Below are 113,965 nucleotides of genomic sequence, written 5' to 3' on the forward strand. Positions count from 1 at the left end.
AGACCCCCGAGGGCCCATGGAGGAGATTCGAGCCGCGGCGGCCGTCCGCCTCCTGGTCGAGCGCCTGGCCGATCGTGGCGACCTCTCGGCCGACGTGCAGGAGATCGCCGACGGGGAGCTGCGCGTCGTGGCCGAGGTCGCCCACCGACTCGACGGCCTGCCCCTGGCCCTCGAGATCGTGGCCGGCGCCGCCGCGGGCGGACCCCTGCTGGACCTGCCCGAGGTTGCCGCCGCGGCCCTGGACGTCGAGGTCGAGGACCACGGGCGCGATGAGCGGCACCGGTCGCTGCGCGAGGCGTTGACCTGGGGAGTCGGTCGGCTCGGCCCGGAGGCGCGCGTCGTGCTGCGACGCCTTGGTGTGTTTGCCGGACCCTTCACGACGGCGGCTGCGGCGGCCGTGGTGGGCGAGGGCGCGGGACAGGTGGATCGTGCTGTCCGTGAGCTCGCCCGGCACAACCTGCTCAAGGTCGAGCGCGCCCCCACGACGTTGTCCTTCCGGATGCTGCGCGTCGTGCGTGACCTCGCTCGCGACGAGCTGACGGTGGCGGGAGAGGTCGAGGCGACGCGACAGCGCCACCGTCGGTGGTTCGCGGGCGCCTGGCGGGACTCCGCCCTGTGCGACGAACTCGTCGAGCACGTCGGGCGCACCCACGACGACCACGTCGAGGCGCTCACCGACGCCCTCGCCCACCATGACGACGTGGCGGCCGGCGACATCGCCCTGGCCCTGTGCCGGCGGTGGCAGTTCGTCGAGGCGAGCGCAGTCGGCACGCGCTGGGCAACACGTGTGCTCGACCGGAGGGGGCTGACCGACCGTCAGAGAGCCCGCCTCGAGATCTGCCGTGCAGGCTTCCTTCAGGGTGCTGATTGGGACGCGGCGCACCACGAGGAGCTCCGCGATGCGCTCGAGGGCGACCCCGAATGGAGCGCTCTCCTCGACCTCACCGGTGCCATCACGACCTACGCGCTGGGGGACGTGCCAGGGGCGCGACGACACCTCGACCTCGCCCGCACGGCAGCTGCATCACTGCACTCGCTGCTCCCGGAGATCATCGCGACCCGCGCCGTCGTCGACGCGGCGGCCGGAGATGTGGACGCTGCTCTCGCAGGAGCCCGCGAGGCCATCGCCCGGGTCGGCATCACCCGATCGGCTGTGCACTCCGTCACCGTCGTCCCGAAGGTTGCGCTCGCCCTGCTCGACGCCGGGAAGCCCCGTGAGGCCCTGGAGCTCCTGACCACGGCCGCCGCAGACACCGAGGCCCGCTTCGGCATCCGACCCACGAGCACGACGGCGATCAACGCCGGATGGGCCGCCCTGGCGATCGATGACGGCGTGAGCGCCTTGTGCTGGTTTCGGGAGTCACTCACCGGACCGCAGGCGGCGACGGCGGCCCCGACGGTCGCCGAGGCCGCCATGGGCGCTGGCAGCGCCCTCGCGGCCCTGGGCCACGTCACCGCGGCAGAGGTGCTCGGGTTGGGGCGGCTCCTGCTCGCCGCCTCGCAGCAGGAACTGCCGCCGACCCTGGAAGCCCTCACTGCCCGCGCCGAGGAGGCAGCGGGTGTCCTCACCTCGAACCCCGACTGGGACGTCGTCCTCGCGAGCAACCGCGTCGTGCAGTTGCTCGACAACGCGGTTGCTCCCGCTACCCCTCGAAGGGCATGAGGGTCAGACGTTGCGCCGGTACTGCCCGCCCACCTCGAAGAAGGCGTCAGTGACCTGCTGGAGCGTGCAGACGCGCGCCGCATCCATGAGCACGGCGAACACGTTGTCGCCGCTCATCGACGCCTCACGCAGACGCTGCAACGCGTCCTCGGACTCCTCACGGTGCGCCTCGCGGTAGGCGTTGACCCGCTCGAGCTGCGACTTCTTCTCGTCCTCGGATGCCCGAGCGAGCTCGATGTGCTGGGGCGTTCCTCCCTCGGCGTCGGGCTTGCGGAAGGTGTTGACGCCGATGATCGGCAGCGACCCGTCGTGCTTGCGGTGCTCGTAGAGCATCGACTCGTCCTGGATCTTGCCGCGCTGGTAGCCCGTCTCCATGGCGCCGAGGACTCCCCCGCGCTCACTGATCCGGTCGAACTCCTCGAGCACGGCCGCCTCGACCATGTCGGTGAGCTCCTCGATGACGAACGAGCCCTGGAGCGGGTTCTCGTTCATCGCGAGGCCCCACTCGCGGTTGATGATGAGCTGGATGGCGAGCGCACGGCGGACCGAGTCGGCGCCGGGAGTCGTGACGGCCTCGTCAAAAGCGTTGGTGTGCAACGAGTTCGCGTTGTCATAGATCGCGATGAGCGCCTGCAGGGTCGTGCGGATGTCGTTGAAGTCCATCTCCTGCGCGTGGAGGGAACGGCCGCTCGTCTGCACGTGGTACTTCAGCTTCTGGCTGCGCTCGTTGGCGCCGTACTTCTCGCGCATCGCCACGGCCCAGATGCGGCGGGCGACGCGACCGATGACGGAGTACTCGGGGTCCATGCCGTTGGAGAAGAAGAACGACAGGTTCGGCGCGAAGTCGTTGATGTCCATGCCGCGCGCGAGGTAGGCCTCGACGTAGGTGAACCCGTTGGCCAGCGTGAACGCGAGCTGGCTGATGGGGTTCGCCCCGGCCTCGGCGATGTGATAGCCGCTGATCGAGACCGAGTAGAAGTTGCGGACCTGCTGCTCGATGAACCACTCCTGGATGTCGGCCATCATCCGCAATGAGAACTCGGTCGAGAACAGACACGTGTTCTGGCCCTGGTCCTCCTTGAGGATGTCCGCCTGGACCGTGCCTCGAACCGACGAAAGAGCAAGAGCGCGTATGCCGCTCGCCTCCTCCGCGTCCGGCTGCCGGTCGTGCTGGGCGGCGAACTTCTCGACCTCACGGTCGATGACCGTGTTGAGGAAGAACGCGAGGATCGTCGGCGCCGGGCCGTTGATCGTCATCGAGACACTGGTCGTCGGGGATGTGAGGTCGAAGCCGTCGTAGAGCGCCTTCATGTCCTCGAGCGTGGCCACGGAGACACCAGAGGTGCCGACCTTGCCGTAGATGTCGGGGCGCGGGTCGGGGTCGCGACCATAGAGCGTCACCGAGTCGAAGGCCGTCGAGAGGCGCGTGGCCGGCTGGCCCTCGGAGAGGAGCTTGAAACGCCGGTTGGTGCGGAACGGGTCACCCTCACCGGCGAACATGCGGGCCGGGTCCTCACCCTCGCGCTTGAACGGGAAGACGCCCGCGGTGAAGGGGAAGAAGCCGGGGAGGTTCTCACGTCGCAGGAAGGACACGAGGTCACCGTGGTCGGCGAACTTCGGCACCGAGACGCGGCGAATCTTGTTGCCGGACAATGATTCCTTGACCAGAAGCGTGTGCAACTCCTTGTCGCGGACGCGAACCACCTGCTCGTCACCGGAGTAGGCCGCAACCGTAGAAGCCCACGTCGAGATGGCCTCCTCGACAGCAGCCGGGAGCTCCTTGCGTGCGGCGGCGAGCAGCTGGTCGACTGCGTGGTCTTCATGGCCGGCGGCAGCCAGCTCGTCATCCACGAACTCGAACCGCTGAACGCGACGGGCCTGGTCGGCATACGCCTCGGTCTGTTGGTGATAGCCGCGCACCGTGTCGGTGATCTCGGAGAGGTAGCGAACGCGCGACGCCGGGACGATCTGGCGCAGCACCGAGGAGTGGCGCACATCGACGTGCGGCAGCGCGCCCTCGGCGAACTGAAGACCTTTGTCGGACAACAGGTTTCGCAACTCCTGGTAGAGCGCGGTGACCCCGTCGTCGTTGAACGTCGCGGCCGAGGTGCCGAAGACCGGCATGTCCTCGGGCTTCTTGCCGAACGCGCCCTTGTTGCGGACGAGCTGGCGACCGACGTCGCGCAGGGCGTCCATCGCGCCGCGTCGCTCGAACTTGTTGATGGCCACGAGGTCGGCGAAGTCGAGCATGTCGATCTTCTCGAGCTGGCTCTGCGCACCGAACTCGGGCGTCATGACATACATCGACACGTCGGCGAACGGCACGATGGCCGCGTCGCCCTGACCGATGCCGGGCGTCTCGATGATGATGAGGTCGTATGCCGCGGCCTTGAGGATCGTGATGACGTCCTCGAGGCCTTCGGGAACCTCACGACCGCCGCGGGTGGCGAGCGAGCGGAAGAGGATGCGGTCCCCATCGAGCGAGTTCATCCGGATGCGGTCCCCGAGGAGGGCACCGCCACCCTTGCGCTTCGTCGGGTCGATCGCGACGACGGCAACGCGGAGCTTGTCCTGCTGGTCGACGCGCAGGCGACGGACGAGCTCGTCGGTGAGGCTGGACTTGCCCGAACCACCGGTGCCGGTGATGCCGACGACGGGGACGTGGTGACCGGCTGCGGCCTTCTCGAGCTCGGTGCGCAGGTCCTCGGACAGGGCAACGGCCTCGGCGCCGGTGATGGCGCGAGCGATCGCGTCCCGCTCCCCCGCAAGGACGGCGGCAAGGTCAGCCGGCCCGGCGGCATACAGGTCCGTGTCGCACGCCTCGATGACCGTGTTGATCATCCCGACGAGGCCGAGACGCTGGCCGTCCTCGGGGCTGAAGATCGTGACACCGGCCTCGCGCAGGCGGGCGATCTCGTCGGCGACGATGACGCCGCCGCCACCGCCGACGACCTTGACGTGTCCGGCGCCGGCTTCGCGCAGGAGCTGGACGAGGTACTCGAAGTACTCGACGTGTCCGCCCTGGTAGGAGCTCACGGCGATGCCCTGCACGTCCTCCTCGATCGCCGCGTCGACGACCTCCTGGACGGAGCGGTTGTGGCCGAGGTGGATGACCTCCGCGCCCTGGCTCTGCATGATGCGCCGCATGATGTTGATCGACGCGTCATGGCCGTCGAACAGGCTCGACGCGGTGACGATGCGCACCGGGTTCGTGGGCACGTGCAGCTCAGGGGACGTCTGTGTCATACAGAAATAGTAGGACGTCCAACTATCTACGCGGAAGTCACAACCCGAGCCAGACTTGTCACACCTTCGGCCGCGCGATCAGATGCCGCCGCCGACACCGCCACTGCCCGGGCCCCCACGGTGGGACTGCCCCAGCGCCTTGGCCACGGACTTCTCGGTGTCACCGCTCACGCCCGTGGATCCTCGGCGACTCAGCAGGTACGCCAGAATCGCGATGACGACGATGAGACCGACGAGTACGTACTTCATGTCTGACCCCTTGCTCCCCCGAGCCGCGGTCGGGCCCAGATCCTCACCGTAGACGGCTTTCGCGAAAGCGCCACCGCACCCGGCCCGACGCGCGTAGCGTTTTGATGCTCGAGTCCCGAGCATCAAAACTGGCCGTTGCGTGCGGACCAGCGCCGCAACCCTGACGGCCGCCCTCCCTCTGGAAGGTCGTGCGATGCCCAGATCACCCATCCGGCGCGCCTTGGTCGCGGCAGGAGCCGCGCCGGTGCTCGCGCTGACGCTCACCACCCCGTCGTTCGGGGCCTCAGCGGATCCGGGCCCGTCGCCCACCCGCCCGTTCACCGCCACACCCCTCACTGCCTCCGACACCGTGAGCGCCAACAAGGCTCCTTCGTCACGGCTCGCCCGCACACCACAGGACCTCCTCAAGCGCACCGACTCGGCCCGCGTCAACGTCATGATCAAGTACGACTACGACGCCGCAGCGAGCTACACGGGCGGCGTCCGGTCCCTGGCCGCGACGAGCCCGAGCGTGACCAAGCGCAAACTCACCGGGAAGTCGGCCGCCGAGAAGACCTACGCGGCATTCCAGTCGGGTCGCGAGAGGACGATCAGCGCCGCGGTCCGCAAGGCCGCCCCTGCCGCCACCATCGGCACCTCCTTCCAGGTCGTCTACGGCGGTGTCGCCGCGAGCGTGCCGGCCAACAGCATCAGGGACATCGCCAAGGTGCCCGGCGTCGTCGCGGTCCTGCCGGACGACCTTCAGCACGCCCTGACCGACGCGAGCTCGGACTTCATCAACGCCACCACCCTCCAGAACACCCTCGGAGGCGTAGCCGGTCCGGCCAACGCTGGCAAGGGCATCCTCTACGGCAACCTCGACACCGGCGTCTGGCCCGAGCACCCCTCCTTCGCCGACCAGGGCAACCTGGCCGCTCGCCCCGGCCCTGCCCTGATGTGCAACTTCGGCGACAACCCGCTCACGCCCGCGACCGATGTCTTCGCCTGCAACAACAAGCTCGTCGGTGGTCGACCGTTCCTCAGCACCTACTTGTCGGACGTCGCCCGGGCGGCCGCAGAGCCCTACCACTCGGCCCGCGACTCCGGCGGCCACGGCACCCACACCTCCTCGACGACGGCCGGCAACGTCGTGGCGTCCGCACCCGTCCTCGGCGTCGACCGGGGACCGGTACGCGGGATCGCTCCGGGAGCGTGGCTCGCCGAGTACAAGGTCTGCGGCATCGAGGGCTGCTTCTCCTCGGACTCCGCGGCAGCAGTCGGACAGGCCATCCTCGACGGAGTCGATGTCATCAACTTCTCGATCAGCGGTGGCAGCGACCCGTTCAGCGACCCCGTCGAGCTCGCCTTCCTCGACGCGTATGCCGCTGGAGTGTTCGTCTCTGCCTCGGCCGGCAACTCCGGTCCCGGCGCCTCCACCGCCGAACACCTCAGCCCCTGGGTGACCACCGTGGCCGCGTCGACCCAGACGCGGGAGTTCGCCACGACCCTGCACCTTGCCGGTGCCGGCGGCTCACCGACGCTCGACGTCGACGGTGCCTCGATCACTGCCGCCAGTTGGCCTGCACCACTGCCGGTCGTCCTGGCAAGCGCAGCGCCCTACAACAACGCGCTCTGCACGAGTCCCGCTCCACCGGGCCTGTTCATCGGCAAGATCGTGGCCTGCCAGCGCGGCGGCAACGGTCGCGTCGAGAAGGGCTTCAACATCAAGCAGGGCGGCGCCGCAGCGATGGTGCTCTACAACCCCTCCCTCGCCGACGTGGAGACCGACAACCACTGGCTGCCGGCGGTCCACCTCGCCGACGGCACTCAGCTCCTCGCCTTCCTCGCCGCCAACCCGGGGGCGACGGGCCAGTTCGCTGCCGGCGCCAAGCGCAACGGACAGGGCGATGTCATGGCGGCGTTCTCCAGCCGCGGGCCGGGCGGGCTCTACGTCAAGCCCGACGTGACCGCGCCAGGTGTGCAGATCCTCGCGGGCAACACCCCGACGCCCGACGAGATCTCTGGCGGCCCTCCCGGAGAGTACTTCCAGGCGATCGCGGGCACCTCGATGAGCTCCCCCCACGTGGCCGGCGCCGCCGCACTCGTGATGGCAGCCCACCCGACGTGGACCCCGGGACAGGTCAAGTCCGCGCTCATGACCTCGGCCATCACCAACGTGGTCAAGGAGAACCTCGTGACACCGGCCGACCCGTTCGACATGGGCGCTGGTCGCATCAACGTCGGCGCAGCCTCTGCTGCCGCTCTCACCCTGGACGAGACGGCCGCGAACTTCTTCGCGCTCGGCGCCGAGGAACTCACCTCGGTGAACCTCAACCTGCCGTCGGTCAACGTGCCGACCATGCCTGGTGCCATCACGACGAAGCGGACGGTCAAGAACGTCAGCTCGGTCAAGCAGAACATCACCGTTGCCGGGTCGACCTCGGCCGACTCCACCGTCAAGGTGAGCCCGGGTCAGTTCAAGCTCAACCCGGGTGAGTCCCGCTCCGTCACGATCAACATCTCGTCGCAGTCGCCCCTCGGCTCGCAGCGATTCGGGACGATCGTGTTCACACCGAGTTCTGGTGCCGCACTCCACCTTCCGGTGGCGTTCGTGCACAAGCAGTCGGCCGTGAGCCTGACGCAGTCCTGCACCCCGACGGCCATCGCGCGCGGAGCAACGTCCACGTGCACCGTCACGGCCACCAACGGCTCACCGACGACGGCGAACGTCACCCTCAACACGACGGTGAACAAGCAGCTCACCGTCGGCTCGGCCAGTGCCCCGGCGACCGTCACCGGGCCCACGTCGGCCCGGGCCACGGCAAGCCTTGCGCCCGAGGCTCCGGGTATCCCGGCGATCGGCCCGGGTCAGCTCGCCGGCTTCCTCCCGCTCGATCTCTTCGGCACCCAACCCACGCCGATCGGCGACGAACAGATCATCAACTTCAATGTTCCTTCGTTCGTCTACTCCGGCCGCTCGTGGAACCGGATCGGCGTCGACTCCAATGGCTACCTCGTCGTCGGGGGTGGCACCTCGGAGGACAACAACTGTTGCAACCTGCCGGGTGGTCCGAGCCCGGCGAGGCCGAACAACGTCCTGGCCCCCTTCTGGACCGACCTCGACGGCACGGGTGCACCGGGTGTCTACGCGAACGTCCTCACGGACGGGGTGTCGTCGTGGATCGTCATCGAGCACCGGGTCAACGTGTTCGGGACGACCTCCCGGCGCACCTTCCAGGTCTGGATCGGCATCAACGGGGCGCAGGACGTCACGTACGCCTACGACCCCTCCGCCCTCCCGGCCAACCCGCCCGGCCAGGCCTTCCTGGTCGGCGCCGAGAACCAGCTCGGCCAGGGTCAGTTCCTGCCCGTGGGCACCCTGCCCACGCAGGACCTGCGGGTCACTTCGAGCGCCGGCACACCAGCCGGGTCGCTCACCTACACCGTGGGCGTCGTCGGAGCCGCGAAGGGAACCGGCGTCGTGGAGACGCAGATGACCGCGCCCACGGTTCTCGGCACCACGATCGTGAGATCGCAGGTGGGAGTCAGCTAGGCCAGGTGCCCTGACGGGCACACGACCACAACGCAACAGGGCGTATGCCGCTCAGCCCGGCTGAGCGGCATACGCCCTGTCTCATGCCGTTCGGTGAGAAGCCGCCCAGTGAATCGCCTCGACATAACCGGCGGTGCCGTGGCCGATGATCTGGTGGTCGGTGACGTCGGTGAGGTAGCTGTGGTGCCGGAACTCCTCGCGTGCGTGGATGTCACTGATGTGCACCTCGACGCTCGGCACGGTCACCGCGGACAGGGCGTCGCGCAGGGCGACCGACGTGTGCGTGTAGCCGGCGCCGTTGATGACCAGCGCGGCGATGTCACGTCGTCCCTCCTGCACCCAGTCGATGAGCACGCCCTCGTGGTTCGACTGCCGGAACTCGAGGGTCAGCCCCACGGCTTCACAGGCTGCGCGGCACAGTCGCTCGACGTCGGCAAGCGTCTCGCTCCCGTAGATCTCGGGCTCACGCTCGCCGAGCAGGTTGAGGTTGGGGCCGTTGAGGACGAGCACCGTGGTCGAATCCATGAGCCCGAGTATGCCGGTCACTCACTTTCCCGGTACGTCGAGTTGGGGACGTAGCCGTCACCGAAGGTCGAGCAGAAGGACGTGTCGACGGTCAGGTCGTTGGCCTCAACTGCGGAGAAGGCCCGCGACCGACCGAGGTTCCACGACAGCACGTCGTCATCGAGGTCGGCGCTGCGCTCCATGTTCCAGTTCACGACACACGCCGCCTGCTTCGCGTCGAGGCCGTTGAGCATTATCGGGATCGCGTCGGGACCAAGGCCGGCCAGGTAGTGCGTGTCGAGCCTGCCGGTCTCGTGGAAGCGGTCGATGTTGCGCTGCGCCACCCAGCCGTCGGGGTTCATGAGACCGAACGCGAGGAAGAACAGGGCACCACTGAGGAGCGCCGCGCGGGGCACCCACGAGCCAGCACCGCGGACGATCGCCACGATCATGAGCACGATGAGCAGACCGAGCCACAGCTCGAAACCGTCGACGAAGACCCTGAGCACGGTGTAGCCGTAGGCCCCTTGGTAGAGGCTCATCCGATAGAGCGCGGACCCGACGACAGCGAGGGTGAGCAGGCACAGGGTGACGAGTGCAACCTTGAGTGTCAGCATGTCCGAGGCGGTCTCCTGCGCGGCCTTGCGGGTCGCGATCCCCACGACGACCAGGGTGAGGAACGTGGCGGTGGTCAGCTGGCCGAAGCCCTGGTGCACGTACTCGGCATACGTGAGTCCCGTTGTCTCACGCAGGTATTCGTGTCCGCCCCACATCGCGGTGGCCTGCGCGGCGAGGAAGGCGACGAAGAGTGCGATGACGACGCCGAGCGGGACGAGCCACTCCCAGCGGTGGGTCACAGTGCGCCCGCGGGGGACGTCGAGGTCGGCGATCCGCGGCGGGTTGAGCGCGAGGTAGGCGCCAGCCAATGCGATGCCAGCGACAAAGATGAAGACGAAGACTCGCCCGATGATGGTGTCCCAGCGCAGGTCCGGGACGAGCGACTGCGCCCACGAGCCGAAGAGCGCGTCACCGGAGGCGAAGAGCCCGCCGAAGAGGACGAGCCCCACCGCGGCGATCGCGATGGTGCGCAGGACCGGCCACAGCAGGGGCATGCGGCTCGTCGCCGTGAGAGTCCGGCCGAGCAGCGGCAGACCGCGCAGACCAGCGAGGACCCAGGACATCGCCGACAACGGGATGCTCACGAAGGACCGGGCACGGGTGACCGTCGCCGCGAGCAGCAGGGCCGCGATCATCGCCGACAGGACGATGATCCACTCCGCGGCGCGGATCACGGACATCGCTGTGAGCCCGACGCCCACGGCGATGCAGGCGAGTGACCACAGGGTCCGCTTCTCGCGGGCTGCCGAGAGGATCAGCACCGCGGAGAGGATCGCTACAAGTCCGACGGCGAGCCCAATTCGCCTCTCGGGCAGGGTGATCGAGGCGAATAGTCCCAGGAGCAGGGCGCTGATGAGGAGCTTGGGCTGAGGACCCAGACCCGTCTCCGGCCAGAACTTCCCGAAGAGGGTGTCGGTGAGCGGCGGTGGACCGGGCCTGACGACAACGGCGCTCGGTGGCTGCACTGGCGCGGAGGGTCGGGGCGCCGCAGGTGGTGGGGCGGGCGTGGTCGTCATGGTGACCTCCGTGGTCGCTCTGGAGTGTGTGCGGGTATGCCGCGGGAGCACCGCACGCAGACGCGCGCCGCGCATTGCGGGTGGAGTCGGAAGGACGTGGATGGAGCCACCGTGGAGCTCGCACACCCAGGAAGCAATGGCGAGGCCGAGGCCTGTGCCGCCTCCGGCGTCGTCGCCGGTGCCGAAACGACGGAAGACGTTGTCGGCCTTGTCAGCCGGGATGCCGGGGCCGTCGTCGGTGACCTCAAGTGACCAGCGGTCATCGTCGAGGACCCTTGCCACCAAGCGGATTTCACCATCAGGAGGGCTGTGCCGGGCGGCGTTGTCGAGGAGGTTGGCGACGAGCTGCGCGATTCGGGCGGGGTCCGCAGTGACGGTCAGGTCGTCCGGGGCCACGCTGCATACGTAATGAACGGGTCGAGCCCCGAGCTCGGCCTCGGACACTGCGCGACTCAGGACCTCCATGACCGACACCGTCTCGAGGCGCAGGGGTTGGACGCCCGCGTCAACTCGGGAGAGGTCGAGGAGGTCTCCGACGAGGCTGCTGAGACGTTCGGACTGGGTGAGCGCGCCTCGCAGGGCGGCGTCGTCGGGTTGGACGACGCCGTCGACGAGGTTCTCGAGGAGGGCGCGCTGGGCGGTCAGTGGGGTGCGCAGTTCGTGCGAGACGGTGGCCACGAGCTGACGGCGTTGGCGATCGGCGTCGGCGAGGTCCGAGGACATGGCGTTGAAGGCGCGCGCGAGCTGACCCACCTCGTCGGTCGACCGGGTGGACACCCGCTGGCCGTGGTCGCCCGCGGCCATCCGACTCGCGGCGTGCGTCATCTCGCGCAAGGGCGCCGTCATGCCGCGAGCGAGCCACTGGGTGACGACCAGAGCGAGAGCGACGGTGACCGGCAGGGTGAGCCAGAGCGGCATACCCGCTCGGTCGCCGATCGTCGCGAACAGTGCTGCGACAACGCAACTCACCGCGACGAGGAGCCCGAGCTTGATCTTGATCGAGCCGACTCCCTCGAGGGGCTGGTCGGTGTTCACGCGTCCTCCAGGGCGTAGCCGACGCCGTGGACGGTGCGCACGCGAGCCGCGCCGATCTTGGCGCGCAGGGACTTCACGTGGCTGTCGAGGGTGCGCGTGCCGGAGGCGTCCGCCCAGCCCCAGACCTCGCCCATGAGCTGCTCGCGGGATCGCACGGCCCCCGGAGTCGATGCGAGCGCGGCGAGGAGGTCGAACTCGAGCGGGGTGAGGTGGACGTCCTGACCGTCGACCGTCACGCGGCGGGCCGGGCCGTCGATCTCGATCGCGCCCACGTGCGTCGTGGGCGCAGGGGTGGACGCCAGCTCGGCGGCGCGCTCGACCCGGCGGAGCAAGGCGTGGGTGCGGGCGACAACCTCACGCATGCGGAAAGGCTTGGTGACGTAGTCGTCGGCGCCGACGCCCAGCCCCACGAGGATGTCGGTCTCCTCGTCGCGCGCGGTGAGCATGAGCACCGGGACCGGACGGATCGCCTGGATGCGTCGGCAGACCTCGAGTCCGTCGAAGCCCGGCAGCATGACGTCGAGGACGACGAGGTCGGGTGCGTGTTCGGTGAAGGCGGCCACGGCCGCTGGCCCGTCGTGCGCCTGGTGGACCGTGTAGCCCTCGGCGCGCAGGCGGTCGGTGACGGCCTGGTTGATCATCGGCTCGTCCTCGACGACCAGCACTGCTGCCATTGCGCTCATGCCTTCGACAGTAGGAGGCAACTGTGGATGGGCGTGGGCGCGACCTGTGGAGATCTCGTGAAGATCGGTGCCGGGGGCGATCGTCCCTTGTATCTGGGTCGCTCCCTGGTGCTCCTTCCCCACAGCGACTACGCGTCGCACCAACCAGAGGGGACCTCATCATGAACACAAGTACTCGGGCGCGCCGACGCGCCCTTCTCACCGGGAGCGCCGCCTTCGCGGTCGCCGCCCTCGTCACACCCATGGCCATGGCCGGCACGACGTCGGGGAACCTCCCCAACGGAGCCGAGATCACGGTGGGTGTCACCTCCCCGGTCGACGGTGACTCGTTCATCGTGCCGTCGGGCGACACCACGATCGACGTGCCTCTGTCGGGCACCTCCAGCGTCGCCACGGGGGCACCGAGCACGAGCTGGATCTATGTCGTCGACGTGTCGGGCAGCACCAGCCTCGACTGCGACGCCAGCCGGACGATCCTCACCTGCGAGAAGGTCGCGGTGAAGGGACTCAACGACCTCGTCGTCACCGACGGGTCTGCGCTCGAGAGCGCCGTTGCGGCATTCGGCGAGGGCGCGGACACGGCGGACATGCAGGGGACCGCCGGGGACCAGAAGTTCACGTCGCCCTCGGGCACCGACGTCAACACGGTGGTCGACTCGCTCAGCGCGGGTTCCATCGGCCAGTTCACCGGGAAGAACGTTGGCGCGGACTTCACGAACTACGCGGCCGGACTGCAGGCGGCAAGCGCGCTCGTCAGCGCCGCTTCGGGCACCCAGGTCAACGTCGTCTTCCTCTCCGATGGTGAGTCGAATGCCGGAGCCATCGGCGACTTCACCACGGCACTCACGTCGGTGAGTGCGGGCGCGACGATCTATCCGTTCGCTGTCGGCAGCGGGAGCTCGTGCGGAGGTGGCACGGCCGGGACGCTCAACGACATGGCCACGGCCAGCGGCACGACCTGCTTCGCGGTGCCCGACCCGGCCGACCTGCCCGACGTCATCACCAACGTCACCGGCACGACCCTCAAGACGCTGAGCGTCACGCTCGACGGCAACCCGGCGGCGTCGACCCCGAGCACGGCCCTGCCGACCGCAGGACCGGCCTCGATCACGTGGACCGCGCCCGGCGACGACCTCGCTCCCGGACTGCACCAGGTGTGCGCGACGGCCACGGGTGTCGGGCCGGCCAGTGACGCCACGGCCACCGGATCAGCGACTCGTTGCGAGAGCTTCTCGGTCTTCGGCTTCACCCTCACTCCCCCGGCGGCGATCAACGAGCTGGGCAGCGACAACGTCCACACGGTGACCGCGACCGTGACGGGTCCGGCGTCAGACCTCGGCGGTCACTCGGTGGACTTCTCGGTCTCGGCCGGACCGAATGCTGGTGAGTCGGGCACGTGCGCACCAGCCGCCTGTGAGACCGACGCCACCGGTCACGTCACCTTCACCTACGACGTCCCGAAGGAGCCGGCCTCGCTCGGCACCGACACCATCTCGGCGACCGCCACCATCCACGGTGACGAGGCAACGCGAACGGTGTCGAAGCTGTGGCGCGACACCACTCCCCCGATCGCCCAGTGCGTCCCGTCGACCAATCCCGGTGGCCACGTCCCCGCGGCTCCCGGCAACGGCGGACAGGGCCAGAACCAGGACGGCTTCTATCGCCTCGTCGCCCATGACGACGTGTGGCCGGACAGCGACCTCGACCTCTTCGTCAAGGACGACGGCAGCTCCCAGGTCTGGGGTCCGTTCGCCGTCGACACCGACATCAAGTACACCGAGGCCAATGGCGCCAAGCCCAGCCAGAAGCCCGGCAGCGGCACCGTCGAATGGAACCTCAAGGGCAAGGGTGACGCGGAGCTCTACGCCATCGACGGCTCGGGCAACCAGTCCGCGTCGGTGAAGTGCCTCGTGCCGAGCGCACCCAAGTGATCCGGCGTCACTGCTGAGTCAGCAACGCACACACCGCTCCTCGGCTCAGGCCGGGGAGCGGTGTCGCGTGCGGAAGACGGTCGGAGTGAGGCCGGTGCACTGTGCGAAGTGGTGACGCAGCAGGGCGGCGCTGCCGAACCCGACGTCGCCGGCAATCTGCTCGATCGACAGGTCGGTCTCCTCGAGCAGCTCGCGTGCCCGCAGGACGCGCTGGTCGGTGACCCACTGGTGCGGGGTCGTGCCCGTCTCGGCCACGAACCGGCGCGCGAAGGTGCGCGACGACATGGAGGCGCGACGGGCGAGGTCGCTGACGGTGTGTGGCTGGGCCAGGTGCTCGAGCATCCACTCGAGGATGGGGCTGAGGCTCTCGGACTCGGTCACCGGAACAGGCCGGTCGATGAACTGCCGCTGGCCACCATCGCGGTGTGGGGAGACGACCATGCGCCGCGCGATGCGGTTGGCGACGGCCCCACCGTGCTCGGCGCGCACGAGATGCAGGCAGGCGTCGAGGCCGGCCGCAGTCCCGGCACTCGTGATGACCGTGCCGTCGTGGGCATAGAGGACGTCGGGATTGACCTTTGCCAACGGGTAGGCCGCGGCGAGCTCGTCGCTGTGCCTCCAGTGCGTCGTGACCTCGCGTCCGTCGAGGACCCCGGCTGCGCCGAGGGTGAAGGCACCGGAGCAGACCGACAGGACGTAGGCGCCACGGTCGACCGCGTCCCTCACCACTTGCTTGACCGCTTCGGACGGTGTGTATGCCGCGTCGCTGGCCGGGATGGCGACGAGGTCGGCGTCGGTGGTTGCGCCCAGACCAAGGGGCGCGGTCAGGGTGACACCACCGTCCCCGCGCAACGGCATACCCGGATTCTCCGTGCACACCCGGAAGTCGAAGGCAGGCACACCGTCATCGGAGCGGTCGATGCCGAAGACCTCGGTGAGGACTCCGAACTCGAAGACGGCCACGGGATCCTGCAGGACGACGGCAACGGTGCGAAGGGCCATCTCCGCAGCATCGCAGGTTGGCAGCATCTTGCGCAAGAGTGTCATGTCTGCCACTCGTGGCAGTATGTGGATGAGCATCAAACTTGTGCCATGAGCACCTTCCTCGCAACCATCGCCCCCTTCATCCCCGCGCTCATCCTCACCGCACTCTTCGTGTGGGCCCTGGAGCGCAGCAACCGTCGCAACGGGTCAGCGCCCTGGGTCGACGACTACCGCCACCCGGCCGCGCACGACGCGGACCACCGCCGCAGCACCCACGACCTGGACTCCTACGGCAAGGCGGCCTGACCCCTGCAGTTCTCAGCAGCTTTCGACCAATTGGTCGATAAGTGTCAGCTGCGGTCGTGACCGATCGCGTAGCCGATCAGGGCGCCCACGAGGGCGGCCACGGCATACGGGCCCCACTTTTTGACGGCCGACGGCAGTGCCACGGCACCGAGGTCGATCGCGTCGGCCACGGGCGGAGTCGGTCGAGGTGTCGGCCGCGGACGGGGTGACGGACTCGGCTCTGCCGCAACCGTTTCCGTGCCTGCCCTGGCCTCAACCTCGGCCGGTGCCTCGGCTGGCTCAGTTGCCTCGGGTGCATCGAACTGGCTCTCGATGCAGGCCACGAACTGTCCGAGCAGCTTGTCGGAGACGTCCTGCATCACGCCACGTCCGAACTGAGCCGGCTTGCCGGTGATGGCGAGGTCAGTGTCCACGGAGACCCGTGTCGCGTCGCCGTCGGCAGACAGCTGGAGCGTGACCATGGCGCCCGCCGTGCCGTTGCCGCGCTTGTCCTTGCCCTTGGCCTCGATGACGGCGCGGTGCGCGGACGGATCGCGCTCCAGGAAGGTGCCCGAACCGGCATACACGAGGGCAATCGGGCCGAGCTTGACCTTGACCGTCCCGGCGAAGCCGTCATCGCTGGCTTCCGTGACGGTGGCGCCGGGGAAGCATCCCCCGACCCGTTCGAGGTCGAGGAGGACGTCCCACACCACGTCGGCGTCGGCCGGCACGGTGAACTCGTGGTGCAGGTCCACAGGTCAGCCCCCAGCGGCGGCGAGGACCGCTCGACGGGTGAGGATCGGCGCGAGGGCCCGGCGATAGTCGGCGGTGCCGTTGAGGTCACTCGGGGGGTTCGTGCCTTCGGCCGCTGCCGCACAGGCCGCCCGCACCGCATCGTCCGTCGCGGCTGCGCCGACGAGTGCCGCCTCCACCGCCGACGCGCGCAGTGGCGTCGAACCCATGTTGGTCAGGCCGATGCGCGCCTCCGCGATCGACCCACCGTCGACGCGGACGGTCGCCGCAACCGCGACGATCGACCACTGGTGCGAGACCCGGACGAACTTCTCGTAGCGCGCGCCCCACCCGGTGTGCTTGGGAACGCGGATGGCGGTGAGGAGCTCACCTTCACCCACCGCGGTCTCGAAGAGGTCCTTGAAGAAGTCGCTGGCCGCGACGGTCCGCTCTCCTCCACTGCCCGCGATGACGAACTCGGAGTCGAGGGCGAGCGCGGGCGCCCCCACGTCTCCGGCGGGATCGGCGTGGACCAGAGCGCCACCCACCGTGCCACGGTGCCGGATCTGGGGGTCGGCGACCTCCTTGATCGCCGCATGGAGGACCGCGGCGTGCTCGCGCACGAGGTCGGATGCGAGGGCATCGGCGTAGGTCGTCATCGCGCCGATGACGATGTGGTCGCCGTCCTCTGTGATGCCACGCAGCTCCTCGATGCGCCCGAGGTCGATGACCTTCTCGGGCGCATTGAGCCGCATGCGCAGAACGGGCAGGAGGCTCTGGCCGCCGGCGAGGACCTTGGCCTCGTCACCAGCCTCGGCGAGGGCGGCCAGGGCGTCGGCAACCGACGTCGGGGCGAGGTAGTCAAACGCTGCGGGGATCACTGGCCTGCTCCTTGCGTCGTCGCGCCAGGATCGTCCTGGTTCGTGGAATCGGCCTGGAAGTGTGGCTGGACCTCAGCCGGTGTCGGTTCGGACTGGTTGGCTCCGGCCGACTGGATCGCATTCCACACCCGCTCGGGGGTGCACGGCATCGTGATGTCGTTGATGCCTCGCGATCGCAGGGCGTCGACGATGGCGTTGACGACAGCCGGTGTCGAGGCGATCGTGCCCGCCTCGCCAACGCCCTTGGTGCCGAGCGAGTTCGACGTCGCGGGAGACGTGGTGTGGTCGGTGATGAAGTTGATCGTGTCAGCCGCTGTGGGGAGCGTGTAGTCGACGAAGGAGCCGGAGACGAGAGTGCCCTGCTCGTCGTACTCGGCGCCCTCCCACAACGCCTGGGCGATGCCCTGGACCAGCCCGCCATGGACCTGGCCCTCGACGATGAGCGGGTTGATGATGACGCCGATGTCGTCGACGCAGACGTACTTGCGCATCTTCGTCGCGCCCGTCTCGGTGTCCACCTCCATCGCGCACAGGTGGGTGCCGTGCGGGAAGGAGAAGTTCACCGGGTCGTAGGTCGCGTCGGCATCGATGCTCGGTTCGGCACCGTCGGGCAGGTTGTGCCCGGCGAACGTCGCGAGGGCGATGTCGGTGAGGCCGATGCCCTTGTCGGTGCCCTTGACCGTGAACGTGCCTTCGGCGAACTCGAGGTCGTCGGCGTTGGCCTCGAGCAGGTGGGCAGCAATCACCTTCGCCTTCTCGATGACCTTGTCCGCGGCGAGCACGAGGGCCTCACCACCGACGACGAGCGACCGGGACCCGTAGCTGTCCATGCCCTTCGGCGCGATCTGGGTGTCGCCGTGGAGCACTTCGACGTTCTCGAACGGGACGCCGAGCCGGTCGGCGACGATCTGGCTCCACGCGGTCTCGTGACCCTGACCGTGGGGTGAGGTGCCGGTGATGACCTCGACGGTGCCGGTGGCGAGCATCCGGATGCTCGCGGACTCCCAGCCGCCCGCGCCGTAGTTGAGCGAGCCGAGGACGCGTGAGGGTGCAAGGCCGCACATCTCGGTGAAGGTCGAGACGCCGATGCCGAGCTGGACGGGGTCGCCCGAGTCACGCCGCTGCTGCTGCTCGGCGCGGAGCTCGTCGTAGCCGAAGAGCTCCTTGGCCTTGGCGGTCGCGGCCTCGTAGTTGCCGGAGTCGTAGGTCATGCCGGCCACAGTCGTGAAGGGGAACTCCTCGTGCGTGATCCAGTTCTTCTCCCGGATCTCGAGGGGATCGACCCCGACCTCGGCCGCGAGCTCGTCCATGAGCCGCTCGATGGCGTAGGTCGCCTCGGGTCGCCCGGCGCCTCGGTAGGCGTCCACCCAGGTCTTGTTGGTGTAGTAGTTCGTCGTGTTGAACCGGTAGGCCGGGAACTTGTAGATCGAGTTGAACATCCACGCGCCCAGCACGGGGACGCCACCGCCGACGATCGCGGCATACGCACCGAGGTCGGCCATGAGCTCGACCTTGAGCCCGGTGACCGTCCCGTCCTTCTTCGCACAGAGGGTGAGCTTCTGCCACTGGTCACGCCCGTGGTGGGCGGAGATCATCGTCTCGGAGCGGGTCTCGGTGAACTTGCAGGGACGGCCGAGCTTGCGCGCCACCGCGAGGGTGACGAACTCCTCGGGGGTCGTCTGCAGCTTGCCGCCGAAGCCGCCGCCGACGTCGGGGGCGATGACCCGGATCTTGGACTCGGGAAGGCCCGTCGTGGCGGCGATGCAGAACCTCAGGATGTGCGGGACCTGCGTGGCCGACCACATCGTGACCTGCTCGCCGGTCGGATCCACGACCGTGGACCGCGGCTCCATGAAGGCGGGGATGAGGCGCTGCTGGCGATACTCACGCTCGATGACGATCCCGTCGATGCCGGCCTGTCGGATCGCGTCGTCGACGTCCTCGCCGGTGCCGCCCTCCTTGGAGTCGAGCTGCCAGAAGGCGGACTTGTTGGTCCCGAGCGCGGGGTGCGCGAGGACCGCGTCCGTCGCGGCTTCCTTGAGGTCGAGGACCGCTGGAAGCGCGTCGTAGTCGACGTCGACCAGCTCGGCGGCGTCACGGGCCGCAGCGGCGGTGCGGGCGGCCACGACGGCAACGATCTCGCCTGCGTGAGCGACGCGGTCGAGGGGCATCGGCAGGTGGTCAGGCGTCTTCTGGTCGGCCGTGATGGGCCACGCGGTGATGTTGACACCCTGGATGTCGGCGATGTCGGCGCCGGTGAAGACCGTGACGACACCGGCGGCGGATTTTGCCTCCTCGGTGTCGATGTTCGTGATCGTTGCGTGCGCGAGCGGACTGCGGACCATCGCGAGGTGAAGCATCCCGGCCAGCTGGATGTTGTCGGTCCACTTCGTGCGTCCGGTGATGAGCCTCTGGTCCTCCTTGCGGCGGCGGGCTCGGCCGATCTCCGCGGACTTGGTGGGCTTGGCCTCGGGGCGGTCGTCGACGGCAGTCATGACTGCACTCCGGCCGTTGCGCCCACCGTGGCATCTGCCGTGCCGCCATCCGGGTCGCCGTCAGGGTCGCCCTGTCCTGCCGCCTGCTGCACTGCCTTGACGATGTTGTGGTAGCCGGTGCACCGGCAGAGGTTGCCCTCTAGGCCCACCCTGATCTCCTCCTCGGAGGGGTTCGGGTTCTCGTTCAGCACGTCGATGGCCTGCATGATCATGCCTGGCGTGCAGTAGCCGCACTGGAGGGCATGACACTCGTGGAACGCCTTCTGCATCGGATGCAGCTCGCCGTTGCTCGCGAGCCCCTCGATGGTCGTGACCTCGTGGCCGTCCGCCTGGACGGCGAGCACGTTGCAGGACTTCACGCTCCGGCCGTCGAGATGGACGGTGCAGGCGCCGCAGTTGCTCGTGTCGCACCCGATCACCGTCCCGGTCTTGCCCACCGATTCTCGGAGGTAGTGGACGAGCAGCATGCGCGGCTCCACCTCGTCGGTGTAGTTCTCGCCGTCGACCGTGACCGTGATCCGAGTCATCATTGACTCCTGTATTGGGGGATGTGCGGTACTCGCGATCCTGCACTGCCCCGCCACACTGCACAAGGTTTCAACGAAACCCACAGGTAACGACACGCCGTCAGGAGTGGATCGGCCCCTCCCGTGAGCCGAGGCGATCACCGCGTCCGCCCCAGCGCAGCGCGATCATCTCGGCCGCGATCGAGACCGCTGTCTCCTGCGGGGTTCTTGCGCCGAGGTCGAGGCCGATCGGTGACGACAGGCGTCCGAGCTCGGCCTCGGTCAGACCGGCCTCGCGCAGTCGCGCCATCCGCTCGTCGTGCGTGCGACGCGACCCCATGGCGCCGATGTAGGCGACCTCGGGCAACCGCAGGGCCACCTCGAGGAGGGGCACGTCGAACTTCGGGTCATGGGTGAGGACGCACAGCACCGTGCGCTCGTCGACCCGTCCGGCGTCGACCTCGTCGCGCAGGTAGGCGTGCGGCCAGGACACGACGACCTCGTCCGCCGCCGGCAACCGGGCCGGGGTGGCGAAGACGGGGCGCGCGTCGCAGACGGTCACGGCATACCCGAGGAAGTGGCCCACCTCGGCAACCGCCGCCGCGAAGTCGATGGCGCCGAAGACGATCATCCGCGGCTTGGGCGCGTAGGACGCGACGAAGACGCGCATCCCCTCTCCGCGCCGCTCGCCGTCGGGACCGTAGGTGAGGGTTTCGGTGAGGCCCGAAGCGAGGAGTCCGCGCGCGTCGTCGGTGATGGCCTCGTCGGCGCGGTCACTACCGAGCTCGCCGACGACGGCGTCCGGCCGGACGATGAGGCGCCGCCCGACCCACTCGGCGTCGGGGTGCGCGACGACCGTCGCCACCGCCACGGGTCGACCCGCGGCGATGTCGTCCGCGACGTCACCGAACTCGGGGAAGGACTCGCGATCGACCATCTCGACGAAGACGTCGAGCTGTCCACCGCACGACAGACCGACCGAGTATGCCGTGTCGTCCGAGATGCCATAGTGCGCCAGTTGCGCTGTGGCAGAGGCGATCACGTCTTGGCCAACCTCGTAGACAGCGCCTTCGACGCATCCCCCCGAGACGGAGCCGACCACGGTGCTGTCGGGTCCGACGAGCATCGAGGCTCCGGCGGGGCGGGGTGACGAGTTGAACGTCTCGACAACCGTGGCGAGAGCCGAGCGCTCGCCCGCGTCCCACCACTCGCGCAGCTCGGTCAGCACCTCACGCATCTGCGACGACCTCCAGGAGTTCAGCGAAGGCGGCCATCGAGTGTCCGGCCACGAAGGTGTCAACGTACGGCAGGGCCGCGATGATGCCCTGCTGGACCGGCGCGTATGCCGGGTGACCCCGATGCGGGTTGGCCCAGACGACGTGGTGGGCCAGGGCGTGGAGGCGACGCATCTGCTGCGCCAGGACCTCGGGCTCACCGCGCTCCCAGCCGTCGCTGACGATGACGACGACCGCGCCCCGCGCCATGCCGCGCCGACCCCAGCGCTCCAGGAAGGCCCTCACCCCGTCGGCCAGACGGGTGCCGCCGGACCAGTCAGGGATCACCTGACCTGCCGCGACGAGCGCCCGATCCGGATCGGGCTGCTGGAGGGCCCGGGTCACGTGGGTGAGACGCGTGCCCACGGTGAAGACCTCCACGGCGGCACTTCCGCGACACCACACGTGGCCGAGTCGGAGCAGCGCGTCGGTGTAGGCATTCATCGACCCGGACACGTCGATGAGCACGACGACCTTTCGAGCTCGCTCTGCGCGCCGCTGGTGACGGATCGGGCCGGGCTCTCCGTGGCGCCGAATCATCTCGCGCAGAGTGCGCCGGGCATCGACACGTCCTCTCCGAGCAGCGGTCAGGCGATGCGTGCGACGTCGAGGCGAACGGGGTCGCAGCGCAGCGAACATCGCGGTCAGGGCCGCCCGTTCGCGGGCCGACATCGAGGCAATGTCCCTGTGCCGCAACACCTCCGTTGCACTGGCCATGGCGCGGACATCCTCAAGGTCGTCCTCCCCCGCCGACTCACCTGAGCCTGCGTCCTGCAGGTCGGCCATCGTTGTGGACGGCCGAAGGGGTGCCTTGCGCACGACGCCGGGGCGTTCGGCGCCGAACCACGCGGCATACACGAGGTCGTGTCGTTCGAGATCGGCCGGTGAGCCGCACAGGGTTGCCCGGCCCACGGCATACACGGCGGCTTGGTCGTCCAGCCCCACCGTGGCGACGGCCTGCAGGTAGGTGCGTTCGCGATCGGCGGTGACGGCCACCCCCGCTGCCCTGAGGGCGCGCGCAAAACCGAGGAGGATCTCCTCAGCCGGGCGCGCGACGACGGTCACCGGGAGAGGATCCGATCGAGGGCGGCGCGGACGCGCACCGCGTCCTCGCGGTACTTCACGGCCACACCGAGGGATGCTGCGGCCGAGGCCGTGTCGAGCTCGCGGACGCCGAGCTCGTGGAGGGCCCGGGCCCAGTCGAGGGTCTCGGCGACACCGGGGGGCTTGAGGAGCTCGGCGTCGGTTCGGACGGAGTGGATCGCCCGCACGACCTGCTCGGCCAGGGCTTCGGGGACCTCGGGCGCGCGCGACCTCACAATGGCGAGTTCGCGCTCGAGAGAGGGGTGTTCGAGCCACTGGTAGAGGCAACGGCGTTTGAGCGCGTCGTGGACCTCGCGGGTGCGGTTGGAGGTGAGGACGACGAGCGGTGGGGTCGTGGCACTGACCGTGCCGAGCTCGGGGATGCTCACCTGCCAGGTGGAGAGGACCTCGAGGAGGAAGGCTTCGAACTCGTCGTCGGCGCGGTCGATCTCGTCGATGAGCAGAACTGCGGGGGCCTCGCGCAGGGCGCGCAGGATGGGGCGAGGCACGAGGAAGCGCTCGTCGAACAGTCCGGACTCGACGTCGTCGAGCGAGGCGGCGCCGTCGACGGCCTCGACGGCGCGCAGGTGCAGGATCTGGCGCGGGAAGTCCCAGTCGTAGAGGGCCTGGCTGGCGTCGATCCCCTCGTGGCACTGGAGCCGGATGAGCGGGACGCCGGCGGCTTGGGCGAGGGCTTCGGCGAGGGCGGTCTTGCCCGTACCCGGCTCGCCCTCGACCAGAAGTGGCCGGTGCAGACGGGCCGCCAGCCACGCGATGGTCGCCAGCTCGTCATCGGCGAGGTAGCCGGTGCCCGCGAGGGCGGACCGCAGATCTGCAGCAGTGGAGAACTCCATACGGTGCATCGTCACACGTCTGCCCGTGGACGGGCGTCGCTCAGAACGGAATGGACTGTGGCGGAGCCGGTGGGGGTGGCGGGAAGTCGAGCACATAGCGCTTCCAGCTGGGGTTGAAGTCGAGGTCGATGGGGTGGGGTGGTCCGCCGTAGGTGTTGCCGCGAACGTCGAAGGTGATCGTGTGGGCACGGGGTTGGGCGTTGGCGGGGCCGCCGAGGAGTTCGATGAGTTCTTCCTCGAAGGTCGTGGGGATGTCGGCGGGGTCGGTTGTGATGCGGCCTGTGGTGGTGGGGTCGCGGTGGGTAGCGCCGGCGGTGATGAGGTGGAGGTGGTCCACGGGCCAGGTGGTGCGTTGCAGCCCGGTGGGGTCGCTCCAGGTGACGGTGCCGTCGGGGTGGAGCTTCACGCTCCAGCCGTCGCGTTGCTTGATCTGGTGGTGGCGTCGACACAACGCCATCAGGTTTGAGGGTGTGGTGGGACCCATGGGCCAAGGGCGGACATGGTCGAGGTCGCACTGACGTGCGGGCACACCGCAGCCGGGGAAGCGGCAGGATCCGTCGCGCAACCGGATGAGTCGGGCCATGCCGTCGGGCACCCGGTAGGACTGGCTGAAGTCTTCGAGGTCTTGCCCGCAGCGTTCGGCTTTGCGGTGAGCGCGTCGGGCTCGGGCCTGGCCACGGGCGTACGCGGCTGGGACGTCACCGTGCACGAGCGCACCGGTGTCGGTGTCGCAGGTCAGGTCACGGTCGGGGTTCGAGGTGCCAGCAGCGTCGAGCCATTCACGGCGCACGAACGTCGTCCCACCCTGTCCGAGCCCACCGACCTCGACGAGGTCTTCCGCCGCGCCAGAAGGTGCAGGGGTCTCCCGTGATGTGGCGGTCTCGTCAGCAGGAGTGGTGTCGTCGGCGGTGGTGTCGGTGGGTCGCGCTTCGTCGTCGGCGGCGCGGGTGGCGTGAACGATGACCTTGACGTCGGAGTGTTCGAGGATGAGTTCCATCATCGCGTCAGACCGAGCCATCTCCAGGTTGCTGGCTTTCTTGTCGCGCACCAGCTGCCGGGCGCGTTCGGTGACGGCAGCCCACGCACCCCTGGCGTCCTCGACCCGGAAGTCACCGCGCCAGTGGTCGGTGCCGTGCTCCCCGGTTCGGCGGGTCAACCCGCGCCGGGCCCGCTCCTCCTCAGCTTCTTGGGCGACCGCGTCCGGGTCGACCTGCGCCGCGGTGCGCGCCAGGAGCCGGCGCAGCGGCCCCGTGGTCAGTTGTCCCCACACGTCCTTGACCCGGTCCACGACCTCAGCCGCGGACTCCGCCGACAAGAACTCCGTCTCCTCCGTGACGACCCGGGCACGCTGCTCATCCAAATCACCTGACGCCATCGCATCCACCACCGCAGGGGTGCGCGTCAGCTGACGGATCGCATCGAGGATCCGGTTCGTCGCGACATGCACCGAACACCCCAGCCGGGGCGCCGCGAGCTCGGGACCGTCCTGGCGCTGGTGGCCCAACCCGTGATGGACCTCCACGCTGGTGCCGTCCTCTTGCCGGTGGACATCGCGCGCGGACAGGTGCGCCAACGCGACCGCCTGCCGGGCCGACGCGGCGTCCTTCTCACGCTGCGCGAGCTCGATGACGTCCAGGAGCTCCTCGGAACTCAACTGGTGTGCGGAAGCACGCAACGCGGCATACCGGCCCTCAAGGGCGGCGGTCGCGGAGGTGCTTTCCATGACCTGATTTTACTCGAACGTGAGTTCTAGAGTCAAGGAATTCGAGATACGCTCTGGGCTGAATTCGCAACGGGCACAACCCAATTGACGAAGCAGGCAGGCAATCCCAGGGCCTCGTCAACAACGCTGCAACCAGCCTCTGACAGCCGACGGTTCAGATGTCTCCGGGCCGGTCAATGTCTCGCCCAGTCGCGAGATCCCCGCACTCGACGAGGACCGGCTGGTGGCCTTCGAAGTAGGTCCGGGCACCGTGATCGCCGATCGCGTGCTCGCGGATCAACCGCCAGTGCGACCGACCGATGAGCACGGGATGACCGGCACGCCCGTCGTACGCAGCCCGCACCAAGACCCTGTCGAGATCACCGTCGACCGAAGTCAGCAGCCGCGTGTGGACCGAGGCGCCCACGTCAGGAAGGTCGACCAGCATGAGCAGCACCGCTCGGGCCTGGGTCGCATCCAGGGCATCGATCCCCCGGCGCAGCGACGCACCCATCCCTTCGTCCCAGTCCTCTGCCTCAGCGACGAGACCACCCACCCGCTCGGCGCGCAGTCGAACGCTGGGAGCCGAGTGGCCGACGACGACATGGACCTCGGTGACCCCCGCGTCGTGCAGCCTGCTGACCGTCGACTCAACGAGGGACGGCCCGGTTGGCGAGAGGCGAAGCAGTGCCTTGGGTCCTCCCATGCGTCGCCCGGCGCCCGCCGCGAGAACGAGTCCGGCGACCCCTCCGTCAACCATCCGGTCACTCTGCCACCTGGCGGAGCTCAGCGGGTGGCGACCGCCCAGAGTGTGGTCGCGTAGGAGACCTGAGATGGAGTGGGCGTCGGCGACCGGTTGTCAGACAGAGTGGGTCCATGAGCATCACGACGAGAGCGGCCGTCTTGCGCCACTCGACCACTGACCAGCCGTTCGCCACGTCGACGCCACTCGCGGTCGAGGAGCTGACGTTGCAGGAGCCCGGCCCTGGCGAGGTCCTCGTCCGGATCACGGCCGCGGGCCTGTGCCACTCCGACCTGTCCGTCGTCAACGGGGACCGGCCACGCCCACTGCCCATGGTTCTCGGGCACGAGGCGGCTGGGGTGGTCGAGGGGGTCGGCCAGGGCGTCACCGATGTCAGAGTCGGCGACCGAGTCGTCTGCTCGTACGTTCCGTCCTGCGGCAACTGCTCCGACTGTGCCGGCGGGAATCCGGTTCGCTGCGTCGACGCCCAGGCGGCCAACCGCGAAGCACGCCTCGTCACGGGTCGCCGCCCGTTCAGGGACGCCTCCGGCGCCGAGCTCCACCACCACCTCGGCGTCTCGGCCTTCTCCGAGTACACGGTGGTCTCGCCGCGATCGCTGGTGAAGGTGCCCGATGAGGTCCCGCTCGAGACGGCCGCCGTCTTCGGGTGCGCGGTCCTCACCGGCGCTGGTGCGGTCTTCAACACCGCTGCCGTGCGCCCGGGCGAGGCCGTGGCCGTCATCGGCCTGGGCGGTGTGGGCATCTCGGCGATCATGGCCGCAGCCCTCGCTGGCGCCCACCCCGTCATCGCCGTCGACACCGTCGAGTCCAAGCTCGACTCCGCCCGAGCAGTGGGCGCGACCCACGGCGTCCTCGCGGGCGACGATGCCGTCGAACAGATCCGTGACCTCACCAGGGGCGGTGTCGCAGTGGCGATCGAGGCCGCGGGGCACCCGGCTGCACTGTCCACGGCATACGCCGCCACGCGGGTCGGCGGACGCGTCATCATCACCGGTCTCCCCCACCCCCGGCACGAGATCGGCATCCCGATCGTGTCGCTCGTCGCCGAGGAGAAGTCGATCCTCGGCTCCTACATGGGCTCGTCCGTCCCGCGCCGCGACCTGCCGCGTCTTTTCGACCTGTATGCCGCCGGGCTCCTACCGGCCGATGCCCTCGTCACCTCACGCTCGGTGCCACTCGACGACCTCAACGCGGCCCTCGACCGACTGCACTCCGGCTCAGAGGTCCGCCAGATCATCACGCCCGGAGGCTGAAGGCACCTCCCCTCCTCCTGTGGTCCCACCATGAAGTCCACCTACCCGATCTCGGCGCCCACCAGGTCGCGGGTGCGCAGCGCCCAGCCACTCGTGGTGAGCCACGCCATGGCCAGGACGCCGAGCCCGCACCCGAGCATCACTCCCCAGCCGAGGTGACTCGCCCGGGCCAGGCCGGCAGCCACGGGACCGTTCAGCTGCCCGAGCGTGATGGCACCGAACACCGCCACCCCGAGAGCCGTCCCGATCTGACGGCTGGTCGACGCGATGGCGGCGGCCACGCCTGCTTGGGCACGCGGCATACCCGACACGGCACTGTTCGTGATCGGGGCGTTGAGCATCCCGAATCCGATCCCGAACGCCAGGTAGGCCACGACGAGAACGGCGTACCGGGTGTCGGACCGCAGGGTCATCAGGATGGCGGCGCAGGTGGAGATGCCCACTCCTGCCACGATCATCGGCAGCCTCGGTCCGCGTGATCCCACGATGCGACCTGAGATCGGAGCGCAGATCGCCGTCATCGCCGCCATCGGCAGCGTCATCAGGCCGGCGTGGAACGGTGAAAGCCCGCGAACGTCCTGCAGGTAGAGGGTGTTGAGGAACAGGAACCCACCCAGGGCGGAGAAGCCGAGCACGGCGGTGAGCACCGAGCCGCTGAACGGGACGCTTCGGAAGAACTGTGGGTCGAGCAGCGGCTCGATGCGACGTCGTTCGTAGGCGACGAGGACGACCAGGGCGAGCAGCGCGGTCCCGAGCAGGCCAAGGACGGTGACTGAGGTCCAGCCGAGGTTGTTGCCCTCGATGATCCCGTAGGTGAGGGCACCGAGCAGCAGCATCACGCACAGCTGTCCGATCGGGTCGAAGCGTCGTGCCTTCGGTGCCCGCGACTCGGGAACGAAGCGGATGGTCAGAGCGATGGCCACGACGACCACCGGGATGTTGAGCCAGAAGATCGCCTGCCAGCCGATCGCGTCCACCAGCGCACCGCCGACGACCGGCCCCAGAGCCATCGAGAGTCCGACGGTGCCGCCCCAGATGCCAATCGCGCGGGCCCGCTCCTGCGCGTCCCGGACCGTGTTGGTGATGATCGACATCGCGACCGGGTTGAGCATCGAGCCGCCGATCGCCTGCAGCATCCGCGACGCAATGAGCACACCGGCCGTGGGCGCCAGCGAGCACAGCAGTGAACCGGCGCCAAAGAGTGCCAGCCCGACCTGGAAGACCCGGCGTCGCCCGATCCGGTCGGCCACCGACCCGGCCAGCATCAGCAGGCTGGCTATCACGAGGGTGTAGGCATCGACGACCCACTGCAGCTGCGAATAGGTCGCACCCAGGTCGCGCTGGATCGACGGCAGGGCCAGGTTGAGCCCCGTCGTGTCGATGCCGACGATGAACAGGCTCAGGCAGCAGATGCCGACGATCAGCCAGCGACGCGACGTGGTGAGCTCGCCCGGCACGGCGAGTGCAGTGGTTCGAGTGGTCGTCATGCCAGTGCCGCGGCCTGCAGCTTGTCGAGCAACCTCGCCAGCTCGAGTCGTTCGGCGGCGGTGAGGCTGTTCATCAGTGGCGGGGCGCCATCCGGCAATGACCGCACGTCGTCCAGCCACTCACGTCCGAGCCCAGTGGCCGAGACCAGCTTCACCCGCCCGTCGGCCGGGTGGGGCGTGCGCACCGCGAGCCCGTGGGAGACGAGATCGTTGACGATGCCTGTCATGGCTGGAGCGTCGACGCCCATCGCCTCGGCGAGCTCGCGCTGGCTGCGTGACTCGTGCTCGACGCGTCGCAGCGCGCGATAGCGGCTGTAGGGCACGGGTCGCATCGTCGCGAACTGCTCCGCGAAGTACCACTTGTTGTCCATGACCAGGCCCATCATCGACAGCCACAGGCCCACCGGAGTCGGTTTGATTGTGCTCATACAACTATTGTAGGAACACAACTATCCAGCGCGCAAGCACTGTCAAGGAACGAGAGGCCCCCCAGAGCGGTGCCTGAAGGCGTGCACTAGACGTGGCCGATGACGAAGGCCGAGAGGAAACCCACGGTGGCGGCCAGGCCGGCATACAGGTGGGTCTTCTCGAAGGCCTCCGGGATCATCGTGTCGGCGACCATGGCGAGGATCGCTCCGGCCGCGAGCGCGGTGATCGCGGCGATGGTCGTCGGGGAGGCGCCCTCGAGGAACAGGGCCCCGAGGAGGCCCGCTAGCCCGCTGGCGACGGCGATGGCGCTCCACACTCCAAAGACGTAGCGGGCGCTGCGGTGCGAGGCCTTCATGCCCGAGGCACTCGAGAGGCCCTCAGGGAGGTTGGACAGGAAGATCGCCGCGAAGACCGCGACTCCGACGCCTCCCCCCTTGAGCAGCGTCAGGCCAAGCACGATCGACTCGGGGATGCCGTCGAGCAGGGCCCCGATGGCGATGGCCGCCCCGCTGCCGGGGGTGTCCTCCTCCGACCCCTGGATCTCGTGCGAGCGCTTGCGGTGACGGGCGCCGCGCTTGGACAGCAGGATGTTGGCCGCGACGTAGATCCCGGCCCCGGCGAGGAAGCCGATGGCCGTCGGGACGAGCCCGCCGGTCTGCTCGGCCTCGTCCACGAGGTCGAAGGACAACGCCGAGATGAGGACACCGGCACCGAAGGCCATGATCGTCGCGACGACCTTCTGCGGCACCCGCACCAGCCACGCGATGGCGGCGCCCAGAACCAGCGCCCCGCCCGCCAGCAGGCCCCACAGACCTGCCTGTGCCCATACCGGCATGCGAACCATCCCTTCGTCAGGACATGCCTACCCGATGACGGTCCCGCGCAGGGTCAGGCGCACGACGCGGAGGTGAGGGGAATGACGAAGGCCCCTGACCGGCATACGCCGGAATTCAGGGGCCTTCGTGCACGTGGTGGCAGGTGAAGGATTCGAACCTTCGAAGCTTTCGCGATGGATTTACAGTCCACTCCCATTGGCCGCTCGGGCAACCTGCCGTGCGCGTGGAAGGATAGCAAGCCACAGCGCCGAAACAGAAACCGTGCCCCCCGAAGCCGCATCCGGGGTGCCCAACACGAGGAGGAACCGTGGCCGACAGCTCCATGGACATCGTCAGCAACTACGACAAGCAGGAGATCGCCAACGCGGTCAATGCTGCCGCCAAGGAGGTCGCCAACCGCTACGACTTCAAGAACGTCGGCGCCTCGGTCGAGCTCTCCGGTGAGTCCATCGCGATGCAGGCCAACTCCGAGGAGCGCGTCCTCGCCGTCCTCGACGTCGTGCAGACCTGGCTGGTCAAGCGCAAGGTCTCGCTCAAGCACCTCGACGTCCCCGAGGCCGGCCCGCGCCTGTCCGGCAAGGAGTACAAGCTCGACGTGGCCCTCAAGCAGGGCATCTCGCAGGAGAACGCCAAGAAGGTCAACAAGCTCATCCGCGACGAGGGCCCCAAGGGCGTGAAGTCGCAGATCCAGGGCGACGAGCTGCGCGTGTCGAGCAAGTCGCGCGATGACCTCCAGGCGGTGCAGCGCATGCTCGTGGCCGCGGACCTCGACGTGGCCCTGCAGTTCACGAACTACCGCTGACGCTCCCCCACGACGTCCGCGCGGATGGTCACCTTCGTGACCAACCGCGCGGACGTTGGCGTATGCCGGGTGCTCACCTCTGGCGGTTCGGCTCCACTTCTGGTTACGCTCCGGTAACCCACACTGTCGTGGCCCTGCCGGATCGAACAATGGAGTTCAGATGCGCCGTCCTGCCCTTCGAGTCGCCGCCCTCGCCGGCGCCGCCGCCGCCACCCTCGCTCTCGGGCTCGCAGCCCCGGCCCAGGCGACCAACGCCGCCAAGCCCGGACCACGCGTGCCGGCCGGCCCCTACGTCGCTCTCGGCGACAGCTTCTCCGCCGGCTCCGGCGTCCTGCCGCTCAGTGCGACCGCCAACCCGCTGTGCGCGCAGTCGGCGGTCAACTACCCGCACCTCATCGCGCAGCGCACCGGCCGCGCCCTCAAGGACGTGACCTGCGGCGGCGCCGACACGAGCGACTTCTACACGGCGCAGTACCCCGGGACCCCCGCCCAGCTCAATGCCGTCACGACCGATGCGCGCCTGCTGACCATCGGCATCGGCGGCAACGACTCGAGCCTGTTCACCGGACTCATCCAGAACTGCCTCACCGCCGGGCTCTCGACGCTCGGCCAGGGCAGCCCGTGCAAGGACAAGTACGGCTCGACCTACACGACAACGATCACGACCAAGACCTACCCCGCGGTCAAGAAGGCCATCGCCGACGCCAAGGCCAAGGCACCCAAGGCCACCATCGTCGTGCCCGGCTACCCGCAGGTGCTGCCGCCGACGAAGGGCTGCTACCTCGCGATGCCCATCGCGTCGGGAGACGTGCCCTACGTCAACGGCATCGAGCAGGCCCTCAACGCCGCCGTGAAGCAGGCCGCCCTCGACAGCGGTGCGACGTTCGTCGACATGTGGGCGCCGTCCGCGGGTCGCGATGCGTGCCAGCTGCCCTGGGTGCGATGGGTCGAGCCGGCCATCGGGTCGCTGCAGTTCGTGCCGATCCACCCGAACGCTGCCGGTGAACGCGCCTACGCCGACCAGATCATGGCCAAGGTCGGCCTCTGACCCGCCGACACCCCCGCATCACGTCAGCGGGCTGACGGGCCTGAGAGCCTGTTTCAGGGTCGAGCGGAGCCAGTCACGGTAGTGGCGTTCGGTGTGGCCGAGCTCGCGACGGATGAGAGACCAGTTCTCGGGCCCGAGGAGGACGTAGAGCAGTTCTGTGGCCCAGGCGACACCCAGAGGTCTTGGAATCAGGCCCTGCTCCGCAAAGCTCTCGGCCAGGACGGTCATGTCGGACAGATGCCTTCGCTTGCCCCTGCTCCACAGCGCCGCCACTTCGAGGTCGACACTGGATGCCTCCCGTGCCACGGCGAAAACTGGCCCGGTGCGTTCGTGCAGGGCCGAGGCTGCCTCGGCGAGCAGGTCGATCTTGCGGTCCAGCCGCGACTCGGCGAGCACATCGAGAAACCAGTGCGACTGTGCAACTGGCACATCCGGTTCCGGGGCGACGACTGCCGCCCGAACCACCGCCGTGAGGATGGCCGGCTTCGTTGCGAACTGCAGATAGACGGTCTTCTCAGCGACTTCCGCAGCCTCGGCGATGGAACGGACCGACGTGGCGACGTAACCCGCATCGACGAACAGCCGGGCCGCGGCGTTGACGATCCGCTGGCGGGTCAGGCGAGTCGACGCCTCTCGAGCGGGCGAGCTGTAGGGCCGCCGCGCGCCGTGGCTCTTGTTGCTTGCCATCACTCCCTGTCCTCAAACTGTTGACACCAGTGACACTGTAGTGGTTTTGTTTTCGATACAGCGTGACTGTATCGATTGGAGGCCTCTTCATGACCAGCCTGGTCAACCACCCTCGTTTCCCAGTACGCGCCGCACCGACGGTCCGGCCCGACCGTGTCGTCGGGAGAGCCCGCAGGCAGCTGCGTGTCACAGTCGTCATCACTCTGGTCATGACCTGTCTGGTCGCAGGGGCAATCGTCCTGGTTGCCGTGCTCGCGCTCGCGACCATCGACACCGGAGGGCGCGTCCCCCACCCTCTTCCGTTGCCCGCACCGACCGGCCAGTCAGTTGGTGGCAGCTGACCGACTCCGACCTCAGGCCCAGTGGGCGCGTGAGGTCAGGGCCTCTTCGAGCTTGGACAGCTCATCTGCCATCGACCGGCGCACTCCTGCAGTGAGGTCGGGTCGAGCGATGGCCTCGCGCACCAGGTCCACCGTCTCGGCCTCGACCACACGGGCCGGGAACGCAAGTGTCGCAACGCGATCCAGCGCATCCGCACCCAGCCACTGCGCAAGGTGAGGGACGTCGGAGACGTAGCGAGCGGCATACGGGCGCAGGTCTTCGAGTGAACCGCTCGACCAGAATCCGGTGGCCAGGGCGTTGAGCTCGTAGTTCGAGCGGGCGCGGTTCTGCGTGAGCTCCGCCCACGCCCATTCCTTGTCGGGTATGCCGGGTCGCGCGGCTCGCGCTGCCAGTGCGGCCAGGTGCCCCGAGAGAGTGGTGTCGTCGCCCTCGACGCGCGCGATGAGGGCGTCGTCGGCGAGGTCGAGGCGGGCAAGGGTGCGCAGGACGATCCACCGGAAGTCGGCGTCGCCCTCGAGGCCGGCGGGCAGGTTGCTTCCGTCAACCCACGCGAGCAGGCGGTCCTCATCGGTGCTCGTCGACGCCAGCAGACGGGCAGAGACCAACTCGCGGTCCGACCCCGACTCGGCGCCCTCGAACGTCATGAGGGCTGCGCCGGCGATGCGACCCCCGGCCGACTCGACGAGCTCGGGCGACAGGAAATGCGGCACGATCCGGTCGGTGAAGGCCGCAGCGACACGGGTCATCAGCGCATCGTCGGACTCGTGCGGCCACGCTGCGGTGAAGGTGTCGAGGGCGAGCCTCGGGTCGACGGTCGCGCGGAAGACGCCGGTGAGCACCGCGCCCCAGAGGACCGAGCGCGCCACGGGGTCAGCGATGCGTGAGAGCTCGCGCGGCAGGGCAGCCAACGACGCCTCGTCGAGGTCGACCTGGGCCCAGGTGAGGTCGGCGGCATTGGGCACGATGACGGTGGCGTCCAGCACTGCACCCTCAAGGGTCACCTGCGGCGCTTCCAGCGTCACGGCGGCGTGGAAGACCTTGGTCCCGTCGGTGAAGCCGGCGACGTCGAGGGAGTGCAGTCGATCGGCTGGGTACTTCGGCGGCGACGTGCGCGTCAGGGTGCCATCGCGGTCGAGCGCGATGACGTCGACCCCCGCGGTCTCGAGCCAGGCGCGGCTCCACTCGGTGAGCGAGGCGCCCTGTGCCTGCTCCATCGCTGCCAGGAACTCGGACAGCTCACCGTTGCCGTGTTCGTGCGAACGCAGGTAGGCCGTCACACCAGCGTTGAAGGCATCCTCACCCATGAACGTCACGAGCTGGCGAAGGACGGACGCACCCTTGGCGTAGGAGATGCCGTCGAAGTTCTCGAGCGCACTCTGTGCATCGGGAGCCGGCGACCCCGCAACGGGGTGGGTGCTGGGAGCCCGCTCCGCGGCATACCCCCACTGCTTGCGCGAAATGCCGAACTCGACCCAGCTGTCCGTGAACTCCGTCGCCCTGCTCGTCGCCGTGTAGGCCATGAACTCGGCGAACGACTCGTTGAGCCAGAGGTCGTCCCACCACCGCATCGTCACGAGGTCGCCGAACCACATGTGCGCCATCTCGTGGGCGATCGTGTTGCTGCGCTGGAGGATCTGCTCGCGGGCGGCAGCGCCTCGAAAGAGCATCGTGTCGCGGAAGGTCACGCAACCCGGGTTCTCCATCGCGCCCGCGTTGAACTCGGGCACGAAGATCTGGTCGTAGTCACCGAACGGATAGCGGACCTCGAAGGTGCGGTGGTAGTAGTCGAACGATTGCTTGGTCACCTCGAACATCTGCGGAGCGTGCTTCTCGAGTTCGGGCTGCAGGCTGCGGCGGGCGTGGATTCCCAGGGGTATGCCGTCGTGCTCGTCGCGCACGGACACGTAGGGACCGGCGCAGACGGTGACGAAATACGTTGCGAGAGGCAGGGTCTCGCTGAGTTCCCACTGGCCCGGCGTCGTCTGGGTGGCCCGGCCGTTGCCGAGGACGACCCACTCCTGGGGCGCCCGGACGGTCACCGCGTAGGGCGCCTTGAGGTCGGGCTGGTCGAAGCAGGCGAAGACGGTCGGCGCCGCGTCGAGGAAGAGGTGCCCGTAGACGTAGTCCTCGTCGTCGGCCGGGTCGGTGCTGCGGTGAAGGCCCTGCCCGTCGCGGGAGTAGGCCATCGTCGCGACAACCTCGACCGTGTTGTCGGCGGCGAGGTCGGCCAGTGGCAAGCGACCCTCGACAATCTGGTCGGGCGCGATCGAGTCACCGTTGAGAGTGACCGTCTCGACATTCACCGCGCGCACATCGAGGAACGTTGCCGCACCGGGAGTGCTGCAGGAGAACCGGATCCGAGTCGTCGACCCGAAGTCCTCAGCCCCGCGGTCCAGGTCGAGATCCACCTCCATGCGGTGGACAGAGATGAGCTGCGCCCGCTGCCGGGCTTCGTCGCGAGTCAGTGATGGCACGCCGCGATGGTGTCACACAGGCTCGGGTGCACGCCGCACGATGGCCTGAGCGGTCAGCCGGGACGGTCAGCTCGGGCGGTAGCCCGTCGCCATCGCCTGCAGGCGGGCGATGCGGTCCGCCATGGGCGGGTGGGTCGACATGAGCCGCGAGATGTCCTGCGAGCGGAACGGGTTGGCGATCATCATGTGGCTCGCGTTGACGAGGTTCTTGGTCGGTGCGAGCGGGGCGCGCGACACCCCGGACTCCAGCTTGGCCAGAGCCGACGCGAGCGCGAGCGGGTCACCGGTGAGGGTGGCGCCGTCCTCGTCGGCGTCGTACTCACGGGTGCGCGTGATCGCGAGCTGGATGACCATGGCGCCGATCGGCGCGATGAACGCCATCGCGAGGCCAGCCATCGCTCCGCCGGGGTTGTCGTTGTCGCGGTTGCCGCCACCGAACATCGAGCTGAAGGCCAGCATCTGGCCGACACTGCTGATGACACCGGCGATCGCAGCGGCCACGGAGCCGGTGAGGATGTCGCGGTTGTAGACGTGCATGAGCTCGTGACCGAGGACGCCGCGCAGCTCGCGTTCGTCGAGGAGCTGGAGGATCCCCTGGGTGCAGCAGACGGCCGCGTTCTGCGGGTTGCGACCGGTCGCAAAGGCGTTGGGCGCCTCGGTCGGCGAGATGTAGAGCCTGGGCATCGGCTGCCCCGCCTTGGTGGAGAGCTCGCGGACGATGCGATACATCGCCGGGGCCTCGGTCTCGCTGACCGGGAACGCCTGCATCGCCTTGATGGCGAGCTTGTCGCTGTTCCAGAACGAGTAGAACGTCATCGCGACTCCGAAGAGCGCGAAGATGAAGATGAAGCTCGGATTGCCGAAGTAGGTCGCTGCAACCCAGCCGAGGCCGAGGAAGAGGGCCATGATGAGCCCGAAGAGGCCAGCGGTCTTCGCGCCGTTGAAATGGTTGTGCATGCGTCTATTAACGCAGACCCGGGGCGCCACGTTCCGTCTGCAGGACCCGCTCCCACATGATGCTGTCGCGCCAGACGCCACCGATGAGGAACGACGACGTGGTCGTGCCGTAGTTGTGGAAACCCTGGGACTCGAGCACCCGCTGCGACGCGACGTTGGCCGCTGACGTCATGGCCTCGGCGCGATGGAGCCCCAGTTCGTCGGCCATCACCTCGAGGAGGAGTCCGAGCGCCCGCTGCGCATGACCTCGTCCCTGGTGGGTCGTGCCGATCCAGTAGCCGACCGAGCCGGCGAGGAAGGGCCCGCGCCGGATGCCGCCGACGGTCACCAGTCCGGCGATCTCCTCGCCCGCAAGAACGACACCGGGCCACATGCGTCCTTCGGCGTGCTCGGCGAGGTAACCCTCGAGCCTCTCCTGCTGACCGCGGGTCGTGAAGTAGTCGTCGGTTCGCGTCGGCGACGAGGTCGCAAAGGCCTCGCGATCACGCGCGAGATGAGTGGCGAGCGCCTCCGCGTCGTCCGGCGTCACCAACCGGATGGAGGTCGGGCGCTCGGTCACGTGACGAGGCCGACGAGCAGCTGCGGGAGTGCACTGGCGAGAACGAGAAGGGCGCTGCCGATCGCCGCGACGCCCAGGCTCGCGCGCCGCGACCGCGGCCGCGGCGGCGCATCGGCGTCGGGCTCACCGAAGAGCACCGCGAACCACCGCACATAGACGGCGATCCCGAGGACCGCAGCGACGACGGCGACGACCGCCACCGGCCAGAGCCCCGCCGAGATGGCCGGCTTGAGCGCCACGATCTTGGCGACGAGCCCGATGACCCCCGGCGGCAGACCGGCGAGGACGAGCAGCGCGAGGGCGAGCGTCCCTCCGGCGACCGGGTCGCGTCGGAGCAGACCCTTGTATGCCGTGAGCTCCCGTCCGTCTTCGACGTGCTGTCCGTGGATGGCTCGGACCGCAGCGAACGCGACCAGGCTGGCGACGGCATACACGACGGTGTAGACCGCGGCAGCCTGACGGCCGGCGACGGTGAGCGCGGTGAGGGGCAGGAGGACCCACCCGGCCTGGGCGATCGTCGACCACGCGAGGAGTCGGACGACTTCGGTCTGGCGCAGGGCCATGACCGTGCCGGTGAGCATCGAGGCGACCGTGAGGATGACGAGGGCAGCGACGACGACGTGGGGTCCGGGGTTCAGGCCGACGACCGCGTCATAGGGGGCCAGGACGACGATGAGGGCACCGACGGCGGCGAGCTTGGAGGCCGACGCGAGCAGTGCCGAGACCGGGAGCGGGCCGGAGGACAGGGTCGTCGGGGTCCACGCGTGGAACGGCACGGCCGAGATCTTGAAGGCCAGCCCGGCGATGAGGATGACGGTGGCGAGGCCTGCGAGGGTGCGCTGCTCGGGGACGGCCCAAGCGGTGGCGAGCGAGTCACCGGTCAATGTCGGGTCGCCGGTGGCCGTGACCCAGAGCGCCGTGCCGAGGACGAGGAGTCCAAAGGACACGAGTGAGGTGGTCAGGAGGGTGAGGGCGCCATGGGCCGCGGCTCGACGGTCGCGCCAGGCGACGAGGGCGATGACCGGGATCGTCGCGAGCTCGAGGGTGATGAGCCAGGTGCCGAGGTCGCGCGAGGCCACGACGGCGACCGCGCCACTGGCCGACGCAAGCAGCATGACCACGTCGATGACACCGGCCTTGCGCACGGACATGAGGGCGAGCACGGCGAGCGTCGCGAGGAGGGCGGCGATCTGGAGGGTGCTGGTGAGGGGGCTGCCGTCCCACATGCAGCGGCCGTCGGGCGCGGGGGTGCAGAGCGTCAGCCGCGGCTCGGTCGTGAGCAGTCCGGGTATGGCGGCGGCCGCTCCTCCGGCCAGGCCGAGGCCCGCCATGACCGGCGCTGCCAGACGGGCACGCGGCGTGATCGCGTCGACGAGGAGCACGAGCACCATGGCTGCGACGGGGATGAGCGCGGGCAGCAGCAGCGCCCACGAGAGTTCGAGTCTCATCGGCCACCTCCGATGAGCGTGGTCACGGCGTCGGACGTCACGGAGAACACGAGATGCGGCGCGACGCCAAGGGCAACGACGCCCACAGCGAGAGCGGAGATGACGCCGAGCTCGACGCCGCGGGCGTCAGGTGCACGATCGGGAGCGTCGGCGGCGACCTCGTCACCCACCCAGACGATGCGCGCGACTCGCAGCGAGTAGGCCGCGGCGAGGGCCGCTCCCACGGCAGCGATGACGGCGCAGGTCCGCAGGACTCCCGTGTGCTGGATCGGGTTCCACGCGGCGATGAGGGCCGTGAACTCGCCCCAGAAGCCGGCGAGCCCGGGGAGCCCGAGGCCGGCAGCGAGACCGAGGATGAGTCCGAAGCCGAGGCGGGGCGACACCTCACGCAGTGCGGGTCGCAGGACGGCGAGGTCGACCGAACCCCAGCGGTGCTTGAGGCCACCGACGATGACGAAGAGCAGGGCCGAGATGACGCCGTGGGCGATGTTGCCGATGAGCGCTGCCTGAAGGCCGGTCTCGGTGCCGGAGGCGAGGCCGAGGACAACGAAGCCCATGTGCGCCACGGACGAGAAGGCGATGAGCCGCTTGAGGTCGCGTTCGACGAGGCAGATGAGCCCGCCCCAGAGGATGCCGATGACTCCGGCGATCGCCAGGACGGGCGCGATGCGGGTGAAGCCGTCGGGCACGCTCGCCAGCGGCAACCGCACGAGGCCGTAGGTGCCGAGTTTGAGGAGCACAGCGGCCAGAAGCACCGACCCGGCGGTGGGGGCAGTGGTGTGGGCGGCGGGGAGCCAGGTGTGCAGCGGGAAGACGGGGACCTTGACCGCGAGCCCCAACGTGAGCAGCACGGCGATGAGCATCTGCTGACCGGGGCTCAGGCTTGCGGCCGCGGCAGGCAGAGCGGCGAAGTCGGCCGTGCGCGCCTTCGTCACGAGGAGCAGGATGCCGACGAGCATCAGGGTCGAACCGATGGCCGTGTAGAGGATGAAGCGGGCCGACGCGTCAGCGCGCTTGGCTGCACTGTGCGGGTCGCCGTAGCGGCTGATGAGGACCCACATCGGCACGAGCACGATCTCGAACGCGATGAAGAACAGGACGGCGTCGCGCGCCGAGAAGGCCGCAAGTGCTCCCGTTTCGACGAGGAGCAGGGCCCCGAGATAGGTCGCCGCACTCCCACTCGACGGCGAGTCGGCCCAGGGCTGCTCGGCCCAGGAGTGCGCGACGACGAGGACGCCGATGACGGCGGTCAGCACGATGAGCGGGGCGCTGATTCCATCGACCTCGAAGTGCCATCGCACGCCCAGGTCGGGGATCCACGCCCGGTCGACGACGGGCCGCATCACGGTCGCGGCAACGGCCGCCACTCCCCCGACCGACGCCGCAACCAGCGCAACGAGTCGTGCCGTCGACGCCGAGAGAGCACGACCGCCGGTGACGAGCCACAGCCCGACCGCGCCGGGCACGAGCAGCATGAGGATCAGCGCCATGTGAGCACCGCCGTCCCGGCCGCGACGATCAGCCCGAGGGCGATGAGTCCGACGCCGGCCGACGGCGCCTCCCGACGGTGTCCGCGCTCGGCGAACCAGCCAGCGATGCCAGCCGATGCTGCTGCGCCGCGCACGTAGCCGTCGACGACCTCACGGTCGAGGAACTCGACGATCCTGGCCAGTCCCAGCACGGGTCGGGCAACAAGCGTTTGGTATGCCGTGTCGAACCCGAGGCCGGCATCGGCCAGTTCGCGTTGGCGAGGGGTGCGGACGAAGGCGTCCCGCGGGTCCCCCGAGCCTCGGGCCAGGTAGGCGACACCGGCGCCCACGACGATGAGCAGGAGGGTGAGGAACATCCACCAGAACGACACACCGTGGATGTCGAAGAGTCCGGTGATGAGCACGAGCCCACCGACGACGGTGAGCACGGTGAGAACGGCCAGCGCAGCGAGAACGGAGTCCCACGGCATACCCGCGTGGTGGTCTTCCCGCTCCTCGATCTCGAGGGGGGCACTCACGACGAGGTGGGCGCGGGTGGCGTAGGCGGCAGTGAGCACGACGGTGACGAGGAGCGCGGCGAGGACGAGGATGCCCGGTCCGCCAGTGGTGATCGCGCCCTCGTAGGCCGTGACGATGACGTGTTCCTTGGAGAGCCCACCGACGACGAACGGCGCCCCGGCGAGGGCCAGCAGGCCGAAGAGCCAGGCGACCCGGGCGAGCTGGTGGACGTTCCCGGCGCCGCGCAGTGCGACAGCAAGGGTCGAGCCGGCGACGACCGACAGCCAGCCGATCGTGAGGAAGAGGAGGGACTTGAAGAGCGCGTGCGACCACATGTGGAACAGCGCCGGGTCGGGGCCGATGTCCTTGGTCGCGGTGGCCAGCGCCGAGAGCATGATCGCGACCTGGCTCACCGTCGACCACGCGAGAAGGCGTTTGAGGTCGGACTGGCCCAGGGCGAGGACCGCTGCGCCGACCATCGTCACGGCGGTCGCGGCCCCGAGCAGCCAGCGGGCACCGTCGGCGAGGACGAGGATCGGGAAGAGCTGCGCGAGGACGACGGTTCCGGCCGCGACCATCGTGGCCGCGTGAATGAGGGCCGAGGCCGGCGTCGGGCCCTCCATCGCATCGGGCAGCCAGTCCTGGAACGGGAACTGCGCCGACTTGCCGAGGACGCCGATGACGACGAGGGCAATGAACAGGGAGCGCAACCACGGCTCACCGGGCGCGACACAGGCCGCCACCTGAGTGGCCGAGTCGACGCACTCGGCGCCCGGCGACCGGGACCAGTGGGCGATGACGGCGTCGAGGCCGGACGACCCGGCACCGGCAACCAGTCCGACGATGCCGAGGACGAAGCCGATGTCGGCGACACGCGTGACGATGAACGCCTTGTAGGCCGCTCGGCGGGCCGACTCCTTGCGCGACCAGTGACCGATGAGGAGATAGGAGCACCAGCCCATGACCTCCCACCCGACAAGGGTGAGGACGAGGTCGCGGGCGTGGACGACGAGCATCATCGCGGCCGTGAAGAGCGAGACGGTGGCAGCGAACTGGGCGAGACGGTCGTCGTCGGCGAGGTACCAGCGGGTGAAGACGAGGACCGCGACGACGACGAGGGCGACCACGGCGGCCACAGCGGCGGTGGCCGGGCCAGCACCGAGCTGGAGGGGCATCTCGAGAGCGCCGACGCGCAGCGGTTCACGCAGCTGGACGACGTCCTCGCCACGGGTCGGAGCCACGATGAGACCGATGACGGAGACGACCGCAGAGAGGAGCGCCGCCACTGTGGCCAGCGATGCCGCGAAGTGCGGGGTCCGGCGCAGCGCGAGCGTGGCGACCGCCGCGATGACGGGGATGAGGACGAGCAGGGAGGAGACCTGGAGAGCGCTCACGTCCCCCTCCCCTCACTCGACTTCGTGCCTTCCAGGGGTTCGTCGAGGTCGATCGAGCCGCGGTGGCGGAACGCCGTCAGGATCACCGCGAGCGCGACGACGACCTCGGCCGCGGCGATGGTGATGACGAAGAGCGGCAGGACGCTGGACGACTCCCAGCGAGAGGGCGAGGTCGCGCCGGACGCGACGAGCAGGACGAGCGAGCCCGACAAGATGAGCTCGACGCCGATGAGCAGGAGCACGGCGTTGCGGCGGACGGTCACGCCCATGACACCGAGGCCCACGAGGATCGCGGCAAGGACATAGGGCCCAGCAAGGTGGATCACGACCCCACCACCCCAGGGTCAGTGGCTCTGCCGCGCGAGACGGCGAGCGCGGCGATCAACGCAGCGAGCAACAGCACCGACAGTGCCTCGAACGGCCACACCCACGTCCCGAAGAGCTCGGTCGCGACAGCCTGGTTGGAGATCTCGCGACGCTCGACGGCGCCACCGGCCAGTGGCAGCAGCGCCGCCAGCAACAGCGCGGTGGTCGCGGCTCCCGCAACACCAGCCGCCACCCGACGCCACACCGGCACGTCGTGCGCCAGATCAGGACCGATCGGCGCCCGAGTCAGCATCAGGGCAAAGAGCACGAGCACGACCACGGCCCCGACATAGACGAGGACCAGGACCAGCGCCACCAGCTCGTGCCCGAGGACGAGCAGGGACCCCGCCACGCCGAGCAGCGCGACGACGAGCCACAGGGCGGCGTGCACCACCTGACGGGTCGTCACGGCGAGCAGGCCGGCGACAACCGCCAACAGCCCGCACGCCGCGAAGGCGAGGTCCAGTGAGGTCATGCGTCCGGTTCCTTCGCGGGTGGCCGCGGCGTCCGGGCAGGCTTGTTGATGGCGGCGATCTCGGCCGGTTCCGCGGCGCGCTCGTCCAGAGCGGGCGGCGCCGGGACGGTCTCCATCCAGCCGCCGAGCCGGTCCTTGTCGTGGAGCAGATCCAAAATGCTGGTCTCGGCGTACTCGAACTGCGGACTCCAGAAGAGCGCGTCGAACGGGCAGACCTCGATGCAGATCCCGCAGTACATGCAGAGCGAGAAGTCGATGGAGAAGTCGTCGAGGACGTTGCGCTGGCGCTCGCGGCCGCCCTCGGTCGTCGCGGGGATCGTCTCCTTGTGCGACTCGATGTAGATGCACCAGTCCGGGCACTCACGCGCGCAGAGCATGCAGCTCGTGCAGTTCTCCTCGAGGAGCGCGATGACGCCGCGACTGCGGGGCGGCAGGTCGGGTGCGACGTCGGGGTACTCGTGGGTGTGCACCGGCTTCATGGCCGTCTTGGCAGTCGTCGCCAAACCCTTGAGTATGCCGGGCAGGATGCCTTTGTCGTTGTGCTTGCTCATTGCGTCATCACTACGCCAATTCCGGTGAGGGCCAACTGGATCAGGGCCATGGGCAGGAGGACAAGCCACGCGAGTCGTTGGAGCTGGTCCTCACGCATGCGCGGCCAGGCCACGCGGAACCAGATGACGAGGATGGCGATGACGAAGCCCTTGAGCAGCGTCCACAACCACCCGATGTGGTCGTCGAACGGGCCACGCCATCCGCCGAGATAGAGGACGGCGAACAACAACGAGAAGATGACGATCCCGGCATACTCCGAAAGAAGGAAGAACGCGAAGCGCAACCCGGTGTACTCGGTCCACGGGCCCATGACGAGCTCGGCATCGGCGATGGGCATGTCGAACGGCGGACGCTGCAGCTCGGCAAGCGCCGCAACGAGGAAGACGATGGCGCCGGGCAGCTGCCAGATGAGCCACCACGGCGACCAGGCCTCGACGACCCCGGACAGGCTCAGCGTCCCGGCGGCCAAGCAAGCGGAGGCGACGGCGAGCACCAGCGGCAGCTCATAGGACACGAGCTGCGCGGCCGAACGCAGGGCGCCGAGCAGGGCGTACTTGTTGGCGCTGGCCCACCCGGCCATGAGCGTGCCGAGGGCGCCGACGCTCGTCGCGGCAAGGATGAGGACAGCGCTTGCGGGGACGTCGATGGCGACGACGTCGTGCTGCAGCGGCAACGCCGCCATCGCCAGGAGATACGGGATGAGGGCGACGAAGGGCGCGATCTTGAAGATCGTCCGGTCGGCCGCACGCGGAGTGATGTCCTCCTTCTGGACGAACTTCACCCCGTCGGCGACGAGCTGGGCCCACCCGTGGAACCCACCGGCATACATCGGTCCGAGTCGACCCTGCATGTGCGCCATGAGCTTGTGCTCCGTCTGCCCCACGAGCAGGGGGAACACCAGGAAGGCGGCCAACACGGCCACCGACCTCACGACCACCTCGAGCACGCTCATCGTGGGCAGCCTAGTAGTTGGCCACGCTCCAGGGTGGTTGCGTCCGGACGGGTCAGCGAGGTCCCCAGTCGGGGCCCGGAACCCCGGGTGCCTGGACGCGACGACGCGACGGGGACTTGGCGGAGTCGTGCCCCTCCCCGGGCTCCTTGCCGCCGGGCCACTGCTTGGACGCGCGAGCCGCGAGGACGAACGACTTGCGCAGCGGCGTGCCCTCGAAACCTTCGGGAAGGAGCAGCGGGCGCATGCCCGAGCCGGAGCCGTCGTCGAAGCCGGTGAACTCGACCCCGAACATCTCGTGGGTCTCGCGCTCGTGCCAGGCGGCACCGGCATACACATCGGTGACGGAGACGATCGCGGCGCCTTCGGCGACGCGCGTCGTGAGGCGGATGGCGCGTATGCCGCGTCCGTCCGTTTCGTGGGAAATGTCCAGCGCGCGCAGGACGAGGCCATAGCCGGGAGCTGCGTCGTCATAGGTGCGGTCGACGGCGCTGAGCCAGTCGAAGAAGGTGAACCCGGTGGCCTGGGCGGCGGCGACGGCTTCGTGCCAGTCGGCCAGGGCCACGTCATGCAGCTCGTCGGTGCTCACGTGGCGAAGCCTAGCCACAGAACCCCGCCGACGACTTCGTGCCCGAGACGGACGTCAGGAGCCCGGCGACGAATGTCCGTCTCGGGCACGAAGTCGAATTTCAGCGGGTGGCTGCGGCGTGCTCGGCGGCCTGGCGTGCTGACCAGGTGCGGTCAGCGCCGTCGATGCTGGCGCGCGAGGACAGGTCGACCCCGGCGCGGGCAGCGGCTGCCTTGACGCGAGCCGAGTTCAGGTCCGGAACCCCGACGACCTCGGGCTGGATGCTCGAGTCGGCTGCGGCGTAGGTGCGCTGCTGGGCGGCGAGGCGCTCCGACGATGCGGCGGCACGCTGGAGCGTCGTGGCGTTGACCTTGAGGGCGGACCCGGTGAGCGGGGTGCTCACGGTCGGGACGTAGCCGCTGGCGTGGCCGGCGACATTGGGGTGGTAGCTCTCCTCGATCGGGTTCGAGAGGCCGTTGAGCCACTCGACGTCGTCACAGACCGCGTGCCCGATGAAGCGCGACGTCGGGTTGGCGAAGCTGAAACCCTTGGCACCAGCGGCTGCTGACGTCTTGGAGTTGATGAGGTCGGCCATCTGGTTGAGGCGCGTCTCCTCCGCCGGGGAGAACCAGGTGAAGGCGTTGCAGTCCTCGCCCTGGAAGATCCGCGGGTAGCCGACGATGACGACCTTGGCGTTGGGCGCCTTGCTCCGGATCGACGTGTAGAGCGTGTTCAGGGCACCGGGCAGGACGTTGTTGATGTAGTTCTGGGCGCCGTCGATCTTGCCGTTGCAGTTGCTCGCCCAGCCGGGCAGCGCGCACTCGGTGAGGACGTCCGCGAAGCCGGCGTCGTTGCCGCCGATCGAGATGCTGACGTGCGTCGTCGAGGAGGACAGGGCGCTGAGCTGGGTGTTGGTGACATCGGCGATCTTGGCTCCCGAGCAGGCCCGGAAGTTGAGCGTGTATCCCTTGGCCGCGGCGATGAGCGAGGGATAGGCCTTCGTGGACCGCAGGCACGAGGTCCCGTCGTTGATGTAGCTCCGCGTCCCCGTGCCCGAGGAGTAGGAGTCGCCGAGGGCGACGTAGGACGAGGCCGCCTGTGCTGGGGCGGCGGCAAGCAGAAGGCTGAACGCTGCTGCGGACGCGGCGAGCAGGCCGATCTTTCGGATTGTCGTCATTGACATCTCCCACTGAAGTGAGGTCGTGGACCTCGCGGTTGGTGATCGCAACCTAGGGCCATCCACGGGGTGCGCGAAGGCTTGTCACCAACCCTTTGCCAAGCCCATACCGGACGCTGACCCTTGCCAGACCCGGCGTTCTGGTGCACGATGGCTCCCAGCCGTTGTAAGCGCTTACAAGGATTTTCACAGCGCCGAACGACGAGGACGACGCACCACCACGACTCAACGACGAGGCGAAGGAGCACCTGCTGATGACTGGATCCGCGGCACACAGCCAGCGCGCGACGATCTACTCCGTCGCCGCCGCCGCCGGCGTCTCCATCGCCACTGTCTCGCGGGTCTTCCAGGGCACGAGCATCGTCGCCCAGGGCACCAGGGAGCGGGTCCTCGCCGCCGCCGACGAGCTCAACTACGTGCCCCTCGGCGCCGCCCGCAGCCTCGCCGTCTCGCGCCACGAGCTGCTCGGCCTCGTCCTCCCCGAACTCGGTGGTCCCTACTACTCCGAGCTGCTCATGGGCTTCGAGTCCCGCGCCTCCGAACTCGGGCTCGGTGTCATCGTCGTCGTCACCCAGGGCAAGCCCGACCCCAGCCGCGCCATCCGCCAGCTCATGTCGCGTGTCGACGCGATCGCCGTCCTCGGCTCGGACCTCGACGACGACGCCCTCACGCACCTGGCCACGGTCAAGCCGCTGCTCTCACTGGCCGGGATCCCCGACGGGCCGATCGACAGCCTCGCCGCCGAGAACACCGCGAGCGCCGAACAGCTCACCATTCACCTCCTCGACCACGGGCGCAGTTCGCTGCTCTTCCTCGGAGACCCCGACGCCGGCGCCGACATTGCCGGCCGGTATACCGGGTTCTCGGCTGCGCTGTCGGCTCGCGGTCTCGACGTGCCCGAGCCGGTCCGGATCGGGTTGCGCGAGTCGGATGGTGCCGCCTTCGCGACGGCCCACCTCGCGGGCGAGCACCGGGCCGACGCGCTCGTCTGCGCCAACGACGAACTCGCCCTGGCCGTCCTCGCCCACCTCCAGGACCACGGTGTCGACGTGCCGGCCGACGTCGCCGTCGTCGGCTGGGACGACGTCATGGCCGCGCGCTACGTCCGCCCCGCTCTCACGACCGTGCGCCAGCCGGTCCGCGACCTCGGAGCCCTCGCCAGCGATCGCCTCCACGCCCACCTCAACGGCACCACCGACGCCGGTGCCGCATCCCCCACCCACGACATCCTCCCCACGCAGGTGGTCATCCGCTCCTCCTGCGGCTGCACCACATCCCCTCCCGAAAGGCACCTCCCATGAGTCACCACCCCTCCTTCAAACGCCGAACGGTCTTCGCCGTCGCCGGCCTGACGGCGAGCGCCCTGGCCTTCTCCGCCTGTGGCCGCGAGGCCGGCGGCGCGGGTGCCGACGCAGGCGCCACCGCCAAGCCGATCTCCGAGGGCAAGGCCACCGGGGAGCTCACCGTGTGGGCCATCGGCGCCGAGGGCGAAAAGCTCCCGGCCCTCACCAAGGAGTTCGAGGCGGCCAACCCCGGCGCCACGGTCAAGGTCACCGCGATCCCGTGGGACGCAGCGCACGACAAGTTCGCCTCGGCGATCACCGCCGGGCAGACCCCCGACGCCGCCATGGTCGGCAGCACCTGGATGGGTGAGTTCGCCGGCATGGACGCCCTCGACCCCACGCCCGCGAGCATCGACAAGGCCGCCTTCTTCGAAAGGTCGCGATCGTGCGGCTGACCGCTCCGTTCGATGCGCGGGACGACCTGTTCCTCGAGGCGTGGTTCCACCAGGGGTCGCTCGACTTCCCGCCGGGGCTCGTGTCGCGCCTTCGGACCATCGCTGCTGCGTGCCCGCTCATCGTCGACGTGGTCCTCGATCGCCCTGCCGTGCTGACGCCGCTGCTGCCCTTCGCCTCCGCGGTCGTCGCGAGCTATGGCACGTGTGACGCCGCACTGGCAGATGCCCTGGGTGGACGGATCGCCCCCGAGGGGCTCTTGCCCTTCGACCTGCCCCGCTCGATGGAGCAGGTGCGCCAACACCCCGTCGATGTCCCTGGCCTGGGTGACCCGCTCTTCCCGTTCGGCTTCGGCCTCACCCTCTGACCCCACCAACCGACTTCGTGCCCGATACGGACACGAGGAGCGCAGCGACGAGTGTCCGTATCGGGCACGAAGTCGGTCTCCAGGTTTGACAGGACAGTGTCAGCGGCGGCGGCGGGTGTTGCGTTCGCGGCGCGTGTCGCCGGGGGGAACCTGCGGGCGCGTCGGCACACTCTCGTCGAGGGCCAGCTGGGCCAGCACGAGGACGAGACCGGCGCCGATGAGGACGAGCCCGAACCGCGTGTGATCCAGGCCGAGGAGCCCGGCGCCGACGAGGGCGACCGCTCCCCCAGAAGCCAGGGCACGCGGCAGCTTGGGGATCCGGCGCCGGGCCCTGGGTGCGATGAACATGCCCCAGAGCGCGGCCACGAGCACGACGGCGAGCACGCCGACGACGAGACCCCCGAAGCCCCCTCCGACAACTCCCGACCCGAGCATGAAGACGCCGACCATGAACGCGAACTCGATGATGAAAGCCACCAGTCCGAGCACGATGAGCATCAGGACGGTCTCTCGACTCGACCGCGGGTGACCTCTCCCGCCGAGGCGGTGCGGTGCGCGGTGTAGCGAGGTGCAGCGGCATACCCGTCGCCGTGGTCGACCCCACCGGCGCCACCGAGGCGATCAGAGATGGCGCGTCCGGAGAGCCGCTCGCCGGCGATCTGCTCCTGGAGCTTGATGATGCCGTGGAGCAGGGCCTCGGGTCGTGGCGGGCACCCGGGCACGTAGACGTCGACGGGGATGAGCTGGTCCACGCCCTTGGTCACGGAGTACGAATCCCAGTACGGCCCACCGGAGTTGGAGCAGGCGCCGAACGAGATGACGTACTTCGGCTCGGGCATCTGGTCATAGAGGCGGCGGATCGCGGGCGCCATCTTGTCGGTGACGGTGCCCGACACGACCATGAGGTCGGCCTGCCTGGGACCGGGCGCGAACGGGATCACTCCGAGGCGGATGAAGTCGTGGCGACCCATCGACGCCGCGATGAACTCGATGGCGCAGCAGGCGAGCCCGAAGTTGAAGACCCAGAGCGAATAGCGGCGTCCCCAGTTGAGGACGACGCGGATCGGTTTGGGAGCGTGCTCCGAAAGCGGCCCGACGCGCGGCATCGGCAGCATCACGGGCTGGTCGGTGCTCACGAGCCCACCTTAGGTCAGCCCCTAGGCCCGCCGCCCCCGCGGTCCTAGACTGCTGCGCAGGAGGTTCACCCATGGCCATCTTCATGATCGAGCGCACATTCGCCGAGCAGCTCACGCCAGAGCCGGGGGCCTTCCACGAACTCAACCTCATCAACGCCGACGAGGGCGTCCGCTGGTTCTATTCGTTCCTCTCCCAGGACGGTCTGAGGACCTTCTGCCTCTACGAGGCCGATTCACGCGAAGCCATCGTCCGCGCGGCGCAGCGCGCTGGCGTGCCGGCCGACCTCATCATCGAGGTGACCCAAACGGTGACGCCAGACGGTCTGCTCCACCCCATCGCGGACGAACTCGTCGGCTGAGACGGCGGCACGAAGCAGGCGTGGTTCAGGGCCCGACATCGAGAAGGCCGTGCTCCGCCGCATAGCGTGCGGCCATCGTGCGATTCGCCACCCCGGTCTTCTGCAGAATGCTTCGGACATGGTTGGTCACCGTGTTCTCGGTGATGAAGAGTCGCTCGGACAGTTGCCGGTTGCTCAGCCCCTCCGCGACCAGGCGGAGCACCTCCAACTCGCGGAAGGTGAGTCCCTCCGGGCCCGAGTGTGGGCCGTCGAGCCCAACACGACCTCTCAGCCTGGGCGTTCGAAGCTGGCTCGCCGTCGCCACGGCTTCGCGCCGAGCGGCTTCGATGCGCCTGGTGGGAGCCCCTGACCTGCGCAGGTGGTCGACGATGGCGGCGAGGTCGTAGCCGACGAACAGGGGAGCACCCATGCGTTGGTCCATCGCGACGGCCGAGCGCAACAGGTCCTCGGCTCCCTCGCGTCCCAGCACGGAGTCCAGCAGGCCGAGATAGCGGTCAGCGCTTCCGAAGACGGCCAGCAAGGGGCCGACGGCAAGATTGCACCCTGCGAACTCGGCGAACACGGGCCGCAGGGCGGCCGCACAGCGGCGATCGTCGAGCCACGCGACAGCCTCCGACACGAACGCGATCGTCGCGGGCCAGGTGGCTGAGGCTCGGAACGGCTCGAGGTCGTGCTCGACCAGCCAGGTCAAGGCTCGGCGCGCACCATCACGGCGACCCAGCTCGCAGTACAGCGCGAGGAGCCCGGGTGCCCAGTGAGCAGCCACATCTTCGTGGCCTGTGATCAGTGGCCGCACCTGGTCGAGTTTCATCTGCTCACGTCGCAGGACGAAGGTCTGCATCGAGAGTCGCTCGGACATCTCACCCAGTTCTCCGATGTCTTCGAGCCGCATGAGGCGGCTGCTGATGGCATCGGCGGTTCCCACGTCGCCCGAGGCGAACGCGCGCGCCCACTCGTAGCAACCCGACTGCATGAGGTGGAAGGACGCTCCTGTCGCCGCCGCAGCGCTCGCCGTCTCGGCCCGGGCCGACTCGTGCCGTTCCGGGTCACCGGTGAGATAGCCGATCATGGCGAGCACCGTCGCTCCGTGGACCACGAGTGCTGGACTGTGCGCGGCACGACCCAACGCCACGAGCTCAGCGCACAGGAGGGCAGCGGCGCCCGCAGTCGATGGGCGGGGCATCGCGATGATGCTGCACTCCAGAGCGTGCGCAAGGGTGGCAGGGTCGCCGTTCTCACGCGCCAGGCCGAGAGCTTTGGCGACGAGAAGACCGCCTCGTTCTGCGTCGCCCGAATACCTCAGCGCCCTGCCGAGGCTGGCAATCGCTGTGATTCGGGTGGTGTCGATGTCAGGAACATTCGATCCGGACAGTGCCTGCGTCAGAAGTTCTGCCGCATCGAACCCCAGGTGCCCGATCCGCCAAGACGCATCCTCGTAGGCGACTGCAGCCCGGAGTCTGTTCACGGGACTCCCGCCAACGACCACTGCGCGGTCGAGATCGCGGGCCAACGCGAAGGCCCCTGCGTCGCGATAGGACTCCGCAGCGAGGAGTCGAAGGTCGTCTCGATCCGCGACCCCCTCCGCGAGGTTCGCTGCGCGGGCGAACGCTTGGCCCGCCTCATGGTGCGCCAGTCGGTCGCGCGCAAGGCGGGCGGCTTCACGGAGATACTGGACCGCTTTTGGCGCATGGCCCAGAACGCGAGCGCTGGCGTAGTGATGCGCAATGCGCTGGATCCTGTTGGGCTCGTTGGCAAAACCCTCTTCGAGAGTGAGCGCGATCCTGGCGTGGGTGCGAGGCACAGCAGATACCTGCATGAGGTCGAGGATCGCCTGCCTTCCGAGGACGTGGTCGAAGGCGTAGGAGGAGCTGTCGTTGGCCAGGTTCCCGACGAGACCCACGGCTCCCGCACGATCCAGGGCGGCGAGAACAACCGGCACCTCAAGTCCTGCCACGTGGGCGAGCACTGGCACGGAGAAGTCGGCACCGATCACGGCGGCGATCTCGATGAGGAGACGACATTCTTCGTCGAGCTCGGCCAGTCGTCCGGCGTAGAGGTCCCGCACCGTCTGTGGGGTGACCGCGAGCAACGGGTCAAGTCCGTCCAGTCCTCCGTGCGCCTCGACGTCGCGCAACACCTCACGCAGGTAGAAGGCGTTGCCCCCGCTCTGGTCACGCAAGATCGACGAGGCCGCCCGGGCCCGTCCCACCGGTGCTCCCGTTTCGGCGATGACGTACTCCGCGATGTCCTCGGCCCCCAGGGGAGTCAGATCGATGCGCCTGACCCCATCGAGTCGATAGAGCTGGGTCATGGTTGTCACGAGGGCGTCCGAACGGTCGGGGGGCGCACTTCGGTGCGATGCCAGACACAACAACTGCATGTCGCCCCCGTGCTGGGCGATGTGCGCCAACAAGCCCAACGAGGTCTTGCCCGCCCAGTGCAGGTCCTCGAGGACGAGGACGAGCGGATGCTGTCGACTGGCGGCACGAAGCACCTCGCACACGGCGTCGTACAGAACCTGTCGGTTGGTCACTTCCACGTTGTCGGGCTGACTCGTCGCTCCCGTCAACAGGTCAAGGCTCGCCGCCACCTCCGTGGCCGCCGCCGCATGCAGGGCTCTCAGGGGATCAATGAATGGCTGGTAGGGCGCGCCCAACTCGGCGACACACGCTCCGAGCAGAACCGTCGCGCCGTGGGCGTGGAGCATCCTTCCCGCCTCGGCGATGAACCGTGATTTGCCAGCCCCCGCCTCACCCCCGACGAACACGACCTGCTGCAACCCCGACTCGACCGCCGTCCACGCTTCCTCCAGGGCGTCGAACTCCGCCCGGCGCCCCACAAAGTGCGGGCCGGCGAACCGCCACCGGGCGGGTAGATCAGGAGGTGCCCAACGCTCCACCACATCCCCAAGATAGGCCTGGCCGCACCCCAGCACGCCCGCCTTTCCCAATCGTGATCGCCATGGCCAGATCTGACCATGGCGGGGCTGAAACGGAGTTCGCCAGTTGTGGTCAGGTGCCCGCCGTGCGCGATCCCTAGCGTCGAAGGCGTCAGAAGAACCCACTCCATGAAGGAACTGATCACCGTGAAAACTGTCATCACCCGCAGCGCCGCTGCAGTCGGCACATCGTTCCTCGGTGTGCTCCTGCTGACCGGCCCTGCCAACGCCAAGGACATCGGCCCCGGCGAACCCCTCGCCGCTTCGATGGCCACCCACCCGTGCAGCAACGTCGTCCCGGAGGACCTCGCTGCCTGCCTCGACGCCTACAACATCGAGACGGCTCACTACGAGGGGCCCATCGCCCCTGCGAGCGTTCCGCCAAACCCCAACTGGGTCTCACCCGGCGCGTTGGGACTCACCGCACTGGGCGCCGTCGTCATCGGCGGAGTCGTCATCACCACCGTGGGAGCCAGCCACCATCGGCACGCGACTCGACCTGCGTGACTCCACCTCCGGCAGCCGACCGAATCCTTATCCGGTCGGCTGCCGGCGTGCGTCGGGGAGTGCCGGGAGGGGTTCGGCGCGCAGCCAGGCGTGGAAGAGCCCGCTCAATCGACGGCCGGCGGTCCGCTCGGACAGGGCCTCGAACTCGGCCGTCGTGACGCTGCCACCGTTGTGCCGCGCCACCCAGTCGCGCAGGATGGCGAAGAAGGTGGTGTCGCCGACCTCGAGGCGCAGGGCGTGCAGGGTCAGGGCTCCACGCTTGTAGATGCGGTCGTCGAACATCTCCGAGGCACCCGGCGAGATGACGATGACGTCCTGCGGCAGGGCGGCGAGCTTCTCGTGGTGACGTGCGGCCTGCTCCCCCGTCGTGGCGATCCCTGCCGCCTCGGACCAGAGCCACTCGGCGTAGCAGGCGAAGCCCTCGTGCAGCCAGATGTCGCTCCACTGCGCAGCGGTGACGGCGTTGCCGAACCACTGGTGCGACAGCTCGTGAGCGATGAGTCGCTGCGCCTCCCACGACCGAGTGCAGTGGTTGGAGCCGAAGGTCGACGCCGCCTGCGACTCGAGAGGGATCTCGAGGACGTCGTCGGTGATGACGACGGCATACTCCGCGAAAGGGTAGGGACCGAAGAGCTCGACGAACGTCGACACCATCTGCGCCTGGTCGGCGAACGCCTCCGCGACGGCGGACCGCAGTCGCGGCGGGTGGTGCAGCCGCACCGGCACGGGAGCCCCCGACACCTCGGTGGTCTCGTAGCGACCGATCTGCACCGTCGCGAGGTAGGGCGCCATCGGCTCGTCCATCGCGTAGATCCACCGGGTCGCGCGCCCGTCCTTGCGTCGCTCGGCGAGCGTGCCGTTGGCAACGACGGCGTATGCCGTGTCCGTCGTGACGCTGATGGCGTAGGTCGCCTTGTCGGCGGCTCGGTCGTTGCACGGGAACCACGAGGGGGCGCCGTGCGGCTGTGACGCGACGATGACGCCGTCGGCGAGTTCTTCCCAGCCCGCCCGACCGTCGGGACCGGGAACGGTGCGGGGGGTGCCGGCATACGCGATCGTCAGCGAGAGAACGGTGCCGGCGGGCACGGTGTCCGCGAAGCGCAGCGTGAGGTGTGATGCCCGGTGCGCCCAACGGCGCAAGTTCGCCCCCGTGAGGTCGACCCGAGTCACCTTGAGCGCGTGGAGGTCGAGCGTGATGGTCGGGGTGTCGACGGCGAGGGTCAGCGTGAGGTGCGCGCGACCGGTGAGGTGGTTGCCCGCAGCCTTGTAGGTGAGGTCGAGCTCGTAGTGGTCGACGCCGTATGCCGTGTCGCCGTGTCCGGGCATGTAGGGGTCAGCCTGCGTGCCCGTTGCGTTCGCGCTCACTCGTCCACCCATGGTCCGACAGGGTTGCCGATCCAGCGGGTCCGATCGGGGACCGACTCGCCGCGCATCACGAGAGATACGGGACCGACGGTGGCGTGCCGACCGATCTGGGCGGCGGGCAGGATCACCGAGTTGGGGCCGAGGGTGCCGCCGCGCTTGACGGTGACGGTGTCCATCGAGAGCACCCGGTCGTGGAAGAGGTGGGTCTGGACGACCGTGCCGGCGTTGATCGAGGCGCCGTCGTCGAGGCGGACGAGGTCTGCTTCGGGCAGCCAGTAGGTCTCGAGCCAGACGCCGTCGCCGATCTTGGCGCCCATCGACCGCAGCCACATGTTGAGGGCGAGGGTTCCGGTCGCGGCGCGGGCGAACCACGGAGCGGCGAGGACCTCGACGAAGGTGTCGGCGAGCTCGTTGCGCCACACGAAGGAGGACCAGAGCGCGTGGTTGCCCGGCCGGAGCTTGCCGACGAGCAGCCACTTGGCGGTGGTCGCGCACCCGGCCGCGAGCGCACCGGCCGCGAGGAGGACGAATCCGCTGAGGAGGACGGCCCAGATGAGGCCGTGGCTGAGCAATAGCTCGATGGCGGCGACGACGAGGACGACGAGGGCGATGTGGATCCACACAGGCACGGCACGCAGGGCCTCGACGACGGCGCGGCCCACGCGCAGCTTGGTGGGCGGGGAGTAGGTGCGGGTGGAGTCCGCGTCGGAGCCTTCGCGCCGTAGTGGCCGCGGCGGGGAGCCGAGCCATGAGGTGCCGGCCTTGGCCTTCTTGCGGCGAGGGGCGGCCGAGAGGACGGCGACGAGTCCCTGCTTGGGCACCTTGCGACCGGGAGCGGCCATGCCGGAGTTGCCGACGAAGGCGCCCTTGCCGATGCGTACGTGCTCGACCCGCAGCCAGCCGGCACCCAGCTCATAGCCCGCGACCATCGTGTCGTCGGCGAGGAAGGCACCGGCTCCGACCCGGGTGAAAGTCGGGATGAGCAGGACGGTCGAGGCCTCGACGTCGGGGCCGAGGTCGGCGCCGAGCCCGCGCAGCCACGACGGTGTGAGGCTGCTGGAGTAGAGCGGGAAGAGCCACGTCCGCGCGTCGTCGAGGATGCGCAGCGTCGTCCACGCCTGCCACGCCTGACGTCCGTGGACGGGGTGGGCGCCGGCGCGCAGACCGATCGCGAGCAGTCGGACGAGGACGAGGACCATCACCGCAAGGGCGACGAAGCCGACGGTGGCCCCGAGGGGGATCCAGAGCAGTGCGGTCCCCAGAGCGCCGCCGATGGAGGTCGTGTCCGCGAGGGCAGGAAGGGCCACCAGGGCGCCGATGGCGACCGCCGCGAGAGGGAGGAGCGAGACGACGACGGCCGACGCGGCATACGCGCCCAACCAGATTGGCTTGTTGGCCGGGCGGGCGTCGTGCCACGGGCCGCGTGCCGTGCCGGAGGGTTCGGCTGGGGCTCCGGACCACGACTCGTCGGCAGGGACCGCGCCGAAAACGGCTGAGCCGGGGGCGATTTCGGCGCGTTCGCCGACATCCGCGCCGGGGAGGAGGGAGCTGCGGGCACCGACCCGTGCGCCTTCGCGGACCCGGATCGGTCCGACGATGAACTTCGCGCCGTCGATCCAGTGCCCGCGCAGGTCGACCTCGGGCTCGATCGAGACTCCGTCGCCGAGGTCGAGCATGCCGGTGACCGGCGGGACGGAGTGCAGGTCGACATCGCTTCCTACGCGGGCACCGAGTGCCCGGGCGAACACCTTGATGAAGGGCGCACCCGAGAGGTTGGCGGCGCCGAGCTCGTCGACGAGGCGTTCGGCCAGCCAGACGCGCAGGTGGACCTCTCCGCCGCGGGGGTACTCCCCCGGCTCGAGGTGACGCAGCAGCGTGCGGACGCCGAGGGCGGCCAGGGCCATCCGCCCGACCGGCGAGATGAGGAGGACCCATCCGAGGGCGAGCCACCACCAGTGCACGATCGGCAGCCAGGTGAGGTCGAGGACGGACCGTGCGACGGCGTTGCCGAGGCCGATCCAGGTGAGCCACCGCAGGCCAGCGATGCTGCGCAGGACGACGGAGGCGAGGATCTGAGCGCTCTGGGTCTTGCCGGGCACCGGTGGCACGTCACGGTTGAGTCGACCGGTGGGCGTCTCCATCTCGTCGAGCGCCACCGCGAGGGCGGCGAGACTCGGGTGCTCGTAGATGTCGGCGACCGTGACCTCGGGGAAGCGTTCGCGCAGCCGGCTCACGAGCTGGGCCGCACTGAGCGAGCCGCCACCGACGTCGAAGAAGTCCTCGTCGGAAGTGGTCGGCGGGCCGCCCAGGATGCTCGCCCACAGCCCCGAGATCCAGCCGGCGGTGTCACCCGTGTCGGCACCACCGGCGGGGTTGGTGGGGGCCAGGGGCCACGGCAGGGCGTCGCGGTCGATCTTGCCGGAGGTGCGCGTGGGCAGGGTGTCGACGACGGCGAGGCGCGGGACGAGGGCGGCCGGCATCGACTGGCGCATCGACTCGGTTGCCGCCTTCGCGTCGAACGTGTCGTTCGTCGTGACGTAGCCGATGAGCAGGGTGTTGCCCGCCTCGCTCCGGCGCACGGCGGCGGCCGCACCACTCACACCGGGTAGGGACAGCAGAGCGGAGTCGATCTCGCCGAGCTCGATGCGTCGGCCGCCGACCTTCACCTGGTCGTCGGCCCGCCCGAGGAAGACGAGCCCCTCGGGCTCGTTGCGCACGAGGTCACCCGAGCGGTAGGCGCGGTCCCAGCCCAAGGTGGGCATGGCGGCATACGCCGCTCTGTCCTTCTCCTCATCGAGGTAGCGAGCGAGACCGACGCCGCCGATGATGAGCTCGCCGCTCTCCCCCTCGGGGACGGGCTGGCCGGTCGCGTCGACGACGGCGAGGTCCCAGCCAGCGAGCGGGAGGCCGATGCGGACTGGTGGTTCGCCAGTGAGCTGGGCTCCACAGGCGACGACGGTGGCCTCGGTGGGGCCGTAGGTGTTCCAGACCTCGCGGTGCTCGTTGGCCAGGCGCGCGCCGATCTCGGGCGGGCACGCTTCGCCGCCGAGGATGAGGAGGCGGACGTCCGCGAGCGCCTCTGTCGGCCACAGGGTCACGAGGGTCGGCACGGTCGAGACGATGGTGATGCGGTTGGCAGTGAGCCACGGGCCGAGCTCGACACCTGAGCGGACGAGAGAACGGGGTGCGGGGACGAGGCACGCGCCGTAGCGCCACGCGAGCCACATCTCCTCGCAACTCGCGTCGAAGGCGACCGAGAGGCCAGCCATGACTCGGTCGCCCGGACCAATGGGCCTGTCCTGCAAGAACATTCGCGACTCGGCGTCGACGAAGGCAGCCGCATTGCGGTGCGTGACGGCAACGCCCTTGGGCTTGCCGGTCGAGCCGGACGTGAAGATGATCCAGGCGTCGTCGTCGGTCGTCGGGTCCTCGCGTGGTCCCGTCTGCTCAGCGGCGTATGCCGTGTCGTCACCGTGCGTGGAGCCGCCGCCGACCGCTCGGACCACGAGGTCAGTTGTGATGATCGCGGCGACGTCGGCCTCTCCGAAGACGATGCGCGCGCGCTCGTCCGGGTCGTCGTAGTCGACCGGGACGTACGCCGCACCGGCGACGAGGATGCCGGCGATGGCGACGTAGAGGTCGAGAGTGCCCGAGGGGATGCGGATGCCGACCCGGTCACCGCGTTCGACGCCGGCCGCACGCAGGGCGTCGGCCACGTCCTCCGCAGCCTCGGCGAACTCGCCATAGGTGAGCACGCTCGTGCCGTTGTCGACGGCGGGCGCGTCAGGGTGGGCCTCGATCGTGGCGCGCAGGATGTCAACGAGGGTGCGTGGGCTGGGGGCCTCACTCCCTCGGAGCAGGGGGTCGCTCACGTCCAGCGGAGGAGTCCGCGGCGGGCCGCGTGGAGGAGGCCGATGACGATGATGCCGATGAAGATTGCGATCTCGACGAGCGACGCAGCACCCAGCTGGGCGTCACGCAGGACGTAGGCCCACGGGAAGAGATAGACGGCGTCGACGGCGAAGACGACATAGAGGAAGGCGTAGGACAGGTAGCGGACCTGGCTCTGGGCCCAGCCCTGGCCGACCGGGTCGACACCGGACTCGTAGGTCGAGAGCTTGGCCGTCGAGGGAGCCCGCGGGGCGAGGAGGCGGCGAGCGCCCATCGCGGCGATCACCAGCACCAGTCCGATGCCCAGCACCCCGGCTGCGGCGAGGTATCCCGTCATGACTCAGAGCCTAGCCACGCCAGATGAACAGCGGGTGACGGCTCTCAAGGTCACTCGAGGTAGCAGGCTCCATAGATGCTCGCCACGGTGTTGGCCCCGGTGCCGACGCTCAGCTCCGAGCCGTCCTCGTCGTAGAGCGACATCTGGTGCTCGCCGGGCTTGTCGAGCAGGGTGTGCTCGTCGCCGTAGCCTCGCTTGGCCGCGACGGCCTTGACGGCTTCCCAGGCGCGGTCCCAGTCAGCCTCGGGAATGCCGCCCAGGGCGCCACCACTCGTGAGCACCTCCGAGGTGGCGCCATCGACCTGGGAGAACGGCTCCTTGCAGCCGGAGCCCGACTCGACCGTCGGCGCCGGAGAGCGCCACGCAAGCGCCGGGGCGACCTCGCTCAACGCAGATCGCACCTCCGACAGGAGCGCCAGGTTGTCGCGCTGGGCCTGCGCCGACGTGCGGCGTGACTCGAGTTGTTGTTGGGTGTCCACGTCAGCTCCTTGGCAAGCGGTGAGGATCATGGCCGCCAGCACTGCAACGAGCATTGCCAACGGTCGGCGTGACTGCAATGGGGGCCTCACTTGAGCCACCCCGGAATCCATGGCTGGGACTTGATCGGGTCAGTGAACCAGCCCACGTTCTGCCCTTCGATTGCCCCTTGAGGGTTGCCTCCGACGATCTGCGCCATGGAGTACTGGCTCGTCGAGCCGTCCTGCAGGTAGCTGGAGTGGCCCGACACACCCTCCCACGACCGCCCGTCGGCGGACGTCGCCTCCCCGGTCTGGAGGTGCTGCATGCCGTCGAGTCCCGTGGGGTCGCTCCCGAACCGGGCGAGGTCGCCGACCCCATCCCATTTCGCCTCCGCGTAGTAGGCGCTTCCCTCGGGGATCTGGAGATCATTGAGGTCGGACGTGCCGAGTCCCGGAGAGCCGAAGAAGACGGCTCGGTCGACGCCTGTGCCCTCGTGCTGCAATCCGTAGCCTGCAGTGGTCGAGCCGTACGAGTGAGCCAACGAGGTGAGATCCGGGTCGTTCAGCCGCGACGCGTTGATGCCCCTGAAGTAGTCGGCGAGGTCCTCGCCGCCGTCTTCCGCCGACCCGGACAGTGCGACCGAGTCGCCCGCGAAGGTGGTGCCCCACTGGGGGGCCTGGTAGTCGAGCCAGGTGACCGTCGCGACCGTACCGTTGTCGCCGTTTCGGAAGAGCTCCTCCTCGGAGCGGGTCCGGAGCTCGGCCATGTTCGAGTTGTAGCCGTCGATCCCCTCGACCGTCGATGTCAGCCCGGGAGTGAACACCGCGACATGGTCGGCCGTGTCGACGTTCCCGTTGGCAATGATCGCCTGGGTGCGCGGCGTGCTGAAGTCGAGCCCGAGGAGCTGGTGCTGGCCCGGCTTGGCCAGGATGCCGTCGAGCGTGCCAATGGCCCCCTTCTCCTCCCTGAGCTCGTTGTACTCGTCGATGTGCGCCCCGTAGTAGACGGGGTCGAAGCTGCCATCTGCTAGGTAGAACCCCTTCTCGATCTCGGAGATTCGAGTGTTCACGTGGTCCCGGCGAGAGGAGAGGATGTTGCGGTTCGCGAGGTCCCGGGATGTCGCGTCGACTCCGTCACGGTTGCCGATCCAACCCGGGTGATTGGCGATGATCTCCTTGCGCTCGTCCGGCGACATCGTGGCCCACCACGCCGCACTGTCGGACGGGGTCGCGCCCTCGGGTGGCTTGAGCAGGGTGAGGTCTCCCTCGACCTCACCGAGCTTCGAGGCCGTGGCCAAGCCGCCCGCTCCGACGTGGATCCGGTTGAGCTCGATCTTCTCCAGGACGTCGCCGAGGTCGGTGTCGACGTCGGTGGCCTTGCGCAGGGCCTGCTCGATGCGGTCGACGCATTCGGTGACCCAGCCCTGACGCTCGTCGAGGGCGACCTGGTTGTCGTGGTCGTTGCCCGTGTCGATGTCCGGGCCCATGTCGGAGACCGTGCCATCGGCCGAGATGCTCAGCTGGTGCAGCGTGGCGAATTCCTGGGCCGCGTCCACGGCCTGTTCCACGCCGCGCACTCCGTCCGCGGCGTCACACACTGCGGTGTATGCCGCAGAGACCTCCGCGACCAGGTCCTTGAGGTCTTGGGTGACGTTCGTCAGCCTGGTGCGCGATGCCTGCGACGCGTCACCGTGCCACTGCTTCGGAAGGCCCATCGTTTCGAGCTCGTCGGCGAGGTCGAGCATGGACCGCCGAGCCTCGCGGAGGGTGGTCTCGGCCGTGTCGAGAGTGGCCGGTGACCACTGCTTGATGTTGCCCCAAGTGAGAGCCACGTCAGTCGTTCTTCTTCGTCGCGGGTGCGAAGGCTGCACGGGCAGCCTCGTCGTCGAGCTCGTACTGCGTGGCGTTGGTGTCGAGGTTTGTGCCGTAGGCCTTGGCGGCCTTGGCCCAGTCGGTCAGCTCGGTGGCCCAACCGCTGCTCACCCGCTGCATCGCGCTCACACTCGAGGCCCCGGGCATGGCGGCCTCGGCCCCCGTGAGGGCGTCACCCGGAGCGACCTTGGCGATCTGCGTCGCGGCCGACCGCGCGGCTTTCGCGGAGTCGCGCAGGTCCTTGATCTGTACGTCGTACGACATGAGCACCCCTCCCCTGTGACCGCCCATGCTGTCAGTGACGACAGGGGTTCGCCATGGGGAGGGCTCCCCCACAAAAGGGAGGGTGATCGATGTTGGACACCTCCATAGCCTTGCCTTACCTCGGTCGTACGATGGAGGGACACGTCGGGGTCACGACGAAGCGTCCCGACTGACAGCTCTCGAGTCAGGTGTTCATGTCCAGCAAGACCGTCCAGAAGCTCGATCGCGTGGTCATCCGATTTGCTGGCGACTCCGGCGACGGGATGCAGCTCACCGGAGACCGGTTCACCTCCGAGACGGCCGCGATGGGCAATGACCTCTCTACCCTGCCCAACTTCCCCGCCGAGATCCGCGCACCCCAGGGGACGCTGCCCGGGGTGTCGAGCTTCCAGCTCCACTTCGCCGACCACGAGGTCCTCACCCCTGGCGACGCTCCCGACGTCCTCGTCGCGATGAACCCCGCGGCCCTCATGGCCAACCTCGGGGACGTCCCGCGTGGCGCGACGATCATCATCAACACCGACGAGTTCTCCAAGCGCGCCCTCGCCAAGGTCGGCTATGCCGAGAACCCGGTCGAGGACGGCTCGCTCGAGTCCTTCCACGTCCACGCGGTGCCGCTCACGTCGATCACCGTGGACGCGCTGGCAAAGTTCGAGGGACTCACCCGCAAGGAGAAGGAGCGCGCCAAGAACATGTTCGCGCTCGGCCTGCTGTCGTGGATGTACACGCGTCCCACGACCGGCACGGAGTCCTTCCTCACCAAGAAGTTCGGCGCTCACCCCGAGATTCTCGAGGCCAACCTCACCGCCCTGCGGGCCGGCTGGAACTACGGCGAGACGACCGAGGACTTCGCCTCGAGCTACGAGATCGCACCAGCCGTCATGCCGCCGGGCACCTACCGGAACATCACCGGCAACACCGCGCTCGCACACGGTCTCGTCGCCGCCGCGCACCAGGCGAAGCTGCCGCTCGTGCTCGGGTCCTACCCGATCACCCCTGCCTCCGACATCCTCCACGCGCTGTCGGCCCTCAAGCGCCACAACATCACGACGATGCAGGCCGAGGACGAGATCGCCGGCATCGGCATCGCCCTCGGTGCGAGCTTCGGCGGCGCCATCGGCGTGACGACGACCTCCGGTCCCGGTGTCGCACTGAAGTCCGAGATGATCGGCCTCGCCGTGTCGCTCGAGCTGCCGCTGATCATCGTCGACGTCCAGCGAGGCGGGCCGTCGACCGGCCTGCCGACCAAGACCGAGCAGTCCGACCTGCTCCAGGCGATGTTCGGTCGCAACGGCGAGTCGCCCGTCCCGATCATCGCGCCGGCAACCCCGTCCGACTGCTTCGACGCCGCCTTCGAAGCGGTCCGGATCGCGACGGCATACCGGACTCCCGTCTTCCTGCTGAGCGACGGCTACCTCGCCAACGGCTCCGAGCCCTGGGCCGTCCCGGAGGTGGCCGACCTGCCCGACCTCACCGTCGAGTTCGCGTCGGCGCCCAATGGTGTCGACGACAAGGGGGAGCCGGTCTTCCACCCGTTCCTGCGCGACCCCGAGACGCTCGCCCGCCCGTGGGCGGTCCCCGGTACCCCCGGTCTTGAGCACCGCATCGGTGGCATCGAGAAGGCCGACATCACCGGCAACATCTCCTACGACCCCGACAACCACGACAAGATGACCCGCCTGCGCGCCGCCAAGATCGCGGGCATCGCGGGCATCCCCGATGTCGTCGTCGAGGATCCTTCGGATGATGCCCGATTGCTCGTTCTCGGTTGGGGCTCGACGCAGGGCCCGATTGCCGCTGCTGTCAGGGCTGTTCGCAACGCCGGCCACCACGTCGCGTCGGCGCACCTGCGCAACCTCAACCCGTTCCCTGCCAACCTCGGTGAGGTCCTTCGGTCCTACGATCGCGTCGTCGTCCCCGAGATGAACCTCGGCCAGCTGTCGATGCTGTTGAGGGCCCAGTTCCTCGTCGACGTCCGCCCCCACACGTCGGTGCGTGGTCTGCCGTTCTCCACGGTCGACCTTGCCGACGTCATCCTCACCCACCTCGAGGAGATCAAGTGACCACCACGAACGGTGCAGCCGCTCGCCCGAGCGGACTGGCCGGCATACCCCTGCTTGCTCCTGACGCTGCGAAGCAGACGAAGAAGGAGTTCACCTCCGACCAGGAGGTGCGGTGGTGTCCGGGTTGCGGTGACTACGCGATCCTCGCGGCGGTGCAGTCGTTCCTGCCGGAGCTGGGGCTCAAGCGCGAGAACATCACGTTCGTCTCCGGGATCGGGTGCTCGTCGCGCTTCCCGTACTACCTCGACACCTATGGCATGCACTCGATCCACGGCCGTGCGCCGTCCATCGCGACGGGGCTCGCGACGTCGCGACCGGACCAGAACGTGTGGGTCGTGACCGGTGATGGTGACGCGCTGTCGATCGGCGGCAACCACCTCATCCACGCCCTGCGCCGCAACGTCAACATGACGATCCTGCTGTTCAACAACGAGATCTACGGGTTGACCAAGGGTCAGTACTCCCCCACCTCGCGCATCGGTCAGGTCACCAAGTCCACGCCGATGGGGTCGGTTGACCAGCCGTTCAACCCGGTGTCGCTGGCGCTCGGTGCCGAGGCGACCTTCGTGGCTCGCACGACCGACACCGACCGCAAGCACCTCACGGGCATCCTGCGAGCGGCCGCCGAACACCGCGGCACCTCGCTCGTCGAGATCTACCAGAACTGCCCGATCTTCAACGACGGCGCGTTCGACCTCATCAAGGACCGCACCCAGCAGGAGGCGCGCCTCGTGCACCTCATCGACGGTGAGCCGGTGCAGGTCGGGCCCGAGGACGACCGAAAAACGTTGGTGCGTATGCCGGGTGGTCGCCTCGAGTTCGTTCCTGCCGCTGACGCTGTGGGTGCGGATGTGGTGGTGCACGACGCTGGTGCGGAGGACCCGAGCCAGGCGTTCGCTCTGTCGCGGCTCGACTCGCCCGAGATGACACACGTGCCGATGGGCATCTTCCGTTCGGTGTCGCGTCCGACCTACGACGACGGTGTGCGGGCGCAGGTTCAGGCAGCCATCGACACCGCGGGTGGTCCGGCGTCGGACGACGACCTGGGGGCGCTGCTTCGCGGTCGCGACACCTGGACCGTCGCGTGAGTGCATGAGTCCACCCCTCGCGGGTGATGCCGCCGAACTCAGGCGAGGCACCGCGTATGCCTTTGCTGCCTATGGCATCTGGGGCCTCTTCCCCCTCTACTTCCATGCGCTCGAGCCGTCCGGTGCGTTCGAGATCCTGGCGCACCGGATCCTGTGGACCTTGCTGTTCTGTGTGGTCGTGCTCGTGGTGCGACGGGACTTCGGGTGGGTGGCCTCGGTCGTCCACCGGCCGAAGCTGCTCGCTGGGCTCACGCTCGCGGCGCTGCTCATCGCGGCGAACTGGGTCGTCTATGTGCTCGCCGTCATCACGGGGCGAACGTATGCCGCCGCCCTGGGCTACTTCCTCAACCCGATCGTGACCGTGGGGCTGGGTGTCTTCGTCCTGCGCGAGCGGCTGCGACCGTTGCAATGGGCCGCGGTGACCGTGGGCGCGGTCGCGGCGGTCTATCTCACGGTGGCGGGCGGCGAGTTCCCGTGGATCGCCGTGACGTTGGCGTTCTCTTTCGCGTTCTACGGGTTGGTGAAGAAGAAGGTCGGGGCGTCGCTGGACGCCATGCACTCGTTGACGGTCGAGACGTTGGTCTTGGCGCCCGTCGCGGTCGGTGTGCTGTTCTGGCTGGCCGCCAAGGGTTCGACGACCTTCGGTGGACACGGCGCGACGCACATGACGTTGCTCGTTGCTGCAGGTGTCGTGACGGCGATCCCGTTGCTGTTCTTTGCTGCTGCTGCCCGGCGCATCCCGCTCGTGACGATCGGGCTGATCCAGTTCCTCACGCCGATGCTGCAACTGCTCATCGGTGTCGTACTCCTCGACGAGCACGTGACCGGCGCCCTGTGGGTCGGCTTCGGGATCGTCTGGATCGCCCTGCTGCTGTTGACCATCGACTCGCTGCGCCAGGGCCAAACCAACCGCCGCAACAACCGCGCCGCGCGAGAGGGCGACCCGACCGAACCCTGCCCCTGACTGCCCCTCCTTCGAAGTGTCCAGTCAGACGCGTGCCCTAGCCCGCACTTGGCTGGACATGGGCGGGACCGGATCAGGAGGCTGCGTAGCGTTGGCGGGCAGCTTCGCCACTGGTCCCGATGGCCTCGCCGACTTCACGCCAGGACAGGTGCGAAGTCCTCAGGTCGCGGGTCGTTGCTCTCGAACTGGTCTGCAAGCTCGTCGGCGTGCGCGATGAGGTCTTTCAGCGAGCGTCGCACCTCGCACGGTTACTTGTCACAAGGAACCTTGCCAACGTTGCTGACCTCTTGAAGCCAGCGGGGCAAGACAGACCGGCGGACTATCAGCTCGCGATCCACATGATCTTGCTGAGCACGAACGACGGCCCTGACTGCCTCAGCTGATAGTCCGCCGGTCGCTGCCCCTCGGGTCAGGGGCCGAGGATGTGGGTCAGGTGGTCGTTGGTGAAGCGGCGGTCGGGGTCGACGCGGTCGCGGACCTGCAGCGCATCGCCGAATCGCGGATAGAGCCGCGCGAAGTCGTCCGCGCCGAGCGTGTGCAGCTTGCCCCAGTGCGGCCGGCCCAAATGCTCGCGCACGATCGCCTCGAACGCCGCGAACACTCCCCCGTCGTCCATCCGGTGGTACTGATGCACTGCGACGTAGGCGTTTTCGCGTTCGTATGCCGTCGACAGCCACACGTCGTCGGCTCCCGTCGAGCGGACCTCGATGGGGAAGGGCAGCGTCACGTCGTGCGTGTCGATCCAGGTGCGCAACGCGGAGATGACGGCGGGCAGGGAAGCGCGCGGGACGGCATACTCGCTCTCTCGGAAGCGGACATCGCGTGAGCTGCAGAAGACCTTCCACGACGTGTCGGTGTATTCCTTCGCACCGAGCACGCGGGCACTGACCTGGTTGAGGCTGGGGACGATGCCGGGCCGAAGCGAAGCGGCACGGTTGAGGGCGCCGAAGACCTTGTTGCTGAGGATGTCCTCGTCGAGTCGCTCGCGCCACGCCGGCTGCGGCTGACCGGGGTCGTCGTCCGAGACTCGTGAATTGCGCTTCAGCAGAACGCGATCCGTGTGCGGGAACCAGTGGAAGTCGACGTGGTCGTACTCTGCCACGAGCTGCTCATAGCCATCGATGACCTCGCCGAGCCGTCCTGGCGTCTCGAGCGCACGCAACCGGAAAGCGGGCACGCACTGGAGCTCGACCTCGGTGACCACACCGAACGCACCGAGCCCCACCCGAGCCGCCTGGAACAGCTCGGGGTCATGCGAATCATCCACGGAGACAACGGATCCGTCGGCCAACACCATTGACAGCCCGGTCACCGCAGCAGCGATGCCCTGGTGGCGCAGGCCGGTGCCATGCGTCCCGGTGGCGATGGCGCCCGCAATGCTCTGCCGGTCGATGTCACCGAGGTTCGGCAGCGCGAGGCCGATCCCATCGAGAATGGGGTTGAGGACGTGCAGCGGCGTCCCGCCAGCGACGCGCACTCGCTGGCGCGCACAGTCGATGCCCCGGATTCCGGACAGGTGGGTCAGCCGCAGAAGGGCCCCATCCGTGGCACACAGCGGCGTGAAGGAGTGGCCCGCACCGACGACCCGAACGCGCTCGCCACGGTCCGCCGAACGCTTCACGACATCAGCGGCCTCGTCGACCGAGCGGGGCTCGAGGACACGAGCCGGCGTCGCACTGACATTGCCGGCCCAGTTGCTCCAGGTCATCCGAAGTTCTGCCCTTCTCCGCGATAGCTCGGCACGGTCTCGACGAGCCGACCCTGCTGGACGAGGTGCACGTGGTCGAACCGTTCGAGCAGCTCCCCTGCCTTGGCCCCGCGCATCCACACGCGATCACCGAGAGCGAGCCCATCAGCGGCCGGCCCCCGCAGTGGAGTCTGCACCTCTCCGGCCGCCTCGGAGCGAATGAGCTTGAGGGCAGCTCCGATCGGGCTGGGAACCCGGGTCCAGCCCGGCTCGCCGCTGGCGACATAACCACCGCTGTATGCCGTGACGATCCCCTTCGCGGGGCGGCGCACCACCGGGAGGGCGTAGGTCATCGCGGGTCGGGGGGCGAAGTCGTCGTAGGCGTCGAAGAGGGTGGGCGCGTAGAGGCCGGAGCCGGCCGCGAACTCGGTGAGGCTGTCGGCGGCGGCGAGCCGTCCGAGGCTCCCGGTGCCGCCACCGTTGACGAAGTCGAGCTCGGTGAGTGCCCGGACCGCCTCGACGAGGGGTCCACGCCGCTCGGCAAGATCGTCGAGCGAGCGCTTCTTGAGGGTCTTGAGGTGGGGCCCGCGGTCAGGCAGTCCGGCGACCTGGGCGTCGTAGAACATGATCCCGACGACGCGCAGTCCGGCATCGAGAGCGGCCCGGGTGACGGCGAGCGCGTCTGCGGGCGTGCGCAGGGGCGAGCGCCGCACGCCGAGGTGAACGCGGCCGATGCGCAGAGAGCAGTCGACGTCGAGAGCGACGCGCAGACCACTGTGCGGGCCGAGCAGGTCTGCCAGGAAGCGCACCTGCTCGACACTGTCGATGGCGACGCTGATCTCGTCGCGCAGGTGCTCGTCCGCCACGACCGTTTGCAACCACTCGCGATCCACGCTGGGGTAGGCCACGAAGACGTCCGTGAATCCCTGGCGCACGAGCCACACGGCCTCGGGCACGGCATACGCCATCACGCCGGCGAAGCCGGGTCGGTCGAGGACGCGACGCAACAGGCTCCGACAACGAACCGACTTGCTCGCGACCCGGATGGGCCGACCGGCGGCGCGGCGGACGAGGTCGTCGGCGTTCGCGTCGAAGGCGTCCTGGTCGACGGTGACGAGAGGTGCCGGAAGCCCGGCGGTCGCCGACTCGAGGGCATCGATGTCGACGAAGGGTTCGTCGCTGCGGCTCATGCGATCCTGCTCTCGGTGGCGCCGCGGAAGGTGCGGCGATAGGCCTGCGGTGAGACCCCTAGCGTGGCAGCACAGTGCTTGCGCAGGGAGGCACCCGTGCCAAGTCCGGCCCGTGTCGCGATGACGTCGACGGTGAGGTCGGTGGTCTCGAGGAGGTGCTGGGCGTGGCGCACCCGCTGCTGCGTCACCCACGCCGCCGGAGTCAGGCCGGTCTCGTGGCGGAAGCGCCGGGCAAAAGTGCGTTCGCTCATGCGAGCACGCCGGGCAAGGTCGGGGACGGAGAGATCGGCGTCGAGGTGCGCCATGGCCCAGGCCCGCGTGCTCGACGTCGAGGCATCGTCCATGACCGGCACGGGACGATCGATGAACTGTGCCTGGCCACCGTCACGCCACGGCGGAACGACGCAGTAGCGGGCTACCTCATTGGCCACGGTGGCGCCGTGGTCACGGCGGATGAGGTGCAGACACAGGTCCACTCCCGCGGAGAGGCCCGCCGAGGTGAGGACATCCCCGTCGTCAACAAAGAGCACATCCTCGTCGAGATCGACCTGCGGGAAGAGGCGGGCAAAGTCCTCCGTGTTCTGCCAGTGGGTCGTGGCCCGGCGGCCATCGAGAAGACCGGCAGCTGCGAGGACGTAGGCGCCGGTGCAGATCGACACGATGCGCGTCCCCGGACGAATCTGCGACAGGGCCCGCTCGAGAGCATCGTCCAGGACGCCCTCATGGCGTGGCCCCGGGGCGCGAGTACCGGGCACGATCACCGTGTCGGCCAACGCCAGGAGCGACGAATCGCCGTGTGGCACAACGGCATACCCCGTCGTCGTCTGCACGGGGCCGCCGTCGAGCGAGGCCATCTCGACGCTGTACAACGGCAGGCCGTCCGTGCCACTGCGGGCGGCGCCCAGGACTGCGGACGGGATGGTCGCGTCGTAGCCGATGAGTGGCTCGAGCAGCAGGACGACGACCTGGTGGCGGGAGGGGACGCCTGGAGTGCGCATGGCTGGATCTTTGCACATTGTGTCGTTTCTGCCACTAGGCATGGGGGTCGGCGGCTGACAGGCTCTCCCTCATGACCGACGACCTCGCGGTGAACCCCGCCGACGCCGAGCCCTACGCCGACGACCCGCCGCGTCGCCCCATCCACCGGGCCTGGATCGTCGCCGGAATCACCTTGGCCGGGCTCGTCGCGGCCGCCGCCTTCCGCTCGTCGACGGGTGTGCTGCTCGAGCCGGTGGAGCAGGAATTCGGCTGGTCGCGCGCGACGACGTCAGGTGCTGTGAGCCTCAACCTCATCGTCTACGGCCTCACCGCGCCGTTCGCGGCCGCCCTCATGGAGCGCTTCGGGGTGCGACGGATCGTCACGATCTCGCTCATCGCCGTCGCGTTGGCCAGCGGGGCCACGACCCTCATGACGTCGGCGTGGCAGCTGTGGGTGCTGTGGGGCTTCGTCATCGGCATCGGCACGGGCTCGATGGCTCTCGTCTTCGGCGCGATCGTCGCCAATCGCTGGTTCGTCTCGCACCGCGGCCTGGTCATGGGCATCTTCTCTGCGGCCAACGCCACCGGTCAGCTCATCTTCCTGCCCGCCATCGCATGGGCCGCCACCCAGCACGGGTGGCGCGCGGCCGCGCTCGTGGTCGCCGGGCTGGCCCTCGTCGTGTCGGTGCTCGTCGGCACCCTCATGGCCGACCGCCCCGCCGCCAAGGGGCTGCTCCCGTTCGGCGCCACCGAGGAATCGGAGCGCGAGGCCGCTGAGGCGGCCCGGGTCGCCGCCGCCGGACCAGTCGTCTCCCCTGCCCGCACGGCCATCGCCGTGCTCGTCCGAGTGAGTCGCACGTGGACCTTCTGGGCCCTGATGCTGACCTTCTGGGTGTGTGGCTGGTCGACGAACGGGCTCATCCAGACGCACTTCATCCCCGCTGCCCATGACCACGGCATGGGGACCCAGACCGCGGCCGGCCTCCTCGCCCTCGTCGGCATCTTCGACATCGCGGGGACCGTCGCCTCGGGGTGGCTCACCGACAAGGTCGACTCGCGCATCCTGCTGGCGATCTACTACGGCGGCCGGGGGCTGTCGCTCCTCGCCATCGACGCCGTCCTCGGGCCGAATGTCCAGCCGTCACTGTGGGTGTTCATCGTCTTCTACGGGCTCGACTGGGTGGCGACCGTCCCGCCCACGGTGGCGCTGTGCCGGCAGCACTTCGGACTGGCCGACTCCGGGATCGTCTTCGGCTGGGTCTTCGCGTCGCACATGGTCGGCGCCGGTGTGGGTGCCTCGATCGCCGGCTGGGTGCGCGAGTCATCGGGCTCCTACAGCTCAGCGTGGCTGTTCGCCTCCGGACTCTGCTTCGCCAGTGTCCTCGTGGCCCTGTCCATCCCGCGCCGGCGTGATCTCATCTCGACTGGTGGGGGCACCTGACACGCACGGGACTCTCGCGGTTTGCTTGACCTCATGTCCTCGGAAGCAGCCACTGCCACGACCAACGGTTCCGAGCACCTGCGAGCCGTCCTGCGAGCCCCGGTCTACGAGGCTGCAGTCGTCAGCCCGCTCGAGGTCATGGAGTCCCTGTCGCAGCGCCTCGGCAACGTCGTCCAGGTCAAGCGCGAGGACCGTCAGCCGATCCACTCGTTCAAGATCCGCGGCGCCTACACGCGCATGCGGGCCCTCTCCCCCGAGGAACGCGCCCGCGGCGTCATCACCGCATCTGCCGGCAACCACGCCCAGGGCGTTGCCCTGTCTGCCTCACTGCTCGGCCTGGGCGCCGTCGTGGTCATGCCCGCGACCACCGCACCCATCAAGGTGGGCGCCGTCCGTGGGCACGGCGCCGAGGTCATCCTCATCGGCGACACGTTCGACGTCGCCCAGGCCGAGGCCCTGCGGCTGGCCGACGAACGCGGACTCACCTACATCGCACCCTTCGACGACCCCCTCGTCATCGCGGGGCAGGGCACGATCGGGCTCGAGCTCATCCAGCAGGACGCACACCTCGACCGCGTCTTCGTCCCGGTCGGCGGTGGCGGGCTCGCGGCCGGAGTCGCAGGCCTCATCAAGAACCTCATGCCCGGCATCAAGGTCATCGGCGTCGAGCCCGAGGACGCCGCCTGCCTCAGTGCCGCTCTCACCGCCGGGCACCCCGTGCAGCTTCCCGAGGTGAGTCGGTTCGCCGAAGGTGTCGCCGTCAAGCAGATCGGCAACCAGACCTTCGCCCTGTGCCAGCGCTACCTCGACGAGGTCATCACGGTCAGCTCCGACGAGATCTGTGCCGCCGTCAAGGACATCTTCGAGGACGTGCGCGCCGTCGCCGAGCCCGCTGGGGCCGTGGCACTTGCTGGACTGAAGAAGTACACCGAAGCACACGGCATACGCGGAGAAAGGTTGGCGCACATCCTTTCTGGAGCGAACGTCCCGTTCGACACGCTGCGCTACATCTCCGAGCGCGCGGAGGTCGGCGAGCACCGCGAGGCGCTGTTCGGTGTGACGATCCCCGACCGCGCGGGGGCATTCCTTGAGTTCGTCGACGTGCTCGCCGGCCGCTCCGTCACGGAGTTCAACTACCGCGCGGACGGCACCGACCTCGCCCGCATCTTCGTCGGCGTCCAGCTCGCCGGCGGCGCTGCCGAGGGTCGCGAGATCCGCGACAACCTCACGGCAGCGGACTACGAGTCCGTCGACCTCTCGCAGGACGACACCGCCAAGACCCACGTGCGCTACATGATTGGCGGTCGGTCACCGGGCGTCGACGAGGAGGTCTACAGTTTCGAGTTCCCCGAGCACCCGGGCGCGCTCAGCCGCTTCCTCACCGAGCTCGGCACGCGCTGGAACATCACGATGTTCCACTACCGCAGCCACGGCACGGACTACGGCCGCGTGCTCTGCGCCTTCGAGGGTGTGCGCGACGACGCCGACTTCGCCGAGCACGTCACGAGCCTGGGCTACCCGTGCCAGGACGTCTCCACATCACCCGCGCTGGCCTACTTCCTCCTTCGCTGACTTACGCCGTGGCGACGTGACCACCTGTTGCCCATACGACCAGTTGGAGGTGGTCGCCCCACGAAATGGTGGTCGCCTCGAGGGCGAGGTCACGAAGCGCGGTGGGTGACCGACGTGGCCAGGGCCAGCAGCGCGGTCTTGGCCTCGCTGTCCGGCAGCCCGACCAAGGCGTCCTGGGCCTGCTCGCCGACCGCGCGGGTCTCGTCGCGGGCCCGCACCAGCGCAGGGTGCGCCCGCAGCAGAGTCAGAGCCTCGGCAAGCTCGGCGTCCCCGGACAGATCCGAGAGCAGCAGCTCCTGAAGCCGCGCATCCTCGGGTGAGGTCGATGCCAGGGCGTGCAGCACGGCAAGCGTCCGCTTGCCCTCGCGCAGATCCATGCCCGGAAGCTTGCCGAGCTCCTCGGCCGAGGACTCGATGTCGATGAGGTCGTCGGCAAGTTGGAAGGCCATACCCAGCCGCTCGCCATAGACGCGCATCGTCTCGATGACATCGTCCTCGCAACCGGCGAACATCGCGCCGTATCGCGCGGCCGTGGCAATGAGCACGCCAGTCTTGTCCTCGAGGACGCGCAAGTAGTAGGCCCCGGAGTCCTCTCCCGCAGGTGCCTGACGGTCGTCGCGGATCTGGCCGGTGCACAGCCGGATGAACGTCTCGGCCTGGATCCGCACGGCCTCCGCTCCCAGCTCGGCGACCAGCGCGGACGCGTGACCGAACAGGAGGTCACCGATGAGGATGGCCGTGGAGTTGCCGTATGCCGCGTTGGCCGTCGGCGTTCCTCGGCGCAGGTCCGCTTCGTCCATCACGTCGTCGTGGTACAGCGAGGCGAGATGGGTCAGCTCGACCGCCGCAGCCGCCGTGACGACCGCGTCGTTGACCCCCTCGCCGAGCTCGGCAGCGAGGATCGTGAGCATCGGCCGGAACCGCTTCCCACCGGCACGAAGCAGGTGGACGTTGGCCTCGGCGATGAACGGGTCGTCATGGTCAATGCGCTCCTCGATGAGGGCCTCGACCCGAGCCAGCCCGTCGGTGAGCCGCTCCTGCAGCCCAGCCGACACCTCGGGCAGCGCGAGCGTCACTGGATGAACTGCGACACCCGACCGGCGAGGTCGAGGATCGGGCCGGGGACGATGCCGAGCACGACGGTGCCGATGGCGCCGACCGTGATGGCGATCGTGGAGGCGATCGACGGAGTCAGGGCAACGACGTCGTCACCCGTCGGCTCGGTGAAGTACATGAGCACGATGAGGCGGAAGTAGACGAAGGCGGTGACTGCCGAGGCGAGGACACCGACGACGACCATGAGGATGCCCGCCATGCCCCCGTGTGAGATGGCCGGAGCGAACACCGCGAACTTCGCGGTGAAGCCCGACGTGAGCGGGATGCCCGCGAAGGCCAGGAGCAGTAGCGCGAAGATGCCCGCGATGACCGGGTGCTTCTTGCCCAGGCCCGCCCACTGCGAGAGGTGGGTCGCCTCGGAGCCGCCGGAGCGGACGAGCGAGACGATGGCGAACGCCGCGATCGTCGCGAGACCGTAGGCCGCGAGGTAGAACATCGTGCCGCTCACGCCGGTCTTGTCGAAGGCGAGGACGCCCACGAGGATGAAGCCCGCGTGCGCGATGGACGAGTAGGCGAGCAGTCGCTTGATGTCGGTCTGGGTCACGGACAGCACCGCGCCGACGACCATCGTGAGGACCGCGATCGCGGCGACGCCGAGGCGCCACTCGAGGCGCGAGGCCTCGACGCCGACGTAGGCCAGGCGCAGGATCGCGCCGAACGCAGCAAGCTTCGTCGCGGCAGCCATGAAGCCGGTGACCGGCGTCGGGGCACCTTGGTAGGCGTCCGGGGTCCACGAGTGGAACGGCACAGCGCCGATCTTGAAGAGCAGACCGATGAGCGCGAGGACGACTCCGGGCAGGAGCAGCCCTTCGTAGGCTCCGTCGGCGGTCGTGATCGCCTGGGCGATCTTCGACAGATCGGACGACCCGGCATACCCGTAGAGCAGGGCCGCACCGAAGAGGAAGAACGCCGACGAGAAGGCGCCCAACAGGAAGTACTTCAGCGACGCCTCCTGCGACAGCAGGCGGCGACGACGCGCCAGACCCGTCAACACGTAGAGCGGCAGGGACAGGACCTCGAGCGCGACGAACATCGTGATGAGGTCGTTCGCGGAGACGAACATGAGCATGCCGAACACGGCGAACAGCGTCAGCGGGAAGGCCTCCGACGTCGCGAAACCCGCGCGGTCAGCGGCGGCCTCAGCAGGGGAGCCCGGCGTTGCCGCACCCATCGGGGTGAAGGCGTCGGCGGACCGGCCACCGAAACGCTCCGACATCGTCAGCACACCCAGGACCGAGAAGATGAGGAGCGTGCCCTGCATGAACAGGGCCGGGCCGTCAATGACGATGGAACCGCCGGCGGTGACCGTCTGGTTGTCGACCGACACGAGCGCGAGCACCGCAAAGGACACGACGATCGCAGCCAGCGCGAGGGACACCTGGATGACGTGACGCTGCGCACGGGGCGCGAAGGCCTCGACGAGGACCCCGACGAGCGCGGCCGCCACGATGATGAGCATCGGCGCGACGGCGCCGTAGTTGACCTCGACAGCCTGGAAGGCCGTCGGCAACGCAGTGGTCAGGGCGGTCACTGGGCACTCCCGGTGGCGTGGGTCGGCGTCGGATCAGTGACACCGACGAGTTGGAGCGTCTGCTTCACGGCGGGGTTGACGAGGTCGAGGACCGGCTTCGGGTAGAACCCGAGCAGCAGGAACGACGCGATGATCGGTGCCACGACGAGCTTCTCGCGCAGCCCGAGGTCACGCGGCTCGGCACCCTCGACGAACTTCGGACGCGGGCCCGTGAAGACGCGCTGATAGGTGAGCAGGATGTAGAGGGCGGCGAGCACGATGCCGATCGTGGCAATGGCAGCGGCCACCTTGTAGCGCTGGAACGTCCCCGTGAGCACGAGGAACTCCGACACGTAGGACGACAGACCCGGCAGCGCCAGGGAGGACAGTCCAGCGATGAAGAACGTCCCGGCGAGCACCGGGGTGACCCGCTGCCAGCCGCCGTAGTCGGCGATGCGCTGCGACCCGTGGCGCGAGATGAGGAACCCGGCGAGCAGGAAGAGTCCGGCCGTCGAGAACCCGTGGTTGATCATGTAGAGCGCCGAGCCGCCGCCGGCCGTCGTCGTCATCGCGAAGATGCCGAGGACGATGAAACCGAAGTGGCTGATCGAGGTGAACGCGATGAGTCGCATGATGTCGCGCGACCCGATGGCGAGTAGCGCGCCGTAGATCACCGAGATGACGGCGAGCGTGATGACGGCCGGGGTCGCCCACTTGGCTGCCTCCGGGAAGAACCCGAGGCAGAAGCGCAGCATCCCGAAGGTGCCGACCTTGTCGAGCACGCCCACCAACAGCACAGCGGTGGCCGGACGCGACTCGGCGGCCGCGTCGGGCAGCCACGTGTGGACCGGCCACATCGGGGCCTTGATCGCGAAGGCGATGAAGAAGCCGATGAACAGCCAGCGCTGGGTCGCGGTGGATCCACCGACGGCACCCTCGAGGGCCTCGTAGAGGAAGCCCTGCTCGCCACCAGGTCCCTGGAAGTACAGGCCGATGACGGCGACGAGCATGATGAGCCCGCCGACGAGCGAGAAGAGGATGAACTTCACGGCGGCGTACTGGCGTCGCGGTCCACCGAACAGCCCGATGAGGAAGTAGACCGGGATGAGCATGGCCTCGAAGAAGACGTAGAACAAGAAGACGTCGCGGGCCGCGAAGACCCCCACCATGAAGGTGAGCAGGATCAGCATCAGCGCGAAGTAGGTCTTCTCCCGCGCCGGGTCCGCATCGTCACCGAGGTCGTTCCACGCAGCCAGCAGGCAGATCGGCGTGAGGATCGCCGCCATGATGATGAGCGAGAGCGCGATCCCGTCGACACCCAGCGCGTAGGAGACCCCAAACTGCGGGATCCACGAGTGGGTCTCGGTCAGCTGGTAGTGATCACCCGACCCGGTGTCGAACCGACCCCAGGCGACGAGCGCCAGCAGCAGGGTCAGCAGCGAGACGCCGAGTGCGATCGGCTTGGCCAACCGCGACGAGGCGGACGGCAGCAGCCAGATGACCGCCGCGCCGACGAGCGGCACGACCATCATGAGCGTGAGCAAGGGCAGGCCGGACATCAGTTCATCACCCACAGTGCTCCGAGAATGGCGACGACACCGGTGAGCATCGTCAAGGCATAGGACCGGGCGTAGCCGGTCTGAAGGCGGCGCAGTCGCGAGGACAGCCCACCGATGGACGCGGCCAACGTGCCGACGAGCCCGTCCACACCCTTGCCGTCAGTGAAGACGAGCGCGCGGGTGAGGTGCGTGCCGGGCCGCATGAACAGGCCCTCGTTGATGGCGTCCTGGTAGAGGTCGGCGCGGGCGGCCTGGGTGACCAGCGAGCCTCGCGGCGCCGTCTTCGGCACCGCGTCGCGCCAGTACAACATCCAGGCGTATGCCGCTCCGCCGGCAACCAGCAGCAGCGTCAGGATCATGATGACCGGGACCGCGAGGACGGGGTGCTCCTCCCCGTGACCACCGACGACCGGTTCGAGCCAGTGGGTGAACATGCCACCCCACGACAGGATGAGGCCGAGCAGGCCGGAGCCCACGGCGAGCACCATCATCGGGATGGTCATGAGGAGCGGCGACTCGTGCGGGTGAGCCGCACGCGACCCGAGCTCCTTGGCCTCTGCCTCGTCGATCCAGCGCTTCTTGCCGTGGAAGGTCATGAAGAACAGGCGCGACATGTAGAAGGCGGTGATCCCGGCGCCGATGAGCGCGATGAACCCGAAGACCCACGGGCGCCAGCCGTCACCGATGAAGGCGGCCTCGATGATCTTGTCCTTGGACCAGAAGCCCGAGAACGGCGGGACGCCGAGGATGGCGAGCCAGCCCAGCCCGAAGGTGATCCACGTAATTTTCATCGCACCCGACAGCCCACCGAAGCGGCGCATGTCGACGTTGTCGTTCATGCCGTGCATGACCGATCCGGCGCCGAGGAACATGCCGGCCTTGAAGAAGCCGTGGGTGATGAGGTGGAAGATCGCGAAGGCGTAACCCACCGGGCCGAGGCCCGCGGCGAGCATCATGTAGCCGATCTGCGACATCGTCGAGGCGGCCAGCGCCTTCTTGATGTCGTCCTTGGCGCAACCGACGATCGCACCGTAGAGCAGCGTGATCGCGCCGACGATGGCCACGGCGAGCTGCGCGTTGGGTGCGGCGTTGAAGATGTCGTGCGAGCGGACGACGAGGTAGACACCGGCGGTGACCATGGTCGCGGCGTGGATGAGCGCCGAGACGGGCGTCGGGCCGGCCATCGCGTCACCGAGCCAGGACTGCAGCGGGAACTGCGCCGACTTGGCACAGGCACCGACGAGCAGGAGCAGGCCGAGGGCGGTCATCGCGGTCGAGCCGGCCTCGCCAGCACCGGCGTGCACCGTGGCGAAGTCCACCGAGCCGAATGTGTAGAACATGAACATGATCGCGATCGACATGCCGACGTCACCGACGCGGTTGACGAAGAACGCCTTGTTGGCCGCGGTCGCATACGCCGGGTTGTGGTTCCAGAACCCGATGAGCAGGTAGGACGCCAGACCCACGCCTTCCCAGCCGACGAACAGCAGGAGGTAGGAGTCGGCGAGGACGAGCAGCAGCATCGACGCGACGAAGAGGTTGAGGTAGGCGAAGAACTTGCGCCGGTTCTCGTCGTGCTCCATGTAGCCGATGGAGTAGACGTGGATGAGCGACCCGACGAACGTGATGAGCAGGACGAAGGCGATCGACAGCTGGTCGATGAGCAGCCCGGTCTCGAGCTGGAACTGACCAGCGGGGACCCAGTTCCACCCCGACACGTGAGCGGCGCGCTCCTCATGGCCGCGACCGACCATCGCGAGGAGCAGGACGAAGCCGAGGACGAAGCTGGCCCAGGACAGTGCCGTGGCGAGGAGGTGTCCCCAGGCGTTGGTGGCCTTGCCACCGAGCAGGAGGAGTCCGGCACCGAAGAGCGGGAACAACACCAGAAGCCAGGCGTATGCCGTGATGCCGGTGGCCGCGGCCACCTCACCTTCCGAGGCGAGCAGTGCGAGGGAATTCACGAGTGCGGCCCCTTAGAGCTTCAGCAGGTTGGCATCGTCGACCGAAGCCGAACGGCGGGCACGGAAGATCGCCATGATGATGGCGAGGCCGACGACGACTTCGGCCGCGGCGACCACCATGACGAACAGGGCGATGACCTGCCCGTCGAGGTTGCCGTGCATGCGGGCGAAGGTGACGAACACGAGGTTCGCGGCGTTGAGCATGAGCTCGACACCCATGAAGACGACGATCGCGTTGCGTCGGGTGAGCACGACGGCTCCGCCGATGACGAACAGCAGCGTCGCGAGGTAGATGTAGTTGATCAGGCTCATCGCGGGTTCTCCGTCGACTCGTCGGTGGTGCCGGCGTCGCGGTCCTCCGCGAGATCACGCTCGATCTCGCGCTCGGCGTCGACCCAGGGTGCGGCGGAGCCGACCTGGTCGCGAGCAGTGAGGACACGCGAGATGGACAGCTCGCTCGGCGAGCCGTCGGGCAGCAGGGCCGGGGTGTCGACCGCGTTGTGGCGGGCGTAGACACCGGGCACGGGCAGGCCGGAGAGGTTCTCTCCGCTGCGGATCCGTCGCTCGCTCCAGGCGCGCTGGTCGGGGCGGGAGCCCAGGCGCTCGCGGTGGGCGAGGACCATCGCGGCCAGGGCGGCCGTGATGAGCAGCGCCGACGTGGCCTCGAAGACCCAGACGTAGCGGCCGAAGATCAGCTCGGCGACGCCGGAGACGTTGCCCTTGTCGGTGTTGATCGCGTCGAGCTTGTTGGCCGGGGCGTCACCGATGGTGATGCGGCCGATGGCTCCCATGAGCAGCGCACCGAGGCCGAGCGTGAGCACGGTGGCCGCGGCCCGCTGGCCCTTGAGGGTCTCGACGATGCTGTCGGACGAGTCGACGCCGACGAGCATGACGACGAAGAGGAAGAGCATCATCACGGCGCCGGTGTAGACGAAGATCTGGATGACGCCGAGGAAGTCCGCACCCTGGGCCAGGTAGAAGACGCCGAGGATGATCATCGTCAGCGCCATGCCGAGCGCGGCGTGGACAGCCTTGCGGGCGAAGATCAGGCCCAGCGCGCCGACGACGGCAAGCGGCGCGAGGACCCAGAAGAGGATCGCTTCTCCGGTGCTGGTCACTTGGCAGCCTCCTGCGTCGCAGCCTGCGCGGCCTTCGCGTGGTGCTCCTCGACCCATTCCTTCTGGGTGGGAGTGGCCTCCGAGACCTTGCCGAGGTAGTAGTCGCGCTCTTCCATGCCGGTCACCATCGGGTGGGGCGCAGGCGCCATGCCGCCCTGGAGCGGAGCCAGCAGCTGCTCCTTGGTGAAGATGAGGTCGGCGCGGTTGTTGTCGGCGAGCTCGTACTCGTTGGTCATCGTCAGGGCGCGCGTCGGGCAGGCCTCGATGCACAGGCCGCAGAAGATGCAGCGCAGGTAGTTGATCTGGTAGACGCGGCCGTAGCGCTCGCCCGGCGAGAACCGCTGCCCGGAAGCGTCGTCGTTGTTGGCGCCCTCGACGAGGATCGCGTCCGCGGGGCAGGCCCACGCACACAGCTCGCAGCCGACGCACTTCTCGAGACCGTCGGGGTGACGGTTGAGCTGGTGGCGGCCGTGGAAGCGCTGCGCCGTCGGGCGCTTCACCTCGGGGTACTCGGTCGTGGCGACCTTGCGGAACATCGTCGCGAAGGTCACCCCGAACCCACCCACGGGGGCGAAGATGTCCGAGAAGAATCCCGCCTTCTTCTTTTCGTCAGCCACGAGGGGCCTCCTTGTCGGTGGTCACATCAGGCGTCAGGGGGTCAGCCTCGGGCAGTGCAGGTGCGCCGACCCGAGCGGTCTCGCGCAGGCGCTGGCCGGGCATCGGCGGCACGGGATAGCCACCGGCATACGGATCGATCTCTTCTGGCTGAGCCACCGCCGCTGCTGCTTCTTTGGCGATGGCCCGGCTGTCCCACCACCAACCGAACGCCAGGGCGCCAATGGCGACCAGGCCGACGATGGCCAGCGACGAGTAGGGGAAGCGGCGACCCGCGAGGTCGAGGGCTCCGTCACCGAACCAGCCGTTCTGCGCACCGCGGAAGAACGCGACGAGCACGACCCAGCCGAGCGTGGCAGGGATGAGGAACTTCCAGCCGAAGCGCATGAACTGGTCGTAGCGGGTTCGCGGCAGGGAGCCACGCAGCCACACGAAGAAGAACATGAACATCCAGAGCTTGGCGGTGAACCAGAGCAGGCCCCACCAGCCCTCGTTGAACATGCCGTCGTTGATCGCGGCGATGCCAGGAGGTGCCTGCCAGCCACCGAGGAACATCGTCGTGGCCAGCGCGGAGACGGTGAACATGTTGATGTACTCGCCGAGGAAGAACATGGCAAAGCGCATCGAGCCGTACTCGGTGTGGAACCCACCGGTGAGCTCGCCCTCGCCCTCGGCCAGGTCGAACGGGAGGCGGTTGGTCTCGCCGACCATCGTGATGACGTAGACGAAGAAGCTGAAGAACGCCGGGATGATGTACCAGATGCTGTGCTGCGAGCTCACGATCTGCGAGGTCGACATCGAGCCGCTGTAGAGGAACACGGCGACCAGCGAGAGGCCCATCGCGATCTCGTAGGAGATCATCTGCGCGGAGCTGCGCAGACCACCCATGAGCGGGTAGGGCGAGCCCGAGGACCAGCCAGCGAGCACGACGCCGTAGATGCCGATGCCGGCGATCGCCAGGACGAACAGCACCGAGATCGACGAGTCCGCGAGCTGCAGCGGCGTCGTGTGGCCGAACATCGTGACCTCGCCGCCGAGCGGGATGATCGCGAAGCCGATGAAGCACATCGTCGCCGTGATGAGCGGGGCGAGCGTGAAGACGAACCGGTCGGCCTTGGCCGGGGTGACGTCCTCCTTGAGCATCGCCTTCATGCCGTCGGCGAGGGTCTGGAGCAGACCGAACGGACCGTTGCGGTTGGGGCCCGGACGCTGCTGCATGCGACCGATGACGCGTCGCTCGAACCAGATGACCATCAGTGTCGACACGAGGAGGTAGACGAAGATGATCACTGCCTTGATGAGCGAGATCCACCACGGCGTGTCCGAGAAGTCGGCCTTCGGGTTGTCCTTGCCTTCGGCAACAAGCGTGTGTATGCCGGTCAGCCCAAGATCCGACATTGCTGTCGCTGCCGTGTTGGTCGCTTCGTGAAGGGTCGCAAGGGTCAACAGCGTGCTCATTCGGAAACCACCTTGTCCTGCTTGGTGACGGAGACGCGGATGGCCGGTGCGTCCGCGAGCGTGCCCCGAAGGTCACACCCGGCGGAGTTGGTCGGGAGCCAGACGACGTGGTCGGCCATCTGGGTGACCGTGACGGGCACGGTGACGGTCGAGTCGCCGGCGACGACGGTGACCGTGTCGCCATCGATCACGCCGAGCGAGTCGGCGGTCGTCGCCGAGACCTTGGCAGTCGCCTTGGCTGCGGTGCCCGCGAGGAACGGCTCGCCGTCCTGGAGCTGACCCTTGTCGAGCAGGTGACGCCAGGTCGCGAGGACCAGGTGACCGTCGACGGCGCTCGGCACCTCACCGGCGTCAACCTGCGGAGGCGCGGGCCTGTTCTCCTGACGTCCGGGGCCGATGCGCTCCATCTCGGAGCGGACCTCGGCGACGGTGCGGGTTCCGAGGAACTCGCCCATCTCGTCGGCGATCATGTCGAGCGCGCGGTGGTCGCTGACGTAGCCGCTCTCGAGCGCCTGCTGGAAGGTGCGCACGCGCCCCTCCCAGTCGACGAACATGCCGGCCTTCTCGGCGTGTGCCGCGACGGGCAGGACCACGTCGGCGACTGCGGTGACTGCCGACTCACGGATCTCGAGGGAGACGACGAAGGTCGACTCGAACGCCGTGATGGCGTCGGCGCGACCGAAGTCGAGCGGGTCGACACCTCCGACGACGAGCGCACCGATCTTGCCGGTGCGGGCACCTTCGAGGATCGCAGCGGCGTCACGACCGGGAGCGTCGGGAAGTCCGACGACACCCCAGGCGGAAGCAACCTCGGCGCGAGCCGATGCGTCGCTGACGGAACGCCCACCGGGGAGCAGCGTCGGGAAGGCACCGGCCTCGAGGGCACCGCGCTCCCCCGCACGACGCGGGATCCACGCGAGGCGGGCACCCGTCGTCTCGGCGAGGCGGGCGGCAGCAGTCAGGGCGCCGGGGACGGTGGCGAGGCGTTCACCGACGAGGATGATTGCGCCCTCGCCGCGCAGCGCTTCGGCGGCGGCCCGGACAGTGTCGGGGCCGTCACCGGCAGCGCCGCTGGCCGAGCCCTTGCCGAGGGCCTCGAGGACCTCGGGCTCGGTTCCCGGCGCAGCCGGGATGAGGTGACCGGAGACCTTGGTGAGACCGCGGGTCGCGACGGGCGACACGGCATACACGGCGGTCTTGCTCTTGCGCGATGCCTTGCGCAGGCGCAGGAAGACGATCGGGCTCTCGTCCTCGGGCTCAAAGCCAGCGAGGACAACGGTTTTCGCGTTCTCGAGGTCCGTGTAGGTGACCGCCCCGGTCTCGGGTGAGGTCAGGGCGACATTGGACGCGAGGAACTCCGCCTCCTCGGCCGAGTGCGGGCGGGCGCGGAAGTCGACGTCGTTCGTGCCGAGCACGGTGCGCGCGAACTTGCCGTAGGCGTAGGCATCCTCGGCGCTGACGCGACCGCCGACGAGCACACCAGCGCTGGAGGCCTTCTTGAGACCGGCAGCGGCGACCTCGAGGGCCTCACGCCAGGAGGCGACACGGAGTTCGCCGTCCTCACGGACCAGCGGGAGCTCGATGCGGTCGGGGAGGGTGGCGTACTGGAAGGCCCAGCGGCCCTTGTCGCAGTTCCACTCCTCGTTGACCAGCGGCTCGTTGGCGGCCATGCGACGCAGGACGGTGCCACGACGGTGGTCGGTGCGGGTGGAGCAACCAGCGGCGCAGTGCTCGCAGACGCTGGGTGTGGAGACGAGGTCGAACGGGCGGGCCCGGAAGCGGTAGGCCGCACCCGTGAGCGCTCCGACCGGGCAGATCTGGACGGTGTTGCCCGAGAAGTAGGACTCGAACGGCTTCTCCTCGTAGATGCCGACCTGCTGGAGGGCGCCACGCTCGACGAGGGCGATGAACGGGTCACCGGCGACCTGCTCCGAGAAGCGGGTGCAGCGTGCGCACAGAACACAGCGCTCGCGGTCGAGGAGAACCTGGCTCGAGATGTTGATCGGCTTCGGGTAGGTGCGCTTGATGTCCTCGAAGCGGCTGACCGGGCGGCCACTGCTCATCGCCTGGTTCTGCAGGGGGCACTCGCCACCCTTGTCGCAGACCGGGCAGTCGAGCGGGTGGTTGATGAGGAGCAGCTCCATGACACCGTGCTGCGCCTTCTCGGCGACCGGCGAGGTGTGCTGCGTCTTGACCTCCATGCCGGGTGAGACCGTCATGGTGCACGAGGCCTGCGGCTTCGGCATCGGGCGGAGCGTTCCGTCCGGGCCGGGGGTCGCCACGTCGACGAGGCACTGGCGGCAGGCGCCGACCGGCTCGAGCAACGGGTGGTCGCAGAAGCGCGGGATCTCGATCCCGACCTCTTCGGCCGCCCGGATGACGAGGGTGTTCTTGGGGACGGAGACGTCGATGCCGTCGATGGTGAGAGCCACCATCTCGACGGCCGGCTTCTCTCCGGCTTCGCTGCCGGACTTGTCTGCTGCGTTTTTCGAGATCACAGTCATGCCGTCACGCGGTCCTTGTGGAAGAGCGTCGACTCGCTGGAGTCGAAGGGGCAGGATCCTTCAGTCAGGTGGGCGATGAATTCCTCGCGGAAGTACTGGATCGAGCTCGTGATCGGGCTCGTCGCACCGTCACCCAGGGCGCAGAAGCTGCGACCGAGGATGTTGTCGCAGATGTCGAGGAGCTTGTCGAGGTCCTCCTCGGAACCCTGACCGTGCTCGAGACGACCGAGGATCTGCTTGAGCCACCACGTGCCCTCACGGCACGGGGTGCACTTGCCGCACGACTCATGCTTGTAGAAGTCGGTCCAGCGGTCGACGGCGCGCACGACACAGGTCGTCTCGTCGAAGATCTGCAGGGCACGGGTTCCGAGCATGGAACCGGCCGCAGCGACCGACTCGAAGTCGAGCGGGGTGTCGAGGTGCTCGGCCGTGAAGAGCGGGGTCGAGGAGCCACCGGGCGTCCAGAACTTCAGCGCCTTCTCGGGGTCGCGCATGCCACCGGCCATGTCGAGCAGCTCGCGCAGGGTGATGCCGAGCGGGGCTTCGTACTGGCCCGGGTGCTTGACGTGGCCCGAGAGGCTGAAGATGCCGAAGCCCTGGGACTTCTCGGTGCCCATGTCGCTGAACCAGTCGGCGCCGTGGAGAAAAATAGGTGGGATGGACGCGATACTTTCCACGTTGTTGACGACGGTCGGGCGCGCGTAGAGACCGGCGACGGCCGGGAACGGCGGCTTGAGTCGCGGTTGGCCACGACGACCCTCGAGGCTGTCGAGGAGCGCGGTCTCCTCACCACAGATGTAGGCGCCAGCGCCGGCGTGGACGGTGATGTCGAGGTCGAAACCCGAGCCGTGGATGTTCTTGCCCAGGTGACCCGCGGCATACGCCTCCTCGACCGCGCGCAGGAGGCGACGGTAGACGTGGACGACCTCGCCGCGCAGGTAGATGAAGGCGTGGTTGCAGCCGATGGCGTAGGACGTGATGACGCAGCCCTCGATGAGGAACTGCGGCGCCGCCATCATGAGCGGGATGTCCTTGCAGGTGCCCGGCTCGGACTCGTCGGCGTTGACGACGAGGTAGCGGGGTCCGCCGTCCGGCGGCGGGAGGAAGCCCCACTTCATGCCGGTGGGGAAGCCTGCACCACCACGACCACGCAGACCGGAGTCCTTGGTCATCTGGACGAGGTCGGCGGGCGGGGTCGCGAGAGCCTTCTTGAGGGCCTTGTAGCCGTCGTTGTTCTCGTAGGTCTCGAGAGTCCAGCTCTGCGGGTCGTCCCAGAACTTCGTGAGGATCGGCGTCAGCGTGGTGCTCATGCGTCTTCGCCCTTCTTCTTGCGGTCGAGCGCGTTGGTGAATCCTGCGGCGGTCGCGGCTTCCTCGTCACGGAACCACACCTCGGCCCTGGTGCGGCCGTACCAAGGGGACTTCGGCGTGTGGAAGAGCATCGAGTTGGCGTTGCCCTTGATGTCCCAGCCCGCGGGGCCGGAACCATCGGCCGCGGCGTCGGCCGTGCCGTCCCCGAACGACGAGGTCTTGAACCCGGCCGGAGCCGCGCCGCCGGTCTGCGCGGTGGCGCCCTGGGACGCCGGCGATGCCGGGGTTCCCGTCAGGGGTGCGTCGCCCTTGGGCTCGGCCTCTGCGGTCGAGGATCCGTCGTCAAAGAGGGTGGCTTCCTCGGCTTGTGGCGCCGGTGAGTCCTTGGCCGGCTTGCCGCCCGGCTTCTCGTCGGGCTCGTTGGTCGGCGCGTTGACCGAGCTGTGCTTGCCGGCTGCCTTGCCGTCGACCTTCTCGCCCTCAGCGCTGGCCTTGGTCGAGTCGTCGGCTGCGTCCTTGGTGGAGTCGGAGTCGGTCCCCTTGGCGGCTGCCCAGCCGTTCTCGTGGGCGACCTCGAGGCCACGCAGCGAGGCCGGTCCGGCGCCGACACCTTCGTCGGCGAGGCCGTCGTTGAAGCCAGCGAGAACGCGCGACATCTGCTTGAAGGAGCAGAGCGAGTTCGGACCGCGAGTCGGCTTCACCGGGGTGCCAGCGCGCAGGTCGTCGACGAGCTGGTTGGTCGACTCCGGTGTCTGGTTGTCGAAGAACTCCCAGTTCGCCATCACGACGGGTGCGTAGTCGCACGCGGCGTTGCACTCGATGCGCTCGAGCGTGACCTTGCCGTCGTCGGTCGTCTCGTCGTGACCGATGCCGAGGTGCTCGGAGACCGAGTCCCAGATCTCGTCGCCGCCCATGATCGCGCAGAGCGTGTTGGTGCAGACGCCGACGGTGTACTCACCGTTGGGGTGGCGCTTGTACTGGGTGTAGAACGTCGCGACGCCCGAGACCTCGGCCCGCGAGAGCTCGAGCACCTCGGCACAGAAGTCGATGCCGCGGCCGGTGACGTAGCCGTCGACCGACTGCACGAGGTGCAGCAGCGGCAGCAGCGCCGAGCGCTTCTGCGGGTACTTCGCGACGACCAGCTCGGCGTCAGCGTGCAGACCCGCGAGAACGTCTGCGGCATACGCCTCTTTGGATTCGGCCGACACCGTGAGGTGCCCGGAGGCCGTCTGCAGTCCGTAGTGCTCCATCAGCGGTCCACGCCTCCCATGACGGGGTCAATAGAGGCAACGGCCACGATGACGTCAGCGACCTGGCCGCCTTCGGACAGCGCGGCCACGGCCTGCAGGTTGTTGAAGCTCGGGTCCCGGAAGTGCGCCCGGTAGGGACGCGTGCCGCCGTCGGACACGATGTGGCAGCCGAGCTCACCCTTGGGCGACTCGATCGGCACATAGGCCTGACCGGCCGGCACCCGGAAGCCCTCGGTGACGAGCTTGAAGTGGTGGATCAGGGATTCCATCGAGGTGCCCATGATCTCGCGGATGTGGTCGAGGCTGTTGCCCTGGCCGTCGCTGCCGACGGAGAGCTGCGCCGGCCACGCGATCTTCTTGTCCTCGACCATGACCGGGCCGGTGACCTTCTTGAGGCGCTCGACGCACTGCTCGACGATCTTGAGGGACTCGTACATCTCGTCGAGGCGGATCCGGATGCGGTCGTAGGCGTCGGCGCCGGTGCGGGTGATGACCTCGAAGTCGTAGGTCTCGTAGCCGCAGTAGGGCTGGCTCTTGCGCAGGTCGTGCGGGAGGCCGGTCGAACGCAGGATCGGTCCGGTGATCCCGAGGGCCATGCAGCCGGCGAGGTCGAGGTAGCCGACGTTCTTGGTGCGGCCCTTGAGGATCGGGTTCTCGTTGAGGAGGAGCTCGAGCTCGTGCAGGCCCTGGCGCAGCTCACCGACCGTGCCGTTGATCTGGTCGAGGCAGCCGTGCGGCAGGTCCTGGGCCACGCCGCCGGGGCGGATGTAGGCATTGTTCATGCGCAGACCGGTGACGGCTTCGAAGATCCGCAGGATGCGCTCGCGCTCACGGAAGCCCACGGTCATGACGGTCGTCGCACCGAGCTCCATGCCACCGGTGCCGAGGCACACGAGGTGGGAGTTGATGCGGGTGAGCTCCATCATGAGGACACGGATGATGCTCGCGCGCTCGGGGATCTGGTCCTCGATGCCGAGGAGCCGCTCGATGCCGAGGCAGTAGGTCGTCTCCTGGAACATCGGCGTGAGGTAGTCCATGCGCGTGCAGAAGGTCACCCCCTGCACCCAGTTGCGGTACTCCATGTTCTTCTCGATACCGGTGTGCAGGTAGCCGATTCCCGCGCGGGCCTCGGTGACCGTCTCGCCGTCGAGCTCGAGGATGAGTCGGAGCACGCCGTGCGTCGACGGGTGCTGCGGACCCATGTTGACGACGATGCGCTCCTCGTGGAGGGCAGTCGCCTCGTCGACGAGGTCGCCCCAGTCGCCGCCGGTCGCGTTGAACACGCGGGCGCCGTCCTCGCGGTCGGCCTCCGTCGTCGCGTAGGGGTCGGGCGCGCCGTCAGCCGCTGCTGCGTCCGCCGAACCGTCTTCGTAGATGGTGTCTTCGTGAGTGGCCATCAGTTGTACGACCTCCGCTCGTCGGGCGGGGGTACGACCCCACCCTTGTATTCCACGGGGATGCCACCCAGCGGATAGTCCTTGCGCTGGGGGTGTCCCGGCCAGTCGTCCGGCATGAGGATGCGCGTGAGGGCGGGGTGGCCCTCGAAGACGATCCCGAACATGTCCCAGGTCTCGCGCTCGTGCCAGTCGGCCGCCGGGTAGGTCTCGACGATCGAGGGGATGCGCGCGTCGTCATCGGGCGCGGTCACCTCGAGGCGGACGCGACGGTTGTGGGTGATCGAGAGCAGGTGGTAGACCGCGTGCAGCTCGCGCCCGATCTCGTTCGGGAAGTGGACCCCCGAGACGCCGGTGCAGATCTCGAAGCGCAGGGCCGGGTCGTCGCGCAGCGCGCGCGCGACGGTCGGCAGGGCTTCGCGGGCCACGTGCAGGGTCAGCTCGCCGCGGTCGACCACGACCCGCTCCACTGCCTTTGCGTATGCCGTGTCACCGGACTTCCCGAGTGCACTCTCGAGAGTGCCCGTCAGCTCGTCGAAGTAGCCGCCGTAGGGCTTCTCGGATGCGCCGGGGAAGAGGATCGGGGTGCGCAGGCCGCCGTAGCCGGTGGTGTCGCCACCGTTGGTCGGGCCGAACATCCCGCGGCGCTCGCCGATCTGGATGGGGTCGGTGTCGCCGGTGGCCAAAGCCTCGGTAAGGTCGAGGTCCGTCGCGTGCAACTCTTCAGCGGACGTCTTGCCTGCGTCTTCAATACTCATGCGAGGAGGTTCCTCCCGGGCGTCGCCGTGAGGGCGTCGTGGTCGTGGGTCGGCTGCATGAGGTGCGTCGGGGTGGCGCGCAGGGCGGCCTCCTCGGCAGCACGCGCGGCGGCGATCCGGTTGACGCCGAGCTTGGAGTTCTGGATCTGGTCGTGCAGCTCGATGATCGCGTTGAGCAGCATCTCCGGTCGCGGCGGACAGCCGGGCAGATAGATGTCGACCGGGATGATGTGGTCGACGCCCTGGACGATCGCGTAGTTGTTGAACATGCCGCCCGAGCTGGCGCACACACCCATCGAGATGACCCACTTGGGGTTGGGCATCTGGTCGTAGACCTGACGGACGACCGGCGCCATCTTGTTGGACACACGTCCGGCGACGATCATCAGGTCGGCCTGGCGAGGCGTCGCCGAGAAGCGCTCCATGCCGAAGCGGGCGATGTCGTAGTCGGGCGTACCGACGGCCATCATCTCGATGGCGCAGCAGGCGAGGCCGAACGTGGCAGGCCAGATCGAGGCCTTGCGCATGTATCCGGCGACACTCTCGAGCGTCGTCAGGACGAAGCCTGCGGGCAGCTTCTCCTCGAGTCCCATCAGCGAACCCTTCCAGTCAGATCAAAGTCAGCACACGGCATACACGGCAAGCACGGCATCAGTCCCACTCCAGCCCGCCGCGCTTCCACACATAGGCGTAGGCGACGAACACGGTGAGGATGAACAGGACCATCTCGACCAGAGCGAACAGGCCGAGCGAGTCGAAGGCGACGGCGAACGGGTAGAGGAACACCGACTCGATGTCGAAGATGATGAAGAGCATCGCGGTGAGGAAGTACTTGATCGGCACGCGACCACCCCCATCGGCGCGAGGTGACGGCTGGATCCCGCACTCGTACGGCTCGGACTTGGCGCGGTTGTAGCGCTTGGGTCCGACGACGAGGCTGGTGCCCACCGAGCCAGCGGCAAAGACGAAGCCGAGGGCCAGCAGGAAGAGGATCGGGACGTAGGGGTTGCTCATCGCTGATCAACTCCCCTTTCGGTGCCTGGGTGTGCGGCGGCTCGGGTCACGCGCCCCATCGTAGAGGGCGTGACGCAGGTCTCAACTGCAGGATTGGTCGGCGTGGTGAGACAGCACGCAGCATCACCGCGAGCAGAGTCGCGGACGGCACTGGCGGGGCCAGCGGCAGCTTTGGCGAGGGTCAACGACACACCTTGCTTGTGAAAGTCTTCACGAACACCGACCCACTCTATGCAGCCGTTTTTCGGCCGCTCACTAAGGCGAACCTAAGTGGGCGAGGCGCAGGGTCAGGCCGGCTTGACGGCGCGGTGGAGGGCGACGATTCCGGCGCTCAGGTTGCGCCACGCGACGTCACTCCAGCCAGCCTCGGCGACTCGGGTCGCGAGCGCCTTCTGGTCCGGCCAGGCCTGGATGGACTCGGCGAGGTAGACGTAGGACTCGGGGTTCGAGCTCACCTTGCGGGCCACGCGCGGCAGCGCCTCCATGAGGTACTCGCTGTAGACCTTGCGGAACGTCCCGTTGACCGGCTGGCTGAACTCGCAGATCACGAGGCGACCGCCCGGCTTGGTGACGCGGGCGAACTCGCGCAGTGCAGCATCGGTGTCGGCGACGTTGCGCAGCCCGAACGACATCGTCACCGCGTCGAACGACCCGTCGGCGAACGGCAGCTGCATCGCGTCGGCCGCGGTGAAGCCGAGGTCGTCGCGACGCTTCTTGCCAACCCGCAACATGCCGAGCGAGAAGTCGGCGGGAACGACGTGGACGCCCTTGTCGGCGAACGGCTCACTCGAGGTACCCGTGCCGGCGGCGATGTCGAGGACCCGCTCCCCCGGCTTGGCGGCAACGGCCTGGAGGACGGCGCGTCGCCACAGCCGGTCCTGGCCGAGAGAGAGCACGTCGTTGGTCACGTCGTACCTCTCGGCAACGTCGTCGAACATCGCGGCGACGTCGCGGGGGTCCTTGTCGAGGGAGGCGCGGCTCATGTCGCCATCATCTCACCGCGCCCATGCGGAGACCGCCGCCCCTCGGGGTTACGCTCACCGGTGATGACGTCCATGCCCACGTCCGAGCCGGACATCGCTCCCCTCGCACCCCTCGTCACCCGCACCGTCGCGCTGTCCCCCGCGGACGGCACGGCTCTGCTGGCGCTTCTGCCTGCGACGAATCCGCGCGACACCACCTCCTGGGTTCGTCGCGGCGAAGGCCTCGTCGGCTGGGGCCGCACGGTCTCGGTGACGGCCCACGGCGCCGATCGTTTTGCGGTCCTGGAGGCGTGGTGGCGAGACGTCTCGGGGTCGGCAGTGGTGCGTGACGAGGTCGACCTGCCCGGCACCGGTCCTGTCGCCTTCGGCGCGATCTCGTATGCCGCTGACTCACCTTCCGGTGCCACTCTCGTCGTGCCCTCGGTCGTCGTCGGCCGGCGCGGTGACCAGTGGTGGGTGACGACGACGTCGACGGATGCGTTGCCGGCCAACGTGATTCCGGTGGCCTCGTCGGATGTGGAGTCGCCGGGCGACGTGTCCTTTGCTGATGGGTCCCTGTCGCCGACCGAGTGGGCGGGCGCCGTCGCTGAGGCGGTGTCGCGCATCCAGGCTGGCGACCTGGACAAGGTGGTGCTGGCGCGTGACCTGGACGTGCGGACGGCTGCGCCGATCGACGTGCGCTGGTTGCTCGGGCGACTCGCCGAGAGCTATGAGTCGACGTGGGTCTTCGCCGTCGACGGGTTGGTGGGTGCCACCCCGGAGATGCTGGTCCGTCGCGAGAAGGGCCTCGTGACCTCACGGGTCCTCGCGGGGACGATCCGTCGCACCGGGGACGACGAGCACGACCTGGCCCTGGCGGCGTCGCTGGCCCGTTCGTCGAAGGACCTCGAGGAGCACGAGTACGCCGTCCGCTCGGTCGCCGATGCCCTTGCCCCGCACTGCTCCTCGATGAACGTTCCCGAGGCGCCCTTTGTCCTGCACCTGTCCAACGTCATGCACCTGGCGACCGACGTTGCCGGCGTGCTGACCGACGAGACGACCTCTCTGTCGCTGGCGGCGTCGCTGCACCCGAGTGCGGCTGTCTGTGGCACTCCGACCGCCGTGGCCGACGCGTTGATCTCCGAGCTGGAGCACATGGACCGCGGCCGCTATGCCGGGCCCGTGGGTTGGATGGATGCCAGTGGTGACGGCGAGTGGGGAATCGCGTTGCGCTCAGGGGCGATTCACCACGACGACAACCAGCGCATGTCGCTGTATGCCGGGTGCGGCATCGTCGCCGGGTCGGTGCCCGAGTCCGAGGTGGCCGAGTCCGACGCCAAGCTCATCCCCATGCGCGACGCCCTCACCGCCCCCGCCCCGCATCCCTGACCCACCCAATAGGACGCTTGGGCACGCGACACGCCACTCTCCCGGCCCGCACAAATCGTCCAATAGGACGCGTTTGGCGATCGTCTGAATGCAGACTGGGCGCGTGAAGAAGCTGTGGGGGCGACGGGTGACTCGGATCCTTGCCGTGCCCGTTGTCCTCGGGCTTCTCGGGGTGCTGCTGCCGTGGGCGTGGGTCATCATTGCGTCGGTGGGGCGCGTGCACGACGCCACTGAGGTGGCCGACGCGCCGGAGACCCCCGTGGCGCTGGTCCTCGGCGCCGGGCTTCAGGGCGGCCGGCCGAGCCCCTTTCTGGGAGCGCGTCTCGACGCGGCCAAGGAGCTGTACGACGGAGGCAAGGTCAAGGTCCTCCTCGTGTCGGGCGACAACCGGACCCACGCCTATGACGAGCCCACTGCCATGCGCGACTACCTCGTCGCTGCCGGGGTGCCGACGGAGGCGATCGTCCTCGACTTCGCCGGACGCGACACCTACGACTCCTGCCAGCGCGCTCACCGGATCTTCGGCGTCGACAAGGTCACGGTGATCTCGCAGGGCTATCACGTGGGTCGGGCAGTGGCCCTGTGCCGGGCGGCAGGCATGACCACGGACGGTGTCGGGGACACGTCGATGCGCGAGCGCTACCCACGCGAGTGGTGGATCGGCTGGACCCGAGAGAAACTTGCCAACATCAAAGCAGTCGGCGACGTCGTCACCGGCCGCGACCCAGTCCTCGGCCAACCCGAGACCAGCGTCCAGGACGCCCTGGCGAACGGAGCGCGATGAGCAGCTCGCACGAGCAGACGGCCGAGACCGACTCTGTCGATCAGTGGGCGCCCCTGCCGGTCGACGCCGTCGTCTTCGACCTGGGCAACGTCCTCATTCGGTGGGACCCGACTCCAGCCGTGGCTGCGGCGGTCGGAGCCGAACGAGCCCATGCCTTCCTCACGAATGAGGCGTTCGACTTCACCGCGTGGAACGCTGCGAACGACGCGGGTCGCTCTTTCGAGGAGGCCGAGCGCGAGGCCGTCAGTGCGCATCCGCACCTCGAGCAGGAGATCCGCGGCTACCGGACGCACTTCGGGGCCTCACTCGTCGAGGAGATCGCGGGGACCGTCGAGATCCTGCGTGAGCTCCACGCCGCCGATATCCCGGTCCTCGCCCTGACGAACTGGGCGGCTGAGACCTTTCCCGTGGCGCTCGACCGCTTCGACTTCCTCGACCTGTTCGAGGACATCATCGTCTCGGGCGAAGAGGGGGTGGCCAAGCCGGATCCGGAGATCTTCGAGATCCTCGAGGAGCGGATGAGCCACCTTGGCGGACTCGACGACTGCATCTTCATCGACGACTCCCTGGCCAACGTCGAGGCAGCGCAGGAGGCCGGCCTCGACGCGATCCACTTCACCGATCCCGAAAACCTGCGCCAGGACCTCGTCGTGCGCGGCCTCCCCCTGCGCAGCACACGACCCTCGACTCCTCAAGTCACCGGTGGCTGGTGAACCGCAGGTAGTAGCCGTCGGGATCGGTCACCCGGAAGTCGGACAACCCCCACTCACGTTCGACCAGATCCGCCGCAAGCACAACTACACGACCGACGAATTCGTCGCGGCGCTGTTTGACGTCATCGACCTCGATCACAATCTCCGTCCCGACGGGCAGGGTCCGAGCAGCCGGATCGACGGGCGCTGCTTCGCAGAGCCCGATCCGCACGTCCCCCAACTTCACGGACGCGTATGCCGGTGGGCCGACACTGCGCCCCGTCACCTCGAAGCCCAGCAGCTCATAGAACGCCACCGACCGATCGACATCGCTCGGGAAGAACTCGATCCGCAGCCGCTCAGTCATGCGGCCAACACTGCAACCTCAAGCCCACAAGAGGTCAAACCGCGCCGGGAGGCTCCTACAGGTGAGTGCTCAGGTAGCGCTCGCGGCGGTCGGCTGCCTCGAACGATGCAGCGCACTGCGCGCTCTCAAACGCGAGCACCTCAAGTTCCCACACGCATCCCACCGCGCCAGCACGATGCGGGCGCAACTCAGCGGGGAGATCAAGTGGTGAGGTCCAGTACGCCTGGATGAGGTCAACCCCGTCCCACACGTGAGCCAGCGCGAAGTGCGCCGGGCGGGCGCGGTGCAGCAGGAGATAACCGACACCGCTGCCCGGAGTCGACTCAGCGAACTCCACGGTGAGTGCTTGCGCAGCACGGTCCAACTCATCCGGGCACTCAGAGTCAGCGACGCTCATCGCGTACACCTTCATCTCGCACGGCCCGAGTTGTGCCACTCCCCGCCACTCCACCGGTCGACTCTCCACGTCCACCATCGTCGCAGCCGGCGCGACGTCTACCGCGGGTTGATTAGCCGAACCGGGTTCACAGATCCATATCCAGGCGAGATCGTGCCACCGCCACACGGTCAAGTGTCGTGCGCTTTCGCCCGGTCACTTCTGGAACATCAACGATTCGACCGTTGGACAGTTTCAGGTAGAGCATTCGAAACCTCTTGGAACGCGACCCACGATTGAGGTTGCCCGAGTAGCTCTGCGAGGCAACGGTCTTCACATCACCCAAGAGGTATGTCCTGGTGCGCACCCACCCTCTGCGCATGACGCGGTCATCTGTGATGCGCAAGCCCACAAAGGGGGCACGCAAGAGCAGGCCTGCTAGGGCACCGGCCCAGGCCCAGAACATCCAGTCGGGGTCTCGGGTGTCGTCTAGAGCGGGATCGAGAAACGCACCGATCGACACGAGGAGAAACGCAAGTTGCACGCCCACACACAGCGCCAGGTAGCCCGGCGCTCGAATCATGAGGGACCCCGGAGCCCGTTCTGTCAGCATCGGATCAGGTGAAGGGTGGGCGGTGCTCGAGGCGGACGGACTGTCGTCCGGCCCAACGCCACACGCGTGCAGCGCCATCGCGGTCCTCGTCGGTGACGAGGTTGCCCATCCACCGCAGCGCCAACGTCATGAGCCAGTCGGAGCGCATTCCAGCCGGACCCAAAGCAGGCAGAACCCGTGGCACGGTCACGATGCCAGCGAGGCGACGAGCGATCGAGAACGCCTCGCCGTAGTGCTCCTTGAGCAGCTTCGGCCAGGTCACCGACAGGTCGGTGTCGAGCAGGTCGACGACGAAGCGGCCCGTCTCGAGGCCGTAGTCGATGCCCTCACCGTTCAAGGGGTTGATGCAGGCGGCCGCGTCACCGATGAGCGCCCAGTTCGGTCCAGCGACACCACTGACGGCCCCACCCATGGGCAGCAGGGCACTGGTCGCCATGCGCGCCTCCCCCTGCAGCCCGAACCCGTCCCGGCATTCCTCGACGTAGCGCGCCATGAGCGGCTTGATCGCCACTTCGGCCGGGCGCTTCGTCGTGGCCAAGGTGCCGGCGCCGACGTTCACCTGACCGCCACCGAGCGGGAAGATCCAGCCGTAGCCCGACAGGATCTCGCCCTCCTCGCCACGCAGCTCGAGGTGACTCGAAATCCACGGGTCGTCCGCCTGCGTCGAGTCGACGTAGCAACGCCCGGCCACGGCATACACGGTGTCCTTGTGCCAGACCCGACCGAGCACCTTGCCGAGACCCGACCGCACGCCGTCAGCGACGATGAGCCGCTCGCACTCGATCTCGAACGTCTCGCCATCACGCTGGAACGTCACCCCGCGGACCCGCCCGCCCTCGATCCGCGCATCGACCGCCTTGGCACCCTCGACCCCGACGGCACCCGACTTCAGTGCGTGGGTGCGGAGGTGGTCATCGAGTTCGGTGCGCGCCACAGCCGAACCCCAGTCCGGCAGCGATCCACCGGGCCAGCGCAGTTCGAGCACCTGCCCGAAGCCGTGCGCCTTGAGCCCGTGGTTCACGGTGTGCCCGCGCAGCCAGTCGTCGAGCCCGAGGCGCGTCAGTTCGGCGATCGCCCGCGGGGTCAGTCCGTCACCGCAGGTCTTGTCACGCGGGAAGACTGCGGCGTCGGCGAGCACCACGTCGCGTCCGGCGCGAGCCGCCCAGGCCGCAGCAGCGGAACCCGAGGGGCCGGCTCCAACGACGAGGACATCGGTGCGGGTGGGGGTGGTCACCGGGTCATTCTCGCAAGTCGCGCGCTCACTCCGAAATCGCCAGGGCTTCGCGCGCGATCCGGCGCAGCCGCTCGTGCGCGCCGCGGTGCGACTCCGCGTCGATCGGCACCTCGACGACGGTGATCCCGTCGGGAGCTGCGGACAGCGCTTCGGCTGCCGCTTCGCGCGTGGTCGCAAGAACGTGGCGTATGCCGTGTGCCCGGCACAGTGCCCCGAAGTCGGTTCCCGTCGGGGTGGCGAAAATGCGGCCGAAGTCGTCTGCCCGCTCGGGCGCTCCGTGCTCGAGGGTGCGGAAGATGCCGCCACCTCCGTCGTTGGTGACGAGGATCGTGAGGTTCGGCCGCGGTTCGTCCGGTCCAAACGCGAGGGCGTTGGAGTCGTGGAGGAAGGTCAGGTCACCCACCCACGCATAGCTCGGTGCATCGGTCGTCAGGGCGAGGCCGATCGCGGTCGACAGGCAGCCGTCGATCCCGGCCAGGCCACGGTTGGCGACGACGGAGACGGCCGACTCGCGGCTCATGCCGAGGTCGAGGTCGCGCACCGGGTTGGAGGACCCGACGAACAGCTGAGCATCCTCGGGCAGGGATTCACCCACCACCGAGGCCACTGCCAACCCCGTGCCCCACGGAGATCTCTGGTCCTGAACCGCCTGAGCCACAGCCGATCCGGCGCCAGCCCAACCGTTCGACCACTCAGGGTCAGCGGCCTCCGGCGATCTGCCGGCGAACGTCATCAAGGAGTGCACTTCGTGGACGACGTGGCCGGGGTCGGGCCACTGCGGCGAGCCGGTGAACACCTCGACGCGCAGGCCATCCGTGCGCAGCAGCGACGCCACGGCACGCGACAAGGTGATGCGGCCGACGACGAGAACGCGCTCCGGGAGATGGTCGGCGAGCCAGTCTCCGGCGGTGAGGAGCAGCGGCCCGTGGGGCACCACAGCCGTGCGGTCATGCACTCCGAAAGGCTCTGCGACAACGGGATACCCGCGAGAGACGGCCCAGCTCACGACCTGCGCCGAGGAGACGGGTGATCGCGCGAGGTCACCGAGGACGACGAGCGTCCGCGGGACGTGCTTGAAGCCAGCGCTGTGACCGGCGAACCATCCGCCCCTTGGGGTGCGAACCCACGGGTCTCCGTCGTCACGCCCGGCATGCACCTCGAAGTCATCACCGAGATCTGGAGTCAGGGGGTCGCGGAAGGAGACGTTGAGGTGGACCGGGCCAGCATCCGGGCCGGGGTGGCCATCCGCGGCGGTTCCTCGGGCTGCCACCAGGGCGCGGCACACCGTGGAGCGGTGGAAGGCGCCGACGGACTCCACGAGCTCGGGCGCCGGCACGTCCGCCGACCAGCGGACGGCAGGACCGAACATGCCCGGCTGGACAGTCGTCTGGTTCGCCCCGGTCCCCCGCAACTCGGCAGGACGATCCGCCGACACGACAACAAGAGGCACGCCCGTGTGGTGCGCCTCGAGCACGGACGGATGCAGGTTCGCCACGGCAGTGCCCGACGTCGTGATCACGGGAACCGGTGTGTGAGAACCCTTTGCGAGCCCCAACGCAAGGAAGCCGGCGGTCCGCTCATCCACACGCACGTGCAGACGAAGGCGACCTTCGCGCTCGGCCTGCTGGACGGCATACGCAAGGGGCGCGGAGCGCGAACCGGGAGCGAGGACGACCTCGCGAACGCCACCACGGATCAGCTCGTCGACGAGGACGCGAGCGAGCGCGGTGGACGGGTTCATCAGCTGCCCGACGCGGGCGGGCCGACGAACAGTGCAACACCGGTGAGGCCAGCGACAGCAACGACGCCGACCACGGCCGCGAGCGCAGGGTTGCGGGTGAGCCACGCCAGGACGCGCTCCGGCAGTGACACCGGAGCGTCCCCACCAGAACCGAAGCGCCAGGGCCCCTCGAGCTGACCGGCCGACTCCGCGCTGCGGTCGAAGATGATCGTCGCGAACGGCGGCACGGCACTCACGAGCGCGAGGAGGCCGGTGCGGAGCGACCACTTCTGGTTGATCCACGTCGCGAGCGCGATGAGGCCATAGGTGATGAAGACGACCCCGTGCACCATCCCGAAGATCCGCACCCCGAGCTCGGTCGTCTCGGTGACGTACTTGAGGAACATCCCGATGAGGAGCAGGGCCCAGGTGATCGCCTCGGCGATGGCTACCCGGCGGAACAGCAGTTTGGGGGTCACGAGTCGCGATTCTGCCATCGCCGCCTGGTGCGGAACTCATGCACCACCGGGGTCGAGCCCGGCGCGACCGTGAGTGCGGGGGCCAGATCGGCTCGCCACTGCCGAAGGGCGACGTCACCGGACTCCTGCGCTCGAGCGGCGGTCACGCCGTATCCCGTGAGGGAGTGCGCGAAGACACCAGCGGGGGCGGCGGCCACCACCGTCGTCCAGTTGCGCCGCTCGGGCGGTGGCGAGACGTCGAGCATCGGCACGGCATCGGTGGCGTGCTGCAGCGACAACACCGACGTCGAGTCCGGGATGGGAAAGGCATCGATCGGCGACCCTGCCGTGAGGACCTGGCTCACGCGGTGGTTCCGGGTGAAGGCCGGGTCGGACGCCAGAGCGGCTGCGACGATGCCACCCTGGCTGTGCCCCACGATGACGACGTGGTCCCGAGGCCCCGCCCTACCTGCCTGCGCCAGGTCGAGAGCCTTCGCGGCCGCGACCTTGGAGGCACTCGTCGCCCGGAGCATCAGTGAGACGTTTGCCGGCCAGTCCATGGGAATCTCACCACCCCTGAACAACCCCTGCAGCAAGGGGCCCTGTGTCCCAGGGACCTGCAGCACCCACGTGGTGGTTCCGTCGGCCGCGGGCACTTCAATGACCCTGACCCGGCCATCGACCCCGAGCGACTCCACCCCGGCGAGCAGCGAGGCCGTCGAGGTCGGCGGCGGCACCTTCCCCAGGGGCTCCACCGACCTGACGTCGACATCCCATCCCGAACCTTCGTCGAGCAGTCCGTACGGCTGGCCCATGATCTCGGTGATGAGCCAGGCGCTCGTCATCGCCTGCGCGTGCAGTCCTCCAACGAGTCCACGCACAGCACCCTCACCCCACTCGTAGGTCGCCGCCGCGCTCGTCACCGAATGCGCAAGGTCGTGGAGACGCTCGACCGCGCCAGCCACTCCGGCGATCACATCCGTGAGCTCCCGACGGCAGCGGCCGACCAGCGGCGCGAGATCGACGGGCGACCCGAGGGCACGAGCGCCCAGGCCCCAGTCGACCCCGCCCGCGGGCGCGACCGGAGTCGGCACCTCAACGGTCGACTCACGAGGGGTGACGTCCTCAACAACTTCGGCGGTGCGGCGCAGAACCACTGCCGCCCGGCGCAGTTCCTCGACGGCGACCTCGATGCCTCCCGCTCCCCCCGTGACCCGGAAGTCGTCACTCACGCCGCCTGCTCGGCGGAGTCGGCCACGCGATCGAGGAGATCAGCAACGGCATCTTCGCGCTCGGCGAGTTCGCGCAGCTCGCGCACCCGGGTCGTGATGACCCGCCGGAACTGCTCGGCCGAGGGCGCGCGCCAACTCAGCTCGGCCACCTTGCGGAGCATGGCGCACTCCGCGCGAGTGTCCTCGGCGGCGATGCGCCATCGTCGTGCACGTTCCCTCAGATCCCCTGTGTTGACCATGCGAACAGCCAACGCCCGCAGCGACATTCGCGTCCACGACGCGCGGGCAATCTGTGGAAAACCCGGGCGCCCCAACTCCCCTGTGGACAGTTCAGGCGGAGGTCGCGACCCCAGCCATCAACTCGTCCAGGACACCGAGCATCTCCAACGCCGAGCCGGCTGGATCGGTCACCGGAGCCTGCACGGCCCGCACCACACCCGCCGGATCCACAACGAGCGTCACGCGCTTGAGCCGGTCGACCCCACCCGCACGGAACGTCGGCAGCCGCAGCGCCCCCGCCAGCGACACGTCCTCGTCCGACAACAACACGTAGGGCAACGACGCGTGCTCGGCAAACGCCGCCTGCTGATCCGGCCGCTGCGTACTCACCCCGTGCACCACGACACCGCGAGCCGCAAACGCGTCGTGCTGGGCGGCATACGCCATCGCTTCGACGGTGCACCCAGCGGCACCCGGGATCTCACCCCAACCGGGCGAATAGCCCTGTGCCGCAGGGGCCCAGGCACCCGGCATACAGAAGAGAACGGTCCACGAACCAGACGACAACGCGACGCGTATGCCGTCGTGCCCGGTCAGAGTGATCGGTGGCAGTGCGTGCCCCACGAGGTCGCCGACGCGGCGCGACTCGGCCGAGTCGGCGGTGATGCCTGCGCTCACTGACCCGTCGCCGAGGACGTGGCGGGCGCCCCAGTCCTGGAGGGCGACGAGCACGGGGAGCAGGCCTTCGCCCTTGGGCGTGAGGACGTAGTCGTGGCGCGGCGGTCGCTCCGAGTAGGCGCGTTTGTCGAGCACTCCGTCGGCGACGAGACCGGCGAGCCGCTCGGTGAGGGCGCGGCGGCTGATGCCGAGCTCGCGCTGAAGGGCATCGAAGCGAGTCACTCCCCCGGCGACGTCACGAACGATGAGGAAGGTCCACCAGTCCCCGAGCACGCCGAGCGACTGGGCGATGCCGCAGTCCTCGTCGGCCAGGTCCTCTCGTCTCATGGTGTGAGTATAGTCCGTTTCAATATGGAACTTACTCACTCTGGAGGACGCACGATGACTGGGGATGCACGCTCGTTCTGGACCTACTGGAGCGCGAGCGCCTCGAGCAACCTGGGGTCCGCGGTCGGAGCGATCGCCCTGCCGCTCACCGCGCTCAAGGTCCTTGATGCCACGCCGTTGCAGATGGGCCTCATCGCCGCGGCCTCGTACGCCGCGTGGCTCGTGATCGGACTTCCGGCCGGTGCGCTCGTGGCCCGCCTCCCCCTGCGCGGCACCCAGGTGACGATGGACCTGGCCCGCGCACTGGCGGTCGCGTCGGTGCCGATCGCGTGGTGGTCGGGTCACCTCACGATCACCCAGCTCGTCGTCGTGGCGCTGGTCATCAGCTTCGCCAACGTGATGTTCGACGTCGCGAACTCGACCTTCCTGCCGATCGTCGTGCCGCGCGAGCAGCTGCACGAGCGCAACAGCCTCATGTCCGCGACCCACGCCTCGACCCAGCTCGGCGGCCCGTCGATCGGCGGGCTCGCCATCCAGGCCTTCGGCGCGGTGCCGACGCTGCTCGTGGATGCCGTGAGCTACGTCGTGTCCGCGGCACTCCTGCGGAGCCTGCCCTCGCGCCCGGCCGTTGCCGATGCCTCCGAGGACCGGCCGCCGATGCGCCAGATGATCGGCGAGGGGTGGCGCTACGTCACGCGCCACCCGGTCATGGCGCCGTGCATGTGGTCGGCCACGGCGATCAACTTCGTCTGCGGCGCGCAGCTGGCGCTGTTCGCGCTGTACCTCGTGCGCGATCTTGACACTCCCGCAGCCTTCGTCGGGTTCCTCTTGGCGGCCGAGGGCGTGGGGTCACTCATCGGGGCGGCCTTGTCGCCGCGCGTGGTCCGCAGGCTCGGGTCGGCGCGGGCGTGTGTGGCGTCGTCGATCGTGTCGTTCGTCGGAGGGCTGCTCATCCCGATCGGCAACGGCTGGGTGGCGTGGCTGTTCTTCGCCTTGGGCAATGTCCTCTTCGCCGGCGGGGTGGTCATCTTCAGCACCGCGACCCGGACCTATCGCCAGCAGGCGAGCCCGCCGGAGATGTTGTCGCGCGTCATGGCAACCGTGCGGTTCGTGTCCTGGGGAGCCATCCCGGTCGGCGGGCTGGTCGCTGGCCTCGTCGCGACCTGGGTGGGTGCACGGTGGGCCCTGGTCATCTTTGCCGCGGTCGGCGTCATCGACGTTGCGATCGTGCTCCTGAGCCGCATCGGCACGCTGCGCGACCTGACGGACCTTGACGAGACCGACTCGCCCGCCCCACTCAACGCGAACGCAGACGCTCCTCGTAGCGCTCAGTGATCTCGCGGACAGCGGTGAGGTGCTTCATGAGCAACTCGAGTTCAGCCGTCGTGCATCCCTCGAGCAGCGGCATGCCCTCGATGACCATCGGCTCATAGAGCTTCCAGGTCTGCTCCTGCCCCTCCTGCGTCATCTCGACGAGGACGCGCCGACGGTCCGCCGGGTCGGCCGTGCGTCGCACGAATCCCTTGCGCTCCAACCGGTCGATCATCGACGTCGTGGCCGCGGGAGTCAGGCCCACCCGGCGGGCGAGCTCGCTCGCTGACCGCGGCTGGTCGACGAGCCAGTCGAGACAACGCAGATCCGCCGGACCCACTCCAAGAGCGCGCCCGACCTCGTCATCGAGGGCCTGCGTGGCGCGCTGGTAGGCCTGCGTGGCAGCGCCCACGTCAGCGATGAGTTGACGGCGTGTGACCTTCGGCATTATCTTTCGATTCTCGAACTATCAGATTCTCGAATAGTCGCATCTGTCGAATAGTACTGAGTTCTCACGAAAGGATAGCCATGAAGGCAATCGTCGTCGGAGCCGGCGTGGCCGGCCCACTCACGGCCATGGCCCTCCAGCGGGCAGGCATCGAAGCCGTTGTCGTCGAGCGACACGGCCCTCCAGACCCCCGGTCCGGTTCGTGGTTCTCGTTCTCCCCCAACGGTCTCGACGCGATGGATGCGGTCGGTGTCCTCGACCTCGCCAAGGGCCTCGGCAGCCCGACCCTCCGCAATGTCCTCGTCGGTGCGACCGGTCGCGAGCTCGGCGCCCTGCCCCTGGGCGCTCCGCTCGCCGATGGCACTCCCGCGCTGACGATGAAGCGCTCCGAGCTCACCGCCGCCCTGGTCCACGAGGCGGTGCGCCGTGGCATCACCTTCCGGTGGAACGCCGGCCTCATCGACGCCCGACGAGACGGGGACGAGGTCCACGCGACCCTCGCCGACGGCACGACCCTCACCGGCGACCTGCTCATTGGCACCGATGGCGTCCACTCGCCCACTCGTTGCCTCATCGATCCGGCAGCACCGGCTGCGCGCTACGTCGGGCTCACCAACTTTGGTGGCGTCATGCCCGGGGGCGCTGCCGTGCTCGACGGCGTGGATGCCGTGACGGAGCAGTGGCGCATGGTCTTCGGCAAGCGCGCGTTCTTCGGCCATCACGTCCACCCCAACGGTGACGTCGTCTGGTTCGTCAACGTGCCGGAACCCGCCATCTCCCCCGAGGAGCGCGCTCGCACCACCGACGACCAGTGGCGCCAGAAGCTCATCACTCTCATGGACGGCGACACCGGACCCGCCACGCGCATCATCGAAGGAGGCGTCCTCGAGCTCACCGGAGACAACACCCATGACCTCGGGCACGTACCCACCTGGCATCGCGATCGGATGATCGTCATCGGGGACGCCGCTCATGCCCCAGCGCCGTCCAGTGGTCAGGGTGCGTCGATGGCCGCTGAGGATGCCGTAGTCCTGGCCCAGTGCCTGCGCGACCTGCCCGACGTCGACTCGGCGTTCGCGGCCTACGAGTCCCGCCGGCGCGCGCGGGTCGAGAAGATCGTGAAGACCGGCGCCCGCAGCAGCAGCACCAAGTCACCGGGCGCGTTCCAGCAGGTCATGCTGCGCGCGATCTTCAAGTACGCCGTGACGCCGAAGAACACGGCCTGGATGTACGACCACCGGCTCCATTGGGAGGAGCGTCAGGCAACCAACTCGGCGTGAAGGTAGAACCAGTCGTCTGGCGGGTCCGGAATCCATCCGCCCCAGGGGTCCTCTGGCAGGGGTAGGTCTTGGAGGTGGACGTCGTCCATCCACTCGTCGGGTATGCGTTCGGGCGACGACCAGCCCTCACCCAGGATGGGCGGTGCGGTGGAGTCGTGGACTCGACCTGTCGGGGTTTGGATGCGTATGCCGTGTGGTCTCGTTCCGTCGAGCCCGGTCGACCGCACGGTGAAGTACCAGCCGACCTCTTCCTTGATCTGGTTGTGGCGTTTGCAGAGGCCTCCGGCGTTGGCTCCCGTCGTGGTGCCGCCGTCGTGGACGGGGTGGACGTGGTCGGCTTCGATGGCTGGGGCGTCGCACCACGGGACCCGGCAGGTGGGGTCGCGCAGTTGCAGGAACTTCCGTAGCCCGCCGTGGAAGCGGCGTCGGGTGGAGTCGAGGGCGACGAGGTCACGCCCGCTTGGGTCGGTGAACAGCCGACGCAGCCACACGAACGCACCGTCGTCGCGAGCCGCACCAGCGTCGTCGCCGCCCGTCGACGCGTCCTTGGCGGCGGTCCGGTGGTTCAAAAGGTCGGCGATGTGGGCGCGAGCCGCTTCGCCAGAGATCGGGCCCCAGCCGGGGATGACGGCCACGTCATCGGCCGGGGCCTGACCGCCGAACGCTGCCGGGAGCAACACCTTGTCGGTCATGACGAGGTTGACCTCGACGGGCTGCGGCTGATCCTTCGCCCGACCTGACAACAGCTCCAGTGCGCGGTCGGCCAGCCAGGCGCCCTTGCCTCGGCTGTCGGCCTCTGCTGCGGCGGCCGCCCACGCCTGGGGGGACAGGGTGGGGTCGATGATGTGACGTCGCTTCTCTTCAGCGGTCAGGGCGACGTGGGCACCGATGACGTCCTTCATCGGACCCAGGATCGACAACCACGCCATCCCATCCACCGCGGGCCGAACGCTCATGCGGCGGGAGGCGACCGCGCGACGGTTCCGCTCAGCCAACGACTCCGCGTCCAATGCGGCACCGGCACGCCGGGCTGCACCGGCCAGGGCTTTGTCACCCAGTGAGGTCATGGTTGGGGCCAACTGCTTGTCGACCTCGGCGCGGTGCTCCGCGCTCAGGCACGCGGTTTCGCGCACCAGGATCCCCGCCCGACGTTCACTGAGCTCACCACTGGTCAGCGCGGCCATCGTTTCGGGCATCTCCTTGACGAGAGCCTTGGCGACACCGACGTGCTGATCCGCCAGCGTCGGCGAGCACTTCCGCGCCAGCGCGATGTCGGCCCGGACACTGCGCGAGTCCTCACCCAATGTTTCGCGATCCACCACAGCGGCGGCGGTCAGACGCGCTTGCGCAGCGGCCGCGGCACCCTTCAACGCCTCGAGTGCGGACACTGCCGCGATCCGCTCCGGCTCGGTCAATCCCTCGGGATCGACGCCACTCAAAGAGGACAGGAAGGAGCAGACCTGAACCTCAGGCCCTGCGAGTGATGGTGTCCCCTCCATGCTCCTCATCGTACACCTGTTCGCCGACACTCGGCAGGTTATCCACACTCCAATTCGCCTGCAGCACAGCGGAACTCGTCATCTTTCAGCGTCCGCAAACATGGCTGAACCGGCCACTCGCCCCACGACTGGCCACCCACACAAAGAGTCCACCAGAAGCCTCTGACACCCGCCGACGGAACGGCCCGCGAGACAGGTGACCACACGGCATACGCTGAAGGTATGGCGACCCACCACGACCTGATCATCATCGGCACCGGGTCGGGCAACTCGCTCGTCACACCAGAGCTCGAAGGCCTCGACATCGCGATCGTCGAGGAGGGGAAGTTCGGTGGCACCTGCCTCAACGTCGGCTGCATCCCGACCAAGATGCTCGTGCTGCCCGCCGACCGAGTCATCGAGTCGCGCGAGGCCGAGCGCCTCGGCGTGACGTTCAGCCGAGACGTCAGCGTCGACTGGCCGGCCATCCGCGACCGGATCTTCACCGATCGCATCGACCAGATCGCCGCGGGTGGTGAGCGCTACCGGCGCAGCCAGGGCAACGTGACCGTGTATGCCGCGACTGCGCGTTTTGTCGGCGAACGTCGCCTTGCGCTGTCGACCGGCGAGGAGATCACCGCCGATCGTGTCGTCGTCGCCGCTGGTTCGCGCGCCGACCTGCTCGACCTCGACGGGCTCGACCGCGTCGACCCGGACCGCGGAGTTCACACGAGCGACACCGTCATGCGGATGGACGAGCTGCCGCGACGGATGGCGATCGTCGGCGGCGGGTTCGTGGCGTGCGAGTTCGCCCATGTCTTCAGTGCCCTGGGAGTCGAGGTCACCCAGATCCAGCGGTCGGGGGCGCTGCTTCGGGCCGAGGACGCCGAGATCTCGCGGCGCTACACCGAGTTGGCTCGGGGACGGCACGACGTGCGACTCGAGACAGTCGTGTCGTCGGCGACTCGCTCCGACGCCGGCACCTGGACACTCGGGCTCAAGGGCCTCGACGGCGACACCGACGTCGAGGTGGACGCGGTGCTCATCGCCGTGGGCCGCACGCCCAACGGCGCACGCCTCGAGGTCGAAGCCGGTGGCATCGACGTCGACGCCCGCGGGGTGGTCGTCGTCGACGCGCAGCAGCACACGTCGGCCGAGGGTGTCTGGGCCCTCGGCGACGTCGCGAACTCCTGGCAGCTCAAGCACGTCGCCAACCACGAGGCGCGGGTCGTCGCGCACAACCTCGCCGTCGACGCCGGGCGCTTGGCCGGGGAGCCGATCGAGGCCGACCACCGGTTCGTGCCGCACGCCGTCTTCGGGCATCCGCAGATCGCGGCCTTCGGGCCGACCAGGGCCGAGCTCGACGAGGCCGGGACGCCCTATGTCAGCAAGACGCAGTCGTTCGGTGACACGGCCTACGGGTGGGCCCTCGAGGACACGACCGGCATCCTCACGGTCTACGCCGACCCGACGACCGGGCTCATCCACAGCGCCCACTGCCTCGGGCCGAACGCCTCGACCCTCATCCAGCCACTCATCCAGGCCGCGTCGTTCGGGCAGAACGCGCACGAGGTCGCGCGCGGTCAGTACTGGATTCACCCCGCCCTCGCCGAGGTCGTCGAGAACGCCCTGCTCGGCCTTGAGCTTGAGCCCGAGAACTGACGAATGGTCTCCACGACAGCGATCCTCGGCGTAGCGCTCCTCGCGCTCGGCCTGGTGCTCACCCCCGGCCCCAACATGGTCTACCTCGCCTCACGCTCGATCTCCCAAGGGCGCGCGGCTGGCCTGGTCTCGCTCGCCGGCGTGGCACTTGGCTTCCTCTGCTACCTCGTGGCTGCCGCCTGCGGACTGTCGGCGCTCTTCGCACAGGTGCCGGCGGCATACACCGTCGTGAAGCTGGCGGGCGCCGCCTATCTCGCCCACCTCGCCTGGGGAATGCTTCGCCCGGGCGGCGCCTCGCCGTTCGATGCGCGTGAGCTCGCGCCGCACTCGCGCCCCCGGCTCTTCACGATGGGGCTGATGACGAACCTGCTCAACCCCAAGATCGCGCTCCTGTATGCCGCGCTGATTCCACAGTTCATCTCCCCTGCGGCAGGTTCGACGTTCACGCAGTTCGTCCAGCTGGGCGCGGTGCAGATCGCCATCGCCGTTGGGGTCAACGGGCTCATCGTGCTGGGCGCGGCCAAGGTGTCCGGCTACCTGCGTGAGCACCCACGGACGATGCGGGCGCAGCGGTTCCTGAGTGGCACGGTGCTCGGCGCGTTCGCCGCGAAGATGGCCCTGAGTCACCGCCCAGCCTGACCACCGTCGCACGCACCAGGGCAATCTCAGAACTGGTGTGTGACGAATTGACTCGGTGAGTCATGAGCAGGTGATGAACACATCACCGACGGAGCTGGAGCGCCTCGTGGAGAGGGCGCGCACCGCCGACCCCGATGCGTGGGAGGCGATCTATCGCCGCGCCTACCCGCGACTCTTCGCCTATGCGCGCCGTCGCCTCTCCAGCGATGGCGCCGCCGAGGACGCCGTGAGCGAGACCATCACGCGCGCCATGCACCGCATCGACGGTTTCGTGTGGGGTGATGTCGGCATCGACGGCTGGCTCTTCGGTATCGCCCGCAACGTGGTGCTCGAGACCTATCGGGCAGACGCACGCACGTATGCCGCCGACCCGGCCACGCTTTCGGAGCCGGTTGCCGAGGGGTTGCGTCCGCACGGTGCGCCGTCGAGTTCCGTCGATCCGGCGGTGCAGGTGGTCGCCATGGTCGAGCACGACATCGTCCGGCGGGCTTTCGCCCGGCTGACTGCCCCCGAGCAGGAGCTGCTCGAGCTGCGGGTGGTGTCCGGGCTGGGCGCACAGGCGGTCGCAACGCTGACGGGACAGCGGCCGGGCGCGGTGCGCATGGCGCAGAGCCGGGCCCTGGGGCGGCTGCGCGCGGAGTACGAGGAGTTGAACCGATGACAGATCACCCGAAGGACGACGAGATCAACGACCTGTGGGACCCCCGCGACGACGACGACCTGATGGAGGTGGGACGAGCCTTGGGATACGACGACCAGCGAGAGCCGCCGACCGACCGCATTGAGGCCATCCGGAGCGCAGCGGCCCAACTGCGCGACGAACAAGCAAGTGCCGCAGGCGAATCGCCCGTCACGCGCCTTCCCGGCAACCGACGGACCCTTCTGGTGGGCATCGCGGCGGCGACGGTCGGCGCCGCCCTCGGTGGCGGGGTCGCGAGCGGAGTCCTGGGAGGCCGCGACGAGGACAAACCAACCGTGCCGACCGAGGCCCTGACCCTCACCGGCGTCCCTGCTGGCGTGAGCGCCAGCGCCAGACTCATCAACCACACGTGGGGCACCGAGGTGCTGCTCGATGTCCGTGACCTGCCTCCGGGCACCGTCTATCGCGTCGGTCTGGAGACGACGACGGGCCCGACCGAAGCAGGGTCGTTCCTCTCGGTCGCCGACGTGCTCATGGTCTGCCGCTTCAACGCCGCACCACTACGAGCCGATGTGCGGGCCGTGGTCGTCCGCAACCCGAGCAACGAGCAGGTGATGCGCGCCGACCTTACCTGACCCGCTCGCACCACTCAATCCATGCCATCCATGCCATCCATGCAGCCTCAGACACAGGAGACCCATCATGAAGAAGACCTCCATCGCCCTCGCAGTCACCGGCGCCGTCATCGTCGCCGGACTCGGCACCGTTCCTGCCGCATCGGCGTTCGGCTCGGCCAAGGCAGTCGGTCTCGCAGGGGGAGGCACGACGCTCGTCGGCTTCGACCCCGAGCGCCCGAGTCGCGCCTCGAGCCCCCAGACAGTCACGGGCCTCGTCCAGGACACCGCGCTCATCGGCATCGACTACCGCGTGCAGGACGGTGAGCTCTACGGCGTCGGCAACCAGGGCGGTATCTACGTCCTCGACGCGCGGCGTGGCAAGGCCGTCCTCCAGGACCGTCCCCGCGTCACGCTCGACGGCAGCTCCGCCTACGGCGTGGACTTCAACCCGGCCGCCAACGCCCTGCGGATCGTCAGCTCCAACGGCACGAACCTGCGCGTCCCCTTCGCCACCGCTGCCGCCGCCATCGTCGACGGACCCCTGACCCGACCGGCGATCGCACCGGCCACGGGAACGGTCCCGGCCACGGGCGTCACGGCCGCGGCGTACACGAACAACGACCTCGACGCCACCACGGCGACCACGCTCTTCGTCATCGACACCGAGCGCGACCAGGTCGCCATCCAGTCACCGGCCAACGCCGGATCAACTGCCGCGACGGGAGCCCTGGGTGCGGACGTGTCTGGCGACATCGGCTTCGACATCTACAGCGACCTGCGCCGGGGCAAGACGACCAAGATCAAGGCGTATGCCGTCGTCGGCAGCACGGTGCACCGTGTCGACCTGCTCACCGGTGCCGCCCCGGCCATCGGCAAGCTCCGTGTCGGCGGCGTCACCGACCTCGCTGTCGCCCTCGACGACTGACTTGCGGCCCCACCCCATCCCCTGCCCGTCAGGGGGTGGGGTTGCGGGCGTCGTAGCGCAGGAAGCTCGGCGTCAGCTTGGCCAGGACGACAATCGCTGCGACACAGGCGAATCCGCCGATCACGGCGGTCAGGCCCTCGCCCACGTTCTCCGCGACGAACCCGCCGAGCAGCTCCCCGAGGCGAGGACCACCCGCCACCACGACGATGAAGACCCCCTGGAGCCGACCGCGCAGATGGTCAGGTGTCGCCGACTGCAGGATCGTCGTCCGGAAGACCGCACTCACCGAGTCCGACCCGCCGGCGACGGCCATCGCCACGAGCCCGACCCACAGGGCCTGCCCGCGGGTGAGGACGTCACCGGCCGCCAGCATCGCCGCGCCGAGACCAGCGATCGCCGCGCCCCAGCCGACGATCGAGATGAGGATGGCGCGCCCCTGGTGGATCACCGAGCCGAGCCGCCCGGAGAAGAACATCGCGCCGATCCCACCGACAGCTGCCGCCGCCGACAGGGCGCCCACGGTCGTCGCCCCACCCCCGAAGATCACCGCACCCGCGGCGGGGAAGAGCACGCGCGGTTGAGCCAGAACCATCGCGCAGATGTCGGCGATGAAGGTCATGCGGACGTTGGGTCGCGTTGCGAGGAACGAGAAACCATCCAGAACGGAGCGTATGCCGGGGCGAGACTTCACGGCCCCGTCGCCGTTGTCGTGCGCGGGTTCGGGTGGGAGAGAGGGCAATCGGGCCAGTCCCCACAGTGCCGCGGTCGTGATGAGCGCATCGACGGTGTACGCCGTCTTGAAGCCACCCCAGTCGACGAGGAACCCCGCGAGCAGCGGCCCGACCGTCATCGAGGCATTCATCGCGAATACCGACAGCGCGTTGGCGGCCGGCAACTGATCGCGGCGCAGGATGCGCGGATAGATCGAGGTGCGCGCCGGTGACGACACGGCAAAGGCGGCGTTCCACGCGGCGACGAGCGCATAGAGAACCCACACCTGGGTGTTGCCCATCCACGCCTGGAGCGCGCACAGGATGCTGACCAGGAAGGCGACGGACTGCGCAATGAGCCCGACGATGCGTCGGTCGAAGTGGTCGACGAGGGTCCCGCCGTAGAGCCCCATGATGACCAGGGGCACGAGGGCGCACAGCCCGACGATGCCGACCGAGCCCGTGGACCGCGTGAGGTCATAGACCTGCAGGCCGATCGCGACCACAGCGAGCTGGGAGCCGACATTCGACAGGGTGAACCCGGCATACAGGCGCCGGTAGTCCGGATTGCTCCTGAGCGGTTCGAGGTCGAGGAGCAGCGGCACCCTGTGACCCTAGAGCAGACCGAACGCGACGAGCTCCTCCTCGGTCATGAGCCGGCTGCGGATGAGGAACCGCACGCCCTCGGGCGCCTCCACCGAGAAGCCCGATCCCCGCCCGGGGACGACGTCGACGGTGAGGTGGGTGTGCTTCCAGTACTCGTACTGCGTCACGCTCATCCAGAACTCGATCGGCGTCACCCCCTCGGGCGCCAACGTGCCGAGCAGCACGTCGGCGTCCGAGGTGATGAAGTCGCCGACCGGGAAGCACATCGGCGACGACCCGTCGCAGCACCCGCCGGACTGGTGGAACATCAGCGCACCGTGGATGCGCTCGAGTCGGACGAGGAGCTCCGCCGCCGAGGCGGACAGATCCACGCGGGTCATCGCCGGTGCCTCGGTCATCTCAGAAGAACCCGAGCTTGTCCGGGCTGTAGCTGACCAGGAGGTTCTTGGTCTGCTGGTAGTGGTCGAGCATCATCTTGTGGTTCTCGCGGCCGATGCCGGACTGCTTGTAGCCACCGAACGCGGCGTGCGCGGGGTACTGGTGGTAGCAGTTGACCCAGACGCGTCCCGCTTCGATCCCACGACCCATCCGGTATGCCGTGTTCGTGTCTCGCGACCAGACGCCGGCTCCCAGCCCGTAGAGGGTGTCGTTGGCGATCCGCAGGGCGTCGTCGCGGTCGGTGAACTTCGTGACCGACAGGACGGGCCCGAAGATCTCCTCCTGGAAGACGCGCATCGAGTTGTCGCCCTCGAACACGGTCGGCTCGATGTAGTAGCCGCCCTCGAGCCCGTCGACGGTGCGCTTGTTGCCACCGGTGAGGACCTTGGCGCCCTCCTGCTTGCCGATGTCGAGGTAGCTGAGGATCTTCTCGTACTGGTCGTTGCTCGCCTGGGCGCCGACCATGACGTTGGGGTCGAGCGGGTTGCCCACGGTGATGGCGTTGACCCGGGCGATGGCCTTCTCCATGAACTCGTCATAGATCGACTCCTGCACGAGGGCACGCGAGGGGCAGGTGCAGACCTCGCCCTGGTTGAGCGCGAACATCGTGAAGCCCTCGAGCGCCTTGTCGAGGAACGCGTCGTCGGCCGCCATGACGTCCGCGAAGAAGACGTTGGGGCTCTTGCCGCCGAGCTCGAGGGTCACCGGGATGATGTTCTGCGAGGCGTACTGCATGATCAGCCGCCCGGTCGTCGTCTCGCCGGTGAACGCGATCTTGTTGATGCCCGGGTGGGACGCGAGGGGCTTGCCGGCCTCGACGCCGAAGCCGTTGACCACGTTGAGGACACCGTCGGGGAGCAGGTCGGCGATGATCTCGACGACTCGCAGGATCGACGCGGGCGTCTGCTCGGCCGGCTTGAGGATGACGCAGTTGCCGGCCGCGAGCGCGGGAGCGAGCTTCCACGTCGCCATGAGGATGGGGAAGTTCCACGGGATGATCTGACCGACGACGCCGAGGGGCTCGTGGAAGTGGTAGGCCATCGTGTCGTGGTCGATCTCGGAGATCCCGCCCTCCTGGGCGCGGATGCATCCAGCGAAGTAGCGGAAGTGGTCGATCGCGAGCGGAAGGTCGGCGGCGAGGGTCTCGCGGACCGGCTTGCCGTTCTCCCAGGCCTCGAGCACGGCGAGCTCCTCGAGGTGCTGCTCGAGCCGGTCGGCGATCTTGAGCAGGATGTTGCTCCGCTCCGTCGTCGACGTGCGACCCCAGGCGTCCTTGGCGTCCGTGGCGGCCTGGACGGCGGCGTCGATGTCGGCTGCCTTGCTGCGAGCCACCACCACGAACGCCTTGCCGTCGACTGGCGAGATGTCCTCGAACGTCTCGCCATCCTGGGCAGGGACCCACTTGCCGCCGATGAAGTTGTCGAGCTGCGAGGGCAGAACCACCTTCGAGCCGTCCGCATTGGGGGGTGCAAACACCATGACCGGACCTCCTTGTCCTTGAGGTGACGCGCCAGTGCGCCACCGCTTGTCCGGACCGTAGGTCGGCGAAGGTTGGTCAGAGGTTGGCCGCGAGCAGGGCGAGGAGCTCGGCCCGCGCGGTGTGCGGGCGGTCCCCCAGCGCTGCCAGAGCCCGTTCGACGACCTCGGTGTCATAGGGCACCGACCGGGCATATCGCACTACGACCTCGGGGCGCGGGTCCGCGAGCAGCGACTCACGCACCGCCACTGCGAGGTAGTCGCCGGTCTGGGTCAGCTCGGGTGAGTCCGTTCCCGGCATGAGATCTCCTCCGTATGCCGTGACCGCACCTTCCACGTCTCCGCTCCGGACCGCGCGCATCACCTCGACGGCATCGCAGGCGACGGGGAGGTCGAGCCGATAGGGACGAGAGGCCAGCCGACCGCCCAGGGCTTGGCGCAGGTGCGACACCTCGGCCTTGAGGGTGGACGGCGAGACGCGGGCGTCGCCGTAGACCGCGGCGTGCAGGGCATCGAGGCTGAGCCCCTCGGGGTGGAGGGCGAGGACCGCGAGGATCTCGCTCTGCCGTCGGGTGAGCAGGAGCCGGACACCGTCGACGTGGGCCTCGGCCGCACCGAGGACCCGCAACGTGAGGCCAGCTCCCGTCCGAATCTCGCTGCCGCCCAGCCCTGCTCGCGGGATCTCACGCTCGAGCAGGGACGCGAGGGCCGTGGCCGTGGCGGCGCCGATGGGGTGGGTGCGGTCCCACGTCGTCGACAGGTCGAGGACACCGAGCTGTTCGCCGGTGGCGAGGTCGCGCACGGGGGCCGCCCAGCACACCCAGTTGTGGACGATCGGCGCGTAGTGCTCCGCCGAGAAGACCGTCTGCGTCCTGCCCGTCTGCTGGGCGAGCGACAGCGCGTTCGTGCCGACACTGTCCTCGTCCCAGCGCCCACCGACGACGAAGTTGACGCGTTCGGCCTTGCGGCGCATGACTCGCCCGCCATAGGTCCAGAGCAGCCGGGTGTCCCGGTCGGTCACGGCGACGACGAGGTCGCCGTCCTCCGCGACTCGGCGCAGCTCGGTCTCGAGCTGGC

100 protein-coding genes, 1 tRNA gene and 1 pseudogene (2 of these 102 cut by a window edge) are annotated in these 113,965 nt (G+C 68.6%); 27 read left to right on the forward strand and 75 right to left on the reverse strand.

Translation table 11 applies throughout. The features are described from left to right. Positions 1-1,663 carry the 3' portion of a BTAD domain-containing putative transcriptional regulator gene (locus tag JNB_RS08510; protein ID WP_009776033.1) on the forward strand. The gene continues 1,163 nt to the left of window position 1, outside the view, so only the last 1,663 of its 2,826 coding nucleotides appear in the window; its start codon lies off the left edge, out of view; it ends in the stop codon at positions 1,661-1,663. A gap of 3 nt (positions 1,664-1,666) precedes the next feature. Here the strand turns inward: JNB_RS08510 and icmF are convergent, their stop codons facing one another. Continuing rightward, on the reverse strand, positions 1,667-4,909 hold the full coding sequence (gene icmF, locus JNB_RS08515; RefSeq protein WP_009776034.1) for a fused isobutyryl-CoA mutase/GTPase IcmF: 3,243 nt from the start codon (positions 4,907-4,909) through the stop codon (positions 1,667-1,669). Between the two features lie 78 nt (positions 4,910-4,987). Next, a complete protein-coding gene (locus JNB_RS21485) occupies positions 4,988-5,158 on the reverse strand; it encodes a hypothetical protein (protein WP_009776035.1) in 171 nt (56 codons plus the stop codon). A gap of 193 nt (positions 5,159-5,351) precedes the next feature. On the opposite strand from JNB_RS21485, the gene JNB_RS22220 reads away from it, so the two are divergent. Beyond that, positions 5,352-8,690 carry a S8 family serine peptidase gene (locus JNB_RS22220; RefSeq protein WP_083784450.1) on the forward strand — a complete coding sequence of 1,113 codons (3,339 nt, stop codon included), beginning with the start codon at positions 5,352-5,354 and terminating at the stop codon, positions 8,688-8,690. Positions 8,691-8,771: 81 nt separating this feature from the next. Here JNB_RS22220 and aroQ read toward each other — a convergent pair whose 3' ends face one another. The 3 genes from aroQ to JNB_RS08535 are packed head-to-tail and all read right to left on the reverse strand — an operon-like array spanning position 8,772 to position 12,537. After that, positions 8,772-9,215 carry a type II 3-dehydroquinate dehydratase gene (aroQ, locus tag JNB_RS08525; RefSeq protein WP_040883666.1) on the reverse strand — a complete coding sequence of 148 codons (444 nt, stop codon included), beginning with the start codon at positions 9,213-9,215 and terminating at the stop codon, positions 8,772-8,774. Between the two features lie 17 nt (positions 9,216-9,232). Next, a complete protein-coding gene (locus JNB_RS08530) occupies positions 9,233-11,863 on the reverse strand; it encodes a DUF4153 domain-containing protein (protein WP_009776038.1) in 2,631 nt (876 codons plus the stop codon). Continuing rightward, complete coding sequence (locus JNB_RS08535; protein ID WP_009776039.1) at positions 11,860-12,537, reverse strand: response regulator transcription factor; 678 nt, start codon at positions 12,535-12,537, stop codon at positions 11,860-11,862. Before JNB_RS08535 ends, JNB_RS08530 begins: the two co-directional genes overlap by 4 nt. Positions 12,538-12,707: 170 nt before the next feature. On the opposite strand from JNB_RS08535, the gene JNB_RS08540 reads away from it, so the two are divergent. Further along, positions 12,708-14,477 carry a hypothetical protein gene (locus tag JNB_RS08540; RefSeq protein ID WP_148232357.1) on the forward strand — a complete coding sequence of 590 codons (1,770 nt, stop codon included), beginning with the start codon at positions 12,708-12,710 and terminating at the stop codon, positions 14,475-14,477. Positions 14,478-14,522: 45 nt separating this feature from the next. Here the strand turns inward: JNB_RS08540 and JNB_RS08545 are convergent, their stop codons facing one another. Next, positions 14,523-15,479, reverse strand: coding sequence for a helix-turn-helix domain-containing protein (locus tag JNB_RS08545; RefSeq protein WP_040884470.1), 957 nt, complete (start codon positions 15,477-15,479; stop codon positions 14,523-14,525). A 90-nt stretch (positions 15,480-15,569) separates the two neighbouring features. On the opposite strand from JNB_RS08545, the gene JNB_RS08550 reads away from it, so the two are divergent. Beyond that, positions 15,570-15,767, forward strand: a complete 198-nt coding sequence (locus JNB_RS08550) for a hypothetical protein (protein WP_009776042.1) — start codon at positions 15,570-15,572, stop codon at positions 15,765-15,767. Between the two features lie 44 nt (positions 15,768-15,811). Here the strand turns inward: JNB_RS08550 and JNB_RS08555 are convergent, their stop codons facing one another. From JNB_RS08555 to JNB_RS08595, 9 genes are all read right to left on the reverse strand, one after another. Further along, positions 15,812-16,501: an SRPBCC family protein gene (locus JNB_RS08555; protein ID WP_009776043.1), complete on the reverse strand. Its 690-nt coding sequence runs from the start codon at positions 16,499-16,501 to the stop codon at positions 15,812-15,814. 3 nt (positions 16,502-16,504) lie between these two features. Beyond that, positions 16,505-17,359 carry a xanthine dehydrogenase family protein subunit M gene (locus tag JNB_RS08560; protein WP_009776044.1) on the reverse strand — a complete coding sequence of 285 codons (855 nt, stop codon included), beginning with the start codon at positions 17,357-17,359 and terminating at the stop codon, positions 16,505-16,507. Next, a complete protein-coding gene (locus tag JNB_RS08565; protein ID WP_009776045.1) occupies positions 17,356-19,854 on the reverse strand; it encodes a xanthine dehydrogenase family protein molybdopterin-binding subunit in 2,499 nt (832 codons plus the stop codon). Before JNB_RS08565 ends, JNB_RS08560 begins: the two co-directional genes overlap by 4 nt. Beyond that, complete coding sequence (locus tag JNB_RS08570; protein ID WP_040883668.1) at positions 19,851-20,381, reverse strand: (2Fe-2S)-binding protein; 531 nt, start codon at positions 20,379-20,381, stop codon at positions 19,851-19,853. Before JNB_RS08570 ends, JNB_RS08565 begins: the two co-directional genes overlap by 4 nt. Positions 20,382-20,481: 100 nt before the next feature. Continuing rightward, positions 20,482-21,597 carry an XdhC family protein gene (locus tag JNB_RS08575; protein ID WP_009776047.1) on the reverse strand — a complete coding sequence of 372 codons (1,116 nt, stop codon included), beginning with the start codon at positions 21,595-21,597 and terminating at the stop codon, positions 20,482-20,484. After that, entirely contained in the window at positions 21,590-22,699 is a 1,110-nt protein-coding gene (locus tag JNB_RS08580) for a VWA domain-containing protein (RefSeq protein WP_009776048.1), read from the reverse strand. Before JNB_RS08580 ends, JNB_RS08575 begins: the two co-directional genes overlap by 8 nt. Continuing rightward, complete coding sequence (locus JNB_RS08585) at positions 22,696-23,571, reverse strand: MoxR family ATPase (RefSeq protein WP_009776049.1); 876 nt, start codon at positions 23,569-23,571, stop codon at positions 22,696-22,698. Before JNB_RS08585 ends, JNB_RS08580 begins: the two co-directional genes overlap by 4 nt. Positions 23,572-23,611: 40 nt before the next feature. Continuing rightward, complete coding sequence (locus tag JNB_RS08590) at positions 23,612-25,294, reverse strand: HNH endonuclease signature motif containing protein (RefSeq protein ID WP_009776050.1); 1,683 nt, start codon at positions 25,292-25,294, stop codon at positions 23,612-23,614. A gap of 154 nt (positions 25,295-25,448) precedes the next feature. After that, complete coding sequence (locus JNB_RS08595; RefSeq protein WP_009776051.1) at positions 25,449-26,033, reverse strand: NTP transferase domain-containing protein; 585 nt, start codon at positions 26,031-26,033, stop codon at positions 25,449-25,451. 116 nt (positions 26,034-26,149) lie between these two features. Here JNB_RS08595 and JNB_RS08600 point away from each other — a divergent pair, with 116 nt between their 5' ends. Continuing rightward, a complete protein-coding gene (locus JNB_RS08600; RefSeq protein ID WP_009776052.1) occupies positions 26,150-27,289 on the forward strand; it encodes a zinc-binding dehydrogenase in 1,140 nt (379 codons plus the stop codon). Positions 27,290-27,330: 41 nt separating this feature from the next. Here JNB_RS08600 and JNB_RS08605 read toward each other — a convergent pair whose 3' ends face one another. From JNB_RS08605 to JNB_RS08620, 4 genes are all read right to left on the reverse strand, one after another. After that, entirely contained in the window at positions 27,331-28,776 is a 1,446-nt protein-coding gene (locus tag JNB_RS08605; RefSeq protein WP_009776053.1) for an MFS transporter, read from the reverse strand. Next, on the reverse strand, positions 28,773-29,204 hold the full coding sequence (locus tag JNB_RS08610) for a MarR family winged helix-turn-helix transcriptional regulator (RefSeq protein ID WP_040883669.1): 432 nt from the start codon (positions 29,202-29,204) through the stop codon (positions 28,773-28,775). The genes JNB_RS08605 and JNB_RS08610 overlap by 4 nt, the downstream gene beginning before the upstream one ends. Positions 29,205-29,290: 86 nt before the next feature. Beyond that, entirely contained in the window at positions 29,291-30,040 is a 750-nt protein-coding gene (locus JNB_RS08615; protein WP_040884473.1) for a ZIP family metal transporter, read from the reverse strand. Between the two features lie 134 nt (positions 30,041-30,174). Next, a tRNA-Tyr gene (locus tag JNB_RS08620) sits at positions 30,175-30,258 on the reverse strand. 90 nt (positions 30,259-30,348) lie between these two features. Here JNB_RS08620 and JNB_RS08625 point away from each other — a divergent pair. Then, the gene (locus JNB_RS08625; protein WP_009776056.1) at positions 30,349-30,843 is read left to right on the forward strand and encodes a YajQ family cyclic di-GMP-binding protein; all 495 of its coding nucleotides are present in this window, start codon (positions 30,349-30,351) and stop codon (positions 30,841-30,843) included. Positions 30,844-31,003: 160 nt separating this feature from the next. Beyond that, positions 31,004-31,891, forward strand: a complete 888-nt coding sequence (locus JNB_RS08630) for an SGNH/GDSL hydrolase family protein (RefSeq protein ID WP_009776057.1) — start codon at positions 31,004-31,006, stop codon at positions 31,889-31,891. An 18-nt stretch (positions 31,892-31,909) separates the two neighbouring features. On the opposite strand, the gene JNB_RS20410 is transcribed toward JNB_RS08630, so the two are convergent. From JNB_RS20410 to JNB_RS08700, 13 genes are all read right to left on the reverse strand, one after another. After that, complete coding sequence (locus tag JNB_RS20410) at positions 31,910-32,578, reverse strand: TetR/AcrR family transcriptional regulator (RefSeq protein WP_009776058.1); 669 nt, start codon at positions 32,576-32,578, stop codon at positions 31,910-31,912. Between the two features lie 353 nt (positions 32,579-32,931). Beyond that, positions 32,932-35,394 carry an aminopeptidase N gene (gene pepN, locus JNB_RS08645; RefSeq protein WP_040883670.1) on the reverse strand — a complete coding sequence of 821 codons (2,463 nt, stop codon included), beginning with the start codon at positions 35,392-35,394 and terminating at the stop codon, positions 32,932-32,934. Positions 35,395-35,460: 66 nt separating this feature from the next. Then, the gene (htpX, locus tag JNB_RS08650) at positions 35,461-36,351 is read right to left on the reverse strand and encodes a zinc metalloprotease HtpX (protein ID WP_009776061.1); all 891 of its coding nucleotides are present in this window, start codon (positions 36,349-36,351) and stop codon (positions 35,461-35,463) included. A 7-nt stretch (positions 36,352-36,358) separates the two neighbouring features. Further along, on the reverse strand, positions 36,359-36,910 hold the full coding sequence (locus JNB_RS08655; protein WP_009776062.1) for a GNAT family N-acetyltransferase: 552 nt from the start codon (positions 36,908-36,910) through the stop codon (positions 36,359-36,361). After that, positions 36,907-38,358 carry an NADH-quinone oxidoreductase subunit N gene (locus tag JNB_RS08660; RefSeq protein ID WP_009776063.1) on the reverse strand — a complete coding sequence of 484 codons (1,452 nt, stop codon included), beginning with the start codon at positions 38,356-38,358 and terminating at the stop codon, positions 36,907-36,909. Before JNB_RS08660 ends, JNB_RS08655 begins: the two co-directional genes overlap by 4 nt. Further along, positions 38,355-39,848, reverse strand: a complete 1,494-nt coding sequence (locus JNB_RS08665) for a NuoM family protein (protein ID WP_009776064.1) — start codon at positions 39,846-39,848, stop codon at positions 38,355-38,357. Before JNB_RS08665 ends, JNB_RS08660 begins: the two co-directional genes overlap by 4 nt. Next, positions 39,839-41,740: an NADH-quinone oxidoreductase subunit L gene (locus JNB_RS08670; RefSeq protein ID WP_009776065.1), complete on the reverse strand. Its 1,902-nt coding sequence runs from the start codon at positions 41,738-41,740 to the stop codon at positions 39,839-39,841. Before JNB_RS08670 ends, JNB_RS08665 begins: the two co-directional genes overlap by 10 nt. Beyond that, complete coding sequence (gene nuoK, locus JNB_RS08675; RefSeq protein WP_009776066.1) at positions 41,737-42,066, reverse strand: NADH-quinone oxidoreductase subunit NuoK; 330 nt, start codon at positions 42,064-42,066, stop codon at positions 41,737-41,739. Before nuoK (JNB_RS08675) ends, JNB_RS08670 begins: the two co-directional genes overlap by 4 nt. Further along, positions 42,063-42,581: an NADH-quinone oxidoreductase subunit J gene (locus JNB_RS08680; protein WP_009776067.1), complete on the reverse strand. Its 519-nt coding sequence runs from the start codon at positions 42,579-42,581 to the stop codon at positions 42,063-42,065. The genes nuoK (JNB_RS08675) and JNB_RS08680 overlap by 4 nt, the downstream gene beginning before the upstream one ends. Next, positions 42,578-43,132 carry an NADH-quinone oxidoreductase subunit I gene (locus tag JNB_RS08685; RefSeq protein ID WP_009776068.1) on the reverse strand — a complete coding sequence of 185 codons (555 nt, stop codon included), beginning with the start codon at positions 43,130-43,132 and terminating at the stop codon, positions 42,578-42,580. Before JNB_RS08685 ends, JNB_RS08680 begins: the two co-directional genes overlap by 4 nt. Further along, a complete protein-coding gene (locus JNB_RS08690; protein WP_009776069.1) occupies positions 43,129-44,085 on the reverse strand; it encodes a complex I subunit 1 family protein in 957 nt (318 codons plus the stop codon). Before JNB_RS08690 ends, JNB_RS08685 begins: the two co-directional genes overlap by 4 nt. Positions 44,086-44,137: 52 nt before the next feature. Beyond that, entirely contained in the window at positions 44,138-44,671 is a 534-nt protein-coding gene (locus JNB_RS08695) for an NADH-quinone oxidoreductase subunit C (protein WP_009776070.1), read from the reverse strand. A 100-nt stretch (positions 44,672-44,771) separates the two neighbouring features. Then, the gene (locus JNB_RS08700; protein ID WP_009776071.1) at positions 44,772-45,827 is read right to left on the reverse strand and encodes an SGNH/GDSL hydrolase family protein; all 1,056 of its coding nucleotides are present in this window, start codon (positions 45,825-45,827) and stop codon (positions 44,772-44,774) included. Positions 45,828-46,081: 254 nt separating this feature from the next. Here JNB_RS08700 and JNB_RS08705 point away from each other — a divergent pair, with 254 nt between their 5' ends. The 3 genes from JNB_RS08705 to JNB_RS08715 are packed head-to-tail and all read left to right on the forward strand — an operon-like array spanning position 46,082 to position 47,930. Next, positions 46,082-47,128, forward strand: coding sequence for a LacI family DNA-binding transcriptional regulator (locus JNB_RS08705; protein ID WP_009776072.1), 1,047 nt, complete (start codon positions 46,082-46,084; stop codon positions 47,126-47,128). Continuing rightward, positions 47,125-47,565, forward strand: coding sequence for an extracellular solute-binding protein (locus JNB_RS08710; protein ID WP_009776073.1), 441 nt, complete (start codon positions 47,125-47,127; stop codon positions 47,563-47,565). Before JNB_RS08705 ends, JNB_RS08710 begins: the two co-directional genes overlap by 4 nt. Next, a complete protein-coding gene (locus JNB_RS08715; protein ID WP_009776074.1) occupies positions 47,556-47,930 on the forward strand; it encodes a glycoside hydrolase family 3 C-terminal domain-containing protein in 375 nt (124 codons plus the stop codon). The genes JNB_RS08710 and JNB_RS08715 overlap by 10 nt, the downstream gene beginning before the upstream one ends. Positions 47,931-48,029: 99 nt before the next feature. On the opposite strand, the gene JNB_RS08720 is transcribed toward JNB_RS08715, so the two are convergent. Both JNB_RS08720 and JNB_RS08725 read right to left on the reverse strand, forming a co-directional pair. Further along, positions 48,030-48,428, reverse strand: coding sequence for a DUF2568 domain-containing protein (locus JNB_RS08720; RefSeq protein ID WP_009776075.1), 399 nt, complete (start codon positions 48,426-48,428; stop codon positions 48,030-48,032). Beyond that, a complete protein-coding gene (locus JNB_RS08725; protein ID WP_040884477.1) occupies positions 48,428-49,045 on the reverse strand; it encodes an NADH-quinone oxidoreductase subunit B in 618 nt (205 codons plus the stop codon). Before JNB_RS08725 ends, JNB_RS08720 begins: the two co-directional genes overlap by 1 nt. 92 nt (positions 49,046-49,137) lie before the next feature. Here JNB_RS08725 and JNB_RS08730 point away from each other — a divergent pair, with 92 nt between their 5' ends. Beyond that, positions 49,138-49,425 carry a DUF4242 domain-containing protein gene (locus JNB_RS08730; RefSeq protein WP_009776077.1) on the forward strand — a complete coding sequence of 96 codons (288 nt, stop codon included), beginning with the start codon at positions 49,138-49,140 and terminating at the stop codon, positions 49,423-49,425. Positions 49,426-49,450: 25 nt separating this feature from the next. Here JNB_RS08730 and JNB_RS08735 read toward each other — a convergent pair whose 3' ends face one another. Continuing rightward, positions 49,451-52,489, reverse strand: coding sequence for an AAA family ATPase (locus JNB_RS08735; RefSeq protein ID WP_371177184.1), 3,039 nt, complete (start codon positions 52,487-52,489; stop codon positions 49,451-49,453). 3 nt (positions 52,490-52,492) lie between these two features. Here JNB_RS08735 and JNB_RS21490 point away from each other — a divergent pair, with 3 nt between their 5' ends. Continuing rightward, positions 52,493-52,870: a hypothetical protein gene (locus JNB_RS21490; RefSeq protein ID WP_009776079.1), complete on the forward strand. Its 378-nt coding sequence runs from the start codon at positions 52,493-52,495 to the stop codon at positions 52,868-52,870. Between the two features lie 27 nt (positions 52,871-52,897). On the opposite strand, the gene JNB_RS08745 is transcribed toward JNB_RS21490, so the two are convergent. The 6 genes from JNB_RS08745 to JNB_RS08770 all read right to left on the reverse strand — a co-directional run bounded on the left by JNB_RS08745 (position 52,898) and on the right by JNB_RS08770 (position 61,057). Beyond that, positions 52,898-54,235 carry a M1 family metallopeptidase gene (locus JNB_RS08745; protein WP_009776080.1) on the reverse strand — a complete coding sequence of 446 codons (1,338 nt, stop codon included), beginning with the start codon at positions 54,233-54,235 and terminating at the stop codon, positions 52,898-52,900. Next, complete coding sequence (locus JNB_RS08750; RefSeq protein WP_009776081.1) at positions 54,232-58,107, reverse strand: Pls/PosA family non-ribosomal peptide synthetase; 3,876 nt, start codon at positions 58,105-58,107, stop codon at positions 54,232-54,234. The genes JNB_RS08745 and JNB_RS08750 overlap by 4 nt, the downstream gene beginning before the upstream one ends. Further along, a complete protein-coding gene (locus tag JNB_RS08755) occupies positions 58,104-58,463 on the reverse strand; it encodes an NADH-quinone oxidoreductase subunit A (RefSeq protein ID WP_009776082.1) in 360 nt (119 codons plus the stop codon). Before JNB_RS08755 ends, JNB_RS08750 begins: the two co-directional genes overlap by 4 nt. Before the next feature lie 50 nt (positions 58,464-58,513). Further along, the gene (locus tag JNB_RS08760) at positions 58,514-58,942 is read right to left on the reverse strand and encodes an LppA family lipoprotein (RefSeq protein ID WP_158306132.1); all 429 of its coding nucleotides are present in this window, start codon (positions 58,940-58,942) and stop codon (positions 58,514-58,516) included. 86 nt (positions 58,943-59,028) lie between these two features. Next, positions 59,029-60,753, reverse strand: a complete 1,725-nt coding sequence (locus JNB_RS08765) for an alpha/beta hydrolase (RefSeq protein WP_009776084.1) — start codon at positions 60,751-60,753, stop codon at positions 59,029-59,031. Between the two features lies 1 nt (position 60,754). After that, positions 60,755-61,057: a hypothetical protein gene (locus JNB_RS08770; RefSeq protein WP_148232359.1), complete on the reverse strand. Its 303-nt coding sequence runs from the start codon at positions 61,055-61,057 to the stop codon at positions 60,755-60,757. A gap of 194 nt (positions 61,058-61,251) precedes the next feature. Here JNB_RS08770 and JNB_RS08775 point away from each other — a divergent pair, with 194 nt between their 5' ends. Genes JNB_RS08775 through rarD form a run of 3 tightly spaced genes read left to right on the forward strand, consistent with a single transcriptional unit; the run spans position 61,252 to position 65,172 of the window. Next, positions 61,252-63,120, forward strand: a complete 1,869-nt coding sequence (locus JNB_RS08775) for a 2-oxoacid:acceptor oxidoreductase subunit alpha (protein ID WP_040884478.1) — start codon at positions 61,252-61,254, stop codon at positions 63,118-63,120. After that, a complete protein-coding gene (locus tag JNB_RS08780; RefSeq protein WP_009776087.1) occupies positions 63,117-64,208 on the forward strand; it encodes a 2-oxoacid:ferredoxin oxidoreductase subunit beta in 1,092 nt (363 codons plus the stop codon). Before JNB_RS08775 ends, JNB_RS08780 begins: the two co-directional genes overlap by 4 nt. A gap of 4 nt (positions 64,209-64,212) precedes the next feature. After that, on the forward strand, positions 64,213-65,172 hold the full coding sequence (gene rarD, locus JNB_RS08785; RefSeq protein WP_009776088.1) for an EamA family transporter RarD: 960 nt from the start codon (positions 64,213-64,215) through the stop codon (positions 65,170-65,172). Between the two features lie 409 nt (positions 65,173-65,581). On the opposite strand, the gene JNB_RS08795 is transcribed toward rarD, so the two are convergent. The 3 genes from JNB_RS08795 to JNB_RS08805 are packed head-to-tail and all read right to left on the reverse strand — an operon-like array spanning position 65,582 to position 69,047. Then, positions 65,582-66,880 (reverse strand): D-arabinono-1,4-lactone oxidase, encoded by a 1,299-nt coding sequence (locus tag JNB_RS08795; RefSeq protein ID WP_009776090.1) that lies wholly within the window; start codon positions 66,878-66,880, stop codon positions 65,582-65,584. Next, complete coding sequence (locus tag JNB_RS08800) at positions 66,877-68,049, reverse strand: amino acid deaminase/aldolase (protein WP_009776091.1); 1,173 nt, start codon at positions 68,047-68,049, stop codon at positions 66,877-66,879. Before JNB_RS08800 ends, JNB_RS08795 begins: the two co-directional genes overlap by 4 nt. Then, a complete protein-coding gene (locus JNB_RS08805; RefSeq protein ID WP_009776092.1) occupies positions 68,046-69,047 on the reverse strand; it encodes a GlxA family transcriptional regulator in 1,002 nt (333 codons plus the stop codon). The genes JNB_RS08800 and JNB_RS08805 overlap by 4 nt, the downstream gene beginning before the upstream one ends. Positions 69,048-69,118: 71 nt before the next feature. Between JNB_RS08805 and JNB_RS08810 the strand changes: the two genes are divergently transcribed. Continuing rightward, the gene (locus JNB_RS08810; protein ID WP_009776093.1) at positions 69,119-70,468 is read left to right on the forward strand and encodes an MFS transporter; all 1,350 of its coding nucleotides are present in this window, start codon (positions 69,119-69,121) and stop codon (positions 70,466-70,468) included. Between the two features lie 33 nt (positions 70,469-70,501). Next, positions 70,502-72,040, forward strand: coding sequence for a threonine ammonia-lyase, biosynthetic (ilvA, locus tag JNB_RS08815; RefSeq protein WP_009776094.1), 1,539 nt, complete (start codon positions 70,502-70,504; stop codon positions 72,038-72,040). Between the two features lie 89 nt (positions 72,041-72,129). Here the strand turns inward: ilvA and JNB_RS08820 are convergent, their stop codons facing one another. The 16 genes and pseudogenes from JNB_RS08820 to JNB_RS08895 form a co-directional block, all read right to left on the reverse strand. Beyond that, positions 72,130-73,116, reverse strand: coding sequence for a polyprenyl synthetase family protein (locus JNB_RS08820; protein ID WP_009776095.1), 987 nt, complete (start codon positions 73,114-73,116; stop codon positions 72,130-72,132). Continuing rightward, positions 73,113-74,687: an NADH-quinone oxidoreductase subunit NuoN gene (gene nuoN / locus JNB_RS08825; RefSeq protein ID WP_009776096.1), complete on the reverse strand. Its 1,575-nt coding sequence runs from the start codon at positions 74,685-74,687 to the stop codon at positions 73,113-73,115. Before nuoN ends, JNB_RS08820 begins: the two co-directional genes overlap by 4 nt. Continuing rightward, on the reverse strand, positions 74,684-76,225 hold the full coding sequence (locus JNB_RS08830; RefSeq protein WP_009776097.1) for an NADH-quinone oxidoreductase subunit M: 1,542 nt from the start codon (positions 76,223-76,225) through the stop codon (positions 74,684-74,686). Before JNB_RS08830 ends, nuoN begins: the two co-directional genes overlap by 4 nt. Beyond that, the gene (gene nuoL / locus JNB_RS08835; protein WP_009776098.1) at positions 76,225-78,186 is read right to left on the reverse strand and encodes an NADH-quinone oxidoreductase subunit L; all 1,962 of its coding nucleotides are present in this window, start codon (positions 78,184-78,186) and stop codon (positions 76,225-76,227) included. Before nuoL ends, JNB_RS08830 begins: the two co-directional genes overlap by 1 nt. Before the next feature lie 12 nt (positions 78,187-78,198). Beyond that, positions 78,199-78,498: an NADH-quinone oxidoreductase subunit NuoK gene (gene nuoK, locus JNB_RS08840; RefSeq protein WP_009776099.1), complete on the reverse strand. Its 300-nt coding sequence runs from the start codon at positions 78,496-78,498 to the stop codon at positions 78,199-78,201. Then, the gene (locus JNB_RS08845) at positions 78,495-79,304 is read right to left on the reverse strand and encodes an NADH-quinone oxidoreductase subunit J (protein ID WP_009776100.1); all 810 of its coding nucleotides are present in this window, start codon (positions 79,302-79,304) and stop codon (positions 78,495-78,497) included. Before JNB_RS08845 ends, nuoK (JNB_RS08840) begins: the two co-directional genes overlap by 4 nt. After that, entirely contained in the window at positions 79,301-79,921 is a 621-nt protein-coding gene (nuoI, locus tag JNB_RS08850) for an NADH-quinone oxidoreductase subunit NuoI (protein ID WP_009776101.1), read from the reverse strand. Before nuoI ends, JNB_RS08845 begins: the two co-directional genes overlap by 4 nt. Continuing rightward, positions 79,914-81,317, reverse strand: coding sequence for an NADH-quinone oxidoreductase subunit NuoH (nuoH, locus tag JNB_RS08855; RefSeq protein WP_040884480.1), 1,404 nt, complete (start codon positions 81,315-81,317; stop codon positions 79,914-79,916). The genes nuoI and nuoH overlap by 8 nt, the downstream gene beginning before the upstream one ends. A 56-nt stretch (positions 81,318-81,373) precedes the next feature. Further along, entirely contained in the window at positions 81,374-83,881 is a 2,508-nt protein-coding gene (locus JNB_RS08860) for an NADH-quinone oxidoreductase subunit G (protein WP_009776103.1), read from the reverse strand. Then, on the reverse strand, positions 83,878-85,191 hold the full coding sequence (gene nuoF, locus JNB_RS08865; RefSeq protein WP_009776104.1) for an NADH-quinone oxidoreductase subunit NuoF: 1,314 nt from the start codon (positions 85,189-85,191) through the stop codon (positions 83,878-83,880). Before nuoF ends, JNB_RS08860 begins: the two co-directional genes overlap by 4 nt. Before the next feature lie 401 nt (positions 85,192-85,592). Then, positions 85,593-86,441 (reverse strand): annotated as a pseudogene (nuoE, locus tag JNB_RS08870) (NADH-quinone oxidoreductase subunit NuoE); the annotation flags it as partial. Continuing rightward, a complete protein-coding gene (locus JNB_RS08875; protein WP_009776106.1) occupies positions 86,441-87,838 on the reverse strand; it encodes an NADH-quinone oxidoreductase subunit D in 1,398 nt (465 codons plus the stop codon). The pseudogene nuoE and the gene JNB_RS08875, both read right to left, overlap by 1 nt. Continuing rightward, entirely contained in the window at positions 87,838-88,593 is a 756-nt protein-coding gene (locus JNB_RS08880) for an NADH-quinone oxidoreductase subunit C (RefSeq protein ID WP_009776107.1), read from the reverse strand. The genes JNB_RS08875 and JNB_RS08880 overlap by 1 nt, the downstream gene beginning before the upstream one ends. Continuing rightward, positions 88,590-89,186, reverse strand: coding sequence for an NADH-quinone oxidoreductase subunit B family protein (locus tag JNB_RS08885; RefSeq protein WP_009776108.1), 597 nt, complete (start codon positions 89,184-89,186; stop codon positions 88,590-88,592). The genes JNB_RS08880 and JNB_RS08885 overlap by 4 nt, the downstream gene beginning before the upstream one ends. 58 nt (positions 89,187-89,244) lie before the next feature. Further along, the gene (locus JNB_RS08890) at positions 89,245-89,607 is read right to left on the reverse strand and encodes an NADH-quinone oxidoreductase subunit A (protein ID WP_009776109.1); all 363 of its coding nucleotides are present in this window, start codon (positions 89,605-89,607) and stop codon (positions 89,245-89,247) included. A 287-nt stretch (positions 89,608-89,894) separates the two neighbouring features. Beyond that, positions 89,895-90,590, reverse strand: a complete 696-nt coding sequence (locus JNB_RS08895) for a demethylmenaquinone methyltransferase (protein WP_009776110.1) — start codon at positions 90,588-90,590, stop codon at positions 89,895-89,897. Between the two features lie 63 nt (positions 90,591-90,653). On the opposite strand from JNB_RS08895, the gene JNB_RS08900 reads away from it, so the two are divergent. The 3 genes from JNB_RS08900 (at position 90,654) to JNB_RS08910 (ending at position 93,455) form a co-directional block, all read left to right on the forward strand. Next, complete coding sequence (locus JNB_RS08900; RefSeq protein WP_009776111.1) at positions 90,654-91,958, forward strand: isochorismate synthase MenF; 1,305 nt, start codon at positions 90,654-90,656, stop codon at positions 91,956-91,958. Positions 91,959-92,061: 103 nt separating this feature from the next. After that, positions 92,062-92,742 carry a vancomycin high temperature exclusion protein gene (locus JNB_RS08905; protein WP_009776112.1) on the forward strand — a complete coding sequence of 227 codons (681 nt, stop codon included), beginning with the start codon at positions 92,062-92,064 and terminating at the stop codon, positions 92,740-92,742. Then, on the forward strand, positions 92,739-93,455 hold the full coding sequence (locus tag JNB_RS08910) for an HAD family hydrolase (protein WP_009776113.1): 717 nt from the start codon (positions 92,739-92,741) through the stop codon (positions 93,453-93,455). Before JNB_RS08905 ends, JNB_RS08910 begins: the two co-directional genes overlap by 4 nt. On the opposite strand, the gene JNB_RS08915 is transcribed toward JNB_RS08910, so the two are convergent. The 9 genes from JNB_RS08915 to JNB_RS08955 all read right to left on the reverse strand — a co-directional run bounded on the left by JNB_RS08915 (position 93,439) and on the right by JNB_RS08955 (position 100,658). Beyond that, positions 93,439-93,801, reverse strand: a complete 363-nt coding sequence (locus JNB_RS08915) for a VOC family protein (protein WP_009776114.1) — start codon at positions 93,799-93,801, stop codon at positions 93,439-93,441. The two genes, JNB_RS08910 and JNB_RS08915, sit on opposite strands and share 17 nt — an antisense overlap. A 55-nt stretch (positions 93,802-93,856) precedes the next feature. Next, positions 93,857-94,198 (reverse strand): hypothetical protein, encoded by a 342-nt coding sequence (locus JNB_RS08920; RefSeq protein WP_148232361.1) that lies wholly within the window; start codon positions 94,196-94,198, stop codon positions 93,857-93,859. A 127-nt stretch (positions 94,199-94,325) separates the two neighbouring features. Then, positions 94,326-94,760 carry a hypothetical protein gene (locus JNB_RS08925; protein ID WP_148232362.1) on the reverse strand — a complete coding sequence of 145 codons (435 nt, stop codon included), beginning with the start codon at positions 94,758-94,760 and terminating at the stop codon, positions 94,326-94,328. A gap of 34 nt (positions 94,761-94,794) precedes the next feature. After that, on the reverse strand, positions 94,795-96,024 hold the full coding sequence (locus JNB_RS08930) for a geranylgeranyl reductase family protein (RefSeq protein WP_009776117.1): 1,230 nt from the start codon (positions 96,022-96,024) through the stop codon (positions 94,795-94,797). A gap of 25 nt (positions 96,025-96,049) precedes the next feature. Beyond that, entirely contained in the window at positions 96,050-97,765 is a 1,716-nt protein-coding gene (gene menD / locus JNB_RS08935; RefSeq protein WP_009776118.1) for a 2-succinyl-5-enolpyruvyl-6-hydroxy-3-cyclohexene-1-carboxylic-acid synthase, read from the reverse strand. After that, positions 97,765-98,223 (reverse strand): DUF3817 domain-containing protein, encoded by a 459-nt coding sequence (locus JNB_RS08940; protein ID WP_009776119.1) that lies wholly within the window; start codon positions 98,221-98,223, stop codon positions 97,765-97,767. Before JNB_RS08940 ends, menD begins: the two co-directional genes overlap by 1 nt. Continuing rightward, positions 98,220-99,434, reverse strand: coding sequence for a hypothetical protein (locus tag JNB_RS08945; protein ID WP_009776120.1), 1,215 nt, complete (start codon positions 99,432-99,434; stop codon positions 98,220-98,222). The genes JNB_RS08940 and JNB_RS08945 overlap by 4 nt, the downstream gene beginning before the upstream one ends. After that, positions 99,431-99,673 carry a hypothetical protein gene (locus JNB_RS08950; protein ID WP_040883673.1) on the reverse strand — a complete coding sequence of 81 codons (243 nt, stop codon included), beginning with the start codon at positions 99,671-99,673 and terminating at the stop codon, positions 99,431-99,433. Before JNB_RS08950 ends, JNB_RS08945 begins: the two co-directional genes overlap by 4 nt. 91 nt (positions 99,674-99,764) lie before the next feature. Then, entirely contained in the window at positions 99,765-100,658 is an 894-nt protein-coding gene (locus JNB_RS08955; RefSeq protein WP_009776122.1) for a winged helix-turn-helix transcriptional regulator, read from the reverse strand. 54 nt (positions 100,659-100,712) lie between these two features. On the opposite strand from JNB_RS08955, the gene JNB_RS08960 reads away from it, so the two are divergent. Beyond that, a complete protein-coding gene (locus tag JNB_RS08960; protein WP_009776123.1) occupies positions 100,713-101,993 on the forward strand; it encodes an MFS transporter in 1,281 nt (426 codons plus the stop codon). Here JNB_RS08960 and JNB_RS08965 read toward each other — a convergent pair. Continuing rightward, positions 101,956-102,417, reverse strand: coding sequence for a MarR family winged helix-turn-helix transcriptional regulator (locus JNB_RS08965; RefSeq protein ID WP_009776124.1), 462 nt, complete (start codon positions 102,415-102,417; stop codon positions 101,956-101,958). The genes JNB_RS08960 and JNB_RS08965 overlap by 38 nt on opposite strands. 80 nt (positions 102,418-102,497) lie before the next feature. On the opposite strand from JNB_RS08965, the gene JNB_RS08970 reads away from it, so the two are divergent. After that, complete coding sequence (locus JNB_RS08970) at positions 102,498-103,697, forward strand: NAD(P)/FAD-dependent oxidoreductase (protein ID WP_009776125.1); 1,200 nt, start codon at positions 102,498-102,500, stop codon at positions 103,695-103,697. On the opposite strand, the gene JNB_RS08975 is transcribed toward JNB_RS08970, so the two are convergent. Then, positions 103,676-105,196 carry an HNH endonuclease signature motif containing protein gene (locus JNB_RS08975; RefSeq protein ID WP_237700632.1) on the reverse strand — a complete coding sequence of 507 codons (1,521 nt, stop codon included), beginning with the start codon at positions 105,194-105,196 and terminating at the stop codon, positions 103,676-103,678. The two genes, JNB_RS08970 and JNB_RS08975, sit on opposite strands and share 22 nt — an antisense overlap. A gap of 222 nt (positions 105,197-105,418) precedes the next feature. Here JNB_RS08975 and JNB_RS08980 point away from each other — a divergent pair, with 222 nt between their 5' ends. The 5 genes from JNB_RS08980 to JNB_RS09000 all read left to right on the forward strand — a co-directional run bounded on the left by JNB_RS08980 (position 105,419) and on the right by JNB_RS09000 (position 109,658). Further along, the gene (locus tag JNB_RS08980) at positions 105,419-106,837 is read left to right on the forward strand and encodes a mycothione reductase (RefSeq protein WP_009776127.1); all 1,419 of its coding nucleotides are present in this window, start codon (positions 105,419-105,421) and stop codon (positions 106,835-106,837) included. Between the two features lie 3 nt (positions 106,838-106,840). Further along, positions 106,841-107,476, forward strand: coding sequence for a LysE family translocator (locus tag JNB_RS08985; RefSeq protein WP_009776128.1), 636 nt, complete (start codon positions 106,841-106,843; stop codon positions 107,474-107,476). Positions 107,477-107,549: 73 nt separating this feature from the next. Next, on the forward strand, positions 107,550-108,137 hold the full coding sequence (locus JNB_RS08990) for an RNA polymerase sigma factor (protein WP_009776129.1): 588 nt from the start codon (positions 107,550-107,552) through the stop codon (positions 108,135-108,137). Then, the gene (locus JNB_RS08995) at positions 108,134-108,751 is read left to right on the forward strand and encodes a hypothetical protein (RefSeq protein ID WP_009776130.1); all 618 of its coding nucleotides are present in this window, start codon (positions 108,134-108,136) and stop codon (positions 108,749-108,751) included. The genes JNB_RS08990 and JNB_RS08995 overlap by 4 nt, the downstream gene beginning before the upstream one ends. Before the next feature lie 67 nt (positions 108,752-108,818). Next, the gene (locus tag JNB_RS09000) at positions 108,819-109,658 is read left to right on the forward strand and encodes a DUF4394 domain-containing protein (protein ID WP_009776131.1); all 840 of its coding nucleotides are present in this window, start codon (positions 108,819-108,821) and stop codon (positions 109,656-109,658) included. 28 nt (positions 109,659-109,686) lie between these two features. On the opposite strand, the gene JNB_RS09005 is transcribed toward JNB_RS09000, so the two are convergent. The 4 genes from JNB_RS09005 to JNB_RS09020 all read right to left on the reverse strand — a co-directional run. Next, on the reverse strand, positions 109,687-110,973 hold the full coding sequence (locus JNB_RS09005) for an MFS transporter (protein ID WP_009776132.1): 1,287 nt from the start codon (positions 110,971-110,973) through the stop codon (positions 109,687-109,689). A gap of 9 nt (positions 110,974-110,982) precedes the next feature. Then, positions 110,983-111,354, reverse strand: a complete 372-nt coding sequence (locus JNB_RS09010; protein ID WP_148232598.1) for a DUF779 domain-containing protein — start codon at positions 111,352-111,354, stop codon at positions 110,983-110,985. 19 nt (positions 111,355-111,373) lie between these two features. Beyond that, entirely contained in the window at positions 111,374-112,891 is a 1,518-nt protein-coding gene (locus JNB_RS09015) for an aldehyde dehydrogenase family protein (protein WP_009776135.1), read from the reverse strand. Between the two features lie 76 nt (positions 112,892-112,967). After that, positions 112,968-113,965 carry the 3' portion of a helix-turn-helix domain-containing protein gene (locus JNB_RS09020; protein ID WP_009776136.1) on the reverse strand. Its footprint extends 223 nt past the window's final position, so 998 of the gene's 1,221 nt are visible here — the last part of the coding sequence; its start codon lies beyond the right edge, outside the window — the gene reads right to left on this strand; it ends in the stop codon at positions 112,968-112,970.

Source organism: Janibacter sp. HTCC2649, from assembly GCF_000152705.1.
GTDB lineage: Bacteria > Actinomycetota > Actinomycetes > Actinomycetales > Dermatophilaceae > Knoellia.

What these genes read in the sequence shown, in the direction of transcription:
- icmF (WP_009776034.1), bottom strand. Translation starts at nt 4,909, where the DNA reads ATGACACAGACGTCCCCTGAGCTGCACGTGCCCACGAACCCGGTGCGC.
- JNB_RS21485 (WP_009776035.1), bottom strand. Translation starts at nt 5,158, where the DNA reads ATGAAGTACGTACTCGTCGGTCTCATCGTCGTCATCGCGATTCTGGCG.
- JNB_RS22220 (WP_083784450.1), top strand. Translation starts at nt 5,352, where the DNA reads ATGCCCAGATCACCCATCCGGCGCGCCTTGGTCGCGGCAGGAGCCGCG.
- aroQ (WP_040883666.1), bottom strand. Translation starts at nt 9,215, where the DNA reads ATGGATTCGACCACGGTGCTCGTCCTCAACGGCCCCAACCTCAACCTG.
- JNB_RS08535 (WP_009776039.1), bottom strand. Translation starts at nt 12,537, where the DNA reads ATGGCAGCAGTGCTGGTCGTCGAGGACGAGCCGATGATCAACCAGGCC.
- JNB_RS08540 (WP_148232357.1), top strand. Translation starts at nt 12,708, where the DNA reads ATGAACACAAGTACTCGGGCGCGCCGACGCGCCCTTCTCACCGGGAGC.
- JNB_RS08545 (WP_040884470.1), bottom strand. Translation starts at nt 15,479, where the DNA reads ATGGCCCTTCGCACCGTTGCCGTCGTCCTGCAGGATCCCGTGGCCGTC.
- JNB_RS08550 (WP_009776042.1), top strand. Translation starts at nt 15,570, where the DNA reads ATGAGCACCTTCCTCGCAACCATCGCCCCCTTCATCCCCGCGCTCATC.
- JNB_RS08565 (WP_009776045.1), bottom strand. Translation starts at nt 19,854, where the DNA reads ATGACTGCCGTCGACGACCGCCCCGAGGCCAAGCCCACCAAGTCCGCG.
- JNB_RS08570 (WP_040883668.1), bottom strand. Translation starts at nt 20,381, where the DNA reads ATGACTCGGATCACGGTCACGGTCGACGGCGAGAACTACACCGACGAG.
- JNB_RS08575 (WP_009776047.1), bottom strand. Translation starts at nt 21,597, where the DNA reads ATGCGTGAGGTGCTGACCGAGCTGCGCGAGTGGTGGGACGCGGGCGAG.
- JNB_RS08585 (WP_009776049.1), bottom strand. Translation starts at nt 23,571, where the DNA reads ATGGAGTTCTCCACTGCTGCAGATCTGCGGTCCGCCCTCGCGGGCACC.
- JNB_RS08590 (WP_009776050.1), bottom strand. Translation starts at nt 25,294, where the DNA reads ATGGAAAGCACCTCCGCGACCGCCGCCCTTGAGGGCCGGTATGCCGCG.
- JNB_RS08595 (WP_009776051.1), bottom strand. Translation starts at nt 26,033, where the DNA reads ATGGTTGACGGAGGGGTCGCCGGACTCGTTCTCGCGGCGGGCGCCGGG.
- JNB_RS08600 (WP_009776052.1), top strand. Translation starts at nt 26,150, where the DNA reads ATGAGCATCACGACGAGAGCGGCCGTCTTGCGCCACTCGACCACTGAC.
- JNB_RS08605 (WP_009776053.1), bottom strand. Translation starts at nt 28,776, where the DNA reads ATGACGACCACTCGAACCACTGCACTCGCCGTGCCGGGCGAGCTCACC.
- JNB_RS08610 (WP_040883669.1), bottom strand. Translation starts at nt 29,204, where the DNA reads ATGAGCACAATCAAACCGACTCCGGTGGGCCTGTGGCTGTCGATGATG.
- JNB_RS08615 (WP_040884473.1), bottom strand. Translation starts at nt 30,040, where the DNA reads ATGCCGGTATGGGCACAGGCAGGTCTGTGGGGCCTGCTGGCGGGCGGG.
- JNB_RS08630 (WP_009776057.1), top strand. Translation starts at nt 31,004, where the DNA reads ATGCGCCGTCCTGCCCTTCGAGTCGCCGCCCTCGCCGGCGCCGCCGCC.
- JNB_RS20410 (WP_009776058.1), bottom strand. Translation starts at nt 32,578, where the DNA reads ATGGCAAGCAACAAGAGCCACGGCGCGCGGCGGCCCTACAGCTCGCCC.
- htpX (WP_009776061.1), bottom strand. Translation starts at nt 36,351, where the DNA reads ATGCACAACCATTTCAACGGCGCGAAGACCGCTGGCCTCTTCGGGCTC.
- JNB_RS08660 (WP_009776063.1), bottom strand. Translation starts at nt 38,358, where the DNA reads ATGAGACTCGAACTCTCGTGGGCGCTGCTGCTGCCCGCGCTCATCCCC.
- JNB_RS08665 (WP_009776064.1), bottom strand. Translation starts at nt 39,848, where the DNA reads ATGGCGCTGATCCTCATGCTGCTCGTGCCCGGCGCGGTCGGGCTGTGG.
- JNB_RS08680 (WP_009776067.1), bottom strand. Translation starts at nt 42,581, where the DNA reads ATGACCTCACTGGACCTCGCCTTCGCGGCGTGCGGGCTGTTGGCGGTT.
- JNB_RS08685 (WP_009776068.1), bottom strand. Translation starts at nt 43,132, where the DNA reads ATGAGCAAGCACAACGACAAAGGCATCCTGCCCGGCATACTCAAGGGT.
- JNB_RS08690 (WP_009776069.1), bottom strand. Translation starts at nt 44,085, where the DNA reads ATGAGCGTGCTCGAGGTGGTCGTGAGGTCGGTGGCCGTGTTGGCCGCC.
- JNB_RS08700 (WP_009776071.1), bottom strand. Translation starts at nt 45,827, where the DNA reads ATGACGACAATCCGAAAGATCGGCCTGCTCGCCGCGTCCGCAGCAGCG.
- JNB_RS08705 (WP_009776072.1), top strand. Translation starts at nt 46,082, where the DNA reads ATGACTGGATCCGCGGCACACAGCCAGCGCGCGACGATCTACTCCGTC.
- JNB_RS08710 (WP_009776073.1), top strand. Translation starts at nt 47,125, where the DNA reads ATGAGTCACCACCCCTCCTTCAAACGCCGAACGGTCTTCGCCGTCGCC.
- JNB_RS08720 (WP_009776075.1), bottom strand. Translation starts at nt 48,428, where the DNA reads ATGCTCATCGTGCTCGGACTGGTGGCTTTCATCATCGAGTTCGCGTTC.
- JNB_RS08725 (WP_040884477.1), bottom strand. Translation starts at nt 49,045, where the DNA reads ATGCTGCCGATGCCGCGCGTCGGGCCGCTTTCGGAGCACGCTCCCAAA.
- JNB_RS08730 (WP_009776077.1), top strand. Translation starts at nt 49,138, where the DNA reads ATGGCCATCTTCATGATCGAGCGCACATTCGCCGAGCAGCTCACGCCA.
- JNB_RS21490 (WP_009776079.1), top strand. Translation starts at nt 52,493, where the DNA reads ATGAAGGAACTGATCACCGTGAAAACTGTCATCACCCGCAGCGCCGCT.
- JNB_RS08755 (WP_009776082.1), bottom strand. Translation starts at nt 58,463, where the DNA reads ATGACGGGATACCTCGCCGCAGCCGGGGTGCTGGGCATCGGACTGGTG.
- JNB_RS08770 (WP_148232359.1), bottom strand. Translation starts at nt 61,057, where the DNA reads ATGTCGTACGACGTACAGATCAAGGACCTGCGCGACTCCGCGAAAGCC.
- JNB_RS08775 (WP_040884478.1), top strand. Translation starts at nt 61,252, where the DNA reads ATGTCCAGCAAGACCGTCCAGAAGCTCGATCGCGTGGTCATCCGATTT.
- rarD (WP_009776088.1), top strand. Translation starts at nt 64,213, where the DNA reads ATGAGTCCACCCCTCGCGGGTGATGCCGCCGAACTCAGGCGAGGCACC.
- JNB_RS08795 (WP_009776090.1), bottom strand. Translation starts at nt 66,880, where the DNA reads ATGACCTGGAGCAACTGGGCCGGCAATGTCAGTGCGACGCCGGCTCGT.
- JNB_RS08800 (WP_009776091.1), bottom strand. Translation starts at nt 68,049, where the DNA reads ATGAGCCGCAGCGACGAACCCTTCGTCGACATCGATGCCCTCGAGTCG.
- JNB_RS08805 (WP_009776092.1), bottom strand. Translation starts at nt 69,047, where the DNA reads ATGCGCACTCCAGGCGTCCCCTCCCGCCACCAGGTCGTCGTCCTGCTG.
- JNB_RS08810 (WP_009776093.1), top strand. Translation starts at nt 69,119, where the DNA reads ATGACCGACGACCTCGCGGTGAACCCCGCCGACGCCGAGCCCTACGCC.
- ilvA (WP_009776094.1), top strand. Translation starts at nt 70,502, where the DNA reads ATGTCCTCGGAAGCAGCCACTGCCACGACCAACGGTTCCGAGCACCTG.
- JNB_RS08830 (WP_009776097.1), bottom strand. Translation starts at nt 76,225, where the DNA reads ATGTCCGGCCTGCCCTTGCTCACGCTCATGATGGTCGTGCCGCTCGTC.
- nuoK (WP_009776099.1), bottom strand. Translation starts at nt 78,498, where the DNA reads ATGAGCCTGATCAACTACATCTACCTCGCGACGCTGCTGTTCGTCATC.
- nuoH (WP_040884480.1), bottom strand. Translation starts at nt 81,317, where the DNA reads ATGTCGGATCTTGGGCTGACCGGCATACACACGCTTGTTGCCGAAGGC.
- JNB_RS08860 (WP_009776103.1), bottom strand. Translation starts at nt 83,881, where the DNA reads ATGACTGTGATCTCGAAAAACGCAGCAGACAAGTCCGGCAGCGAAGCC.
- nuoF (WP_009776104.1), bottom strand. Translation starts at nt 85,191, where the DNA reads ATGAGCACCACGCTGACGCCGATCCTCACGAAGTTCTGGGACGACCCG.
- JNB_RS08875 (WP_009776106.1), bottom strand. Translation starts at nt 87,838, where the DNA reads ATGGCCACTCACGAAGACACCATCTACGAAGACGGTTCGGCGGACGCA.
- JNB_RS08880 (WP_009776107.1), bottom strand. Translation starts at nt 88,593, where the DNA reads ATGAGTATTGAAGACGCAGGCAAGACGTCCGCTGAAGAGTTGCACGCG.
- JNB_RS08885 (WP_009776108.1), bottom strand. Translation starts at nt 89,186, where the DNA reads ATGGGACTCGAGGAGAAGCTGCCCGCAGGCTTCGTCCTGACGACGCTC.
- JNB_RS08890 (WP_009776109.1), bottom strand. Translation starts at nt 89,607, where the DNA reads ATGAGCAACCCCTACGTCCCGATCCTCTTCCTGCTGGCCCTCGGCTTC.
- JNB_RS08895 (WP_009776110.1), bottom strand. Translation starts at nt 90,590, where the DNA reads ATGAGCCGCGCCTCCCTCGACAAGGACCCCCGCGACGTCGCCGCGATG.
- JNB_RS08900 (WP_009776111.1), top strand. Translation starts at nt 90,654, where the DNA reads ATGACGTCCATGCCCACGTCCGAGCCGGACATCGCTCCCCTCGCACCC.
- JNB_RS08910 (WP_009776113.1), top strand. Translation starts at nt 92,739, where the DNA reads ATGAGCAGCTCGCACGAGCAGACGGCCGAGACCGACTCTGTCGATCAG.
- JNB_RS08915 (WP_009776114.1), bottom strand. Translation starts at nt 93,801, where the DNA reads ATGACTGAGCGGCTGCGGATCGAGTTCTTCCCGAGCGATGTCGATCGG.
- JNB_RS08920 (WP_148232361.1), bottom strand. Translation starts at nt 94,198, where the DNA reads ATGAGCGTCGCTGACTCTGAGTGCCCGGATGAGTTGGACCGTGCTGCG.
- JNB_RS08925 (WP_148232362.1), bottom strand. Translation starts at nt 94,760, where the DNA reads ATGATTCGAGCGCCGGGCTACCTGGCGCTGTGTGTGGGCGTGCAACTT.
- menD (WP_009776118.1), bottom strand. Translation starts at nt 97,765, where the DNA reads ATGAACCCGTCCACCGCGCTCGCTCGCGTCCTCGTCGACGAGCTGATC.
- JNB_RS08950 (WP_040883673.1), bottom strand. Translation starts at nt 99,673, where the DNA reads ATGGTCAACACAGGGGATCTGAGGGAACGTGCACGACGATGGCGCATC.
- JNB_RS08955 (WP_009776122.1), bottom strand. Translation starts at nt 100,658, where the DNA reads ATGAGACGAGAGGACCTGGCCGACGAGGACTGCGGCATCGCCCAGTCG.
- JNB_RS08960 (WP_009776123.1), top strand. Translation starts at nt 100,713, where the DNA reads ATGACTGGGGATGCACGCTCGTTCTGGACCTACTGGAGCGCGAGCGCC.
- JNB_RS08965 (WP_009776124.1), bottom strand. Translation starts at nt 102,417, where the DNA reads ATGCCGAAGGTCACACGCCGTCAACTCATCGCTGACGTGGGCGCTGCC.
- JNB_RS08970 (WP_009776125.1), top strand. Translation starts at nt 102,498, where the DNA reads ATGAAGGCAATCGTCGTCGGAGCCGGCGTGGCCGGCCCACTCACGGCC.
- JNB_RS08975 (WP_237700632.1), bottom strand. Translation starts at nt 105,196, where the DNA reads ATGGAGGGGACACCATCACTCGCAGGGCCTGAGGTTCAGGTCTGCTCC.
- JNB_RS08980 (WP_009776127.1), top strand. Translation starts at nt 105,419, where the DNA reads ATGGCGACCCACCACGACCTGATCATCATCGGCACCGGGTCGGGCAAC.
- JNB_RS08985 (WP_009776128.1), top strand. Translation starts at nt 106,841, where the DNA reads ATGGTCTCCACGACAGCGATCCTCGGCGTAGCGCTCCTCGCGCTCGGC.
- JNB_RS08990 (WP_009776129.1), top strand. Translation starts at nt 107,550, where the DNA reads ATGAACACATCACCGACGGAGCTGGAGCGCCTCGTGGAGAGGGCGCGC.
- JNB_RS08995 (WP_009776130.1), top strand. Translation starts at nt 108,134, where the DNA reads ATGACAGATCACCCGAAGGACGACGAGATCAACGACCTGTGGGACCCC.
- JNB_RS09000 (WP_009776131.1), top strand. Translation starts at nt 108,819, where the DNA reads ATGAAGAAGACCTCCATCGCCCTCGCAGTCACCGGCGCCGTCATCGTC.
- JNB_RS09010 (WP_148232598.1), bottom strand. Translation starts at nt 111,354, where the DNA reads ATGACCCGCGTGGATCTGTCCGCCTCGGCGGCGGAGCTCCTCGTCCGA.
- JNB_RS09015 (WP_009776135.1), bottom strand. Translation starts at nt 112,891, where the DNA reads ATGGTGTTTGCACCCCCCAATGCGGACGGCTCGAAGGTGGTTCTGCCC.